This window comes from Streptomyces sp. NPDC048521 (assembly GCF_043199855.1).
Lineage (GTDB): Bacteria > Actinomycetota > Actinomycetes > Streptomycetales > Streptomycetaceae > Streptomyces.
The window spans coordinates 798,847-905,490 of the sequence record NZ_JBICWR010000001.1 but is presented as its reverse complement, the minus strand read 5'-3'; the positions used below and the strand labels follow the sequence as shown (position 1 = coordinate 905,490).

The 106,644-nt window shown below is 72.3% G+C and carries 100 protein-coding genes, 2 rRNA genes, 5 pseudogenes and 1 riboswitch (1 of these 108 only partly in view); of the genes and pseudogenes, 59 read left to right on the top strand and 48 right to left on the bottom strand.

The window, feature by feature from the left end; all coding sequences use genetic code 11:
* The 12 genes from ACGFRF_RS04450 to ACGFRF_RS04395 form a co-directional block, all read left to right on the top strand.
* Positions 1-157: ribosomal RNA gene (locus ACGFRF_RS04450) — 23S ribosomal RNA — on the top strand; the annotation flags it as partial.
* Between the two features lie 84 nt (positions 158-241).
* Positions 242-358 (top strand): 5S ribosomal RNA (gene rrf / locus ACGFRF_RS04445).
* Positions 359-466: 108 nt separating this feature from the next.
* The gene (locus ACGFRF_RS04440) at positions 467-1,075 is read left to right on the top strand and encodes a CDP-alcohol phosphatidyltransferase family protein (RefSeq protein WP_393737072.1); all 609 of its coding nucleotides are present in this window, start codon (positions 467-469) and stop codon (positions 1,073-1,075) included.
* Between the two features lie 114 nt (positions 1,076-1,189).
* A complete protein-coding gene (locus tag ACGFRF_RS04435; protein WP_393737071.1) occupies positions 1,190-3,685 on the top strand; it encodes a sugar phosphate nucleotidyltransferase in 2,496 nt (831 codons plus the stop codon).
* A gap of 169 nt (positions 3,686-3,854) precedes the next feature.
* A complete protein-coding gene (locus tag ACGFRF_RS04430; RefSeq protein WP_393737070.1) occupies positions 3,855-4,772 on the top strand; it encodes a DUF881 domain-containing protein in 918 nt (305 codons plus the stop codon).
* The gene (locus ACGFRF_RS04425) at positions 4,769-5,101 is read left to right on the top strand and encodes a small basic family protein (RefSeq protein ID WP_003988855.1); all 333 of its coding nucleotides are present in this window, start codon (positions 4,769-4,771) and stop codon (positions 5,099-5,101) included. Before ACGFRF_RS04430 ends, ACGFRF_RS04425 begins: the two co-directional genes overlap by 4 nt.
* A gap of 4 nt (positions 5,102-5,105) precedes the next feature.
* Positions 5,106-5,978: a DUF881 domain-containing protein gene (locus ACGFRF_RS04420; protein WP_393737069.1), complete on the top strand. Its 873-nt coding sequence runs from the start codon at positions 5,106-5,108 to the stop codon at positions 5,976-5,978.
* A gap of 190 nt (positions 5,979-6,168) precedes the next feature.
* Positions 6,169-6,999: an FHA domain-containing protein gene (locus ACGFRF_RS04415; RefSeq protein ID WP_393737068.1), complete on the top strand. Its 831-nt coding sequence runs from the start codon at positions 6,169-6,171 to the stop codon at positions 6,997-6,999.
* 44 nt (positions 7,000-7,043) lie between these two features.
* The gene (locus ACGFRF_RS04410; protein ID WP_393737067.1) at positions 7,044-7,781 is read left to right on the top strand and encodes a MerR family transcriptional regulator; all 738 of its coding nucleotides are present in this window, start codon (positions 7,044-7,046) and stop codon (positions 7,779-7,781) included.
* Between the two features lie 84 nt (positions 7,782-7,865).
* Positions 7,866-8,339 (top strand): bifunctional nuclease family protein, encoded by a 474-nt coding sequence (locus ACGFRF_RS04405; protein ID WP_393737066.1) that lies wholly within the window; start codon positions 7,866-7,868, stop codon positions 8,337-8,339.
* Positions 8,340-8,611: 272 nt separating this feature from the next.
* Positions 8,612-9,295 carry a MerR family transcriptional regulator gene (locus ACGFRF_RS04400; RefSeq protein ID WP_393737065.1) on the top strand — a complete coding sequence of 228 codons (684 nt, stop codon included), beginning with the start codon at positions 8,612-8,614 and terminating at the stop codon, positions 9,293-9,295.
* Between the two features lie 67 nt (positions 9,296-9,362).
* Positions 9,363-10,859, top strand: a complete 1,497-nt coding sequence (locus ACGFRF_RS04395; protein ID WP_393737064.1) for a DNA polymerase IV — start codon at positions 9,363-9,365, stop codon at positions 10,857-10,859.
* On the opposite strand, the gene ACGFRF_RS04390 is transcribed toward ACGFRF_RS04395, so the two are convergent.
* Positions 10,781-11,152, bottom strand: a complete 372-nt coding sequence (locus ACGFRF_RS04390) for a PRC-barrel domain-containing protein (protein ID WP_393737063.1) — start codon at positions 11,150-11,152, stop codon at positions 10,781-10,783. The genes ACGFRF_RS04395 and ACGFRF_RS04390 overlap by 79 nt on opposite strands.
* Before the next feature lie 119 nt (positions 11,153-11,271).
* A riboswitch (glycine riboswitch) is annotated at positions 11,272-11,366 on the top strand.
* Between the two features lie 174 nt (positions 11,367-11,540).
* Between ACGFRF_RS04390 and gcvP the strand changes: the two genes are divergently transcribed.
* Positions 11,541-14,426: an aminomethyl-transferring glycine dehydrogenase gene (gene gcvP, locus ACGFRF_RS04385; RefSeq protein WP_393737062.1), complete on the top strand. Its 2,886-nt coding sequence runs from the start codon at positions 11,541-11,543 to the stop codon at positions 14,424-14,426.
* Positions 14,427-14,482: 56 nt separating this feature from the next.
* On the opposite strand, the gene ACGFRF_RS04380 is transcribed toward gcvP, so the two are convergent.
* From ACGFRF_RS04380 to ACGFRF_RS04350, 7 genes and pseudogenes are all read right to left on the bottom strand, one after another.
* Positions 14,483-14,902, bottom strand: a complete 420-nt coding sequence (locus tag ACGFRF_RS04380) for a molybdopterin-binding protein (RefSeq protein WP_393737061.1) — start codon at positions 14,900-14,902, stop codon at positions 14,483-14,485.
* Between the two features lie 28 nt (positions 14,903-14,930).
* Positions 14,931-15,974: pseudogene (locus tag ACGFRF_RS04375) on the bottom strand (ABC transporter ATP-binding protein); the annotation flags it as partial.
* A 443-nt stretch (positions 15,975-16,417) separates the two neighbouring features.
* Complete coding sequence (gene modB, locus ACGFRF_RS04370) at positions 16,418-17,278, bottom strand: molybdate ABC transporter permease subunit (protein WP_393737060.1); 861 nt, start codon at positions 17,276-17,278, stop codon at positions 16,418-16,420.
* On the bottom strand, positions 17,275-18,096 hold the full coding sequence (gene modA, locus ACGFRF_RS04365) for a molybdate ABC transporter substrate-binding protein (protein ID WP_393737059.1): 822 nt from the start codon (positions 18,094-18,096) through the stop codon (positions 17,275-17,277). The genes modB and modA overlap by 4 nt, the downstream gene beginning before the upstream one ends.
* Before the next feature lie 254 nt (positions 18,097-18,350).
* Positions 18,351-18,746 (bottom strand): molybdopterin-binding protein, encoded by a 396-nt coding sequence (locus tag ACGFRF_RS04360; RefSeq protein WP_393737058.1) that lies wholly within the window; start codon positions 18,744-18,746, stop codon positions 18,351-18,353.
* Between the two features lie 98 nt (positions 18,747-18,844).
* Positions 18,845-20,797 carry an amino acid transporter gene (locus tag ACGFRF_RS04355; RefSeq protein WP_393737057.1) on the bottom strand — a complete coding sequence of 651 codons (1,953 nt, stop codon included), beginning with the start codon at positions 20,795-20,797 and terminating at the stop codon, positions 18,845-18,847.
* A 636-nt stretch (positions 20,798-21,433) separates the two neighbouring features.
* Positions 21,434-21,964 (bottom strand): universal stress protein, encoded by a 531-nt coding sequence (locus ACGFRF_RS04350; protein ID WP_393737056.1) that lies wholly within the window; start codon positions 21,962-21,964, stop codon positions 21,434-21,436.
* A 236-nt stretch (positions 21,965-22,200) separates the two neighbouring features.
* Between ACGFRF_RS04350 and ACGFRF_RS04345 the strand changes: the two genes are divergently transcribed.
* Positions 22,201-23,691: a glycoside hydrolase family 43 protein gene (locus ACGFRF_RS04345; RefSeq protein WP_393737055.1), complete on the top strand. Its 1,491-nt coding sequence runs from the start codon at positions 22,201-22,203 to the stop codon at positions 23,689-23,691.
* Between the two features lie 158 nt (positions 23,692-23,849).
* Here the strand turns inward: ACGFRF_RS04345 and ACGFRF_RS04340 are convergent, their stop codons facing one another.
* Entirely contained in the window at positions 23,850-24,056 is a 207-nt protein-coding gene (locus tag ACGFRF_RS04340; RefSeq protein ID WP_393737054.1) for a DUF5999 family protein, read from the bottom strand.
* Positions 24,057-24,331: 275 nt separating this feature from the next.
* Positions 24,332-24,916 carry a hypothetical protein gene (locus tag ACGFRF_RS04335; RefSeq protein ID WP_393737053.1) on the bottom strand — a complete coding sequence of 195 codons (585 nt, stop codon included), beginning with the start codon at positions 24,914-24,916 and terminating at the stop codon, positions 24,332-24,334.
* Between the two features lie 569 nt (positions 24,917-25,485).
* Between ACGFRF_RS04335 and ACGFRF_RS04330 the strand changes: the two genes are divergently transcribed.
* Together ACGFRF_RS04330 and ACGFRF_RS04325 are read left to right on the top strand one after the other, a co-directional pair.
* Entirely contained in the window at positions 25,486-27,003 is a 1,518-nt protein-coding gene (locus tag ACGFRF_RS04330) for a glutamate--cysteine ligase (protein WP_393737052.1), read from the top strand.
* Positions 27,004-27,420: 417 nt separating this feature from the next.
* Positions 27,421-28,221 carry a CPBP family intramembrane glutamic endopeptidase gene (locus ACGFRF_RS04325; RefSeq protein WP_393737105.1) on the top strand — a complete coding sequence of 267 codons (801 nt, stop codon included), beginning with the start codon at positions 27,421-27,423 and terminating at the stop codon, positions 28,219-28,221.
* Between the two features lie 25 nt (positions 28,222-28,246).
* Here the strand turns inward: ACGFRF_RS04325 and ACGFRF_RS04320 are convergent, their stop codons facing one another.
* Complete coding sequence (locus ACGFRF_RS04320) at positions 28,247-29,059, bottom strand: PhzF family phenazine biosynthesis protein (RefSeq protein WP_393737051.1); 813 nt, start codon at positions 29,057-29,059, stop codon at positions 28,247-28,249.
* 209 nt (positions 29,060-29,268) lie between these two features.
* Between ACGFRF_RS04320 and ACGFRF_RS04315 the strand changes: the two genes are divergently transcribed.
* The 5 genes from ACGFRF_RS04315 (at position 29,269) to ACGFRF_RS04295 (ending at position 33,642) form a co-directional block, all read left to right on the top strand.
* The gene (locus tag ACGFRF_RS04315; RefSeq protein ID WP_393737050.1) at positions 29,269-29,520 is read left to right on the top strand and encodes a hypothetical protein; all 252 of its coding nucleotides are present in this window, start codon (positions 29,269-29,271) and stop codon (positions 29,518-29,520) included.
* A gap of 126 nt (positions 29,521-29,646) precedes the next feature.
* Positions 29,647-30,273 (top strand): PadR family transcriptional regulator, encoded by a 627-nt coding sequence (locus ACGFRF_RS04310; protein ID WP_393737049.1) that lies wholly within the window; start codon positions 29,647-29,649, stop codon positions 30,271-30,273.
* A 519-nt stretch (positions 30,274-30,792) separates the two neighbouring features.
* On the top strand, positions 30,793-31,431 hold the full coding sequence (locus ACGFRF_RS04305) for a Clp protease N-terminal domain-containing protein (RefSeq protein WP_393737048.1): 639 nt from the start codon (positions 30,793-30,795) through the stop codon (positions 31,429-31,431).
* A gap of 69 nt (positions 31,432-31,500) precedes the next feature.
* Positions 31,501-32,505, top strand: coding sequence for a DMT family transporter (locus tag ACGFRF_RS04300; protein ID WP_393737046.1), 1,005 nt, complete (start codon positions 31,501-31,503; stop codon positions 32,503-32,505).
* Between the two features lie 192 nt (positions 32,506-32,697).
* Positions 32,698-33,642, top strand: coding sequence for a DMT family transporter (locus ACGFRF_RS04295; protein ID WP_393737044.1), 945 nt, complete (start codon positions 32,698-32,700; stop codon positions 33,640-33,642).
* 10 nt (positions 33,643-33,652) lie between these two features.
* On the opposite strand, the gene ACGFRF_RS04290 is transcribed toward ACGFRF_RS04295, so the two are convergent.
* On the bottom strand, positions 33,653-34,333 hold the full coding sequence (locus tag ACGFRF_RS04290; protein WP_393737042.1) for a pyridoxamine 5'-phosphate oxidase family protein: 681 nt from the start codon (positions 34,331-34,333) through the stop codon (positions 33,653-33,655).
* Between the two features lie 50 nt (positions 34,334-34,383).
* On the opposite strand from ACGFRF_RS04290, the gene ACGFRF_RS04285 reads away from it, so the two are divergent.
* Positions 34,384-35,715: an aminotransferase class I/II-fold pyridoxal phosphate-dependent enzyme gene (locus tag ACGFRF_RS04285; RefSeq protein ID WP_393737104.1), complete on the top strand. Its 1,332-nt coding sequence runs from the start codon at positions 34,384-34,386 to the stop codon at positions 35,713-35,715.
* Positions 35,716-35,795: 80 nt separating this feature from the next.
* Here ACGFRF_RS04285 and ACGFRF_RS04280 read toward each other — a convergent pair whose 3' ends face one another.
* Complete coding sequence (locus ACGFRF_RS04280; protein WP_393737040.1) at positions 35,796-36,728, bottom strand: DMT family transporter; 933 nt, start codon at positions 36,726-36,728, stop codon at positions 35,796-35,798.
* Between the two features lie 74 nt (positions 36,729-36,802).
* Here ACGFRF_RS04280 and ACGFRF_RS04275 point away from each other — a divergent pair, with 74 nt between their 5' ends.
* Complete coding sequence (locus ACGFRF_RS04275) at positions 36,803-37,711, top strand: LysR family transcriptional regulator (protein WP_393737038.1); 909 nt, start codon at positions 36,803-36,805, stop codon at positions 37,709-37,711.
* Between the two features lie 95 nt (positions 37,712-37,806).
* On the opposite strand, the gene ACGFRF_RS04270 is transcribed toward ACGFRF_RS04275, so the two are convergent.
* Entirely contained in the window at positions 37,807-38,289 is a 483-nt protein-coding gene (locus ACGFRF_RS04270; RefSeq protein ID WP_393737036.1) for a pyridoxamine 5'-phosphate oxidase family protein, read from the bottom strand.
* Between the two features lie 195 nt (positions 38,290-38,484).
* Positions 38,485-38,648 (bottom strand): annotated as a pseudogene (locus ACGFRF_RS04265) (cysteine hydrolase); the annotation flags it as partial.
* On the opposite strand from ACGFRF_RS04265, the pseudogene ACGFRF_RS04260 reads away from it, so the two are divergent.
* Positions 38,645-39,002, top strand: a pseudogene (locus tag ACGFRF_RS04260) (isochorismatase family protein); the annotation flags it as partial. The pseudogenes ACGFRF_RS04265 and ACGFRF_RS04260 overlap by 4 nt on opposite strands.
* Positions 39,003-39,008: 6 nt before the next feature.
* On the opposite strand, the gene ACGFRF_RS04255 reads toward ACGFRF_RS04260, so the two are convergent.
* Positions 39,009-39,497, bottom strand: a complete 489-nt coding sequence (locus ACGFRF_RS04255; protein WP_393737035.1) for a Rieske (2Fe-2S) protein — start codon at positions 39,495-39,497, stop codon at positions 39,009-39,011.
* Between the two features lie 174 nt (positions 39,498-39,671).
* On the opposite strand from ACGFRF_RS04255, the gene ACGFRF_RS04250 reads away from it, so the two are divergent.
* From ACGFRF_RS04250 to ACGFRF_RS04220, 7 genes are all read left to right on the top strand, one after another.
* Positions 39,672-40,448, top strand: coding sequence for a HipA family kinase (locus ACGFRF_RS04250; RefSeq protein ID WP_393737033.1), 777 nt, complete (start codon positions 39,672-39,674; stop codon positions 40,446-40,448).
* Entirely contained in the window at positions 40,445-40,894 is a 450-nt protein-coding gene (locus tag ACGFRF_RS04245) for a DUF3037 domain-containing protein (protein WP_393737031.1), read from the top strand. Before ACGFRF_RS04250 ends, ACGFRF_RS04245 begins: the two co-directional genes overlap by 4 nt.
* A gap of 149 nt (positions 40,895-41,043) precedes the next feature.
* The gene (gene fabG / locus ACGFRF_RS04240) at positions 41,044-41,805 is read left to right on the top strand and encodes a 3-oxoacyl-ACP reductase FabG (RefSeq protein WP_393737029.1); all 762 of its coding nucleotides are present in this window, start codon (positions 41,044-41,046) and stop codon (positions 41,803-41,805) included.
* A gap of 22 nt (positions 41,806-41,827) precedes the next feature.
* The gene (locus ACGFRF_RS04235; RefSeq protein ID WP_393737027.1) at positions 41,828-42,589 is read left to right on the top strand and encodes an SDR family oxidoreductase; all 762 of its coding nucleotides are present in this window, start codon (positions 41,828-41,830) and stop codon (positions 42,587-42,589) included.
* A 202-nt stretch (positions 42,590-42,791) separates the two neighbouring features.
* Positions 42,792-44,369 carry an ABC transporter substrate-binding protein gene (locus tag ACGFRF_RS04230; protein ID WP_393737025.1) on the top strand — a complete coding sequence of 526 codons (1,578 nt, stop codon included), beginning with the start codon at positions 42,792-42,794 and terminating at the stop codon, positions 44,367-44,369.
* 98 nt (positions 44,370-44,467) lie between these two features.
* Positions 44,468-45,151, top strand: coding sequence for a uracil-DNA glycosylase (gene ung / locus ACGFRF_RS04225; protein WP_393737023.1), 684 nt, complete (start codon positions 44,468-44,470; stop codon positions 45,149-45,151).
* 159 nt (positions 45,152-45,310) lie between these two features.
* A complete protein-coding gene (locus tag ACGFRF_RS04220; RefSeq protein ID WP_393737022.1) occupies positions 45,311-45,826 on the top strand; it encodes a hypothetical protein in 516 nt (171 codons plus the stop codon).
* A gap of 197 nt (positions 45,827-46,023) precedes the next feature.
* Here the strand turns inward: ACGFRF_RS04220 and ACGFRF_RS04215 are convergent, their stop codons facing one another.
* The 3 genes from ACGFRF_RS04215 to ACGFRF_RS04205 all read right to left on the bottom strand — a co-directional run bounded on the left by ACGFRF_RS04215 (position 46,024) and on the right by ACGFRF_RS04205 (position 47,424).
* Positions 46,024-46,491, bottom strand: coding sequence for a hypothetical protein (locus tag ACGFRF_RS04215; RefSeq protein ID WP_393737021.1), 468 nt, complete (start codon positions 46,489-46,491; stop codon positions 46,024-46,026).
* 113 nt (positions 46,492-46,604) lie between these two features.
* On the bottom strand, positions 46,605-47,117 hold the full coding sequence (locus tag ACGFRF_RS04210) for a DinB family protein (RefSeq protein WP_393737020.1): 513 nt from the start codon (positions 47,115-47,117) through the stop codon (positions 46,605-46,607).
* Between the two features lie 43 nt (positions 47,118-47,160).
* Complete coding sequence (locus ACGFRF_RS04205) at positions 47,161-47,424, bottom strand: hypothetical protein (RefSeq protein WP_393737019.1); 264 nt, start codon at positions 47,422-47,424, stop codon at positions 47,161-47,163.
* 296 nt (positions 47,425-47,720) lie between these two features.
* Here ACGFRF_RS04205 and ACGFRF_RS04200 point away from each other — a divergent pair, with 296 nt between their 5' ends.
* Positions 47,721-48,632 (top strand): Gfo/Idh/MocA family protein, encoded by a 912-nt coding sequence (locus ACGFRF_RS04200; RefSeq protein ID WP_393737017.1) that lies wholly within the window; start codon positions 47,721-47,723, stop codon positions 48,630-48,632.
* Here the strand turns inward: ACGFRF_RS04200 and lnt are convergent.
* Both lnt and ACGFRF_RS04190 read right to left on the bottom strand, forming a co-directional pair.
* Complete coding sequence (gene lnt / locus ACGFRF_RS04195; protein ID WP_393737015.1) at positions 48,550-50,124, bottom strand: apolipoprotein N-acyltransferase; 1,575 nt, start codon at positions 50,122-50,124, stop codon at positions 48,550-48,552. The genes ACGFRF_RS04200 and lnt overlap by 83 nt on opposite strands.
* Before the next feature lie 152 nt (positions 50,125-50,276).
* A complete protein-coding gene (locus ACGFRF_RS04190) occupies positions 50,277-50,753 on the bottom strand; it encodes a nuclear transport factor 2 family protein (RefSeq protein ID WP_393737013.1) in 477 nt (158 codons plus the stop codon).
* Positions 50,754-50,844: 91 nt separating this feature from the next.
* Here ACGFRF_RS04190 and ACGFRF_RS04185 point away from each other — a divergent pair, with 91 nt between their 5' ends.
* Positions 50,845-51,456, top strand: a complete 612-nt coding sequence (locus ACGFRF_RS04185; RefSeq protein ID WP_393737011.1) for a DUF4291 domain-containing protein — start codon at positions 50,845-50,847, stop codon at positions 51,454-51,456.
* A gap of 40 nt (positions 51,457-51,496) precedes the next feature.
* Here the strand turns inward: ACGFRF_RS04185 and ACGFRF_RS04180 are convergent, their stop codons facing one another.
* Both ACGFRF_RS04180 and ACGFRF_RS04175 read right to left on the bottom strand, forming a co-directional pair.
* On the bottom strand, positions 51,497-51,676 hold the full coding sequence (locus ACGFRF_RS04180) for a hypothetical protein (protein ID WP_393737009.1): 180 nt from the start codon (positions 51,674-51,676) through the stop codon (positions 51,497-51,499).
* A gap of 393 nt (positions 51,677-52,069) precedes the next feature.
* Positions 52,070-52,945 (bottom strand): undecaprenyl-diphosphate phosphatase, encoded by an 876-nt coding sequence (locus tag ACGFRF_RS04175; protein WP_393737007.1) that lies wholly within the window; start codon positions 52,943-52,945, stop codon positions 52,070-52,072.
* A 225-nt stretch (positions 52,946-53,170) separates the two neighbouring features.
* Between ACGFRF_RS04175 and ACGFRF_RS04170 the strand changes: the two genes are divergently transcribed.
* From ACGFRF_RS04170 to ACGFRF_RS04160, 3 genes are read left to right on the top strand one after another with little or no spacing between them, the layout of a single operon-like run.
* Positions 53,171-54,334 carry a Gfo/Idh/MocA family protein gene (locus ACGFRF_RS04170; protein ID WP_393737005.1) on the top strand — a complete coding sequence of 388 codons (1,164 nt, stop codon included), beginning with the start codon at positions 53,171-53,173 and terminating at the stop codon, positions 54,332-54,334.
* Positions 54,331-55,269: a PmoA family protein gene (locus ACGFRF_RS04165; protein ID WP_393737003.1), complete on the top strand. Its 939-nt coding sequence runs from the start codon at positions 54,331-54,333 to the stop codon at positions 55,267-55,269. The genes ACGFRF_RS04170 and ACGFRF_RS04165 overlap by 4 nt, the downstream gene beginning before the upstream one ends.
* Positions 55,263-55,985, top strand: a complete 723-nt coding sequence (locus ACGFRF_RS04160) for a cupin (RefSeq protein ID WP_393737001.1) — start codon at positions 55,263-55,265, stop codon at positions 55,983-55,985. The genes ACGFRF_RS04165 and ACGFRF_RS04160 overlap by 7 nt, the downstream gene beginning before the upstream one ends.
* A gap of 10 nt (positions 55,986-55,995) precedes the next feature.
* On the opposite strand, the gene ACGFRF_RS04155 is transcribed toward ACGFRF_RS04160, so the two are convergent.
* Positions 55,996-56,466, bottom strand: coding sequence for a winged helix-turn-helix transcriptional regulator (locus ACGFRF_RS04155; RefSeq protein WP_393736999.1), 471 nt, complete (start codon positions 56,464-56,466; stop codon positions 55,996-55,998).
* A gap of 150 nt (positions 56,467-56,616) precedes the next feature.
* On the opposite strand from ACGFRF_RS04155, the gene ACGFRF_RS04150 reads away from it, so the two are divergent.
* Positions 56,617-57,786: a thiolase family protein gene (locus tag ACGFRF_RS04150; RefSeq protein WP_393736997.1), complete on the top strand. Its 1,170-nt coding sequence runs from the start codon at positions 56,617-56,619 to the stop codon at positions 57,784-57,786.
* A 15-nt stretch (positions 57,787-57,801) separates the two neighbouring features.
* Here ACGFRF_RS04150 and ACGFRF_RS04145 read toward each other — a convergent pair whose 3' ends face one another.
* Positions 57,802-58,569: a TVP38/TMEM64 family protein gene (locus ACGFRF_RS04145; protein ID WP_393736995.1), complete on the bottom strand. Its 768-nt coding sequence runs from the start codon at positions 58,567-58,569 to the stop codon at positions 57,802-57,804.
* Between the two features lie 134 nt (positions 58,570-58,703).
* Positions 58,704-59,855 carry a glutathione-independent formaldehyde dehydrogenase gene (locus ACGFRF_RS04140; protein ID WP_393736993.1) on the bottom strand — a complete coding sequence of 384 codons (1,152 nt, stop codon included), beginning with the start codon at positions 59,853-59,855 and terminating at the stop codon, positions 58,704-58,706.
* Positions 59,856-60,156: 301 nt separating this feature from the next.
* On the opposite strand from ACGFRF_RS04140, the gene ACGFRF_RS04135 reads away from it, so the two are divergent.
* The 3 genes from ACGFRF_RS04135 (at position 60,157) to ACGFRF_RS04125 (ending at position 63,266) form a co-directional block, all read left to right on the top strand.
* Entirely contained in the window at positions 60,157-60,879 is a 723-nt protein-coding gene (locus ACGFRF_RS04135) for a DNA alkylation repair protein (protein ID WP_393736991.1), read from the top strand.
* A gap of 259 nt (positions 60,880-61,138) precedes the next feature.
* On the top strand, positions 61,139-62,311 hold the full coding sequence (gene tuf / locus ACGFRF_RS04130) for an elongation factor Tu (RefSeq protein ID WP_393736989.1): 1,173 nt from the start codon (positions 61,139-61,141) through the stop codon (positions 62,309-62,311).
* 109 nt (positions 62,312-62,420) lie between these two features.
* Complete coding sequence (locus ACGFRF_RS04125; protein WP_393736988.1) at positions 62,421-63,266, top strand: spermidine synthase; 846 nt, start codon at positions 62,421-62,423, stop codon at positions 63,264-63,266.
* Here the strand turns inward: ACGFRF_RS04125 and ACGFRF_RS04120 are convergent.
* Complete coding sequence (locus ACGFRF_RS04120) at positions 63,228-64,523, bottom strand: MFS transporter (protein ID WP_393736986.1); 1,296 nt, start codon at positions 64,521-64,523, stop codon at positions 63,228-63,230. The genes ACGFRF_RS04125 and ACGFRF_RS04120 overlap by 39 nt on opposite strands.
* Positions 64,524-64,703: 180 nt before the next feature.
* On the opposite strand from ACGFRF_RS04120, the gene ACGFRF_RS04115 reads away from it, so the two are divergent.
* Entirely contained in the window at positions 64,704-65,030 is a 327-nt protein-coding gene (locus tag ACGFRF_RS04115; protein WP_393736984.1) for a hypothetical protein, read from the top strand.
* A gap of 58 nt (positions 65,031-65,088) precedes the next feature.
* On the opposite strand, the gene ACGFRF_RS04110 is transcribed toward ACGFRF_RS04115, so the two are convergent.
* Positions 65,089-66,147 carry a hypothetical protein gene (locus ACGFRF_RS04110; protein WP_393736982.1) on the bottom strand — a complete coding sequence of 353 codons (1,059 nt, stop codon included), beginning with the start codon at positions 66,145-66,147 and terminating at the stop codon, positions 65,089-65,091.
* A 128-nt stretch (positions 66,148-66,275) separates the two neighbouring features.
* Between ACGFRF_RS04110 and ACGFRF_RS04105 the strand changes: the two genes are divergently transcribed.
* Positions 66,276-66,734: a DUF4442 domain-containing protein gene (locus tag ACGFRF_RS04105; RefSeq protein WP_393736980.1), complete on the top strand. Its 459-nt coding sequence runs from the start codon at positions 66,276-66,278 to the stop codon at positions 66,732-66,734.
* 153 nt (positions 66,735-66,887) lie between these two features.
* Here the strand turns inward: ACGFRF_RS04105 and ACGFRF_RS04100 are convergent.
* Positions 66,888-67,004: pseudogene (locus tag ACGFRF_RS04100) on the bottom strand (UTP--glucose-1-phosphate uridylyltransferase); the annotation flags it as partial.
* 303 nt (positions 67,005-67,307) lie between these two features.
* Here ACGFRF_RS04100 and ACGFRF_RS04095 point away from each other — a divergent pair.
* Complete coding sequence (locus tag ACGFRF_RS04095) at positions 67,308-69,461, top strand: ricin-type beta-trefoil lectin domain protein (protein ID WP_393736978.1); 2,154 nt, start codon at positions 67,308-67,310, stop codon at positions 69,459-69,461.
* Between the two features lie 185 nt (positions 69,462-69,646).
* Here the strand turns inward: ACGFRF_RS04095 and ACGFRF_RS04090 are convergent, their stop codons facing one another.
* Positions 69,647-70,660 (bottom strand): YbhN family protein, encoded by a 1,014-nt coding sequence (locus ACGFRF_RS04090; protein ID WP_393737103.1) that lies wholly within the window; start codon positions 70,658-70,660, stop codon positions 69,647-69,649.
* A 352-nt stretch (positions 70,661-71,012) separates the two neighbouring features.
* Between ACGFRF_RS04090 and ACGFRF_RS04085 the strand changes: the two genes are divergently transcribed.
* The gene (locus ACGFRF_RS04085) at positions 71,013-71,654 is read left to right on the top strand and encodes a DedA family protein (protein WP_393736976.1); all 642 of its coding nucleotides are present in this window, start codon (positions 71,013-71,015) and stop codon (positions 71,652-71,654) included.
* Positions 71,655-71,720: 66 nt separating this feature from the next.
* Here the strand turns inward: ACGFRF_RS04085 and ACGFRF_RS04080 are convergent, their stop codons facing one another.
* Positions 71,721-72,248 carry a gamma carbonic anhydrase family protein gene (locus ACGFRF_RS04080; protein ID WP_393736974.1) on the bottom strand — a complete coding sequence of 176 codons (528 nt, stop codon included), beginning with the start codon at positions 72,246-72,248 and terminating at the stop codon, positions 71,721-71,723.
* Positions 72,249-72,357: 109 nt separating this feature from the next.
* Between ACGFRF_RS04080 and ACGFRF_RS04075 the strand changes: the two genes are divergently transcribed.
* A complete protein-coding gene (locus tag ACGFRF_RS04075; RefSeq protein WP_393736972.1) occupies positions 72,358-73,122 on the top strand; it encodes an acyltransferase in 765 nt (254 codons plus the stop codon).
* Positions 73,123-73,149: 27 nt separating this feature from the next.
* On the opposite strand, the gene ACGFRF_RS04070 is transcribed toward ACGFRF_RS04075, so the two are convergent.
* Positions 73,150-74,007, bottom strand: a complete 858-nt coding sequence (locus ACGFRF_RS04070) for an EamA family transporter (RefSeq protein ID WP_393736970.1) — start codon at positions 74,005-74,007, stop codon at positions 73,150-73,152.
* A 107-nt stretch (positions 74,008-74,114) separates the two neighbouring features.
* Here ACGFRF_RS04070 and ACGFRF_RS04065 point away from each other — a divergent pair, with 107 nt between their 5' ends.
* Entirely contained in the window at positions 74,115-74,687 is a 573-nt protein-coding gene (locus ACGFRF_RS04065) for a helix-turn-helix domain-containing protein (RefSeq protein WP_393736968.1), read from the top strand.
* A gap of 32 nt (positions 74,688-74,719) precedes the next feature.
* Positions 74,720-75,277 carry a YbaK/EbsC family protein gene (locus ACGFRF_RS04060; RefSeq protein WP_393736966.1) on the top strand — a complete coding sequence of 186 codons (558 nt, stop codon included), beginning with the start codon at positions 74,720-74,722 and terminating at the stop codon, positions 75,275-75,277.
* A gap of 15 nt (positions 75,278-75,292) precedes the next feature.
* Here the strand turns inward: ACGFRF_RS04060 and ACGFRF_RS04055 are convergent, their stop codons facing one another.
* A complete protein-coding gene (locus tag ACGFRF_RS04055; protein ID WP_393736964.1) occupies positions 75,293-76,489 on the bottom strand; it encodes a cation diffusion facilitator family transporter in 1,197 nt (398 codons plus the stop codon).
* A 73-nt stretch (positions 76,490-76,562) separates the two neighbouring features.
* Between ACGFRF_RS04055 and ACGFRF_RS04050 the strand changes: the two genes are divergently transcribed.
* Positions 76,563-76,934: an ArsR/SmtB family transcription factor gene (locus tag ACGFRF_RS04050; protein WP_393736962.1), complete on the top strand. Its 372-nt coding sequence runs from the start codon at positions 76,563-76,565 to the stop codon at positions 76,932-76,934.
* Between the two features lie 41 nt (positions 76,935-76,975).
* Here the strand turns inward: ACGFRF_RS04050 and ACGFRF_RS04045 are convergent, their stop codons facing one another.
* The 3 genes from ACGFRF_RS04045 to ACGFRF_RS04035 all read right to left on the bottom strand — a co-directional run bounded on the left by ACGFRF_RS04045 (position 76,976) and on the right by ACGFRF_RS04035 (position 80,594).
* Entirely contained in the window at positions 76,976-78,202 is a 1,227-nt protein-coding gene (locus ACGFRF_RS04045; protein ID WP_393736960.1) for a 4-hydroxybenzoate 3-monooxygenase, read from the bottom strand.
* A 144-nt stretch (positions 78,203-78,346) separates the two neighbouring features.
* Complete coding sequence (locus tag ACGFRF_RS04040) at positions 78,347-79,984, bottom strand: APC family permease (RefSeq protein WP_393736958.1); 1,638 nt, start codon at positions 79,982-79,984, stop codon at positions 78,347-78,349.
* Positions 79,985-80,186: 202 nt separating this feature from the next.
* Positions 80,187-80,594, bottom strand: a complete 408-nt coding sequence (locus tag ACGFRF_RS04035) for a CoA-binding protein (protein ID WP_393736956.1) — start codon at positions 80,592-80,594, stop codon at positions 80,187-80,189.
* Positions 80,595-80,748: 154 nt separating this feature from the next.
* Between ACGFRF_RS04035 and ACGFRF_RS04030 the strand changes: the two genes are divergently transcribed.
* The 6 genes from ACGFRF_RS04030 (at position 80,749) to ACGFRF_RS04005 (ending at position 89,330) form a co-directional block, all read left to right on the top strand.
* On the top strand, positions 80,749-81,489 hold the full coding sequence (locus ACGFRF_RS04030; RefSeq protein ID WP_393736954.1) for a hypothetical protein: 741 nt from the start codon (positions 80,749-80,751) through the stop codon (positions 81,487-81,489).
* Positions 81,486-82,109 carry a SixA phosphatase family protein gene (locus ACGFRF_RS04025; protein WP_393736952.1) on the top strand — a complete coding sequence of 208 codons (624 nt, stop codon included), beginning with the start codon at positions 81,486-81,488 and terminating at the stop codon, positions 82,107-82,109. Before ACGFRF_RS04030 ends, ACGFRF_RS04025 begins: the two co-directional genes overlap by 4 nt.
* Before the next feature lie 41 nt (positions 82,110-82,150).
* Positions 82,151-82,777: a YigZ family protein gene (locus ACGFRF_RS04020; protein WP_393736950.1), complete on the top strand. Its 627-nt coding sequence runs from the start codon at positions 82,151-82,153 to the stop codon at positions 82,775-82,777.
* 107 nt (positions 82,778-82,884) lie between these two features.
* Entirely contained in the window at positions 82,885-84,048 is a 1,164-nt protein-coding gene (locus ACGFRF_RS04015; protein WP_393736948.1) for an exonuclease SbcCD subunit D, read from the top strand.
* On the top strand, positions 84,045-87,035 hold the full coding sequence (locus ACGFRF_RS04010; RefSeq protein WP_393736946.1) for an AAA family ATPase: 2,991 nt from the start codon (positions 84,045-84,047) through the stop codon (positions 87,033-87,035). The genes ACGFRF_RS04015 and ACGFRF_RS04010 overlap by 4 nt, the downstream gene beginning before the upstream one ends.
* 177 nt (positions 87,036-87,212) lie before the next feature.
* Entirely contained in the window at positions 87,213-89,330 is a 2,118-nt protein-coding gene (locus ACGFRF_RS04005; protein ID WP_393736944.1) for a LamG-like jellyroll fold domain-containing protein, read from the top strand.
* Positions 89,331-89,417: 87 nt separating this feature from the next.
* Here ACGFRF_RS04005 and ACGFRF_RS04000 read toward each other — a convergent pair whose 3' ends face one another.
* A complete protein-coding gene (locus tag ACGFRF_RS04000; RefSeq protein ID WP_393736942.1) occupies positions 89,418-89,864 on the bottom strand; it encodes an Lrp/AsnC family transcriptional regulator in 447 nt (148 codons plus the stop codon).
* Between the two features lie 94 nt (positions 89,865-89,958).
* Between ACGFRF_RS04000 and ACGFRF_RS03995 the strand changes: the two genes are divergently transcribed.
* Positions 89,959-90,435, top strand: a complete 477-nt coding sequence (locus ACGFRF_RS03995) for a rhodanese-like domain-containing protein (protein ID WP_393736940.1) — start codon at positions 89,959-89,961, stop codon at positions 90,433-90,435.
* A 26-nt stretch (positions 90,436-90,461) separates the two neighbouring features.
* Entirely contained in the window at positions 90,462-90,977 is a 516-nt protein-coding gene (locus tag ACGFRF_RS03990) for an immunity 21 family protein (RefSeq protein ID WP_393736938.1), read from the top strand.
* A 27-nt stretch (positions 90,978-91,004) separates the two neighbouring features.
* On the opposite strand, the gene ACGFRF_RS03985 is transcribed toward ACGFRF_RS03990, so the two are convergent.
* From ACGFRF_RS03985 to ACGFRF_RS03970, 4 genes are all read right to left on the bottom strand, one after another.
* Positions 91,005-92,243 carry a cytochrome P450 gene (locus ACGFRF_RS03985; RefSeq protein WP_393736937.1) on the bottom strand — a complete coding sequence of 413 codons (1,239 nt, stop codon included), beginning with the start codon at positions 92,241-92,243 and terminating at the stop codon, positions 91,005-91,007.
* Between the two features lie 35 nt (positions 92,244-92,278).
* The gene (locus ACGFRF_RS03980) at positions 92,279-93,670 is read right to left on the bottom strand and encodes an NAD(P)/FAD-dependent oxidoreductase (protein WP_393736935.1); all 1,392 of its coding nucleotides are present in this window, start codon (positions 93,668-93,670) and stop codon (positions 92,279-92,281) included.
* Positions 93,660-93,905: a ferredoxin gene (locus tag ACGFRF_RS03975; RefSeq protein WP_393736933.1), complete on the bottom strand. Its 246-nt coding sequence runs from the start codon at positions 93,903-93,905 to the stop codon at positions 93,660-93,662. Before ACGFRF_RS03975 ends, ACGFRF_RS03980 begins: the two co-directional genes overlap by 11 nt.
* Positions 93,906-94,098: 193 nt before the next feature.
* Complete coding sequence (locus ACGFRF_RS03970) at positions 94,099-94,776, bottom strand: hypothetical protein (protein WP_393736931.1); 678 nt, start codon at positions 94,774-94,776, stop codon at positions 94,099-94,101.
* Positions 94,777-95,443: 667 nt separating this feature from the next.
* On the opposite strand from ACGFRF_RS03970, the gene ACGFRF_RS03965 reads away from it, so the two are divergent.
* A complete protein-coding gene (locus ACGFRF_RS03965; protein ID WP_393736929.1) occupies positions 95,444-96,286 on the top strand; it encodes an SDR family oxidoreductase in 843 nt (280 codons plus the stop codon).
* A gap of 50 nt (positions 96,287-96,336) precedes the next feature.
* Here the strand turns inward: ACGFRF_RS03965 and ACGFRF_RS03960 are convergent, their stop codons facing one another.
* The gene (locus ACGFRF_RS03960) at positions 96,337-98,028 is read right to left on the bottom strand and encodes a DUF885 domain-containing protein (protein ID WP_393736927.1); all 1,692 of its coding nucleotides are present in this window, start codon (positions 98,026-98,028) and stop codon (positions 96,337-96,339) included.
* Positions 98,029-98,080: 52 nt separating this feature from the next.
* Positions 98,081-98,566, bottom strand: coding sequence for an Lrp/AsnC family transcriptional regulator (locus ACGFRF_RS03955; protein WP_393736925.1), 486 nt, complete (start codon positions 98,564-98,566; stop codon positions 98,081-98,083).
* A 60-nt stretch (positions 98,567-98,626) separates the two neighbouring features.
* On the opposite strand from ACGFRF_RS03955, the gene ACGFRF_RS03950 reads away from it, so the two are divergent.
* Positions 98,627-99,826 (top strand): trans-sulfuration enzyme family protein, encoded by a 1,200-nt coding sequence (locus ACGFRF_RS03950; RefSeq protein ID WP_393736923.1) that lies wholly within the window; start codon positions 98,627-98,629, stop codon positions 99,824-99,826.
* Between the two features lie 473 nt (positions 99,827-100,299).
* Here the strand turns inward: ACGFRF_RS03950 and ACGFRF_RS03945 are convergent, their stop codons facing one another.
* From ACGFRF_RS03945 to ACGFRF_RS03925, 5 genes and pseudogenes are all read right to left on the bottom strand, one after another.
* A complete protein-coding gene (locus ACGFRF_RS03945; protein ID WP_393736921.1) occupies positions 100,300-101,763 on the bottom strand; it encodes a GNAT family N-acetyltransferase in 1,464 nt (487 codons plus the stop codon).
* A 166-nt stretch (positions 101,764-101,929) separates the two neighbouring features.
* A pseudogene (locus tag ACGFRF_RS03940) lies at positions 101,930-102,307 on the bottom strand (hypothetical protein); the annotation flags it as partial.
* Between the two features lie 146 nt (positions 102,308-102,453).
* Positions 102,454-104,040, bottom strand: a complete 1,587-nt coding sequence (locus ACGFRF_RS03935; RefSeq protein WP_393736919.1) for an alkaline phosphatase D family protein — start codon at positions 104,038-104,040, stop codon at positions 102,454-102,456.
* Between the two features lie 650 nt (positions 104,041-104,690).
* Positions 104,691-105,521 carry an alpha/beta fold hydrolase gene (locus tag ACGFRF_RS03930; RefSeq protein WP_393736917.1) on the bottom strand — a complete coding sequence of 277 codons (831 nt, stop codon included), beginning with the start codon at positions 105,519-105,521 and terminating at the stop codon, positions 104,691-104,693.
* Positions 105,522-105,625: 104 nt separating this feature from the next.
* Positions 105,626-106,279, bottom strand: coding sequence for an NADPH-dependent F420 reductase (locus tag ACGFRF_RS03925; protein WP_393737102.1), 654 nt, complete (start codon positions 106,277-106,279; stop codon positions 105,626-105,628).
* Between the two features lie 121 nt (positions 106,280-106,400).
* Here ACGFRF_RS03925 and ACGFRF_RS03920 point away from each other — a divergent pair, with 121 nt between their 5' ends.
* On the top strand, positions 106,401-106,644 hold the start of the coding sequence (locus ACGFRF_RS03920; RefSeq protein WP_393736915.1) for an RNA polymerase sigma-70 factor. 638 nt of this gene lie beyond the right edge of the window; the window shows 244 of its 882 coding nt (coding positions 1-244); it begins with the start codon at positions 106,401-106,403; its stop codon lies beyond the right edge, outside the window.

The window sequence follows — 106,644 nt, the reverse complement described above, 5'->3', positions numbered from 1 at the left end:
GCTGAAAGCATCTAAGCGGGAAGCCTGCTTCGAGATGAGGACTCCCACCCACTTGATGGGGTAAGGCTCCCAGTAGACGACTGGGTTGATAGGCCAGATATGGAAGCCTGGTAACGGGTGGAGTTGACTGGTACTAATAGGCCGAGGGCTTGTCCTCAGACGCTCGCGTTCACTGTGTTGGTTCTGAAACCACGACCACGTCGCCTTTTGTATGGCGTTTCGGTTGAGAGTTTCATAGTGTTTCGGTGGTCATAGCGTGAGGGAAACGCCCGGTTACATTCCGAACCCGGAAGCTAAGCCTCACAGCGCCGATGGTACTGCAGGGGGGACCCTGTGGGAGAGTAGGACACCGCCGAACTCCTTTTACAGCTCCGGCTCTTGGGCATAAGCCCGAGAGCCGGAGCTTTTTTGCGTTGAGGTAGGGTCAGGGGGCATCGTTGGCTCGTTTCGCACAGGAGGCCCCCGGGTGGAGGTCCAGGAGACCCGTGTCCAGACAGACCGGGTCCTCACCATCCCCAACATCCTCAGCATGGCGCGGCTCGTTGGCGTACCCCTCTTCCTGTGGCTGATCCTCAGGCCGGAGTTCGGGGGCCCCAACAGTGATGGCTGGGCTCTCCTGGTGCTGGCCTTCAGCGGGGTCAGCGACTATCTCGACGGCAAGCTCGCCCGGCGCTGGAATCAGATCAGCAGCCTCGGCCGGCTTCTCGACCCCGCCGCAGACCGGCTCTACGTCCTTTCCACGCTGGTCGGTCTCACCTGGCGGGAGATCCTGCCGATCTGGCTCACCGGCCTGCTGCTGGCGAGGGAGCTGGTTCTCCTGGTGATGGTGGGCATCCTCCGTCGGCACGGGTATCCGCCGCCGCAGGTGAACTTCCTCGGGAAGGCCGCCACCTTCAACCTGATGTACGCCTTCCCGCTCCTGCTCCTCAGTGACGGAACTGGTTGGATCGCGTCACTCGCTGCTATTTTCGGATGGGCGTTCGCCGGATGGGGTACAACTCTCTACTGGTGGGCAGGAGTGCTGTACGTGGTACAAGTCCGCCGTTTGGTTCGTGCGGACGCCATGGCCGATTGAGCTCGGCGATTGTCCTGACGTAACGCCTCGATGGCCCGCGGTGGAAATGTGCGGGACAATCTGGACGGGTGAAGTCGGCTAGACCGTCGTCTCTTGGAGGAGGACGCTTCCGACATGAAGGCCGTCGTGATGGCCGGGGGCGAAGGCACCCGCCTGCGCCCCATGACCTCTAGCATGCCCAAGCCGCTCCTGCCCGTGGCCAACCGCCCGATCATGGAGCACGTGCTACGGCTGCTCAAAAGGCACGGACTCACCGAGACCGTTGTCACGGTGCAGTTCCTGGCATCGCTCGTCAAGAACTATTTCGGCGATGGCGAAGAGCTCGGAATGGAGCTCACGTATGCCAATGAGGAGAAGCCACTCGGTACCGCCGGAAGCGTCAAGAACGCCGAAGAGGCGTTGAAGGACGATGCCTTCCTCGTCATCTCCGGCGATGCTCTGACCGACTTCGACCTCACCGAGCTGATCAATTTCCACAAGGAGAAGGGTGCGCTGGTCACGGTCTGCCTGACCCGTGTGCCCAACCCCCTGGAGTTCGGCATCACCATCGTCGACGAGGAAGGGAAGGTCGAACGCTTCCTGGAGAAGCCGACCTGGGGACAGGTCTTCTCCGACACCGTCAACACGGGCATCTACGTCATGGAGCCCGAGGTCTTCAACTACGTCGATCCCGATGTTCCGGTCGACTGGTCCGGCGACGTCTTCCCGCAGCTGATGAAGGAAGGCAAGCCCATCTACGGCTATGTCGCCGAGGGCTACTGGGAGGACGTCGGCACGCACGAGAGCTATGTCAAGGCCCAGGCCGACGTCCTCGAAGGCAAGGTCAACGTCGACCTCGACGGCTTCGAGATCTCCCCGGGCGTGTGGGTGGCCGAAGGGGCCGAGGTGCACCCCGACGCCGTGCTGCGCGGACCGCTCTACATCGGCGACTATGCGAAGGTCGAGGCCGGCGCGGAGATCCGCGAGCACACCGTCGTCGGCTCGAACGTCGTCGTCAAGACCGGGGCCTTCCTGCACAGAGCCGTCGTGCACGACAACGTGTACGTCGGACAGCACAGCAACCTGCGCGGCTGTGTCGTCGGCAAGAACACCGACATCATGCGCGCAGCCCGGATCGAGGACGGCGCGGTCATCGGTGACGAGTGCCTGATCGGTGAAGAATCGATCGTTCAGGGCAACGTCCGGGTCTATCCGTTCAAGACCATCGAGGCCGGTGCGTTCGTCAACACGTCGGTCATCTGGGAGTCCCGGGGACAGGCCCATCTGTTCGGTGCCCGTGGTGTGACCGGCATCCTGAACGTCGAGATCACGCCGGAGCTGGCGGTGCGGCTCGCCGGCGCGTACGCGACGACCCTCAAGAAGGGCGCCACCGTCACCACGGCCCGCGACCACTCCCGAGGTGCCCGCGCGCTCAAGCGGGCGGTCATCTCCGCGCTGCAGGCCAGCGCCATCGACGTACGCGACCTGGAGAACGTGCCGCTGCCCGTGGCACGGCAGCAGACCGCGCGCGGCAGCGCCGGCGGCATCATGATCCGCACCTCGCCCGGCGTGCCGGACTCGGTCGACATCATGTTCTTCGACGGCAACGGCGCGGACCTGTCGCAGGGCAGTCAGCGCAAGCTCGACCGGGTGTTCGCGCGGCAGGAGTACCGGCGGGCATTCCCCGGGGAGATCGGTGACCTGTACTTCCCGGCGAGCGTCTTCGACTCCTACACCGGGTCGCTGCTGCGGAACGTCGACACGACGGGGATCGCGGAATCGGGTCTCAAGGTCGTCGTGGACGCCTCCAACGGCAGCGCCGGGCTCGTGCTGCCCAGCCTGCTCGGCAAGCTCGGCGTGGACTCGCTGACCATCAATCCCGGTCTCGACGAGTCCAGGCCGACGGAGACGGAGGAGATGCGGCGCAAGGGGCTAGTGCGGCTCGGTGAGATCGTGGCGTCCTCGGGTGCCGCGTTCGGGGTGCGGTTCGACCCCGTCGGCGAGCGGCTGTCGCTTGTGGACGAGAAGGGCCGGATCATCGAGGACGACCGGGCGCTCCTGGTGATGCTGGACCTGGTGGCCGCCGAGCGGCGCAGCGGCCGGGTGGCGTTGCCGGTCACCACGACCCGGATCGCCGAACAGGTGGCCGCCTACCACGGCACCCAGGTCGAGTGGACGACCACCTCGCCGGACGACCTCACGCGCGTGGGTGGTGAGGAAGGCACCATCTTCGGTGGTGACGGCAAGGGCGGGTTCATCGTCCCTGAGTTCAGCAGCGTCTACGACGGCACGGCGGCCTTCGTGCGGCTGATCGGGCTCGTGGCGCGGACGCAGCTCACGCTGAGCCAGATCGACGCCCGGATCCCGCGGGCGCACGTCCTCAAGCGGGACCTGGCGACGCCGTGGGCCGTCAAGGGTCTGGTGATGCGGCGGGTCGTCGAGGCGGCCGGAGATCGCTTTGTCGACACGACCGACGGTGTGCGCGTCGTGGAGACCGACGGGCGTTGGGTGATGGTGCTGCCGGACCCCGCCGAGGCGGTCACCCATCTGTGGGCCGAAGGCCCCGACGACGCCTCCGCGCAGGCCCTGCTGGACGAGTGGTCGGCCGTCGTGGACAGCGCCGGCCGGTGAGGCCGGTGGCCGTGGGCGGCAGCCGTCCCGATAGCAGCCGTCCGGTGACGCCGGACGGCTGAGGGCGGCAAAAGCCGCTGCACGCGTGCGTGCCGGACAAGTGTCCCCAAGGGGGCCTGTCCGGCACGCGGGTGGGGCCGTTCGGAGGTACTGCTCGCGACATGCGACGATGTGCGGCATGCCGCAGCAACCCCCCGTTCGGAGCAGCCCCACGCGGCCGCAGCGCCCGGACGCCTCCATGTCGTTGATCACCAACGTCATGGACCACAGCCTCGACGACGGGTATGCCGAGGCCGCTGCCCGGAAGAAGTCCCTGGGCGAGGGCGGCCTGCCGAAGACCCTCAGGGCGAAGCTGGGCCTCGCGGCCGGTCTCGTCCTCGCGGCACTGGTCGTGACCGTGGGGGCGGCGCAGGCCCGGGTGGCGGCTCCCGTGGTGGCCAAGGAGCGGCAGGAACTGATCGACCGCATCGACAGTGAGACCGAGGCCGCGGACAAGCTCGAGGGCACCGTCGACAAGCTGCGTGACGAGGTCGGCGCGCGGCAGCGGGCGGCGCTGAGGTCGAGCGGCGGTAGCGCGGAGGCGGACCTGGTGGGCCTGCTGTCGGGCGCCACCGCGGTGCACGGACCCGGTGTCAGGCTCGTCGTGGACGACGCCAAGGAGGCCGGCGGCGGCGGTGACGGGGGCAATCCGCGGGAGACCTCGGGGTTCTCCGACACCGGCCGGGTGCGCGACCGGGACATGCAGCGCGTGGTCAACGGGCTGTGGGCCTCCGGAGCCGAGGCCGTCTCCATCAACGGGCAGCGGCTGACGGCCCTGTCCGCGATCAGGGCCGCCGGTGACGCGATACTGGTCGACAACAAGCCGCTGGTGCCGCCGTACACGGTGCTGGCGGTGGGGGACGGGGAGAGGCTGAGCACCAGGTTCCAGAACAGCGCGGACGGGCTGTATCTGCATGCCCTGGAGGAGAACTACGGGATCCGCGCCACCATCTCCACGGAGGGTGACGTCCGGTTGCCCGCCGCGCCGAGTGTGATCGTACGCACCGCACAGCCGAACGCCGAGAAAACTGAGAAGGGCACATCGTGATCGCCGTACTGGGCCTCGTCGTGGGAGTCGTGGCCGGCCTGTTGGTCCGGCCCGAGGTTCCGGCGGTCGTCGAGCCTTATCTGCCGATCGCCGTCGTGGCGGCGCTGGACGCCGTCTTCGGCGGTCTGCGGGCCATGCTCGACGGCATCTTCGACGACAAGGTCTTCGTGGTGTCGTTCCTGTCGAACGTGGTCGTCGCCGCCCTGATCGTGTTCCTGGGCGACAAGTTGGGCGTGGGCGCGCAGCTGTCCACGGGTGTCGTCGTGGTCCTGGGTATCCGGATCTTCTCCAACGCCGCGGCGATCCGCCGGCATGTGTTCCGGGCGTGAGGCGATGAACGACGAGAACGGCAACGACAGCCGCAACATCAGCGACGACCGGGGCGAGCAGCCGGAGAACAGGCTGCGCAAGGAACTGCCGGCCGAGGTGCCGGCCCCGGCGCCCGGTGCCGGGCCGACGCAGGGGAAGCAGCCCGAGGAGCCGCTGACCGGTCGGCAGCGGCTGGTCAAGGGCCTGTGGCCGCCGCGCGTCACCCGGGCCCAACTCATCGTCGCCGTGCTGCTGTTCGGCCTCGGCTTCGGGCTGGCCGTGCAGGTGGCGTCGAACAGTGACAGCGACAGCGCGTTGCGCGGCGCACGCCAGGAAGATCTTGTTCGCATCCTCGATGAACTGGATTCGCGTACCCAGCGTCTTCAGGACGAGAAGCAGGGACTGGAGAAGCAGCGCCAGGAGTTGCAGAGCAGCTCCGACCAGGCCGCGGAGGCCCGCAAGCAGACCGCCGAGAAGGCGAGGCAACTCGGCATCCTGGCGGGCACCGTGGCGGCGCGGGGTCCCGGCATCACGATGACGATCGAGGACACGAAGGGGACGGTCCAGGCGGACATGCTGCTCGACGCGATCCAGGAGTTGCGCGCGGCCGGTGCGGAGGCGATCCAGGTCAACGGTGTTCGCGTGGTCGCGAACACCTACTTCACGGATGCGGGCAAGACGGTGAGCGTCGACGGGAACAAGATCAACGCTCCCTATCGTTTCCAGGTCATCGGCAAGCCGCAGGATCTGGAGCCGGCGCTGAACATCCCTGGAGGCGTGGTGCAGACCCTGGAGAAGGAGCAGGCCACGGTGACCGTCGAGCGGTCGGACAAGATCGTCGTGGATGCCTTGCGACAGGCGAAGCGGCCTGACTACGCTCGGTCGTCCTCCCAGTGAACCGGTGGTGCATGGGGAACGTCCGGCAGGGGCATGAGGTTGCGGGGGGTCGGCGCACCGAAGAGGTGGTGCGTGGTGGAAACTGTCTGGTGGTTACGGACGTTGTGAGGATGTCCGGCTCGGCCGGTGTAGGCAATCAGGGTTCGTCCTGCCCCACGGGCGGGTCTGTTTCGGTCAAGGGGAATCGCCCGTGAAGTTGTTTGCGAAGTTGTTCGGCAAGAGCGCGCGAGAGGGCAGCGACAACGCGACCGCTCGCCATCGCGCACAGCCTGACGCGGAGGGCCAGCGCCCGCTGTTCCGGGACCAGGTCGCTGGTCCGGGCGGTGACATTTCCGGTGGTCAGGGCGCGGCGTCTGTTGACCCTGCCCAGTCCGGCGGCATAGGTTTCGGGCAACCGTCAACCTCAGGTACGGGTGGAGGGTTTGCCCCCGACCCGTACGCGTCCAATGCCCCGGCGGGGCAGCCGCGGCAGGAGGGTCCGTCCATGTCGGTCCTGGTGTGTACGAGGTGCGGTAACCGGAACGCGGAGAACGCCCGGTTCTGCTCCAACTGCGGCGCGCCGCTGCGCCCCGGTGTGACGCCGGAGCGTGCCTCCGAGACGACGTCCACGATCTCGATCTCCGGCATCGAGGCCTACGAGGCTGAGGCGACCGGTCAGACGCCGCTGCCGATGCTCTCGCCGGAGGCGCAGGCCGCGGTGGACGCGCTGCCGCTGGGCTCGGCGCTGCTGGTGGTGCGCCGCGGACCGAACTCGGGCAGCCGCTTCCTCCTGGACAGCGATCTGACCACGGCCGGCCGTCATCCGCAGAGCGACATCTTCCTGGACGACGTGACGGTCTCGCGTCGGCACGTGGAGTTCCGGCGTACCCCGGACGGCTCGTTCACCGTGGCCGACGTGGGCAGCCTGAACGGCACGTACGTCAATCGGGAGCGGATCGACCAGGTGGCTCTGGCGAACGGTGACGAGGTGCAGATCGGCAAGTACCGGCTGGTGTTCTACGCGAGCCGGCAGGGCATCTGACCCGCCCCCGGACCGGCGTCCGGGGGGACCCCCAGGGAAGGTCCATGCTTCAAACACCGAGCGGCGGTGCCCGAAGCGGTGCCGCCGCCAGGGACGGCGTGCTGATGAGCATCGGCACGGTGCTGAACGTGCTGCGTGACGAGTTCCCCGAGGTCACCATCTCCAAGATCCGCTTCCTGGAGTCGGAGGGCCTCATCGAGCCGCAGCGGACCCCGTCCGGGTACCGCAAGTTCAGCGCCGGGGACGTCGAGCGCCTCGGGCGTGTCCTGCGGATGCAGCGGGACCACTATCTGCCGCTCAAGGTCATCCGGGAGCACCTGGACGCCATGGAGCGGGGCGAGGCCGTCCCGCTGCCCCTGGTGGGGCGCCAGCGGACCGCGGAGGACGTCCCGGAGCCGTCCGGGGCGCGCACGGTGGCCCGGGTCGGCAGGGCGGAGCTGATGGCGGCGGCGGGAATCGACGATGCCGAGCTCAAGGAGTGGGAGTCCTACGGGCTCATCGCGCCCCTGGAGGACGGGGCGTACGACGCCGAGGTCGTCACCGTGGCGTCCCTCGTCGCCGAGCTGGGCCGGTTCGGTATCGAGCCGCGCCACCTTCGGGTGATGAAGGCCGCCGCGGACCGTGAGGCGGGTCTCGTCGACCAGGTGGTGGCCCCGCTCAAGCGGCACCGCAATCCGCAGACCAGGGCGCATGCCGAGGCCCGTACGAAGGAGCTGGCGGCGCTCACGGTGAAGCTGCACGCGGCCCTGGTGAAGACCGCTCTCGGCGTCCGGCTGCCCTGAATCCGGGGTCCCGGAGCGGCCGGATCGGGCACCTGTTCCCGGCCCGACTACCCAAACATCCCGAGCACGGCCTAGGGTTGCTGTGTGAACGAGCTCGATGTCGTAGGTGTCCGGGTCGAAATGCCCTCCAACCAACCGATCGTGCTCCTGCGCGAAGTGGGGGGCGACCGTTACCTCCCGATCTGGATCGGGCCGGGGGAGGCGACGGCCATCGCCTTCGCCCAGCAGGGCATGGCCCCCGCGCGACCGCTGACCCACGACCTGTTCAAGGACGTGCTGGAGGCCGTCGGCCAGGACCTGACCGAAGTACGCATCACCGATCTGCGGGAAGGCGTCTTCTACGCGGAGCTGGTCTTCGCCAGTGGGGTCGAGGTCAGCGCCCGTCCCTCCGATGCCATAGCGCTGGCCCTGCGCACCGGAACGCCGATCTACGGCAGTGACACGGTGCTGGACGACGCGGGTATCGCCATTCCGGACGAGCAGGAGGACGAGGTGGAGAAGTTCCGCGAGTTCCTCGACCAGATCTCGCCCGAGGACTTCGGCACCAGCAGCCAGTGAGCGGCAGACGGTGCGAGGCCGGCCCGCCGTACCGGGGTTCTGGGGGGTCGGCCACCGGTCGTTTGCGGGGCCCGGCTCGTGGGCAATTGCCACCGGCCATTGAGAGCGTCCTACGGCCTCTCACGAGCGCATTCGGCTAGCCTTTCCCCGCGGTGGGGCACGGAAAACCACTCCTAGGGTGATTATCACTCGGCGTGCCGAGTGTGGCGATCGTTGACGCACCCCTGGTGACTGCCTACCGTCGAGAAGGCAGGTCAAGGACGGAGGTCGGCGTGAGAACCAGCGGCGACGGTACGGCTGGGGGTGCCTCGGGACGCGGTTTCGGGGAGAGCGGTCCGTACCCTCCCCCGAGCTCTCAGCTGCGTTCGAGCGGGGGATATCCCCATCACGGCAGCGCGGTCGATCACGCTCCGCAGCGGCCGGCGGCGGTGCCGAACGGCGGAGGGGCGGCGTCCATGACGTCCGAGGAGATCGGCTATCGCGGGCCCACGGCCTGCGCGGCCGCCGGGATCACCTACCGGCAGCTCGACTACTGGGCCCGGACGGGCCTGGTCGAGCCGAGTGTGCGGCCCGCGTACGGTTCGGGAACCCAGCGCCTGTACAGCTTCCGGGACGTCGTCGTCCTGAAGATCGTCAAGCGCTTTCTGGACACGGGTGTCTCGCTCCAGAACATCCGCACGGCCGTCCAGCACCTCAGGGAACGCGGTTTCCGCGACCTCGAGCGGATGACCCTGATGAGCGACGGCGCCACCGTGTACGAGTGCACCTCGCCGGACGAGGTCCACGCCCTGCTCCAGGGCGGCCAGGGCATCTTCGGGATCGCCGTCGGCGTGGTGTGGCGGGACGTGGAGAGCGCCCTGTCCCAGCTGCACGGCGAGCGCATCGACACGGGCGAGACCCTCGTCGGCCACAACCCCGCGGACGAGCTGGCACGGCGCCGCAACCGGGCGGTCTGACCGCCGGGCCGATCGGGCGCCCTCCGGTGCCACCGCATTGTCAGTGCCGTGGTGCAGCATCGGACATGTGAGAAACGCGCCCACGATCCTGCATCTCGACATGGATGCCTTCTTCGCCTCGGTGGAGCAGGCGTCCAAGCCGAGCCTGCGCGGGAAGGCGGTCGTCGTGGGCGGGCTCGGACCGCGCGGGGTGGTGGCGACCGCGTCGTACGAGGCACGGGTCTTCGGGGTGCACTCGGCGATGCCCATGGCCCAGGCGCGCCGGCTGGCACCCAATGCCGCGTATCTGGTGCCGCGTTTCGCCCTGTACCGGTCGGTCAGCGAGCAGGTGATGGCGCTGCTGCGGGAGCTGTCGCCGCTGGTGGAGCCGCTCAGCCTGGACGAGGCGTTCGTGGATCTGGAGGCCGGGGGAGCGGCCTGGGACGAGGAGTCGGCGCGGCTGGCCGGGGTGAAGCTGCGCGCGGACATCCGGGCGGTCACGGGACTCACCGGGTCGGTGGGGCTCGCGGCCTCCAAGATGCTCGCGAAGATCGCCTCCGAGCAGGCCAAGCCGGACGGTCTGGTGGTCATCGAGCCGGGGACCGAGCGGGCGCTGCTGGGGCCGATGCCGGTGCGGACCCTGCCCGGGGTCGGGCCGGCCACCGGGGACCATCTGCGCAGGGCCGGGATCACCACGGTCGAGGAACTGGCGGAGGCGGGCGAGGACGAACTGGTGCGGCTGCTCGGCAAGGCGCACGGGCACGCGCTGCACGCCATGGCACTGGCCCGCGACGAGCGGCCGGTGGTGGCCGAGCGGGAGGCGAAGTCGGTGTCGGTCGAGGACACCTACGACGTGGACATCCACGACCGGTTGCGGGTCGGCCTGGAGGTGCAGCGGCTCGCCGACCGGTGCGTGCGGCGGCTGCGCGGCGCCGGGCTGTCGGGGCGGACCATCGTGCTGAAGGTGCGGCGGTACGACTTCTCGACCCTGACCCGCTCCGAGACGCTCCGCGGGCCCACGGACGATCCGGCCGTCATCCGGGAGGCGGCCGCGCGGCTGCTGGACTCCGTGGACACCACGGGCGGGGTACGGCTGCTCGGTGTGGGCGTCACCGGGCTGGCCGACTACACCCAGGAGGACCTGTTCGCGCAGGCGGCGGGTGAGCGGGCGGCGGGCGACCTCGCCGTGGACGTCGTACCCGAGGCCGTGGCCCGGCAGCCGGAGCCCGCCGAGCGGCAGTGGCGTGCCGGGCAGGACGTACGGCATGCCGAGTGGGGTCACGGCTGGGTGCAGGGCAGCGGCCTGGGCCGGGTCACGGTGCGCTTCGAGACGCCTCGGTCGGAGCCGGGACGGGTGCGGACGTTCCGGGTCGACGATCCCGCGCTGGAGGAGGCGGAGCCCTTGCCGTTGGTGGCGGCGGGCGACGTCGCCGACCGGCCCGCCCGTGTCGGTCCAACGGGCGGTGACCGCTACGAGGCTCCGCAGCCGACCCCGGATGCGGAGGATCAGGTCTCCTCCGAGCCCGCCAGTCTGCCGAAGTCGTGGTCCGGGAGCGGGGGAGGTGGGGCCAGGTCGAGACCGTAGTGGTGGTAGAGCTGGAGTTCCTGCTCGGGGGAGAGGTGGCGGCCCACGCCGAAGTCGGGGGCGTCCTTGATGAGGGCGCGGTCGAAGGGGACCCGCAGGGCGCCGTCGATCAGCTCGCTCGGCTCCAGCGGGACGAAGGCGTCCCGTGAGAACAAGCCGGTGCGTATGGCCGCCCACTCGGGTACGCCGGTCGCGTCGTCGAGGTACACCTCGTCGATGGTGCCGATCTTGGTGCCATTGCGGTCGAACGCCTTGCGGCCGATCAGGTTGCGCGGATCGATGTCGGTCTGCACGGTCCCTCTCCCTCCAAGTGGTCGCAACTCATCCGTAAGCACTACAAAAGAGCACAATCAGTGAGGCGGCCACTCGAAGGCTCGGGCGTCGACCTCGCTGGTAGGCTGACAGCGGCTGCTGACCCCGTGCGGGAGAGTCCTCCGACCACCTCGGAGGCGCCGAAGGAGCAAATCCTCCCCGGAATCTCTCAGGCTCACGTACCGCACGGACGAGGTCACTCTGGAAAGCAGAGCGGATGTCGACGGCGTCCGCTCTCACCGACGGTGAAAGCCGGGACCCTCGGGCACCCGGTGAAGCTCTCAGGTTGAGATGACAGAGGGGGAGGCCGTCGGGGTATCCGTACCGGGGTGCCCCTCGAAGGTCGCGTCAGACCAGGAGGCCTCCGCAATGACCGCCCATCGCATTCCGCTCTCCGAGCTCGAGCAGGGCATCCCCTTCGAGCAGCGCCACATCGGGCCCGACCAGGAGGCGCGGGCCAAGATGCTCGCGCACATCGGATACGGCTCGCTCGACGAGCTGACCGCCGCCGCGGTCCCGGATGTGATCAAGAACGCCGACGCCCTGGACCTGCCGGGCGCCCGTACCGAGGCGGAGGTGCTCGCCGAGCTGCGCTCGCTCGCCGACCGCAACCAGGTCCTCGGCTCGATGATCGGCCTCGGCTACTACGGCACCTTCACCCCGCCCGTCATCCTGCGCAACGTGATGGAGAACCCGGCCTGGTACACGGCCTACACGCCGTACCAGCCGGAGATCTCCCAGGGCCGCCTGGAGGCCCTGCTGAACTTCCAGACCGTGGTGGCCGAGCTGACCGGTCTGCCCACCTCCGGCGCCTCCCTGCTGGACGAGGGCACGGCCGCCGCCGAGGCGATGGCGCTGTCCCGGCGGATGGGCAAGAACAAAAAGGGCCTGTTCCTGGTCGACGCGGACGCGCTGCCGCAGACCATCGCCGTCATCGAGACGCGCGCCGAGCCGACCGGCGTGGAGGTCGTCGTCGCCGACCTCAGCGACGGCATCCCGGCCGAGATCGCCGAGCGTGAGATCAACGGCGTGCTGATCCAGTACCCGGGCGCCTCCGGTGCCGTACGGGACATCAAGCCGGTCATCGACCAGGCGCACGAGCTGGGCGCGCTCGTCACCGTGGCCGCCGACCTGCTGGCGCTGACCCTGTTGGTCCCCCCGGGGGAGCTGGGCGCGGACATCGCCGTGGGCACCACCCAGCGTTTCGGCGTGCCGATGGGCTTCGGCGGTCCACACGCCGGCTACATGGCGGTGCAGGAGAAGTTCGCGCGCAGCCTGCCCGGCCGGCTCGTGGGCGTCTCGGTCGACGCCGACGGCCACAAGGCCTACCGGCTCGCGCTGCAGACGCGTGAGCAGCACATCCGCCGGGAGAAGGCGACCAGCAACATCTGCACCGCGCAGGTGCTGCTCGCCGTGATGGCCGGCATGTACGCCGTCTACCACGGCCCGGAGGGCCTGCGGACCATCGCCCGCCGCACCCACCGCTACGCCACGATCCTCGCCGAGGGCCTGAAGGCCGGCGGTGTGGAGATCGTCCACGGTGCCTACTTCGACACCGTCACCGCGCGCGTGCCCGGCAAGGCCGCCCAGGTCGTCGCCGCCGCCCGCGACAACGGCGTCAACCTGCGGCTGGTCGACGCCGATCACGTCTCCCTGGCCTGCGACGAGACGACCGACCGGGGCCAGCTGGACGCCGTCTTCGCCGCCTTCGGCGTCGAGGGCGACATCGAGGCGCTGGACGCGGCCGCCGAGGAGGCCCTGCCCGAGGCGCTGCTGCGCACCGGCGACTACCTGACCCACCCGGTCTTCCACGAGCACCGCTCCGAGACCGCGATGCTGCGCTACCTGCGCAAGCTCGCCGACCGGGACTACGCGCTCGACCGCGGCATGATCCCGCTGGGCTCCTGCACCATGAAGCTCAACGCGACCACCGAGATGGAGCCGGTCACCTGGCCCGAGTTCGGCCAGCTGCACCCCTTCGCGCCCGCCGAGCAGGCCGAGGGCTACCTCACGCTCATCCACGAGCTGGAGGAACGTCTCGCCGAGGTCACCGGCTACGACAAGGTCTCGCTCCAGCCGAACGCCGGTTCGCAGGGCGAGCTGGCCGGTCTGCTGGCCGTACGCGGCTACCACCGCGCCAACGGCGACGAGCAGCGCACGGTCTGCCTGATCCCGTCCTCCGCGCACGGCACCAACGCGGCCAGCGCCGTGATGGCCGGCATGAAGGTCGTCGTCGTCAAGACCGCCGAGGACGGCGAGATCGACGTCGAGGACCTGCGGGCGAAGATCGAGCAGTACCGCGACGAGCTGGCGGTCCTCATGATCACCTACCCGTCGACGCACGGCGTGTTCGAGGAGCACGTGGCCGACATCTGCGCCCAGGTCCACGAGGCCGGCGGCCAGGTCTACGTCGACGGCGCCAACCTCAACGCCCTGGTCGGCCTCGCCAAGCCGGGCCACTTCGGCGGTGACGTCTCCCACCTGAACCTGCACAAGACCTTCTGCATCCCGCACGGCGGCGGCGGCCCCGGCGTCGGTCCGGTCGCGGTCCGCGAGCACCTGGCGCCGTACCTGCCGAACCACCCGCTCCAGCCGGAGGCCGGTCCGGAGACGGGTGTGGGCCCGATCTCGGCCGCTCCGTGGGGCAGCGCGGGCATCCTGCCGATCTCGTGGGCGTACGTCCGCCTGATGGGCGGCGAGGGCCTGAAGCGGGCCACGCAGGTCGCCGTGCTCTCCGCGAACTACATCGCCAAGCGCCTCGAGCCGCACTACCCGGTGCTCTACACCGGGCCCGGCAATCTGGTCGCCCACGAGTGCATCATCGATCTGCGCCCGCTGACCAAGGCGACCGGCGTGAGCGTCGACGACGTGGCCAAGCGCCTCATCGACTACGGCTTCCACGCGCCGACCATGTCCTTCCCGGTGGCCGGAACGCTGATGATCGAGCCGACGGAGTCGGAGGACCTGGCCGAGCTGGACCGGTTCTGCGACGCGATGATCGCCATCCGCGCGGAGATCGAGAAGGTCGGATCCGGCGAGTGGCCCGCCGAGGACAGCCCGCTGCGCAACGCCCCGCACACCGCGGCCGCGCTCGGTGGGGAGTGGGCGCACGCCTACAGCCGCACGGAGGCCGTCTTCCCGGCCGGCGTCTCGGCCGCCGACAAGTACTGGCCGCCGGTGCGCCGTATCGACCAGGCCTACGGCGACCGCAACCTCGTGTGCTCCTGCCCGCCGCTGGACGCGTACGAGGACTGAGCGAGCCGATGGTGAAGGCCCCCGCCCGGGTTCCGGGCGGGGGCCTTCGGGCTGTGCTACGTCGTGGCCAGCGCGACCTCGGTCGACTTGATCAGGGCGACGACATCGGAGCCCACGAAGAGGCCGAGGTCGCCGGCCGCGTCCTTCGTGATCGCGGCGGTGATCTCGCCGCCGTCCACGGTGACCTTCACGATCGCCATGACCTCGCCGAGTTCGAGATGGGTGACCGTGCCGGCGAGCTGGTTGCGGATCGACAGGCCCTCGACGCGGTTGGTGGCGAGGGAGACCTCCGTCGACTTCACCAGGGCGCTCACCGGAGAGCCCGGGGCGAGGCCCAGGTGCTCGACGGCCTCCCGCGTGATGGCCGCTGTGAGGTGCTGGCCGCCGGTCAGGCGGACATCGACGGTCGCCATGACTTCGCCGGGGTGCACCTCGGTGACGGTGCCGGGAAGCTGGTTGCGGATGCTCAGGGTCATGGCCCCTCACCGTAGTGCCGGAAGGCGCTCAGGCCGGGTATGCGTGCGTCTGCGTCGCTTTGACCGTCGCCCAGACCGGTGCACCGGGGTGGAGGTCCAGTTCGGCGGCGCCGACCGTGGTGAGGTCGGCGGCGAGGGCGAGTTCGCCGGTGAGGTCGGCGCGGATCTGGTCGCCGTGCGTCTCCAGGCCGGCGACCTCGCAGCGCCACAGGTTGCGGGCGCTGGAGCCCGTGGGCCGGTCCCGGAACAGGGTCACGGCGGAGGGCGGGAACGCCACGAACACCGGCCCCGACAGCTCCTCCGTGGTGGTGATCGAGGGCCCGGCGTCGAGTCGTACCCTGTGCCCCTCGGCCTGTCCCCGGTAGAGGTTGAGGCCGACGAGCTGCGCGATGTAGTCGGTCCGCGGATGGCGGGCGATGTCGGAGGGGCTGCCTTCCTGGACGACCCGGCCGTGCTCGACGACCACCAGCCGGTCCGCGAGCACCATGGCGTCCAGCGGATCGTGCGTGACCAGGACGGCGACCGCCTCGAACGCGGCCAGATGGCGGCGGAGCTGGGCGCGGACCTCCAGACGGGTACGGGCGTCCAGGGCCGCGAGCGGCTCGTCCAGGAGAAGCAGCCGGGGGCGGGTGGCCAGGGCGCGGGCGAGGGCCACGCGCTGGGCCTGGCCGCCGGAGAGCCGGCGGGGCTTGGCGCCCGCGTGGTCGGCGAGGCCCATGCGGTCCAGCCATGCCGCGGCCAGGGCGCGGGCCTCCGACTTGCTCGCGCCCTGGCAGCGCGGACCGAAGGCCACGTTGTCCAGGGCGGAGAGGTGCGGGAAGAGCAGGTAGTCCTGGAAGACGACGCCGACCGGGCGGGACTCCGGGGGTGTGCGCTCCAGTGGGGTGCCGTCCAGGCGCAGGTGGCCGTCGGTGAGCGGGACGAGTCCGGCGAGGGCGCGCAGGGCGGTGGTCTTGCCGGCGCCGTTGGGGCCGAGCAGTGCGAGGACGTCCCCTGGGGTGGCCGTCAGGGTCACGTCCAGGTGGAAAGCGGCGCGGTCTACGACGAGGTGGGCGTCGAGGCCTTCGGGGGGAGGGGGCGTCGTGCGGTGTGGGTGTGGGTGCGGGTGTGGGTGCGGGTCGGTGGTGGGTGGCCGGCCTTCGGCCGGATCGGGGTTCCCACCCGCACCACCCGTGCAGCTTTCATGGTCGGGTGCGGGTGGCCCCTGTGGGGGCTCGGCGCCGTCGGCGGCCGCTGCGGGTGCCGGCGATCCCGGTGGGGGCGTTGCGGCCTTCGTGGTCGGGGGTGCCGGTGGTTGTGGGGGCTCGGTGGGGTCGGCGGCTGCGGGTGCATGCGATCCCGGTGGGGGCGTTGCGGCCTTCGTGGTCGGGGGTGCCGGTGGTTGGGGGGACTCGGTGGCGTCGGCGGCTGCGGGCGCGGGCAGTTCGTGTGGGGGTTCCAGGGGTTCTGTGGCCATCGGTATGGGCTGCTGCTGTGGGGGTTCTGCGGGGTCGGTGGGTGTGGGGTGGGGGTTTGTCATGATGTCGTCATCCAACGGTCCCTGAGGCCGGCCAGTACCGCGATCGAGACGGCCAGCAGCACCAGGCTGAGGGAGATGGCGGCCTCGGGGTCGTTCTGCAGGGTGAGGTAGACCGCGAGGGGCATGGTCTGGGTGCGGCCGGGGAAGTTGCCCGCGAAGGTGATCGTCGCGCCGAACTCGCCGAGGGCGCGGGCCCAGGCCAGCACGGCGCCCGCCGCGATACCCGGGGCGATGAGCGGCAGCGTGACCCGGCGGAACGCGGTGAAGCGGGACGCGCCGAGTGTGGTGGCCGCCTCCTCGTAGCGCGGGTCGGCGGCGCGCAGGGTGCCCTCGACGCTGATGACCAGGAACGGCATCGCGACGAACGCCTCCGCGATCACGACTCCGGTGGTGGTGAACGGCAGCGTGATCCCGAACCAGGCGTCCAGCCACTTGCCGATGACACCGTTGCGCCCCAGGGCGAGGAGCAGGGCCACACCGCCGACGACCGGCGGGAGGACCAGGGGCAGCGTCACCAGGGCGCGCAGCAGGCCACGGCCGGGGAAGTCCGTACGGGCGAGCAGCCAGGCCAGCGGCACGCCGAGGACGAGGCTCACGGCGGTGGCCGCGGTGGCGCTGACCAGGGACAGCTGAAGCGCCTGCCACACCTCGGCACTGCTCAGCTGGTCGGGCAGGCTGCGCCAGGGCGCCCGCAGGAGCAGTGCGAGCAGCGGCAGCAGCAGGAACGCCAGGGCCAGCACACCCGGGACCAGCAGCGGCAACGGGACCCCGCGTCGGCCCCTCGTGGCGACGCGGCGGCGCAGCGGCCGGCCCGTGCGGGGACCGGTCGCTGCGCCGGGTTCGCGGACCGAGGTCACGGCTTCAGGAACCCTGCCCCGCCGAGCACCTGCTGGCCCTCGGCGGACCGCACGAGAGCGATGAACGCCTTCGCGGCCTCGGTGTTCCGCGCGTTCTTCAGCAGGGCGATCGGGTAGTCGTTGACGGCCTGGGCGGACTCGGGGAACTCCACGCCCTCCACCTTGTCGCCCGCGGCCTTCACATCGGTCCTGTACACCACCGCCGCGTCGGCCTCCTTCAGTTCCACCTTGGTCAGGGCGCCCTTGACGTCCTGCTCGTAGGAGACCGGGGTGAGGTCGACCCCGCCGGCCTCGAGGGCCTTCTGGGCGGCGGCGCCGCACGGCACCGTCCGGTCGCACAGGACGACCTTCAGACCGGACTTGGTGAGGTCCTCCAGGGAGGCCACCCGGTGCGGGTTGCCCGGCAGGGTGGCGATCTCCAGCCGGTTGCGGACGAAGGTGGCCGGCGTGCCGACCGCGTCCTTCGCGTCCGTCACGATCGCCATGGTCTTGGGGCTCGCGGCGGCGAAGACGTCCGCCGGGGCTCCGCCGGTGATGTTCGCGGCGAGGGTGTCGCTGCCGCCGAAGTTGAAGCTGACCTCGGTGCCCGGGTGCCGCTTCTCGAACTGCTTGCCCAGGGTCGTGAAGCTCTCCTTCAGGGAGGCGGCCGCGAACACGGTGACCGTGCCGGACACCTTCGGGGAGGCCGAGTTGCCCGACGCACCGGACGAGTCCTTCGCGTCGGACGACGAGGAGCAGGCGCTGAGCGCCATCACAGCGGCGGCTCCCGCACCGGCCAGCTGCAGCGTCCGCCGGGTCCGGCGCACGGAACGGGTCATCACGGGTCGACTCCTCGGGCTCTGCGGAACGACGGTCGCGTCCTGACGGCCGGACAATGGCCGTGCCGCGATGATAATGCCGCATCTGCCAGGCTCAAGTCTCCTGTGGCATCGCATCAGCTGCCAACCTGAGGCTGGGAGCTTGCATGTGCGTTCGCACGACGCTCTCGGACGCGGGTGTCGTTGTGCGGCCGTCGGCGTCCGGGCAGGCAGCGGGCCGTGACCGAGGGCGTCAGGGGCGGCGGCCGGCCGGGTCAGGTGCGGTCGATGTGCACGTTGGTGGACTTCACGCGCGCGGTGGCCTCCATGCCGACCTCGAGGCCCAGCTCCTCGACCGCTTCCCGGGTCAGCAGCGACACCAGGCGGTGCGGGCCCGCCTGAATCTCCACCTGGGCCGCGACGTCGCCCAGCTTGATCGCCGTGACGATGCCGGGGAAGGCGTTGCGCACGGACGTGTGGGAGGGGTCCTCCTCGGCGCCGCCCGCCTGGGCCAGTTCGACAGAGAACGCGGCGAGGTCCCGGCCGTCGATGAGACGGCGTCCGGCCTCGTCGCGGTGGGTGGCCACCCGGCCCGCGTCGGCCCAGCGGCGGGCGGTGTCCGGGCTCACGCCGAGCAGCCGCGCCGCTTGGCCGATCGTGTAGGACTGCATGCCGGTCACGATAGGGCCAGGCACCGGGATCATGGAGTTCGGGTCGACCGCACGGTACGGCGCGACGGACTCTGAGTGCGTGACTGCTGCTTTCGGCCTCACCCGGTGTGCACGCGGGGCCGTCGTGCCCGGTCCGGTTCTGCCTCGCGGAGCACCTCGCGGGTGACCGGGGCGACCTCGCCCTGGCCGAAGAGGAAGAAGCGCAGGAAGTTGGCGAACGGGTTGCCCTCGGTCCACTCGAAGTAGACGTGCGGGGTGCAGTTGGTGCGGTCACGGACGTGGAGGAGGAGCGCGGCGAGGGCGTTCGGGATGGAGGCGGACTCCAGGGTCAGCACCCGGTAGCGGCCGTGCAGCACTTCGCCGCGGACGGTCAGGCCCGCCTCGAACTCGGAGGGGTCGGTGACCGTGACCTCGACGAAGACGAAGTCCTCCTGCTCGGGCATGTCGTTGTCGGCGCGGATCTGCTCGATCTTGTCCCGGTACTCGGCCTTGTCACGGCGATCCGGCTCGTTGGCGATGAACCGGATCTTGCGGCTGGCCATGTCCCGGATGAATCGTTCCGCCAGCGGGTCGAGCGTCACGCTGGTCACGCGCAGCTCGAAGGCACGAGCCAGCCGGGACAGCAGCGAGACCAGGATGATGCCCGCGATGAAGCAGGCACCGATCTTCACACCGTCCGGGCGCTCGATGACGTTCACGACCGTCGTGTACAGGAACACCGTCGAGATCGCCGTGAACGCGATGGTCCAGCCGCGCTGCCCCGCCTTGCGCGCGGCGATGGTCACCGCGATCGCCGCCGAGCTGATCAGCACCAGCACACCGGTGGCGTAGGCACCGCCCTGCTTGTTGACGTCGGCGTCGAAGATCCAGGTCACCAGGAACGCGATCAGCGTGAAGACGATGACCATCGGGCGCACGGCCCGCGCCCAGTGCGGTGCCATGCCGTACCGGGGGAGATAGCGCGGCATCAGGTTGAGCAGGCCGGCCATGGCGGAGGCGCCGGCGAACCACAGGATGGCGATGGTCGAGACGTCGTAGACCGTGCCGAAGGTGTTGCCGAGATATTCGTGCGCGAGGTAGGCGAGCGCGCGGCCGTTGGCGTCGCCGCCCGTCTTGAACTCGTCGGCGGGGATCAGCAGCGTGGTGATGAAGCTGGTGGCGATCAGGAAGCAGCTCATGATGAGCGCGGCGGTGGTCAGCAGCTTCTTGGTGTCCCTGATCCGGCCGGCCGGACGCTGCTCGCTGTCGCCCGCGTCGCCCTGGACGTGCGGCATGACGGCGACGCCGGTCTCGAAGCCGGACAGACCGAGGGCGAGTTTGGGGAAGACGATCAGCGCCACCCCGATCATCACGAAGACGTTTCCGTGTTCCGTGGTCAGGGCGCTGGTCCAGTCCGTGATCACGTGCCCGGCCGTCATGACGTGCCACAGGCCTGTGGCCACGACGACGAGGTTGAGCGCGAGGTAGACGCCGACCAGGGCGACCGCGACCCCGATGGCCTCCAGGAAGCCCTTGAGGAACACCGCGCCGAGCAGGGCCACCAGGAACAACGTGATCACCATCTGGTGCCCGTGCAGGGTGCTGGTGAGGTGCGGGTTCTCCACGAGGTGGGTGGAGGCGTCGGCCGCCGAGAGGGTGATGGTGATCAGGAAGTCGGTGGCCGCGAAGCCCAGCAGGGTCAGCACGAACAGCTTGCCCTGCCAGAACGACAGCAGCCGCTCCAGCATCGCGATGGAACCCTCGCCGTGCGGGCTCTCCTCGGACACCCGGCGGTAGACCGGCAGGGCGCCGGCCAGGGTGACGATCACCAGCACGATGGTCGCCACCGGTGACAGCAGACCGGCCGCCAGGGCCGCGATGCCCGGCTGGTAGCCGAGGGTCGAGAAGTAGTCGACACCGGTCAGGCACATCACCCGCCACCAGCGCTGCCCCTGGTGCGGGGGTTCCGGCTCGGCGTGCGGTCCGGTGTGGTCACCGCCCTTGCCCATATCGGACAGACCCTCCAGCATCCAGTCGCGCAGGCGACTGGAAGGGTGTTCGGTCGTGGCCATCGGCGTGCTCCTGATGTGCGGCTCCGTGGTTCGCGGCCATCACGCGGACGGCGGCACCAGCGTAAGCAGAGAGTGACGCCTTGGCCCACGGGTCACGGCTCCGTGGGCGTCAATCTTGCGTTAAGAATGGCCCGGGAGCCCGGAAGCCGCATCAAGAAGGGGAGGCCGGGCGGTCGGCCGGGGCCGGGGGTGAGCGGGCGGCCCAGCGCGGTGCCGATCGGAGGCCGGCCACCGAGCGTCATGTCCTACGGCGTCGGAGGACGGCCGAGCGGAGGCGCCGAGGCCCTTCTGGCGGTGCGGGGGGAGTTGTTCGGGGGCGGCCGGTTCGGGGTGGCGGCTCTCTGGCGGAGGGGGCTGGAGTTCTGGTGGAAGGGCCGGAGTTGTCGGTGGGTGGCTGGTTCGGGTGGTGGGGGTCGGAGCCGTAGGGGTGCTCGATCCTGGGTGTCGGGCGGCTCGCCGGAGTCGCTCCGGTTCAGCGGTGTGGGGGCGGAGGGACTTCATCGACGGGCCCGCAGCGCGGGGCCGCCTCCCGGGATCGTGTTCCGGTGACTCGGGATCGTGTTGCGGTGCCTTCGGTTCCCCGGCCGGAGCCCGGCGCGCGGGCCGAGCCGGAGAACCGCTCGTCCGGCGCCGCTCTCACAACCCCCGTGTGTCCAGGCGCAGATGCCAGGTGTTGCGCCGGTGGGCGGACAGCAGCTCGGTCTCCAGGGGGGAGGGGGGCACCGCCAGGACCGGGCAGACGGCGTGGGCCAGGCAGTGCCGGGAGACCCGGCCGGAGAAGGCGCGCTGGAGCCCGCGCCGCCCCGCGCCCACCACCAGCACGTCGTCCTCCCGGTCCGCGGTCGCCACCAGCGCCCGGCCCGGGGTGCCGCGGACGATGACGGCGTGCATCGGCACACCGGGGCCCTGCGCGCCGAAGATCTCGTCCAGCACCGAGGCCAGCCGCTGCTTGGCCAGCCGTTGCCACTCGTCGACCAGCAGATCGGCAGCGGGGGAGCGCCGCGCGGCGGGATCACCACCCGGTGGCTCCCACGCCAGCACCGGCCACAGCTCGGCTCCCAGGCGGCGGGCCAGCGCGGTGGCCCGCCGCAGGGCCGTGACGCTGCCCAGGGAGCCGTTCACACCGACCACCACACGAGCGGTCGACGAGGCGTCGTAACCGGACATGACTCCACCGTTCGTTCCGCACGGGCGCCGTCCGGGGTGACCCCGCGGACGCGCCCGTCGGCGAGGGCTTTGCTCTCCCTTCCATCCCACTCCCGCACCGGCGATTCGACCACCCGGGCGGGTGCCTGCCGTGGTTCCCGGGCATCCAGGCGCGCTCCCGCCCCATGGCGAGCGCGGCGGGCGCAGTAAGATTCGGCGCCACAGTCGAAACTTTCGAACGCCTTTGGGGGGCGACCATGCGGACCTACGACAACCCCGTCATCCCCGGCTTCCACCCCGATCCCAGCGTGTGCCGGGTCGGGTCGGACTACTACCTGGTGTGCTCCAGCTTCGAGTACTTCCCCGGCGTTCCGCTGTTCCACAGCCGGGACCTGGTGCACTGGCGCCAGATCGGCAACGTCCTCGACCGGCCCGGCCAGTTGACCCTGCCGGACGGCGTCCCGGCATCCGGCGGCATCTACGCCCCGACGATCCGCCACCACGACGGACTCTTCTATGTCGTCACCACCGCTGCCGGCGGCGGCGGCGGAACCTTCCTCGTCACTGCCGAGCGGCCCGAAGGCCCCTGGTCGGACCCGGTGTGGATCGATCTGCCCGGCATCGACCCGGACCTCGCCTGGGACGAGGACGGCTCGTGCTGGTGCGCCATGGCCGGGGTCACCGTGGCCCGGATCGACCCGCGTACCGGCCGGGTGCTGGAAGGCCCGTTGCCGATGTGGTCCGGCACCGGGCTCCGGGACCCGGAGGCGCCGCACCTGTACCGTATCGGCGACTGGTGGTACCTGCTGCTCGCCGAGGGCGGCACCGCACTCGGGCACGGAGTCTCGGCCGCCCGTGCGCGCTCGCCGCGCGGCCCCTGGGAGCCGGCGCCCGGCAATCCGCTGCTGACCCATCGCGGTACGGGCCTGCCCGTGCAGTGCACCGGTCACGCCGACCTGGTGCAGGCGGCGGACGGCCGTTGGTGGATGGTGCTGCTCGGCACCCGGCCGCGCGGCTGGTTCCCGGAGTTCCATGTCCTGGGCCGGGAGACCTTCCTGGTCCCGGTGGAGTGGGTCGACGGCTGGCCCCGGGTGGGGCCGGTGGCGGAGCGGCATCCGGCCCCGGCGGCCTGGGCGCCCGTCGAACAGCCGCCCGTGCGGGACGACTTCACCGGCCGGGCCCTCGCCCCGTACTGGATATCGCCGCGCAGCAGGCCCGACCACTGCTGGTCGCTCGTGGAGCGACCCGGCCGGCTCACCCTGACCGCCACCGGTGACAGCCTCGACCGGTCCGGGCACACCTTCGTGGGCCGCCGGCAGCAGCACCACGACTGCCGGGCCGCTGCGTTGCTGGAGCCCGGGTCGGGTCGGGCCGGGCTCTCCGTGCGCCTGGACGAGGGGCACCACTACGACCTGGAGGTGGCCGGCGGAACGGCGGCCGTGATCGCGCGGATCGGCCCGCTGCGGCAGCGGGTCGCCGCCCATCCGGTGCCGGCGGGGCCGGTCACCCTGGCCGTCGACATCCGCACGACCCGGCACCCGGGACCCGGCACCGGTCCCGACACCGTCGCCTTCTCCGTCGAAACTTCCGAAGGCATCGTCCGGCTGGCCGAACTGGACGGCCGTTATCTGTCCACCGAGGTGGCCACCGGATTCACCGGCCGTGTCATCGGCATGTACGTCACCGAAGGCCGCGCGTCCTTCGACTGGTTCGACTACGCGCCCGCGAGCCCGTCCAGGACACCTTGACGCTCGGGGACGAGCAGCCGGGCGCCGAGCCGGCGTACCGGTTCCCGCAGGAGGCGCTGCGGTGATGTCCGGCTACCCACCGTAGCCGTCCCCGAACACGCATCGGGGCCGGTGCGCACCGGGGGTGCGGCCGGCCCCTCAGATCGCTCGTGCTGGGCTCAGGCGGCGGTCATCACCTGCTCCGCACCGAGCGGGCGGTGCGGAGCGATGATCCGGCCGTCCGGCAGCAGCTCACCGGTGTCCTCGAAGAGCAGGACGCCGTTGCACAGCAGACTCCATCCCTGCTCCGGGTGGTGCGCCACGAGACGGGCGGACTCCCGGTCGGCGGATTCGGCTGTCGGGCACGGTGGCTGGTGCTGGCACATGGGTGGGATCTTTCGCTGTGTCGTGGTCATGTCCGTCCCCCGTGGTGATAAGTCGGTCGGAACCCAGTGTTGCCCTCTGGGCGTCATTCCGCAGGGATTTCGCAGCACCGCTTCTCACAGGTTGAGGACGCGTCACCCGCCCGGACGGTTCAGCCCAACTGCACTGTCCCTTCGGGTGGTTCGCCATGGCCGGAACGGGCTAGTCCGCACGGCGCCCCCCGCGGAAACAGTCGTACCCCGCTTCCCTTCCGGGTAGCGGGGTACGCGGGTGTCGTTCAGGCAGGTGAACCGAGCAGCGGGATGGGAGTCGCCCGATGGGTCAGCACCGGAAGCAACTCGGCGACCGGGAAGGGCCGGTGTGCCGATATGCCGGGCGGTGCCGGGGCCAGCGGGACGAGCAGATCGGTGGCGGCCGGATGGCCTTCCGCTCCGTCGGCCGCGCAGTCACCGTGCAGCCACAAGGTGAGCATGTACAGACCGGGTACGGACAGCAGGCGCGCCTGGTACGGCTGTTGCAGCGTCTCCGCCTGCTGCAGGGCGCGCTCGGTGGAGGCGACGTACGGGCCCTCGAAGAAGTGCGAGAAGGCCCAGCCGTCAGGGGTGAGCATGGTCTCCGCCGCGGCCACCGCCCGGTCGCCGCAGCGGATCAGGAAGCGCCAGCCGGCCAGTCGGGTCGCGGACAGGCCTTGCGCGGTGATCCGGTCCAACACGTGAACCGGCAGCGGGAGTTCGGCTGTCGCCGGGCCCTGCGCGGCGCGCAGGGAAGGCGTGCGGGCCTCACGTACCGCGGTCGGGGAACCGAGGGCGGTGAGGACGGAGCGCAGGGCGGGCGCGGGGGCAGGGGGCACGTGCAGCGGCATGTGGGTCGCCTCTCAGTCGACAGGCGCGGCGGCGCGAGGAGGGTGGGGCGGACGGCGCTGTCTGCTCACGGGGGAAAGGCCTGAGGGGTGGGGGCCCGGGTCGGTGAACAAGGGTGCGGCTCGGCCTGCCGCCCGTCATGGTGACGGCAGGAACACGGCAGGAACCAGGACCGAGGGCGCCAACCTTCTGCCTTGTGGACGAAGTTTATACGACGCATGTTCGGCCGTTGTTTCGTCTATACGATTTCGGTAAGTCACGCAAGGCGCTATTGGGCCGCCGAATTGCGGGACTCATCCCGATTTCCGCACCGGTTCCTCGGCGCTGACCTGGCAGTACGCGCCGGTAGCGGTCGGCCGAATGTCGTCGGCGTTTTTCACGAGGCGTTCGGGGCACTCGAAGGTGCATCGTGCGGCATGCCCCGTGAATGTGCCGCGGGAAACATTCGACAGACTAGCGGGCGCCGGGCCCGCGCGGGACGTTATCGATCGCTTCCACTGGGCATCATCCCACCTGACCCGGGAGCCCGGCGGCCGATCGACGGCCCGCCCATCCGAGGAGGGACACTTCGATGGGGGAGAAGGTCGTGGCAGGGCAGTTCGACCTGTCCGATCGCCAGCGCTACCGCGAAAAGGTCCAAAAGTGCCTGATGGGACTGGAGCGGCTACTGGTCGAGAAGCGATTCGATCGCCCCAAGAACCTCATGGGCGTCGAGATCGAATTGAATCTCGCGGGTTCCGACGGCATGCCGAAAATGTTGAACGGACAGGTACTGGAGCGCATCGCGAGCCGTGATTTCCAAACAGAACTCGCCATGTTCAACCTGGAAGTGAACATAGCGCCACACCGATTGGGTGGCCGGGTATTCGACCGGCTCGCCGAGGAACTGCGCACCTCTCTCGCCTACGCCGACCGGAAGGCCGGCGAGGTGGACGCCGGGATCGTCATGATCGGCATCCTGCCCACGCTCGACCGCGACGACCTGGTCTCCTCCAACCTCTCCGAGGTCGACCGCTACACCCTGCTGAACGACCAGATCGTGGCCGCGCGCGGGGAGGACTTCCGGCTCGACATCGACGGTGTGGAGCACCTCGTCTGCACCTCCAAGTCGATCGTCCCCGAGGCCGCGTGCACCTCCGTGCAACTGCACCTCCAGGTCACCCCGGCCCGGTTCGCCGATGTGTGGAACGCGGCGCAGGTGGCCTCCGCCGCGCAGATAGCCGTCGGTGCCAACTCACCGTTCCTCTTCGGTCACGAGCTGTGGCGTGAGTCCCGGCCGCCGCTGTTCCTGCAGTCCACCGACACCCGGCCGCCCGAACTGCAGGCACAGGGGGTGCGGCCGCGCACGTGGTTCGGGGAGCGGTGGATCTCCTCCGCCTACGACCTGTTCGAGGAGAACCTGCGCTACTTCCCGGCGCTGCTGCCGCTCTGCGACGACGAGGAGCCGCTGGAGGTGCTGGACGCCGGCGGCATACCCAAGCTCGCCGAACTCGTCCTGCACAACGGCACGATCTACCGCTGGAACCGGCCGGTGTACGGCATCGCGGACGGCGTCCCGCACCTCAGGGTGGAGAACCGGGTGCTGCCGGCCGGTCCGACCATCACCGATGTGATCGCCAACGCGGCCTTCTACTACGGCCTGGTGCGGGCCCTCGCCGAGGACTCGCGTCCGGTGTGGACCCGGATGCCCTTCGCCGTGGCCGAGGCCAACTTCGACGCGGCATGCCGGTACGGGATCGACGCGCGCTTCGTCTGGCCCCGGCGGGGACGCTACGGCGGTACGGGCGAGGTCGACGCGGTCACCCTGGTCCGCGACGAGCTGTTGCCGCTGGCCTCGGCCGGGCTGGACGCGTGGGGCGTCGAGGCGGCCGACCGGGACCTCTACCTGGGCGTCATCGAGGAACGCTGCCGTCGGCGGGTCAACGGCGCGTCCTGGCAGGCGGCCACCTTCCACCGGGCGCTCGAGCAGGGCCTGAGCCGCGAGGCGGCCCTGGCGGCGACGACCCGGCGCTATGCCGAGCTGATGCATGTGGGAGAGCCGGTGCACACCTGGCCGGTGGGCCTGCCGGAGCCGGTGCCGCTGGGATGAGGCCGCAGCGGTGACCGGCCCGCACACCGTGTGACCGCCGCTCCGCGCCACTGCCGCTCCGCGCCACTGCGGCTGAGCGTTGTTGTGGTGGCGGACGGTGGGCCGGCGGATCAAGAGGCGGTCTGTGGCCCGGTGCGCGGCGGTGGTGACCGCCGGTCCGCGCCACCGCGGCTGGGCGCTGGTGGGGTGGCGCACGGGGGACGGCGGGTCGAGAGGGGGCCCGTTGGACCGGACCGGTGCGCGGTGGTGACCGTGGGTCTGCCCTGTTGGGCTGAGTGCCGGCGCGGCGGACAGCGGGGGCGGTGATCGAGGGGCGGCCCTCTTGGTCGTCAGCCCGGTGCGCGGCGTTCATATCTTCTTCTGCGATCCTTGCCAGGCGTAAGGGGCCGTGGGTCCATGAGCCGGCTGGAGGCAGGGGTGCAGGTGGAGGCTGACTCGGTGGGCGAGGCCGTGGCGGGGGAGCGTGACCCGCGGCGGATGCTGCGGGACGAGACGCTGATCGTGCTCGGGCTGTCGCTGGGGGCGAGCGGAGTCTCGGCCCTGATCAGCTTCATCGGCTCGGTCACCAAGCCGGGCGGTCTGAAGGACCAGGCGGCCACCCTCAACGCCTCGGCAGCTCCGGGCCGGCCGTGGCTCGACCTCGCCTGGCAGCTCTTCGGCATCGCCAGCGCGCTGGTCCCCGTGGTGCTCGTCGCCCACCTGCTGCTGCGCGAGGGCAGGAGTCTGCGGACGCTGGGCTTCGACCGCAGCCGCCCCTGGCCCGACCTGGCCCGGGGAGCGGGGATCGCCGCTGTGATCGGCAGCGCCGGCATCGCCTTCTACCTCGCCGCCCGCGGCCTCGGCTTCAATCTCACGGTCGTACCCGAGGCACTGCCGGACGTGTGGTGGAAGTACCCGGTGCTGATCCTCTCCGCCCTGCAGAACGCGATCCTCGAAGAGGTCGTCGTCGTCGGCTACCTGCTGCGCAGGCTGGGGCAGTTGGGCTGGACCCCGGGGACCGCGCTGGTCGCCAGCGCGGTCCTGCGCGGCTCGTACCACCTGTACCAGGGCATCGGCGGCTTCATCGGCAACATGGTCATGGGCGTGGTGTTCGTGTACCTCTACCGCCGTTGGGGCCGGGTCGGGCCGCTGGTCGTCGCGCACTCCCTGCTCGACATCGGCGCCTTCGTCGGCTACGCCCTCCTGGCGGGCAAGGTGGGCTGGCTGCCGACGGCCTGAGGGGTGAGGGCCGGCGGCGAACCGTTCAGGCGAGCAGTTCGCCGTCGATGACCGTCACCGCACGGCCTGTGAGAAGGGTGCGCTCGCCGCGCAGAGCGATGTGGACCAGCCCGGTGCGGCGGGAGGCCTGCAGCCCGGTGAGGTCGTCGCGGCCGAGGCGGGCGGACCAGTGCGGGGCGAGCGCGGTGTGGGCGCTGCCGGTGACCGGGTCCTCGTCGATGCCGACGTTCGGGAAGAAGCAGCGGGAGACGAAGTCGTACCCGCGGGTCGGGTCCTCGGCGCGGGCGGTGGCGATGACGCCGCGCGAGGAGTAGGCGCCGAGGGCCTTGTGGTCGGGGGCGAGACCGAGGACGGTCTTCTCGTCGGCCAGCTCCACCAGCAGGTCGCCGACGTTCGGGCCGGTGTCGAAGGCGGCGGCCGGTTCCGCGCCCAGCGCCTCGGCGACCCCGGCCGGGACCTCGACCGGGGTGAGCGGGGCGGTCGGGAAGTCGAGGGTGACCGAGCCGTCCGGGGCGGGCGTGGCGATGAGCACGCCGCTGCGGGTGGCGAACCGCACCGGACCCTCGTGGGCGCCGGTGGTGTGCAGGACGTGGGCGGTGGCGAGCGTGGCGTGCCCGCACATCGCGACCTCCGCGACGGGCGTGAACCAGCGCAGCGCCCAGTCCGCCTCGCCGCCCCCGGGCAGCCGGTGCGCGAACGCGGTCTCGGCATGGTTGACCTCCATGGCGACGTTCTGGAGCCAGTCGTCGTCCGGGAAGACGTCGTCCAGGAGCAGGACTCCGGCCGGGTTGCCGGCGAAGGGGCGGTCGGTGAAGGCGTCCACGATTCGCATGCGCATGGCGTTGACGCTAGTGGTTCCGCCGGCCACCGGACCAAGGCCAATTCACGAGTGCCGGACTGTTTTCCGCCCGGCGGCCGCGCGCGTCCGCGGCCATGGGGCGAGCCGCGTGGCACCGAGGGACACCTCCACGACGCGGAAGAGCCACAGCACCCACGGCCCGCCGTGGGCGAGCGCATCCGCCTGCCACAGGACGAACAGGGCGCGCGGTGCCGTCGAGGAGGCCGTGCAGCGGCAGTGGTCGTGCGACGCGCAGGACGGACCGGGCCACGACCGAGATCGTCCGGCACGGCGAGGAGTTGCGGGACGCCCCGGACGGCGCCGAGGCCCTGTACGCCCTGTTCGAGGAGAGGATCCGGGTCGTGGACGAGCGTGTGGCCGAACTGGCGGCGCTCCGTTCGGACCTCACCTCCCGCATGGGCACCGGCTGCCCCCTGCGGGCGGCGGATCCGGCCGGCTGAGCGGCCGCACGTGTCCCGCGCCGGACAAAGGGGTTGTCCACTCGATCGGTCCCGATATATCGTTGAGCCATCGCGAACGATACGCGATGCTATGTGACAGATCAGCGATGGAATGGAGTGATCGCGATGCGAACTCACGGATTCGAGCGGGGACATCGACACGAGGGTCCGGGCCGGCGGGGCATGGGTGGATTCGACGGCCGGCGGGCCGCCTTCGGTCCCTTCGGCCCGGGTGGTCCGGGATTCGGTCCGGGCGGACCCGGCTTCGGCCCCGGGTCCTGGGGGCCGCGCGGGCGCGGAGGCCCTAGGGGACGGGCGCGGCGCGGTGACGTGCGCGCCTCGATCCTGGCCCTGCTCAGGGACCGGCCCATGCACGGCTACGAGATGATCCAGGAGATCGCCGAACGCAGTGGCGGCGCGTGGAAGCCGAGCCCCGGCTCGGTCTACCCGACGCTCCAACTGCTGGAGGACGAGGGCCTGATCACCAACGAGAGCGAGGGCGGCAAGAAGCTCTTCTCCCTCACCGACAGCGGCCGCAGCGCCGCAGAGGAGGGTCCGGACGCCCCCTGGGAGGAGGCCTCGCGCGGGGTCGACTGGGAGGCTCTGCACGAGATCCGGCAGGCCGGCGTGGGTCTGATGGAGGCCTTCGGGCAGGTCTGGAAGACCGGCAGCAAGGAACAGCGCGAGAAGGCGCTGGCCGTCATCAACGACGCCCGTAAGAAGCTGTACCTCATCCTCGCCGACGAGCACTGAGGCTCGTACGGCGACCAGGGCGCCCCGTGCGGTATCCGCGCGGGGCGCCTTTCGCCTGTCCCGGCTCAGCCCGCCAGGCCCCAGGTCCCGGCCCCAGGCCAGGGTCTCGGGGCTTCCCCGGGGAAAGCCCGTTCACTGCTGATGAACCGTCAGAGAGGTCGAGCGGTCGGGGTGATGGGCCCGCGTGCCGTATCACCGCCGCGTGGAGCAGGTGCCACGCGCGCCGAAAGGGCCTGTTGGCCGTGGCAGTGCCAGGCCTCCCGGAACAGGTCGGCGAGCAGCGCGTCCCGGGGGGCGTGGGCCCGGTGGGCGTACTGCCTGCCGTCGACCGCCGGCGGCGCGGGACGGTTGCGTGCGCGGGGCAGCGCAGAGTAGCGCGGCGCGCGCCCCTGGCGGCGGATCCGCCGGATCTCCTCCGTAAGGATGAGATCCCGGTCGGCGATGTCCACTCTGTGTGGGACGCGAAGATGGTTCCCCTCGCGGATGACGCGGGCCGCGGTGGCTGATGGGGTGGGGGATGTGCAACCCCGTACAGCCCGCCGGGCCGCCCGCGACGAGGCGACCGCGCACATGGACGACGATGCCGGGCTCGGCGCCGAGCCGGCAGCGGTGGTCGCCGGTGCCCGCCGCAGGGCGGTCCGGGACGGAGACCGGCAGGTCGACACCGCCCATCTGCTCCACTCCCTCCTGGAACACGACCCCGAGGTCCGCGCCGCCGTCGGTGATCCCGCGCGGCTCGCCCGGCTGCTCGGCTACCTCGTGCAGCGCAGCATCGGCTACGGGCTGCGCTGGCAGGGCAGCGTGGAGCACTCGGGGGTGATACCCGTCGTTCCCGTCGCCCCTCAGGCCGCCCCCGCCGTGCGAACCGCGCCGGCCGCTCAGGTGACTGCGGCCCTCCCCGCCGCTCGCGGCGGTGAAGCGCGCGGCGGCGCGGACTGGTCCCCTGTCGCGGCCGCCGCCCTGGCGGAGGCGCGCGGGCGGGCCCGGCGGCGTGGCGAGAGCCGCGTCACCGGCACCGATCTGCTCGCCGCGCTCCTCACCGACCCGCAGTCCCGCGCCGTCGAGGTCCTCGAACGCGCCGGCATCCCCGCGCGCGACCTGCCCGCCCGGATCGAGGCGGGCGCCGGGGAATCCATCGACGACGGCGCGAGCTGCTGACGCACCGGCCGTCCACTTGCTGAGACAGGTGTCATAGGGAGTGACGCTCCTGTCGTCTGCTGTCATCATGTGCCGGTGCATACGTCAGAGAGCGCTCAGGGTGGCCATGGCAAGGGCGTGGGGCTCGGTCTCGCGCTCGGCTCGGCGCTGGCCTTCGGCGGGTCCGGAGTGGCCGCCAAGCCGTTGATCGAGGCGGGCCTCGACCCCCTGCACGTGGTGTGGCTGCGGGTGGCCGGCGCCGCGCTGATCATGCTGCCGCTCGCCGTACGGCACCGCGCTCTGCCGCGCCGCCGTCCCGCGCTGCTCGCCGGGTTCGGGCTGCTCGCGGTCGCCGGTGTGCAGGCCTGCTACTTCGCCGCGCTCTCCCGTATCCCGGTGGGCGTGGCCCTGCTCGTCGAGTACCTGGCCCCCGCCCTGGTGCTCGGCTGGGTGCGGTTCGTGCAGCGGCGGCCCGTCACCCGCGCCGCCGCGCTCGGCGTGGTCCTCGCGGCGGGCGGCCTCGCCTGCGTGGTGGAGGTCTGGTCGGGGCTGAGCTTCGACGCGCTGGGCCTGCTGTGCGCGCTCGGCGCCGCCTGCTGCCAGGTCGGCTACTTCGTCCTGTCCGACCAGGGCAGCGACGCGGGCGACGACGCCCCCGATCCGCTCGGCGTCATCGCCTACGGGCTGCTCGTCGGTGCCGTCGTGCTGACGGTCGTCGCCCGTCCCTGGAGCATGGACTGGTCGGTGCTGGCCGGCTCCGCGCGGCTGGACGGCAGTGCCGTGCCGGCCGGCGCCCTGCTGGCCTGGCTCGTGCTGGTCGCGACGGTGGTCGCGTACATCACCGGCGTGCTGTCCGTGCGGCGGCTGTCCCCGCAGGTCGCGGGGGTCGTCGCCTGCCTGGAGGCGGTGATCGCGACCGTGCTGGCCTGGGTGCTGCTCGGCGAGCACCTGTCGGCGCCGCAGGTCGCCGGTGGCGCGGTCGTCCTGGTCGGCGCGTTCATCGCCCAGTCCTCGACCCCCGCCAAGGCTTCCCCGGAGCCGGTCGCCTCGGGCGGCGCGGAACGGGAGTTGTCCGCCCGCGGCACCACCGCATAGGGTTCCGGTCATGCCGTCGAACGCGCTCGTCCTTCCGCCCCCGGCCGCCTGAGGCGGGCCTCCGGGACACTCGCCCGGCGCACACGCGTCGGGCTGGACGGTGCTGCCCGCAGATGAAGTCCGCGCGCCCCGCCGAACCGGGTCGCCCTCGCACTTCCGCACCCTCGTGTGCGCCTCTGCGGAGAGAATCCCTTGTCGAACGCTGCTTCTGGCCTGCCCGTCGGGCGTGGCCTGCTCTATCTGATCATCACCGGTGCCGCCTGGGGCACCGCCGGCGCCGCCGCCTCGCTGGTCTACCGGGCCAGTGACCTGGGCGCCTTCGGCCTGTCCTTCTGGCGCTGCGCGCTGGGGCTCGTGCTGCTGCTGGCCGGCCGCGGGCTGCGCCCGCGCGTCCGCCCCGCCGCGGCCGAACCCCTGCGCCGCAGGATCACCCGGGCGGTGGCCACCGGCCTCGGTCTCGCCGTGTTCCAGACCGCCTATTTCGCGGCCGTGGAGTCGACCGGGCTCGCCGTGGCCACCGTCGTCACGCTGGGCGCGGGCCCCGTCCTCATCGCGCTCGGCGCCCGGCTGCTGCTCGGGGAGCGGCTCGGCGCCGGCGGTGTCCTGGCGGTGGCCGGTGCGCTCGCCGGGCTGGCCGTGCTGACCTTCGGCGGATCGGCCGCGACCGTCCGGCCGACGGGCGTGCTCCTGGCGCTCGCCTCGGCGGCGGGCTACGGCGCCATGACCCTGCTCACCCGCTGGTGGGGCCGGGACGGCGGCGCCGACGCCTCCGACACGACCGTGTGGTCCTTCGCCGTGACGGGCCTGTGCCTGCTGCCGTTCGCGGTGCACGAGGGCCTGCTCCCGCACACCGCCCACCCGGCGCGGCTGCTGTGGCTCCTGCTGTACATCGCCGCCGTGCCCACGGCCCTCGCGTACGCGCTGTACTTCGCGGGAGCGGCCGTCGTACGGTCCGCCACCGTCTCCGTGATCATGCTGCTGGAGCCGGTGACCGCGGCCGTGCTCGCCGTCGCCCTGCTCGGCGAGCGGCTCACCGCGACCACCACGGCCGGCACCCTGCTGCTGCTCGGCGCGGTCGCGGGCCTCGCCGTGAGCGAGGCCCGCGGGGCCGGCCGGCGGGAACCGGTCCCGGTGTGATCCCTCCGCCCTACCGGGCGGCCAGGTAGTCCGGCAGTTCGATGCCGGGCGCCAGGTCGGCGTTGGCGACGGGGGTGTCGTAGCCCTTGCGGAGCGGGACGACCCCGGCCCAGTAAGGCAGGGAGAGGTCCTCGGGCTCGTCGTTGGCGCCGCCCGTGCGGACCTTGGCCGAGACCTCGTCCAGGTCCAGGCGGATCACCGCGGTGGCGGCCAGTTCCTTCTTGTTCGCGGGCCGGGAGTCGGCGGCCCGGCCCGGTACGACGTGATCCACCAGCACGTCCAGGGCCAGCCGCCGTTCCTCGGGGTCGGTGACCTCGTGCGCGACGCCGTGCACCACGACCGAGCGGTAGTTGATCGAGTGGTGGAAGGCCGAGCGGGCCAGCACCAGCCCGTCGACATGGGTGACCGTCAGGCACACCGGCAGTCCGGGGTCGGCCTGGCCGGTCATCCGCAGCGGGCGCGAACCGGTGGACCCGTGGACGTACAGCCGCTCGCCGACCCGGCCGTACAGCGTGGGCAGCACCACCGGGGCGCCGTCGCGGACGAAGCCGAGGTGGCAGACGTACCCCTCGTCGAGTATCGCGTGCACCAGTTCCTTGTCGTACGACGCCTTCTCCGCGGAGCGCGTGGGGACGGTGCGGTCGGTCGGCGTGTAGGCGGCGGCCTGCGATTCCTCGGTCGTGCCCGGCATGAGGTCCCTCCCAAGGGCGATCTGCATTGCACTAGTGCATAATGAGCTTTGTGCTAGGAGAGTATCTGATTCAGGGACGTGGCGCAGCCGAGATCGCGGCCGGCGTCGAGCGCGCGGTCGGTGCGGGTGAGCTGGAGCCGGGACAAGCCCTCCCTCCCCTGCGGGAGTTGGCGGCTCAGCTGGGGGTGAATCCGAACACGGTCGCGGCCGCCTATCGCATCCTGCGCGAACGCGGGGTGATCGAGACGGCCGGCCGCCGCGGCAGCCGCATCCGTGCCAAGCCGGCCACCACCGGCCGGGAGGAACTGCGCGTTCAGGTCCCCGCCGGGGGCCGCGACCTGTCCACCGGCAACCCCGACCCGGCTCTGCTGCCCCGCCTGGCCCCGGCCCTCGCCGCGGCGGCCGAGCAGGAGGACGGGCGGCCGTTCCTCTACGGCGACGACCCCGTCGACGCCGACCTCGTCCGCATCGCCCGCGCCGAACTCGACGCCGACGGCGTCCCGGAGGGCCCGCTGGCCGTGACCTCCGGCTCCCTGGACGCCGTCGAACGCGTCCTCGCCGCGCATCTCAGACCCGGCGACGCGGTCGCCGTCGAGGACCCCGGCTGGGGCAGCCTCCTCGACCTGATCCCGGCCCTGGGGCTGCGCACGGTCCCCGTCGGCGTGGACGACGACGGGCCGCGCCCCGACGACCTGCGCCGCGCCCTGGAGTCCGGGGCCCGCGCCCTGATCGTCACGGACCGCGCGCAGAACCCGACCGGCGCCGCGGTGACCGCCACGCGTGCGCGTGCCCTGCGCGCGGTGCTGCGGGACCACCCGCGGACCCTGCTCATCGAGGACGACCACTGCCACGGCATCGTCGACCTGCCGCTGCACCCCCTGGCGGGCGCCACCCGCCACTGGGCCTTCGTCCGCTCCGCCGCCAAGGCCTACGGCCCCGACCTGCGCCTGGCCGTCCTCGCCGGGGACACCGTCACCGTCGACCGGGTGCGCGGCCGCCAGCGCCTCGGCCCGGGCTGGGTGAGCCTCCTGCTGCAGCGGACCGTGGTACGGCTGTGGACGGACGGCGCGCTGGACCGGACGGCGGTGGCGGAGTCGTACGGCGCCCGCAGGGACGCGCTGGTCGACGCGCTGGCGGAGCGCGGGGTCGTCGCCCACGGCCGCAGTGGGATGAACGTGTGGATCCCGGTCCCCGACGAGACCGGTGCGGTGGCCCGGCTCCTGCAGGCGGGATGGGGGGTCGCCCCGGGCGCCCGCTTCCGCCTCGCCTCCCCACCGGGCATCCGCGTCACGGTCTCCACCCTGGCCGCGGCGGACATCAGCCCCTTGGCACAGGCGGTGGCAGCGGCGGTACAACCGTCACCGGGCCGCTCCTATGCCTAGGGCGGGGCCGAAGGAGGGGGGGCCGCGACGAACTGCGCGAGCGGCCGCGACGCACGGGCCCGCACAGCCCGCGACCTCTCCTACGCCCCCTTGCGCCGCACCTGCGTGAGCGCCGCCCCCGCCAGAACGACAACCGCCCCCACGGGCGTCGTCCACCGGAGCGACTCCCCGAGAATCGCCACCCCCGCGGCCGTGGCGATGACCGGAATGAAGTACGTGACCATCTGCGCGGTCGTCGGACCGACCTCGGCGACCAGGCCGTACTGGATCAGCACCGCCAGCCCCGTCCCCAATGCCCCCAGCGCGGCGATCGACAGCAACGGCACCAGGGAGACATGTGTGGGGAGCCCGGCGAAAAGCGGCGTCACGACGGCCAGTTGAAGCGTCGCCAGCAGCAGCTGGGCCCCCGTCATCGACAGGTGGGAGTGACCGGTTCCCGCGAGTGTCCGCCGGACATAGATCCAGCCCACCGGGTAGCTCAGCGACGCCAGCAGCGCCATCGCCGTACCCGTGGCATCCAGTCCGTGGAAGCCCTGCCACGCCCCCAGCACCGTCAGGACCCCGAGGAAGCCGAGACCCAGCCCCGCCACGCGGACCCGGGTCGGCCGGTCCTCGGAGAGGGCGACCAGCGACAGGGCCATCCCCCACAGCGGCGACGTCGCGTTGCAGATGCCGGCCAGCGTGGACGGGATCGTCAGCTCCGCGAAGGCGAAGAGGGAGAACGGCAGGGCGTTCAGGAAGAAGGCGGCGACCGCCATACGGCCCCACAGGCGGGTCCCGCGCGGCAGCCGCTCCCGCTTCACGGCCATCGCCGCCGCCAGGACCGCCGTACCGAACACGAGCCGTCCGAGGGTGACCTGGAAGGGGGCGTACCCTTCCGTGCCCACCTTGATCAACAGGAAGCTGAAGCCCCAGATCAGGGAGAGCGCGCCGAAGCGGAGCCGCCAGTCGAGGCGGGTGCGGGGGCGGGCAGGGGCGGGGGACTGGGTCCTGGTTGCGGTGACCGTGCTCATGACCTCCACGATGCTGGAGGCAACCTCGTAGCACAATCGATATTTCTCACGCAGTACCTCTTAGAATCACTTACATGTTGAACCTCGAGCGCCTGCGCACCCTGGACGCCCTCGCCCGGCACGGCTCGGTCAGCGCCGCCGCCGACGCGCTGCACGTCACCACGTCCGCGGTCTCCCAGCAGCTGGGCAAGCTGGAGCGCGAGATCGGCCAGCAGCTCCTCGCCAAGAACGGCCGGGGCGTCCGGCTCACGGACGCCGGCCGGCTGTTGTCCGAGCACGCGGCGCGCATCCTGTCGCAGGTCGAACTCGCCGAGTCCGACCTGGAGGCGCACCGCGGCCAGGTCGTCGGCGAACTGCGGCTCTCGGCCTTCCCGACCGCCGCCCGGGGACTCTTCCCGGCCGCGCTCGGCGCGCTGCGCACCGAGCACCCGGGACTGCGCGTGCGCTCCAGCGAACTCGAGCCGGAGCAGGGCGTCGCCGGTGTCGTCCGCGGCGACCTTGACCTCGCGGTCGTCCTGGACTGGTACAACAAGCCGATGCCCGTGCCCGACGGCCTGGTCAAGGCACCCCTGCTGGACGACCCGGCCGATGTCGCCATGCCCGCCGGGCACCGGCTCGCCGGCCGCGACGAGGTGGACCTCACCGAGTTCGCCGAGGACGAGTGGATCACCTGGGGCGAGGGCGAGTTCTGTCACGAGTGGCTGATGTTCACCCTCCGGTCCAAGGGCGTCGAGCCGATCGTCGGCCACCGGGCCGGCGAGACCCACACCCAACTCGGCCTCGTCGCCTCCGGACTGGGCGTGTGCATCGCACCGCTGCTGGGCCGTCACCCGGTGCCCGAGGGGGTGGTCCTGGTACCCCTCACGCAGCGTGTCCGCCGGCATGTGTACGTCGTCTGGCGGGCGGACGCCGACCGTCGCCCCTCGATCCGCGCCGCGGTCGAGGCCCTGCGCGTGGCGGCCCGGCGGGTGAGCCAGGGCTGAGAGGGGCCGGCGCGGTTCGGCCCGGTTCGACGGCGCCCCGAAGGGGCGCGGGGAACCGCGGGACCGGCCACGACCGGCCCGCGGGCGCCGGACTGCTACGGCTTCTCCCGCGTGCCGCCCAGCTTCCGGAAGTCCCAGGAGACGATCTTGTCCGGGGTCAGCCGGGCCCAGGCGTGCCTGCCGTCGTGCGGCATCTCGTCCAGACCGAAGTTCTTGCGCGCGAACAGCGTCTCGGCCGTGTCGAGTTCGGCGCACAGCTCGCCGGTGCGGGGCACCTCGCCCACGAACTCCACCCGGCCGGACAGCTCGGCCCCGCGCAACTGGTCGTACTCCTCGCCCGAGTCGACCACGACCGCCACGCGCGGATCGCGGCGCAACTGGGCCCAGCGCCTGCTGCGCACCACCGAGTACAGCCACAGCGAGGTGCCGTCCCAGGCGAACCACAGCGCGCTCACATGCGGTGCGCCGTCCGCCGAGACGGTCGCGACCCGGCAGGTGCGCTGGGTGGTGAGGAACTCGTCCAGCTCACCGGGTGTCATCATGATCTTCCGGCCCCGGCGCTGCTGAGTGACGGTCATGCGGTCCCCTCTTCTCCCACGTCGTGCCAGAGAACTTCCGTAACTCGCTGATCGTCTGACATCACGTCAGAAAAAGAAATGGCTCGTCTTCCGCCCGCGCCCGGATGTGGTCGCTCTCACCGCCCCGGACCTCGCCGAAAGGGTGCACGATGCCGTCGTACGAGCGGCTCGGCGACCTCCCCGACCCGCTGAGCACAGCTGTTGCCCGGGGAGCCGGTCGACGGCCCGAAACGGGCGGGCGTCGCGGCCGGCGCTCCGGCCGTCCGGTCGGCGCTCTGCGATCGCGTGGATCACCCGCACCCGGTCTCGTGGGCGGCGGCGACCAGCCGCGCCACGTTGCGCAGGGCGCCGGAGGAGCGGCAGCACCGCGGTCCGGGTCGCGCCCCCGATCGAGGTCACCGAGGAGGACTTCGTCGGCCGACGGCTGCACGGGCTGTCCCCGATCCACGGCACCGACGTCGACGCCCTGCTGCGCAACCTCGGCTGCCGCACGCCGGTCGTCCACCGGGGTCTCGGCCGATGGCGCCGCACCCAACGCGGTGTTCGGCGCGGTCGACCTCGGCCACAGGGCCGTCGTCCCGGCCGACGCCATCGCCGGGGTGCCCGCCGACTGCACCCCAGCGATGATCCGCGACACCCTCGCGCCGGTCGCCGCCAGCACCACCACCGAGGAGGTGCTCGGCTGTCCCGAACGGCCGCGCAGACGGCCCTGAGGCGGATCAGGCGAGCTTGATCTCCTCGCCGGAGACGGTGATCTTCGCCGCGGGCAGCGGCTTCGTCGCGGGCCCCTGCTTCACGCTGCCGTCCTCGACGGAGAAGTGGCTGTTGTGGCACGGGCACACGATCACGCCGTTCGCCACGCTGCCCACCGCGCACCCTTGGTGGGTGCACTTGGACGAGAAGGCCTTGAACGTGCCCGCCGTCGGCTGCGTGACCACGACACCCTGGTCCTTGAAGATCTTGCCGCCGCCCTCGGGGATGTCCGAGGTCTGCGCGAGCGCGGCGCCGCCGGCGGAGGAACCACCGTCCTGAGCGGACCCGGCGGAGCCGGCCGTGCCGGAGGAACCGGACCCGGTGTCGACGGTGTCGGACGAGTCGTCGCCCGAACCGCAGGCGGTCAGCGCGGCGGCGAGCCCCGCCGCTCCGGCCGCCGCCATGACGGTACGGCGGGCCGGTCCCGTTGCGGGCTGGAGCGATGCGCTGGTCATGTGGTGGTTCCCTTCCGCGGAGCTTTACGTGATCCGTCCAGGGGTACGGTCCTCGGGCACCACCTGTTCAGACGGGCACCCAGATCCTTGCCGCACGGAGGTGAGGGGGCCGTAAGCCACGGCTGTGGACCGGCTGTCGGCCGGACACCACGCGCACCCCAGTAACCTGGGGCGATGCTCAAGGAAGTCACCGCGACCCGCTACATCACGCCGCTGCGTGAAGGGGGCTCGCTGCCGGGGCTCGTCGAGGCCGACGACTTCGGGACCTACGTCATGAAGTTCACCGGCGCGGGACAGGGCCGCAAGACCCTGGTCGCCGAGGTGGTGTGCGGCGAACTCGCCCGCCGGCTCGGATTCCGGATGCCCCGGCTGGTCACCGTCGAGCTGGACCCGGTCCTCGGGCTCGGCGAGCCCGAACAGCAGGTGCAGGACCTGCTCCGGTCCAGCGGCGGCACCAACCTCGGCATGGACTTCCTGTCCGGCGCCCTCGGCTACGACCCGCTCGCCTTCCCGGTGAGCCCCGAGGAGGCCGGCCGGATCGTCTGGCTCGACGCGCTGATCAACAACGTCGACCGGTCCTGGCGCAACCCCAACCTCCTCGTGCACCGGGGCGAGCTGTGGCTCATCGACCACGGCGCCACGATGATCTGGCACCACAACTGGCCCTCCGCCGAGGCCTCCGCGGCCCGTCCCTACGACGCCTCCGACCACGCCCTCGCCCGCTTCGCCCCGGACGTCACGGCCGCCGCGGCCGAGCTGGCACCGCGGGTCACCGGGGACCTCCTCGACGAGGTCACCGCCGAGATCCCCGACGCCTGGCTCGCCGACGAGCCCGGCTTCGACACCCCGGACGACCTGCGCCGGGCCTACGCCCGGCCGCTGCTCGCCCGGGCGGCCGTCATCGCCGAGCGCATCACCGGCATCGGCTCAGGATCCGAGGAGGGCAAGTGAGCGAGCGCCACATCCACATGGCCGGCCATGTGACCGAGCGGCACATCACCCGGGCGGGCCAGGGCGGCGACCGGGACGTGTTCGAGTACGCGCTGCTGCGGGTCGTACCGCGGGTGGAGCGCGGGGAGTGCATCAACGCGGGCGTGATCGTCTACTCCCGTGCCCGGGGCTACGTCGGCGCCCGCACCCATCTGGACGAGGCCCGGCTGCGCGCGCTGGACCCGCAGGCCGACGTGGCCGGCATCCGGGCCGCGCTCGGGGCCGTGGAGAAGGTGTGCGCGGGCGGCGACAGCGCCGGACAGGCGGCCCGGGACGACGCCGGGCGGCGCTTCCGCTGGCTGATCGCGCCCCGCTCCACCGTCGTCCAGCCCGGTCCCGTGCACACCGGCCTGACCACCGACCCGGCCGCCGAGACGGAGCGGTTGCTGGCCCTCCTGGTGAGGTAATGGATCACACCGGCCGGATGTGCCGTTGACACCGGGTGCCAGGGCTTCTAGCGTCACGGGTGCTGAAGGTACTAAGCGGTCGCTCACCGCATGAGGGGTCCCTCTCCGAGGGCCCCGACAGGTTCTCTCAAGGGCGAGGAGAAGCAGCAATGTCCACCACTGAACAGCGGGTCGCGGTAGTCACCGGCGCGGCGCGCGGCATCGGCGCCGCCACCGCCGTACGACTGGCCGCCGAGGGTCGCGCGGTCGCCGTGATCGACCTCGACGAGGCCGCCTGCAAGGACACCGTCGAGAAGATCACCGCGGCCGGCGGCAAGGCGATCGCGGTCGGCGCGGACGTCTCCGACGAGGCGCAGGTCGAGGCGGCCGTCGCCCGGGTCGTCGAGGAGCTGGGCGCCCCCACGATCCTGGTCAACAACGCGGGCGTGCTGCGCGACAACCTGCTGTTCAAGATGAGCGTCTCCGACTGGGACACCGTCATGAACGTGCACCTGCGCGGCTCCTTCCTGATGACGAAGGCCGTCCAGAAGCACATGGTCGACGCGGGCTTCGGCCGGGTCGTCAACCTGTCCTCCTCCTCGGCGCTCGGCAACCGCGGCCAGGCCAACTACTCGGCCGCCAAGGCGGGCCTCCAGGGCTTCACCAAGACCCTCGCCATCGAGCTGGGCAAGTTCGGCATCACCGCCAACGCCGTCGCGCCCGGCTTCATCGCCACCGAGATGACCAAGGCCACCGCCGACCGTGTCGGCATGGGCTTCGACGACTTCAAGAAGGCCGCCGCCACCCAGATCCCGGTGCAGCGCGTCGGCGAGCCCGAGGACATCGCCAACGCCATCGCCTTCTTCACCGGCGAGGCGGCCGGCTTCGTCTCCGGCCAGGTGCTGTACGTCGCCGGCGGACCGCTCGACTAAGGGATCCAGAGGTAACACGGACATGACTGAACTCCCGGAGCTCTCCGGCAAGGTCGCCCTCATCACGGGGGCCAGCCGCGGCATCGGCTACGGCGTCGCCGAGGCGCTGGTGGCCCGCGGCGACCGCGTGTGCATCACCGGCCGCAACGAGGACGCCCTCAAGGAGGCCGTCGAGAAGCTCGGCGCCGAGCGGGTCATCGGCGTCGCCGGCAAGGCGCACGACCTCGACCACCAGACCGAGGCCGTCGAACGCACCATGGAGGCCTTCGGCCGCCTCGACTTCCTGGTCAACAACGCCGGCACCAACCCGGTGTTCGGCCCCATCGCGGACCTCGACCTGGGCGTCGCCCGCAAGGTCTTCGAGACCAACGTGATCTCCGCGCTCGGCTTCGCCCAGAAGACCTGGCACGCCTGGCAGAAGGACAACGGCGGCGCGATCGTCAACATCGCCTCGGTCGCGGGCCTCGCGCCCTCGCCGTTCATCGGCGCCTACGGCGTCAGCAAGGCCGCGATGATCAACCTGACCCAGCAGCTGGCGCACGAGTTCGCGCCCGGGGTCCGGGTCAACGCGATCGCCCCGGCCGTGATCAAGACCAAGTTCGCGCAGGCCCTGTACGAGGGCCGCGAGGAGGAGGCGGCCGCCTCCTACCCGCTGGGCCGGCTCGGTGTCCCCTCCGACATCGGCGGCGCCGCCGCGTTCCTGACCTCGGAGCAGTCCGACTGGGTCACCGGTCAGACGCTCGTCGTGGACGGCGGCATCTTCCTCAACGCCGGCGTGGGCTGACCGTCCGCTTGCCGGACGTCCGTTTCGGGCGCCGTTTCCCCGCGGAACGGCGCCCGAAACGCCGTACGGGATACACACAGCGGAATGACAACGTCGTCATAGCTCAATCGATCAAGAAGGCCTGTTCCGGGGGAGGTTCAGCGGCCCGGACGCTGCGGTATGGTCTGCCGACCCTTGGTATGGCAGATCGAGGAGCGTGCGCGTGTTCAACCGGAACCGATTCCTGCGGAGAGTCGCGGCGATCGCGTCCATATCCCTGGTGGCCGGCTGCAGCCTGCTGTCCGACGGCGACGCGGACAGCGAGGGGCCGATCGTCGTGGGGACCACCAGCGCCCCCAGCACGCTGGACCCGGCCGGGGCCTGGGACGGTTCCTGGGAGCTGTACCGGAACATCTACCAGACGCTCCTCGCCTACCCGAACGGCGCCACCACCCCCCAGCCCGACGCCGCCGAGAGCTGCTCGTTCACCGACTCCACGAGCCGCACCTACCGCTGCAAGCTGCGCGCGGACATGAAGTTCGCCGACGGCGACCCGCTGAACGCCGAGGCCGTCCGGCACTCCATCGACCGCATCCGCACCATCGACGCACCCGGCGGCCCCGCGGGCCTGCTCGGCAGTCTGGACCGCGTCGAGACGTCCGGCGCCCGCGAGATCGTCTTTCACCTCAACCAGCCCGACGCCACCTTCCCGTTCGTCCTGGCCACCCCCGCCATGTCGATCGTCGACCCGGACGACTACCCCGCCAACTCCCTGCGCAAGGACAACAAGGTCTACGGCTCCGGACCGTACAAGATCGAGTCGTACGAGGAGGGCAAGCAGGCCGTCCTGGTCAGCAACGGGAACTACAAGGGCTTCGCCGAGCGGCAGAACGACGCGGTGACCATCCGCTACTTCCAGGAATCGTCCAGCATGGTCAAGGCGCTGCGGGACAAGCAGATCGACGTCACCTACCGCGGTCTGGCCGCCGACGACATCGTCGCCCTGCAGCAGCACAGCACCGCTGACCTGCAACTGGTCGACGGCGCCGGCACCGACATCAGCTACCTGGTGTTCAACCCCAAGGACCCCTGGGCCAAGCAGCCCGCCGTGCGAAAGGCCATCGCGCAGATCATCGACCGGGGCGCGGTCGCGCACAAGGTCTACAAGGACACCGTCGACCCGCTGTACTCGATGGTCCCCAAGGGCCTGACCGGCCATGCCACCGGCTTCTTCGACGACTACGGCAACCCCAGCGTCTCCAAGGCCCGCAAGATCCTCTCCGACGCGGGCATCACCCAGCGGGTCCCGCTGACCCTCTGGTACACCACCGACCGCTACGGCTCCGAGACGGCGCTGATGTTCCGGGAGCTGAAGCGGCAGCTGGAGGACTCCGGCCTGTTCACCATCACCCTCAAGAGCCGCCCCTGGAAGACCTATGTGGTCGGCTACCAGAAGGGCGAGTACCCGGTGTTCGGCCGCGGCTGGTTCCCGGACTTCCCGGACGCGGACAACTTCATCGCCCCGTTCGTCGGCGAGCACAACGCGCTCGGTACGCCCTACCCGTCCAAGGAGATCACCGGCCGGCTGCTGCCCCACTCGCGCGCGGAGAGCGACCGCGCCCAGACGGTCAAGGAGGTGGAGCAGGCGCAGCAGATCATGGTGAACGACGCCCGGCTGCTCCCGCTGTGGCAGGGGCGGCAGTTCGTGGCGGCCAGCGACGACATCTCCGGCGGCGAGCAGGCCCTCGACCCGTCGACGATCATGATGATGTGGATGCTGCACCGCAAGACCAGCTGGTGAACCGACCTCGCGGAACCGGTTGTCAGTGGTCGCCTGTAGGTTCTGAAGCCTGCGAGTGACCGCACGCCGTAGTTGATCGACATCGTGAGGACGTTGACGTGACCGACATCGCCATGCTGCCCGAGTCCTGGCGCGGGGTTCTGGGTGACGAACTGCAGCAGCCCTACTTCAAGGAGCTGACCGAGTTCGTCGAGGAGGAGCGGGCGAAGGGTCCTGTCTACCCGCCGCGCGAGGAGGTCTTCGCCGCGCTCGACGCGACGCCGTACGAGCGGGTCAAGGTCCTCGTCCTCGGCCAGGACCCGTACCACGGCGAGGGCCAGGGCCACGGCCTGTGCTTCTCCGTCCGCCCGGGAGTGAAGACCCCGCCCTCCCTGCGGAACATCTACAAGGAGATGCAGGAGGAGCTGGGCCTGCCCGTCCCGGACAACGGCTATCTGATGCCGTGGGCCGAGCAGGGCGTGCTGCTGCTCAACGCGGTGCTCACCGTGCGGGCGGGCGAGGCCAACTCGCACAAGGGCAAGGGGTGGGAGAAGTTCACGGACGCGGTGATCCGCGCGGTGGCCTCACGGCCCGACCCGGCCGTCTTCGTCCTGTGGGGCAACTACGCGCAGAAGAAGCTCCCGCTGATCGACGAGACCCGGCACGTGGTGGTCAAGGGCGCGCACCCCTCGCCGCTGTCCGCGAAGAAGTTCTTCGGCTCGCGTCCCTTCACCCAGATCAACGAGGCGATCGCCCGGCAGGGCCACGAGCCCATCGACTGGCGCATCCCGAACCTGGGCTGACGCCGCCGGGGGTGCGTCGCGAGCCCGGGCCGGTCCACAGCCGGGTCCGGGACACGCCCCCCGCTGTCGCGGCGTGCCGTGCGGGGCCGCCTGACCGGGAATCCCGACGGCGCCGGTTAGCGTCGGGAGCAGACAGCTGACGACGGCCCGGAGGACGCGGTGGCGGAGCGACAGGAACAGGCGGCGCCGGACGCCGTGCTCACGCGGATCGGTCAGGTCGTCATGCTGCACCACGGCGGCGACCGCGAGGAGGCCCGCAGCCGTTTCCTGGACCTGTGGGCGGAGATCGGCCAGAACGGTGACCCGCTGCACCGCTGCACCCTGGCCCACTACCTCGCCGACACCCAGGACGACCCGGCGGACGAACTCGCCTGGGATCTCCGGGCGTTGTCCGCGGCCGAGGAACTGGCCGACGGCCGCGGCGGCGACCCGCTGAGCGTCCGCGGCTTCTTCCCCTCCCTGCACCTCAACCTGGCCGCCGACTACGTCAAGCTGGGCCGCGCCGAGGCCGCCCGCAGCCATCTGCGCCGGGCCCGCAGCGCCGCGGGCCTCCTGGCGGACGACGGCTACGGCGACGGGGTCCGGGCCGCGATCAACCGCCTGGAGCTACGACTGGACGAGGACGGCTCACCGGGCGGCGACAGCTGGGGCCCGCCCCGACAACGACCGAGCTAGACGGACGCTCGAGGCGGCGCCCTGGCCCTGGAACCTGCCGGGGTCTGAGCGGTGCCGGTGGTCGTGGTGGTGCCGGGTGCCTGCCCCGCCGGAGGTGGTTGGTGCCGGCGTTCGGGGCGGGCGGGGCATGGGGCTCGCCGGAGGTGGGCAGTGCCGGAGTTCTGGGTGGGGCCGGGCGCCGGGCCCGCTGGAGGCGATCAGTGGCCGTACGTCTGTTCGCAGATGGTTGCCTCCGGGCTGTCTCCGCGCCAGCCGCCGTACTTCTTGCCGAGGGCGCACACGTCGGGGACCGTCGGGGCCGGTTGCGGCAGGTCCGGGACCTGCACGTGCGGTGGCCGCCGGGGGTGCTCCGGGTGCGGCCGGGGACGCGGCAGCGCGGGCGGCGGCTGGTGCTTGACCGGGGGCGCCGCCGCGGGCCGGCGGGCGGCGGCCGGTTCGGAGTGCTTCGGGCGCCGGGACGGTCCGACCCTCTCCAGCGCCTCCCGGGCCGGGGCCTGCACCACCCGGGGCTGCGGGCTGCCGTCAGGCCGGGGCGCCGTCGGCTGCGACGGCACGCCGTCCGGCGGGGGCCCGGGTGTCGCCGGGCGCTCGACCGTCGTACAGCCCGAGAGGGCCGAGACGGCCATGGTGACCAGGAGCGCTGCGGTGGTGGTCGATCGATGCACCCGCGCAACTCTGCTGGGTCCGCCCCCGGCTTGGCAGCAGAGAACGGAGGTTGCCGCCCCGCACGGGTGATCTCGTGCCCCGTACGGGGGGATCCGGCGCGCCGAAGCTGACGTCAGTCGCCGGTGGAGCCGTCGATCCGCTCGCGGATGAGGTCGGCGTGGCCGTTGTGCCGGGCGTACTCCTCGATCATGTGGGTGTAGATCCAGCGGAGGCTGGCGGCCTCGCCCGTGCGCCGGTGCCTGCCCGCGGAGAGGTCGTCCAGGGCGAAGCGGGAGGCGTGGCGCCGGGCCGCCTCGATCTCGGCCTGCCAAGTGGCGTGGGCCTCCTTCCAGCTGTCCGCCTCGGTGAGGTGGAACTCGCCGTCCGGATCGGCCTCGCTGTAGTAGATCGGCCCGGTGTCCTCGTTCGCGAGAACCCTGCGGAACCAGGACCGCTCCACCTCCGCCATGTGCCGTACCAGTCCCATCAGGGAGAGCGAGGACGGCTCCACCGACGTGGTCCTGAGCTGAGCGTCGGTCAATCCCTCGCACTTCCACGCGAGGGTCTGGCGGTGGAACTCCAGCCAGCCCTCCAGCATGGTGCGCTCATCGGCGTCGATCGCGGGCATACGGCGTTCGTCGGTCATCCCCGCATCCTCGCCCAACGTGGCCCGCCACCACCAGGGGTTTTCAGCGGCCCAGCATCCCCGCCGGCAGCTCCCGCAGCCCCGTCCGGATCTCCTGCGGACCCGGCACGTCGGCGCCGAAGGAACCGGCCGCGCACGAGAACATCAACCCGTCCGTCCAGGCCACCAGGGACAGCACGTGCCGGTGCGGGTCGGGCGAGCCCACGGCGGTGAGCATCGCGGCCGGCTGTTGCTCGAAGACCGCGCCGGCCCGGTCGCAGCAGGCCCGCAGCTCCGGGCGGCGGGTGGCCTCCAGGGCCGTTCGCAACGGGCGATCAGCGGCGCCCGGTTGCGGGTCAGGGAGCGGTGCACCGCGAGGGCCGGCCCCTCGGTCAGCGCGTCCAGACCGCCGCTCGGCTCCGGCATCTCCTCCAGTGCCGGCACCCCCGCCTCCCGTTCGGCGTGCCGCCGCACCGCCGTCGTCGCCGTACGCGACACCGCGGTCGCCGCCCTGTCGAAGGCCGCGCCCGCGCTCTTCCCGCGCGGCTTCGACGGCATCGCCGACTGGCGGCCCCCGTATGCTTCCGGCAAGGAACATGACAGGCCAGCGGTAGGGGAGAGCACGTGAAGGTCGGCTGCATCGGGCTCGGGGACATCGCGCAGAAGGCCTATCTGCCGGTGCTGGGCACGCAGCCGGGGATCGACCTGCACCTGCAGACCCGCACCCCCGCGACCCTCCACCGGGTCGCCGACACCCTGCACCTGCCGGAGGAACGGCGGCACACGAGCCTGGACTCCCTGCTCGCCGCCGGCCTCGACGCGGCGTTCGTGCACGCGCCCACCGCCGTACACCCCGAGATCGTCACCCGGCTGCTGGAGGCGGGCGTACCCACGTACGTGGACAAGCCGCTCGCCTACGAACTCGCCGACTCCGAGCGGCTGGTGGGCCTCGCCGAACAGCGCGGCGTCTCCCTGTTCGTCGGCTTCAACCGGCGCTACGCCCCGGGGTACACGCAATGCCTGGAGCACCCGCGCGAGCTGATCCTCATGCAGAAGAACCGGGTCGGGCTGCCGGAGAAACCGCGCTCGATGATCCTGGACGACTTCATCCATGTCGTCGACACCCTGCGGTTCCTGGCGCCCGGCCCGGTCGACGACGTCACCGTGCGCGCCCGCGTCCAGGACGGGCTGCTCCACCACGTCGTGCTCCAGCTCGGCGGGGACGGCTTCACCGCGCTCGGTGTGATGAACCGGCTCAGCGGCTCGGCGGAGGAGATCCTCGAGGTCTCGGGACAGGACACCAAGCGCCAGGTCCTCAACCTCGCCGAGGTCATCGACCACAAGGGGCAGCCGACCGTGCGCCGGCGCGGTGACTGGGTGCCGGTGGCCCGGCAGCGCGGTATCGAGCAGGCCGTCCTGGCGTTCCTCGACGCCGTCCGCGCCGGCAAGGTGCTCAGCGCCCGGGACGCGCTGGCGACTCATGACCTGTGCGAGCGGGTGGTACGAGCGGTTCGGAACCGCTCCGGCGCAGCCTGAGCGCCCGCGCCCCCTCGGTCGCGCACAGCGCGGCCAGCACCAGCAACGCGCCGTGCACCGGCCAGTCGCCGTAGCGGACGTACGGCGTGACACCGTGCGCGAGCGGTACGTCGTACAGACGGGCGGTGCTCGCCTCGGTGCCGAGCCAGGGGCCGAGGCGCTCACCGCCCGGGCCGTACACGGCCGAGACGCCGGTGAGGGTGGCGTGCACCATCGGGCGGCCGGTCTCGGCGGCGCGCAGCGCGGCCAGCGAAGCGTGCTGCTCCGGGGCCCAACTGCTCTGGAAGGACGACGTGGAGGACTGGCCGAGGAGGACGTCCGCGCCGTCCTCGGCGAGATGGCGGCTCATGTCCGGGAACGCGGTCTCGAAGCACACCAGCGGGCCGATCCGCAGCCCGTGGCCGACGTTCATCACGACCTGCTCGTTGCCGCGCCTGCGGTCCTCGCCCGCCGCCTTGCCCACCGAGGTGGCCCAGCCGAGCAGCGAACGGGCGGGGACGTACTCGCCGAAGGGGACGAGGCGCATCTTGTCGTAGCGGTCGCCGGTCGGGCCGTCCGGGCCGATCAGCACCGAACTCTTGTAGATGCCGGGCCGGTCGGAGCGGCGGGCGTCCACGTTCACCAGCACGTCCGCGCCGGTCGCGCGGGACAGCGCGGCGACCCGCCGGGCCAGGTCGGGCCGGTCGTCCAGGTCGAAGCCGACGCTGGACTCGCCCCACACGACCAGGTCGACGCCCTGTCCGGCGAGCCGCCGGGTCAGCCGTTCCTCACGCTCGAAGCGCTTCTCGCCGCTGTCCTGCCCGGCCACGACCCCGGGCTGGACGACCGCGATCCGCACCCGCTCGTCGACGTCGGGACGCGGCGCCCACGCCCACGCCGCCGAGGTCGCGGCCGCCGTGGCGACCACCCAGGCCACGGCCGGTACGCGCGACTCGCGCACGGATATCAGCACGGCCGCGGCCACGTTGAGGGCCACCACCAGGAAGCTGAGCAGCCACACCCCGCCGACGGAGGCCAGCCGCAGCGCCGGACCCACCTGCCACTGGCTGGCGCCCAGCATGCCCCACGGCCCGCCGAGCCCCTGCCAGGAGCGCACCAGCTCCACCGCCAGCCAGGCAGACGGCAGCACCAGCAGCGCGGCGGCGCCCCGGCCCGGTGCCGGCGCGCCGCCGAGGAACCGGCGCACCAGCCAGCCCCAGGGCGCCCAGAGCGCGCCCAGCAGGGCGGCTATCAGAAAGATGAACACGTGCAGGCTCGGCAGCAGCCAGTGGTGCACGGCCACCAGGAAGCCGAAGCCGCCGCACCAGCCGTCGTACGCCGCCCGCCGCCCGGTCGGCGCCGAGCGGGCCAGCAGGATCCAGGGGACCAGGGCGACGTACGCGAACCACCACAGGGATGGCGCCGGGAACGCGAGCACGGGCAGGGCGCCCGCGAGGGCGGCGGCGGCGGAGCGCCGCCCGGGGGAGGTGAGCCAGCGGTCGATCGTCCTCATGTGGACACTCCCTACCCAGCGCTGGTTCCAGTGTGCGCGCCGGAAGCGATCTCGCGCGCGTGGAACGGGACCCGTTGCGCCGTAGCACCCGGGGCGGGCGGTCCTCGGGCGGTCGCGGGCGCAGGTGGTTGGGCGGCTCCGCCGCACGTCCCCTAGGGGGCCGGCGTGGTCTCGGGCGGCAGGCGGCGCCACTTCTCGTGGACGACGACCTCGCGCAGCCGCCAGCCCTCGGGTGTGCGCAGCAGCGCGAAGTCGTAGCGGCCGCCGCACACCAGGTCCGGGGCGGTGGGGGCGCCGTCGCCCGTGAACCGCATCGGGTTGAGGTAGTCGGCCCGCACCCGGGCGGTGTCACCGGTGTCGTGGTCCAGGAGGCCGAACCGCACCCGGCGGTTGACGATCAGATGCTGCCGCATGGCGAACACCGCCAGGTTCTCGGCGAGCCATCCGGCGACCTGTCCCGCGTCGCCCTCGATGCCGCCGGCCGAACGGTAGTCGGCCCGCCCGCCCGCCGTGAACAGCTCCTGGTACACCGTCCAGTCACCGTCGTCCACCGCCACGGCGTACTCGGTGATCAGTTCGTCCACGGCCAGCCGGTCCATCACGGTCGCAAGCTCCGCACGCTGCGTCATCGGCACAGTGTTGGGCACGGCCGGCGCTGAGCCAAGAGGCACGCCCGATATTCGCTGGTGCGCGGCGTGTCCGACGCCCGAACCTGTTCGCGTGAACGAACAATCCATCGAAACCGAACCCAAGTTCCGTATCCGGGCCCGGCACACGGACTCCACGGTCACCGTCTACCAGGCCTACCGCCCGCAGATCGGCGGTCCGGCGGCCCGCACCGGACGCTTTCCGTCGGCCTGGAAGCGGGACCGGATGACCTGGATCAAACCGTCCTTCCTGTGGATGATGTACCGCTGCGGCTGGGGCACCAAGGAGGGCCAGGAGACCGTCCTCGCCGTCGAGATCGACCGTGCCGGTTTCGAGTGGGCCCTGCGGAACGCCTGCCTGTCGCACTACGTGCCGGACCTGCACGCGGACCAGGCGGCCTGGAAGCGGCAGTTGCGGCGGTCACCGGCCCGCGTGCAGTGGGACCCCGAGCGCGACCTGCACCACAACCCACTGCCCCACCGGTCGTTGCAGCTCGGCCTCGCCGGGGAGGCGGCGGCCCGGTACGCCGACGAGTGGATCGTCGGCATCGAGGACGTCACCCCGCTGGCCACGGAGATCCATGGCCTGGTGCGGGCGGGCGAACCGGCGCGGGCGAAGGGGCTGTTGCCCGAGGAACGGCCGTACCCGGTGGCGGACGAGGTGCTAGGGCACCTGCGGGCGTAAGGGCCACGCCCTCGAGAGGTCGGCCGGCCCGCCGTCGGCCTCAGGCCGCCTCGATGACCTGCCCGCGGATCGCCTCGGCCCACTCGACCACCAACAGCTCGTACTCCGCGCGCTCCTGGGCCGACAGGGTGCCGCCCGCACGCAGCCACAGCGCCCGGATCTGCTCGTTCAGTTCGGCGGCAGACCGCACGGAACCAGAGGGCATGTAATCGGGGGACATGCGGACAAGCCTAGGGGCAAGCTCTGACACTGCGCTACCGGATGGCTACACAGAACGTATGGGGTCGGTCACCGTCGAACCCTGGCCCGCTCGGGCGCGTGCCGCTGTCCACCCAGCCCAGAAGGCATATGCCGGTCGGGGCCGGGGAGCGGAAGAAGGCGGTCGGTGAGAGGGAGCACCGGCTCGGGAAGGCGCGTACGTCATCGACGGAGCCACGGAATCCGCAGGCCGCGGCGGCCTCGAAGGGGCCCGCGGGCAGGCTCGCGAGGGTCTCGTCGGGGTCGAACTCGCCGATGGCGCGGGAGATGTCCGAAACGGCGGCGGGGGGGGGGCGAGTCGCCGAAACCGTCGCAGCCGTCGGGGTGGCTGAGCAAGGCCTCCCTGCGGCCGGGGTCAGCTCGCCGATTCGGCCGCGTGCGGGCTCAGGACGCCCGCCGCCACCAGCGCGATGATGACGATGCCGAGGGCGATGCGGTACCAGACGAACGGCATGAAGCTCTTGTTGGAGATCCACTTCATGAACCACGCGATCACCGCGTATCCCGAGGCGAACGCGATCACCGTCGCGAAGAGGGTCGGGCCCCAGGCCACATGGCCCTCGCTGACCGAGTCCTTCACCTCGAAGGCGCCCGAGGCGAGCACCGCCGGGATGGCCAGCAGGAAGGAGTAACGGGCCGCGGCCTCGCGCCGGTAGCCCATGAACAGGCCGCCGCTGATGGTCGCGCCGGAGCGGGAGACACCGGGGATGAGGGCGCAGGCCTGGCACAGGCCGAAGATCAGACCGTCCTTGACACCCAGGTCCTCCAGGGTCTTGCGCTGCTTGGGCGCCCGGTGCCGGCCGCCCGTCTCGTCACGCGCCGCCAGCCGGTCGGCGATGCCGATGACCACGCCGACGACGATGAGCATGGTGGCGGTGATCCGCAGATCGCGGAACGGGCCCTCGATCTGGTCCTTGAGCGTCAGGCCCAGCACCCCGATCGGGATCGAGCCGACGATGACCAGCCAGCCCATCTGCGCGTCGTGGTCGTGTCGCATCGCCTTGCTGAACAGCGAGCGGAACCAGGCGGAGACGATCCGGCCGATGTCCTTGCGGAAGTAGATCAGGACGGCGGTCTCCGTGCCGATCTGCGTGATCGCCGTGAAGGCGGCCCCGGGGTCCTTCCAGCCGGAGAACGCCGCGGTCAGCCGCAGATGCGCGCTGGAGGAGACGGGCAGGAACTCGGTCAGCCCCTGGACGAGTCCGAGGACGAGGGATTCAAACCAAGACATGGAGGTACGGCGTCCAAGCGCTGAGGGGAGAAGTGGTGATCATGTGACGAAGGCAGCGTAGCGGGCCCGGTCGACGGCGAGGGCACAGGGGTTGACGGCCCACCGGGTTCCCGGTGTTGACCGGTCCCGGCCCCGCCGCTTACGTTGCAGCGCAGGAGAAAGCGCTTGCTGAACCGCTGGGTCGGCCTGCGCGCCCGCCGTCCCGGAGGAGTGCTGAACCCACCCATGCCCCGCTCGCCCCACTCCCCGCGCCCCGCGGCCCCGTTCACCGGCCGGCGCATCCGGGTCGCCGTCGTCGGCACCGGTGCCATCGCGCGCGGCTCCCACCTGCCCGCACTGGCCGAGCTCGCGCGGGAGGGCGAGACGGAGGTCGTCGCCGCCGTCGACATCGACCGGGACGCCGTCGAGGCGTTCCGTGCCGAGGCCGGCATCCCGCACGCCTACACCGACCTCGACGGGATGCTGGTCGAGCAGCGGCCCGACCTGGTCACCATCTGCACCCCGCCCACTCTGCACCGCGCCCAGACGGTGGCCGCGCTCCGCGCCGGCGCCTGGGTGTGGTGCGAGAAGCCCCCGGTGCCCTCGCTGGCCGACTTCGACGCGATCGAGGCGGAGGAGGGCGACGGCGGCCCCTACGCGGCGATCGTCTTCCAGCACCGCTTCGGCTCCGGCGCCCGGCATGTGCGGCGGCTGCTCGCCGAAGGAGCCCTGGGGCAGCCGCTGGTGGCGCACTGTCAGACCACCTGGTACCGGGACACCGCCTACTACGCCGTGCCCTGGCGGGGCCGCTGGCACACCGAGGGCGGCGGCCCGGCCATGGGGCACGGCATCCACCAGATGGACCTGCTGCTGGATCTGCTCGGGCCCTGGAGCGAGGTACGGGCCATGGCCGGCCGGCTGGTGCACGACGTGGAGACCGAGGACGTCTCCACCGCGCTGGTCCGCTTCGCGAACGGAGCCCTCGCCACCGTCGTCAACAGCGTGCTGAGCCCTGACGAGGTCAGCCGCATCCGGATCGACTGCGCACGCGCCACCGTCGAACTGACCCACCTCTACGGTCACACGAACGACAACTGGCGCATCACCCCGGCCCCGGACGTGCCGGCCGGACAAGCGGCCGCCTGGCAGGACTTCGGCCCGGACGTGCCCAGCTCCCACCTGGCGCAACTGCGCGAGCTGGTCGCGAGCATGCGGGCGGGCGAGCGGCCGCGCAGCAGCGGCGCGGACGGGCGCACCAGCCTGGAGCTGATCACCGCGCTGTACCGGTCGGCCTTCACCGACACGACCGTCCGCGCCGGTGAGATCGGGCCGGGCGACCCGTACTACACCGCCCTGCACGGGGACGCGCCCGGCTGGGCGCCCGTGACCGCCGAGGAGGTCCCGGCGTGAGCGGGGGCGTCGACGGCCTGCGTCTCGTGCACGCCCACGGGGACCGGATCACCGTGACCGAACCGGCGTGCGGCGTCGAGCTGTTCGCCTACGTCTACCGGGCCGGGACCGCCTGGGAGGCACCCAGGCCCTACCTGCACCCGGTACGCACCCTCGCCGGCGGCGTCGTCACCGGCTACCGCCCCCACGACCACCGCTGGCACAAGGGCCTGTCCCTCACCGCCTCGCACCTGTCCGGGGCGAACCTGTGGGGCGGCAACACCTATGTGCACGGGCAGGGGTATCTCGAACTCCCCGAGCGGGTCGGCTCGATGCGGCACGCCGGCTTCGACGAGGTCACCGCGGCCGACGGCCGTGCGGTGATCGCCGAGCGGCTGACCTGGCACCCGTACGACGGTGAGCTCTGGGCCGAGGAGGAGCGGCGGATCGAGGTCCACGACGTCGAACCGGACTCCGGCTCCTGGGCGCTCACCTGGACCAGCGCCATCACCAACCGGCGTGCGCAGCCGCTCCGCTTCGGCAGCCCGACCACCGCCGGGCGCGAACTCGCGGGCTACACCGGCCTGTTCTGGCGCGGACCGCGCGCCTTCCGGGACGGGCGGATCACCGGGCCCGAGGGGGAGGGGCCCGGGCTGATGGGGGCGCAGGCGCCCTGGCTGGCGTACTCCGGCGAGCACGACGGCACCGACGGCCACGCCACCCTCGTCTTCGCGCACGCCCCGGAGAACGACCACTCCGGTGCCGGCGGAACCCACCCGGCCCACTGGTTCGTCCGCAACGAGCCGTTCGCCGCCGTCGCCCCCTCCTGGGCCTTCTTCCGCGAGCTCGAACTCGTCCCCGGCGACACGCTCCGCCGCCGCTACCGGGTCGTCGTGGCGGACGGAGCCTGGCAGCGGGAGGACATCGTCAGGTACCTGGAGACGCATCCGTGGTGAGCGCCGGGGGGTTCCCGGGACTGCCGGGCGGGGTCGCCGTCTCGCGGCTGTGCGTGTACGACTGGCCCGCCGCCGACGGGGTCCGCGGCGGTACTCCCCATGTGCACCTGGCCTGCTCGGAGGCGTATGTCGTCACCGGCGGCCGAGGCGCGGTGCAGACGCTCACCGCGTCCGGGTACGCGGTCACCCCGCTCGCGCCCGGCACCGTCGCCTGGTTCACGCCGGGCACCATCCACCGGCTGGTGAACGAGGACGGCCTGCGCCTCACCGTCCTCATGCAGAACAGCGGGCTGCCCGAGGCCGGGGACGCGGTGCTCACGCTCCCGCCCGAGTACCTGGCCGACCCGGAGGCGTACGCCGCCGCGACCGCCGTTCCGGCCGCCGCGCCGGAAGCGGAACGGGAGCGGATCGCCCGCGCCCGCCGCGATCTCGCCCTGGAGGGCTACCGTGCGCTGCGCGCCGCCTCCGGCCCGGAGGCGCTGGCCGCCTTCCACCGGGCCGCCGCCGCGCTCGTCCGGCCCCGCATCGCCGAGTGGCGGGAACGCTGGCGGCGTGGGGCGCTCGCGGCGGCCGAGGCCACCGGACGGCAGCTGGACCGGCTCGCGGCGGGCGACGCGGCCCATCTCGCCGAGGCCGCCGTACAGGCCGAGCGGCCCGTCGAGGAGGGGCGGTTCGGGATGTGCGGGCGGCTCGACGTGTACCGGCAGGGGCAGTAACAGGCTCTCGTCAGGCCGCCGTCGGTCCCGAGACGGTCCAGCCCGGGGCCTGGGGACGGGCCGTCAGGTCCTCATGGCGCACCGGATCGCCGCAGGCCTGGCAGGTGACCACCGGCACCAGTTCGTTGCCGCACACGTGCTCGACGGACATGGGCAGGTCGGCGCCCTTGCGGACGTGGCGGTCGCCCCACTCCTTGAGGGTCATCAGGACCGGCTCCAGCTCCAGGCCCGCCTGGGTGGGCCGGTACTCGAAGCGCTGCGGGCGCTCGCTGTAGACCCGCTTGGTGAGGATCCCCGCGTCCACGAGCCGGCGCAGCCGGGCGGCCAGGATGTCGCGCGGGGCGCCGATGTTGCGCACCAGCTGGTCGAAGCGGCCGTTGCCCAGGCATACCTCGCGCAGGACGAGCAGGGAGTACTTCTCGCCCACCAGCGCGAGGGCGTCGGCGATCGAGCAGGGGCGCGGGTCCTTCGTGGCGGCCATGCGGCTCAGTTTAGAGGCCCGGGTCAGAGAACCGTCCAGCAGAGGGTTTGATTTTCCTACCCTCCGGGTTATGGTGAGTTCGGATTTCCTACTCACTGGTAGCTGCCGTAGCCCGCTACGGGTGGCCAGGCGGCCAAGGAGGCCCGCACCATGCGCGACGCAGTCATCGTCGAAGCCGTACGCACCCCCATCGGCAAGGGCAAGCCGAACGGCTCCCTCGCCCATGTCCACCCCGTGCAGCTCCTCGCGCACACCCTGCGCGGCCTGGTCGAGCGCTCCGGCGTCGACCCGGCGCTCATCGACGACGTCATCGGCGGCACCGTCGACCAGGTCGGCGAGCAGGCCATGAACACCACCCGGTACGCCGTCCTCGCCGCCGGCTTCCCCGAGACGGTCCCGGCGACCACCGTGGACCGCCAGTGCGGCTCCTCCCAGCAGGCCGTGCACTTCGCCGCGCAGGGTGTCATCTCGGGCGCGTACGACCTGGTCGTCGCGTGCGGTGTGGAGTCGATGAGCCGGGTCCCGATGTGGTCCAACGTGCCCGCGGGCAAGGACCCGTTCGGGCCGGGAGTCGCCGAGCGCTACCCGGAGGGTCTCGTCCCGCAGGGCATCAGCGCCGAGCTGATCGCCGCCAAGTGGTCCCTCACGCGCGCGCGGATGGACGAGTTCGCCGTCTCCTCGCACCACAAGGCCGCCGCCGCGTGGGAGGCCGGCCTGTTCGACGCCGAGGTGGCGCCCCTGGACGGCGTCGCCCGCGACGAGTGCGTACGGCCGGGCAGCACCCCGGAGATCCTCGCCGGCCTCAAGCCCGCCTACCACGACCCCGGCTTCGCCGAGCGCTTCCCGCAGATCGAGTGGAACGTCACCGCGGGCAACGCCAGCCCCATCAACGACGGTGCCTCCGCCGTCCTGATCACCTCCAGCGAGACCGCGGCCCGCCTCGGCCTGCGGCCGCTGGCCCGTCTGCACAGCTTCGCCGTCACCGGCTCCGACCCGCTGCTGATGCTCACCGGCGTGATCCCGGCGACGGAGAAGGTGCTGCGCAGGGCCGGTCTGGGCCTCGCCGACATGGATCTGTTCGAGGTCAACGAGGCCTTCTCCAGCGTGGTCCTCGCCTGGCAGCAGGAGACCGGCGCCGACCTCGCCAAGGTCAACGTGCACGGCGGCGCCATCGCCCTCGGTCACCCGCTCGGCGCCAGCGGCACCCGGCTGACCACCACCCTGGTCCACGCGATGCGCGAGCGGGGTGCCCGCTACGCCCTGCAGACCATGTGCGAGGCGGGCGGGCTGGCCAACGCGATGATCCTCGAAGGGGTCTGACCGGGTATCGGACGGTCAGCGGCCGCGCAGGTGGTGGCGCTTGCGCCAGGCCACCACGGTGCCCGCGAGCGCCGGCGCGGCGATGCAGGCCATGGCGATCAGGAAGGCGGGGGACGTCGGTGAGGAGGCGCGGGCGCCGGCGACCGCGTAGGCGGCCGTGTTCGGGATCGAGCCGAGCGCCGTGGCCAGCAGGAACGGCGGCCAGCCCATACGGGAGACGGCCGCGCAGTAGTTCGCCGCCCAGAACGGCACCCCGGGAAAGAGCCGGGCCGCCAGCATGGACCGGAACCCGTGCCGGCTGAGCTGACCGTCGGCCGCCTTCAGCCAGCGGCCCCGCAGCAGCGGGCGCAGCGCGTCCTGACCGAGGACGCGGCCCAGCCCGAAGGCGAGCCCGGCCCCGAGCACCGTGCCCGCCAGTGCCGTCGCCAGCCCCAGCTGCGAGCCGAACAGCGCGCCCGCCGCCAGGTTCAGCAGGGGGCGCGGCACGAACGCCACGGTGCACAGCCCGTACGTCAGCGCGAACACGGCGGCCGCCGCGGCCCCGCCGAGCTGCGGCGGCCATCCGTGCGTCAGCAGCCGCTGCGGCTCGCACAGCAGCATGCCCGTGGCGCCGCCCGCGAGCAGGGCGAACAACAGCGACAGCCGGGCGTACGGGGACAGCAGCACGCGCGTGCAGCGGGCGGCCGGTCCCACACGGGGCACGGGCGGTACGGGAACGGCGAAATCCGTGGCGGCGGCCTGGGGAGAGGCCGTGGCGGTGCCAGAGCGGTTGGCATCGAGCATCCGGTGACATTAACCGACGAACGTGTGTGATCGCCGTCAAGTGTGTCCCGTCACCGTCACAGCAGGGCCACGGGCCTGCGGGGAAGGCAGGTGGGCGGGGAAGGTCCGGGCACCCGTGGTGCCCGGACCGTGCCTCACGCGGCGAGCGCGTGACCGGGGTGCAGGACGACCTTGGTGTAGCCCTCGATTCGCTTGTCGAACTTCTCGTACGCCTGCGGCGCCTGGTCCAGCGGCAACTCGTGGGAGACCACGAAGCTGGGCTTGGCCCGCCCGGCGATGATCATGTCGCGCAACTGGCGGTTGTACCGCTTGACGTTGCACTGACCGGTGCCCATCTGCTGGCCTTTCTCGAACATCCTGCCGATGGAGACCAGCAGCTGGCCGTGCTTGGCGTGCTCGTCGGGGCCGCCGGGGTCCGAGGGCACGTACAGACCCGGCACGCCGAGCATGCCGGTCGGACGCACCGTCTCGACCAGCTCGTTGAGGACGATGGCGGGTTCCTCGTGGCTGGCGTCGTGTGCCTGGGCCTGGTAGCCGACGGCGTCCACGCCCTTGTCGGTTCCCTCACCTCCGGTCTGTTCCTTGATCTGCGCTGCCGGGTCGCCCTTGGTGAAGTCGATGGGGATGGCTCCGATCTCCTCCGCCTTGGCGAGCCGCTCGGGCACGCGGTCCACGGAGAAGACCTTCGCCGCACCGCGCAGCAGTGCGGAGTAGGCGGCCATCAGCCCCACCGGTCCGGCACCGTAGACGGCCACGGACTCACCGGGGGACACCTGGGCGAGTTCGCAACCGTGGTAGCCGGTCGGGAAGATGTCGGCGAGCAGCACGAAGTCGGTCTCGAACTCCTCGCCCGGCGGCAGTTTGAGGCAGTTGAAGTCGGCGTAGGGCACCCGCAGCCGTTCGGCCTGCCCCCCGATGAACGGACCCATCGCCACATAGCCGTAGGCTCCGCCGGCGAATCCCGGGTTGACCGTCAGGCAGAAGCCGGTCTTGCCGGCGAGACAGTTCTTGCAGAAACCGCAGGCGACGTTGAAAGGCATCACGACGCGGTCCCCCTCGGACAGGGAGGTCACGCCGCTGCCGACCTCCTCGATGATGCCGAGGTTCTCGTGTCCGAAGACGATGCCCGACTCGGCCGCTGTGCGGCCCTCGTACATGTGCAGGTCCGAGCCGCATATCGCGGTCGACGTGACGCGTACGATCACATCGTTCGGGTGCTGGATCCCAGGATCCTCGACGTCCTTCACGGTCACACTGAAGGGCTCTTCATAGACGACGGCTTTCACGTCTGTCACCTCCGCGTCGAGCGCTGGACGACGGCGGCGAGGAGGCCGCACGCGCACAGGAAGGCGCGGGCCCTCGGGCTGTGCCGTGGCCCATGCGCCCGCTTCACCGCCGCTACTTCCAGGTAACGCCCGTGCAATAGGGGCTGCAACCCACGCCGGGAGAAGACGTCGCGCAGGGGCGCCCCGGTCATCCGTACGAACGTACATTCGGCCGCTGGACCACGAGGTCCCCCGTCTCGCAGCGGGTCGGTGGCCGGTCCGTCAGGCCCCGGAGATCCACCTCGCCGGTATGGTTCGTGGCATGACCGTCACAGGTGCGGCACCGCCGGACGTGCCGCCCAGCGCTCTCGCCGACACCGTGCTGGAACGGCTGACGGCCGTGTACGGGGCCGCCGCCGACCCCGGGCGGGCACCGGCGATGCGGGCCTATATGAAGGGCGTCGCGCCCTTCCTCGGCATCCCCACCCCGGCCCGCCGCGCCCTGTCGCGCACCGTGCAGGCCGGCACCCCGCGTCCCGACGAGGCCGACTGCACCGCGATCGCCCTGCGCTGCTGGGAACTGCCCGAACGCGAGTACCACTACTTCGCCGTCGACTGGCTGCGCCGGCACGCGGCCCGCTGCTCCTCGGGCTTCCTCCCGGTGGCCCGGCACCTGATCACCACCGTCTCCTGGTGGGACACCGTCGACCTGCTCGCCGTGCACGTCGTCGGAGCGCTGGTCGCCGCCGACCCGAAGCTCACCGCCGACATGGACGCGTGGGTCACCGACGGCGACCTGTGGGTGGCCCGCACGGCCCTGCTCCACCAGCTGACCTACAAGGGACGCACCGACGCCGACCGGCTGTTCGCCTACTGCCTGGTCCAGTCCGGGCACCCCGACTTCTTCGTCCGCAAGGCGATCGGCTGGGCCCTGCGCGAGTACGCCAAGACCGACCCCGAGGCCGTACGGACCTTCCTGGCGCGGGAGCGGGGCCGGTTCGCCCCGCTGACCGTCCGGGAGGCACTGAAGAACATCGGCGCCTGAACTCGCCCGCCCGGAAAAACCATTCGACGCCGGACAAACCGTCGGCGATGATCGACGCCATGTTCCGGTACGCCTTCCTCCTCGCAGCATCCGCCGTCGCGGATGCCCCGAAGGCTGCCGTCCCGATTCCCGTGGCCGCTGTCGACGGCGCCCGAAGCTGACCCTCTCCGGATCGTCCGGCGGACCCCGCAGGGGGAGGGTCGGCCGATACCCGGGGTCCCGCATTCCCGTACGACCGGAGAGGCTCCGAGGTACACCCATGTCCAAAACGGCCTACGTACGCACCAAGCCGCATCTGAACATCGGCACCATGGGTCACGTCGACCACGGCAAGACCACCCTGACCGCCGCCATCACCAAGGTGCTCGCCGAGCGCGGCACCGGCACGTTCGTCCCCTTCGACCGCATCGACCGCGCCCCGGAGGAGGCCGCCCGCGGCATCACCATCAACATCGCGCACGTCGAGTACGAGACCGACACCCGGCACTACGCCCACGTCGACATGCCCGGCCACGCCGACTACGTCAAGAACATGGTCACCGGCGCCGCGCAGCTCGACGGGGCGATCCTCGTCGTCTCCGCGCTCGACGGGATCATGCCGCAGACCGCCGAGCACGTGCTGCTCGCCCGGCAGGTCGGCGTCGACCACATCGTCGTCGCGCTGAACAAGGCCGACGGCACGGGGGACGAGGAACTGATCGACCTCGTCGAGCTGGAGGTCCGCGACCTGCTCACCGCGCACGGGTACCCCGGCGACGCCGTGCCCGTCGTCCGCGTCTCCGGGCTGAAGGCGCTCGAGGGCGACCCGCGCTGGACGGCGTCCGTCGAGGCGCTGCTCGACGCGGTGGACACGTACGTGCCGATGCCCGAGCGGTATCTGGACGCGCCGTTCCTGCTGCCGGTGGAGAACGTGCTCACCATCACCGGGCGGGGCACGGTCGTCACGGGTGCCGTGGAGCGGGGGAGACTCCGCCTGGGGGACCGGGTGTCGGTGCTCGGCGCGGACGTCGAGACCGTGGTCACCGGTCTCGAGACGTTCGGCAAGCCGATGGAGGAGGCGCAGGCCGGTGACAACGTGGCCGTGCTGCTGCGGGGCGTGCCGCGGGACGCGGTCCGGCGGGGACATGTCGTGGCGGCGCCGGGGAGCGTGGTGCCCGCCCGGCGGTTCTCCGCGCGTGTGTACGTGCTCTCGGCCCGGGAGGGCGGTCGTACCACACCGGTCACCACCGGGTACCGGCCGCAGTTCTACATCCGTACGGCTGACGTGGTCGGGGACATCGACCTCGGCGAGACGGCGGTGGCCCGGCCCGGGCAGACGGTCGAGATGACGGTCGAGCTGGGGCGGGAGGTGCCGTTGGAGCCCGGTCTCGGGTTCGCCGTCCGTGAGGGCGGCCGGACCGTGGGAGCGGGGACGGTGACCGCCGTGCGGTGAGGCTGCCGCACGTGGGGGACCGCGGGTCCGTCGTGGGTGCTCACGCCCAGGTGGCGGAGCGGCACACCGCCACGGACCCGCACCCCTTCGGGCGCGTCACAATGAGTGCGTGACCGAGCAGATACCCGTCTCCCGCACCACCGACCACGGCACCGCCAAGCTGATGCCCGATGTCGATCGGGAGCGGGCCTGGCTCCTGACGGTCGACGGGGCACCGCAGTCGTACGTCGATCTGGACGATCCCGCGCATCTGGAGTTCGAGTACACGCGGCGGCTCGGGCATGTCCTGGACGTCGTGGCCGAGGCCGGGCGGGCGCTGGACGTGGTGCACCTCGGCGGGGGCGCGCTGACGCTGCCCCGGTATGTGGCGGCCACCCGGCCCGGTTCGCGGCAGGACGTCGTCGAGGCGGACCGGGGACTGCTGGACCTGGTCGCCGAGCACCTGCCGCTGCCGGCGGGCTCGGGCGTCGTGCTGCACGCCGCCGATGCCCGGGCCTGGCTGGAGGCGGCTCCGGACGACCATGCCGATGTACTGGTCGCCGACGTGTTCGGCGGGTCCCGGGTGCCCGCGCACCTGACCACGCTCGCCTACGCGCGGCAGGCCGAGCGGGTCCTGCGGCCGGGCGGGGTCTATCTGGCCAACCTCGCCGACGCCGCGCCGTTCGGCTTTCTGCGGTCCCAACTGGCCACGTTCGCTGCCGTCTTCGAGGAACTCGCGCTGATCGCCGAGCCGGGGGTGCTGCGCGGCCGGCGGTTCGGCAACGCGGTGCTCGTCGCCGCGCACCGGCCCGTGGACATCGCCGTGCTGGCCCGCCGGACCGCGGCGGACGCCTTTCCGGCGCGGGTCGAACACGGCGCGGGCGTCCGGAAGTTCACCGGATCGGCCCGGCCGGTCGAGGACACCGACGCCGTACCGTCACCCGAGCCCCCCGACGGGGCGTTCGGCATCGGCTGACGCCGCCGGTGAGGCGGCGACCGGGCGGGCGCGGCGGGTCAGGGTGCGGACGTCCGGGACGAGCAGCACCAGGGCGGTGACCAGGACCACGAGGGCCGCGCAGCCCCACAGGGCGGCCGTGCGGCCGAAGGCCGTCTCGGCGGGGCCGGCCAGGGCCGCGGCGACGGGCATGAGGGAGACCGAGCCGAACCAGTCGTACGCCGAGACGCGGGAGAGCTTGTCCTCGGGGATCTCCTGGTGCAGCGCGGTCATCCAGGAGACGCCGAACACCTCCACCGTCGTACCGGCGGCGAACATCACCCCGTACAGCACGCCCGCCGGTACCGGCACGGCGAGCGCGGCGGAGGGCAGGGCCAGCGGGAAGACGCACAGCGTGCCGGCGAGCAGCAGCCGGCGGGGTTTCCAGCGGGTCATCAGCAGGGCACCGGCCACCGTGCCCGCGCCGAACGCGGCCAGCGCCAGGCCCCAGGGGCCCGCACCGCCCAGGCTGTCGCGGGCGACCAGCGGGCCGTAGACGGCGTCGGCCGCGCCGACCACCGCGTTGGCTATCGAGAACTGCACGACGATGCCCCACAGCCAGGGCCGGCCGATGAACTCCCGCCAGCCCTCGCGCAGATCGGCCAGCATGCCCTCGCCCGGTGTGCGCGGCGGGATGTGGCTGACGTCGAGGAAGGAGCGCAGCGCACCGGCGAGGGCGAAGGCCGCCGCGTCGACCGCGAGCACCCAGCCGGGGCCGATCACCGCGACCAGGGCGCCGCCGAGTGCCGCGCCGCCGAGGGCCGCGCCCTGGGTGGCCATGCGGAAGACGGCGAACGCCCGGCCCGCCTGCTCGCCGTCGACGGAGGACATCAGCATGCCCTCGGCCGCCGGGCCGAAGAACGCCTGTCCGGTGCCGCCGAGCGCGGTGAGCAGCATCATCTGCCACAGCCGGGGCTCACCGGCCAGTACGAGCGTGGCGAAGGCCGCCTGGGAGAGGCAGTTGAGGACGTTGGCGGCGACCATCACCCGGTGCCGGGGGAGCCGGTCCGCGACCGCGCCGCCGATGAGCAGGAACACCACCAGCGGCAGGGTGCGGGAGGCGGCCACCAGACCCACGTCACCACCGTCGCCGCCCGTCTCCAGCACGGCGAACGCGGCCGCGATGAGCGAGCCGTTGGCGCCGAGACCGGTCACGATGGCGGCCGCGGTCAGCAGGGAGTAGTTGCGCCCGGCCCAGGCGGGTCTGCGGGGGCGGTGCGGGGTGACGGCTGTGTTCACCGGCCGACTATCGCCCGCCCGAGCTCCCGATTCAATCGAGTTGCCGGCCGCGCGCCACGCCGAGTGGTCTTGCTCGACCGCCTCTTTGACGCCTGAGGTGATGCCTTTTAAGGTGATCTAGTCATGTTCATGACGATTTGCCACCCCCAGGACCCCTTGGTTCCCAAGGAAAGGACCGTCATGCGAAAGCATGTCGCAGCCGTCATCGGCACGGCCGCGCTCATCGGCGCGGCCCTCCCCGCGATGGCCGCGGCGCCCGCCTCGGCCGCCGCGTTCACCTGCCACCCCGCCGGCCACACCTACACCGTCTCCGGGGAGAAGGTCCCCGTTCACGCCACGCCGTCCCCGCACGGCAGGGTGATCGACTACGTGTACAAGAACAACAAGGTGCACGCCCAGCTCGAGTGCGACAACAGCACCGGCACCTGGGAGTGCATCGGCCAGTGTCACGACCCGGAGGAGACGCTCAACGGCCGTTGGGTCGCCCGTAACTATCTGAGGGGCTGAGCCTCCCTACGGTTCCGGCCCACCGCGACGCGGTGGGCCGGAACGCCTATGAGCTACGTCACTCGTGCGTCGGCGTCCCGTGCAGCCGGACCGTGCCGAGCACCTTGAGGACGGTCGCCTTCGGGACCTCGCCCTTCACACCCTTGGCTCCGTAGAAGTTGAACGACACGAACTTGTGCGCGCTGTTCTCGAAGCCGAAGGTGAGTGCCTTGCCGTCGGACACGCACTTGCCCTTCCGAGGCGTGTCGGTCGACTGGGCCCAGGCGTAGCTGCCCTTGATGCCCGAGGTGGTGGTGAAGGGGGTGGCCTTCTTGTCCCACGAGATGCTCTTCTTGTCCGGGTCGGTGTAGCCGCCGAAGACCCACCAGGCCGGTGTCTTGAGCGCGATCTCGTCGGTGTTCTTGGCGCCGACGGCGCCCTTGGTGCCCACCGCGGCCAGCGGGGTGTCCTCGGTCCGGCCGTCCTTGTCGGTGTCGGAGGTGCACCACTCGGGCTTGTACTCCGCGGCGCCCGACATGGTGATCCCCTTCTGCTTCTCGTCCTCGAACTCGAAGCCGATCCCGAGGCCGGGGGACCTGACCACCCAGTCCGCGGGCACGTCGAAGGCGATGCCCCACTTGGGGTTCACCACCACCTTCCAGCCCGCGACGGTCGGCTTCGCCGTCTCGTTGCCGCGCGGGTCGTCCTCCGTGGCCGAGGAGGTCGCAGTGGGTGTCGGTTCCGCCGTGGGCGGCCCGCTCGTGTGCTGACCGTTCTTGCCGCCCTCCGCCTCGTCGTCCTTCGAACCGCCGAGGACCAGGAAGCCGGTGACGGCGGCGGTGACGACGACCGCCGTGGCCGCGATGACCGCGATCAGTTTCGTGCGGCCGCCGCCGCCCTGCGGGGACTCGGGCATCGGCACGGTGGGCTGCTGCCCCCACTGCGGCTGCTGCCCGTACTGAGCGGCCTGCTGCTGCGCGTACTGTCCCGCCGGCTGCTGCTGTCCGTACTGGCCCGCCTGCGGGTACTGCTGCGGTCCGGGCTGCTGGTACGGATTCGGCTGCTGGTAACCCGGCTGCTGGTACGGATTCGGCTGCGGGTTCTGCGCGCCCCCTGGCGGCTGCTGCTCTGGCCACATGGCCAGTAACCCTAGTGCGGCGGCGGACACGGTTCGGTCACCGGTCCTCGGCAGACGCGTGACGAAGGGAGGTGACCGTCGGCACACGACCTGGCCAGCCTCTGCTACTCGCGAGTAACATGCCGTTCATGAGCGCAGACCAGATGTCGATCGGCGAGATGCTCGCCGCCACCGTGCCCATGGCCCGGACCCTGAACCTCGAGTTCCTGGAGACCGCACCGGACCGGGCCGTGGTCTCCCTGCCGGACCAGGGCGCGTACCACAATCACGTGGGCGGGCCGCACGCCGGTGCGATGTTCACGCTCGGGGAGTCGGCCAGCGGAGCCATCGTGCTGGCCGCCTTCGGCGACCAGCTCTCGCGCGCGGTGCCGCTCGCCGTGCGGGCCGAGATCGCCTACAGGAAGCTGGCGATGGGCGCCGTCACCGCGACCGCGACCCTGGGCCGCCCGGCCGCGGAGGTCGTCGCCGAACTGGACGCGGGCCGGCGCCCCGAGTTCCCCGTGTCGATCGAGATCCGGCGCGCGGACGGAGCGGTGACCGGCGAGATGACGGTGGTCTGGACGCTGCGTCCCGACAGCCAGGACTGAGCCCGGTGTTCGGGGAGGGGCCCGCGCGGACCCCTCTTCGTCCCGAGCCGTGTCGCACCGCCCGGTACGGCTCCTGGGCGCCGGTGCCGGTATGCGTGCCGGTGCCGCCGTCCGCCGGCCCGGCCGCGAACTCCCCGATGCGGCCGGTGAATTCTTCGGTGTGGCCTTGGCCGCAAGCAGGAACCGGGTGCCCGGACCGGCAGCCGGTACGACCGCTTTGCGAACCGTACGCGGGCGGGCGGGAGTCGCTGGGGAGCGCGGGGCGATCATGCGGACCATGCCGGAACACGTGGTGAGAGCGCGCCCGGAGAATCATGGGAACCGGCGGTGCCTGCGGACTCCGGAGATACCGCCGGTAACTTCCCTGGAATTCACTGGCTTTGCTGCCGAGTCATTCCCAACTCCTTGTTTCCTGTGAGGCGCGTGTGCGAAGGTGAGCCTCCCCGCGGGAGGGCCACGGCAGGCGCAGAACGCCAAAGCCGGCCCCTTAAAAAGGTATGCACCAATCAGGCACTGCTTTCCGACAGGACGCCGTTTCGCATGCCGTCCTGCGGCTGGAAAGGAAATGGTTCCGTGCAGTCCCCTTACCCCCCACGCCCGCCGTACCCACCGCTGCCCGGTCCGGCCGGGGAGTCCGACCGCGATCTCGTCGCCCGGCTCGGCGGCCCGCACATCGCCCACCACCACGCGGTCGCCGTGCTGCTGGCCCGGCACTGGCACGCCGCCCGCGACTACGCGATCGTCTGCCTGGCCTCCGCCGGACCCACGGCCGACCTGGTCGCCACCGCCGCCTTCCATCAGGTGCTCGGCCGCATGGCCGGCGCAGCGGTCGGCGGCGCTCTGCGTCCGCAGCTGCTGACGGCCGTCCGTGCCACCGTCCGCGCCTGGGCGACGGACGAGAGAACCTGCGCCACCCTGCCGGAATTGCGTAAAACCACCGGCGGACGCGGACTCAGTGCGACACAGCCCGGAACACCGGAAAGGCGGCTTCTCGCCGAACGTGCATTTCGGGCCCTTTCCGGCGCCTCGCAGTGCCTTCTCTGGCACACCGAGGTCGAAGCGGAACCCATAAACATACCCGCTGGTCTGCTGGGGCTCGACGTGGCCACCGCGACGGCCGCCCTGGAGCAGGCGCGGGAGCAATTCCGCACGGGTTGCGTACGTGCCCACCGGGAACTCGCGCCCTCCCCGGAATGCCGCTTCCACACCCGGCTCCTCGACGTCCCGCTGCGCCGCGGCGGCACCCTGCTGCCGGACGTGCGCCGCCACCTGACGGCCTGTCGGCACTGCCGGTACGCCGCCGAACAACTCGCCCGATTCGACGGCAGCCTGGAACTCCTGCTCGCCGAGACCGTGCTCGGCTGGGGCGCCCGCCGCTATCTCGACGCACGCCCCGGCCGCGCCACCCCCGGGCAAGGGGCGTCCCCCGAGGCGGCCGAGACGGCACCCCTGACGGCCCGAGGCCGGCACCGCACCGGGGCGGAGAGCCGCCGTCGCTCGGCGGTGGCCGTCGGTGCGGGGCTGACCTCGCTCGCACTGCTCGCCACCGTCCTCGTGGCCAGGAGCTGGTCAGACGGCAACGGTGTCCGCGTGGCCGGTGCCACCTGGGGCGCCCCCGCCGGACACGCCACCCGTCCGAGCGGCACCGGCGCGCGGCCCGCCACATCACCCTCCGCCGTCCCGGTCGGCGGGCCCGTCGAGGTCGCCCACGGCCGACTGCGCGGCCTCGCCTCCGGGCTCTGCCTGGACCTGCACGGGGGCGAGGCCGCGGCGGGCGTGGGCGTCCGGCTCGCGGACTGCTCGTCGGCTGCCTCGCAACAATGGTCGTACCAGGACGACGGACTGCTGCGCAGTGCCGCCGCCCCCTCGCTCTGCCTCGCCACCGACCCCGGGACGAAGACCGTCGTGGTGGACGGCTGTGTCGTGCACGCGGGCGAGGTCTCGTACGACTTCACGGTGCGGGGCGAGATCCTGATCCGTCGGCACAACCGCCTTGTCCTCACCCCGGGTTCCGGTGGTTCCACCGCCCGTGTGGGGGTCGCGGCCCGGGACGGCTCGTCCCGGCAGCGGTGGGTGCTGGAGCCGGGCGCGGGCGGGCTGCCGCACTCCGATGCGGGACCGGGTTCGTCGGATACGCCGGACGGCCGGGAGCCGGCGCCGCCGCAGCGAGACGGTGCCGGGCGGGCACCCGAGGGGAGCAGACCGGGCGACACCGCGCACGGGACGCCCCGCGGCGAGGGCGAGAGCCCCGGGGAGTACGACGAGACGCCGCGCGTCGCCCGGATACGTGCCGAGGGCGAACAGCGGCAGGGCGCGCCCGCCGCACCCGGCGACCTGGTGGACGCGGTGGGTGACCTCGTCACGCCCGGTCGCCGACGCGCTCGGCCCACCGGCCACCGACGCCGCACCGCTGCCGGTCGCGACCGCCTCCACGTCGGCCGGGGTGGGGTCGCTGCTCGGCTGACGCGCCAGGGAGACAGCCGCGACGAGAAGGGGCCACCCGCAGGGCGGCCCCTTTCGCGCGGAGCACCCGCCGAGGAGACAGCCGCGACCGGAAGGAGCCAGCGTGCAGGGCGGCCCCTTTCGATGGGAACACCCGCCCGGGGCCTCAGGGGCGCGGCGCTCACCCCACACGCCCGCGGCGTTATGCGCCGGGCTCGTGCTGGTGGTCTTGGTGGTCGGCTGTGTGGGACCGGTGGCTGGGGTGGCAGCGCGGTCATTGTGTGACCGGTGATCCTGTCGGTCGGCCCTGTGTGACTGGTGGCCGTGGTGGTCGGTCGTGCGTGTCCGGTGGCCCGGTCGGCCGGTCGGGTGGGGTCGGGGGCCTTGGTAGCGGCCGACTGCGACCGATGCCCTGGTGGACGACCGGGTGTATCCCGACGTCTTGGCGGTGCGTCCCGCGGGACCCGGGGTCACAGCACCTTGGCGCGGATCAGTGCCGACAGCACCAGGGCACCGGGCAGCAGGGGGAGCCAGTCGGTCAGCAGGCGGTGGCCGATCACGGTCGCCGTGGCCACCGTCGGCGTGGAGCCGAACGTGACCAGCGTCCACACCAGCGCCGCGTCGACCGCGAGCCCGCCCGGCGCCGGCAGCGCCCCGACCGCCGTGCCCGCCGCGAGGTAGGCGAGCGCCACCTGCTCCCACGGCAGTCCCAGCCCGAGCGAGGCCCCGACACAGGCGAGGGCGCCCGCGTGCAGCAGCGGCATCGCGACCGCACCGCCCCACAGCGCGAACACCCGGCAGGGCCGCGAGTGCACGAGACGCGCGTCGGTGAGAGCCGCCCGCGCCAACCCGGTCACCGGCCGCCGCAACGGCCGTACCACGGTCAGCAGCACTCCTACGCTCGCGAGGAGGCCACCTGCCACGGCGGCGACCGGCACGAGCAGCCGCCCGTCCGGAACCAGCCCACCCAGGCGCCGCCAGGCCGGCGAGGCCGCCAGGAACACGAGCAGCACCAGTGTCTTCGCGACGGACCTCACCAGCGAGTAGAGGCCGATCGACGCGGTGGCCCGGTCCAGCGGCACCCCCCGGGCCCGCAGGAAGCGCAGGGTGACGGCATGGGCGCCGAGCCCGCCGGGCAGCGCGTGATTGGCGGCACCGGCGGCGAACTGCGAGGCCAGCAGCAGCCCCGGCGGCAGCCGGTCCGGCAGGGCGCCCTGCCGGACGCACGAGGCCGCCACCCAGGTCAGACAGGTGAGGCCGGCACCCGCCAGCAGCCATCGCGGATCGGCAGTGGCCAGCCGCCGGACGCCCTCGTACAGCAGGGGCCGGTTGCTGACGGCCCAGATCCCGGCGAGCAGCACCGGAGCCAGGCACAGGGCCAGCCGCACGGGCCGGGCCGACAGGAGGGACGTCGGCCGGGCCGGGGCGCCGGGACCGGGGCCGGGAGCCTCGGGTACGGGCGCCAGGGCCTGGGTGCCGTGAATGCCATCGCCCGCGCGGGAGGCCTCCTGCGCGGGGAGCGGGTCGGAGGAAGCGGCGGACACCGGAGCGAGCGGGGGGAGCGGGGGGAGCGGGGACAGTGAGGACACGGGGACGTCGTCCTTCCGCTGCGGGCCCCGCGGCGGGGACCTGGGGGAGGCGGGCCGGGCGAACAGCGGGGAGCCTTCCCCTCCCGCGTGACACCGGGATGTCCGGAAACCGAAGGAGCGAGGGCGGGACGCCGCCGGGCGGGCGCGCACGAGCAGCCGTTCACCGCCGACCAGGTAGCCTTCCCGTGGGGCGTGCTTCGCATGCGAGGCCCCGAAGCGAAGGACAGCGACAGGGGAGGAACCGGCGGTGCACGTCCAGGAATGGCTCGACACGGTGCCCGCGGCCGCCGTCTATGCCCTGGTGGGCCTGGTGATCGGCCTGGAGAGCCTCGGCATCCCGCTGCCGGGGGAGATCGTCCTGATCTCGGCGGCGCTGCTGTCCTCACAGCACTCGGGCATCAACCCGGTCGTGCTCGGCCTGTGCGCCACCGCCGGTGCCGTGATCGGCGACTCCATCGGCTACGCGATCGGCCGCAAGGGCGGCCGCCCGCTGCTGGCCTGGCTCGGCAAGAAGTTCCCGAGGCACTTCAGCGAGGGCCATGTGGCCACCGCGGAGCGGTCCTTCGAGAAGTGGGGCATGTGGGCCGTCTTCTTCGGCCGCTTCGTCGCCCTCCTGCGCATCTTCGCCGGCCCGCTCGCGGGCGTCCTGCACATGCCGTACTGGAAGTTCCTGACGGCCAACCTCCTCGGCGGCATCTGCTGGGCGGGTGGCACCACGGCCGTCATCTACTACGTCGGCATCGTCGCCGAGGACTGGCTGAAGAGGTTCTCGTACCTGGGCCTGGCGGTGGCGGTACTGATCGGCCTGGCCTCCATGCTGGTGATCAAGCGCAAGGCGAAGAAGGCCCAGCAGGAGCGAGAAGCGGAACCCGTGGGCGCCGGCGACTGAGCCCACCGGAAAGGGGCGCGGGGAACTGCGCGGCAGGACCCCACTCACCCCCTCCGCGATCGCGACCTACTCGTGCACCCCGCGATGCGCCTTCGCCAACTCGGCGTACAGCGTGCCGTTGAGGGTGACCCCCTGCCGTTCCTCCTCGGTGAGCTCCCTCTTCACCTTCGCCGGCACCCCGGCCACCAGCGACCCCGGCGGCACGACCATCCCCTGCGGCACCAGAGCCTGAGCGGCAACGAGAGACCCGGCGCCGATCACCGCCCCGTTGAGCACCGTCGCCCCCATCCCGATCAGGCAGTCGTCCTCGACGGTCGCCCCGTGCACCACCGCGTTGTGCCCGACGGACACCCGCTCCCCGACACTGACCGGGAACCCGGGATCGGCGTGCAGCGTCACGTTGTCCTGCAGATTGGCACTCGCCCCCACGGTGATCCTCTCGACGTCACCGCGCACGACGGCCCCGTACCAGACGCTCGCCCCCGCGTGCAGGGTCACGTCACCGATCACGGAGGCCGTGGGCGCGACGAACGCCTCCGGATCGACCTGGGGTTCCTTGCCGCCGATGCCCACGATCAGCGCCTTCTGCGTCATCACCGTCTCCTCCCGTTCGTGGTGTCCCCGCACGGTACGACACACGGTGGGGTGAAGATCACAGCAGCCCGCCGTCTCCGCCCAGGCAACCGATGAGTAACGTGAGCTCGTGCCGAAGCGCAAGAACACGTTCTCATCCTGGCGACGCCGGCTGGTGCAGCGCGCCGTGCACACCTGCTGGTCCTGGGCGCAGCACGCCGGCTCGGTGACGGCCGAGAACCCCGGCCGCTTCCGTTTCGGCTCGATCGGCGAAGCCACCAGACTGGCCTTCCCGCTCGGCACGGTCTTCGGGGAACCCTGGATCCACCTGGGCTCCCACTGCATCATCGGCGAGCAGGTCACCCTCACCGCCGGACTGATGCCGGACCTGGATCTCGGCCCGGACCCGATCCTGCGCATCGGCGACGGGGTGGTCCTCGGCCGCGGCAGCCACGTCATCGCGGACACGACGGTCACCATCGGCAGCGACTGCTACTTCGGCCCGTACGTCTACGTCACCTCCACCAACCACTCCTACGACGACCCGCACGAGCCCATCGGCAAGCAGTGGCCGCGGATGGAGCCGGTCGAGATCGGCCCGGGCTGCTGGATCGGCACCGGCACGGTGATCCTGCCGGGTGCGCGGATCGGCCGGAACGTGGTCGTCGCGGCCGGTGCCGTCGTACGCGGCACCGTGCCCGACCACGCGGTGGTGGCCGGGGCGCCGGCCCGCGTGGTCCGCCGCTGGACGCCAGACGACGGCTGGCAGCCGCCGCTCAGGACCCCCGCTCCGGTGCCGATCCCGGAAGGGACGACGCCGGACCAGCTGCGGGCGCTGGCGGAGCTGGACGAGGACGGGGTGGCACGGCTCGCCGCGCTGGAACCCGAGAGCTGACCCGCGGGGCGCGGGCCGGCACCCGGCTCAGCCGGTCGCCAGCAGCAGGGTGCCCAGCAGAGCCAGTCCCGCTCCGGCTGCCTGCACCGCGCGCAGCCGCTCGCTGAGGAAGCCCCGCGCGGCCAGTGCGGTCACCACCGGGTACAGCGAGGCGAGGACGGCCGCCACGGTGACCGGGCCGTGCTGGGCGGCGATCGCGTAGGTGCCGTTGGCCGCCACGTCGGCGAGCCCGACGAACGCCAGCGCGGGCAGTGAGGCCCAGGGGAAGCCGGCTTCCGGCAGGGCGGTACCACCGCGCCGGACCGAGGCGGCGAGTGCGGCCCCGCCCACGGCGACGTTCGTCAGCCGCTGCACGAACAGCGCGAGGAACAGGCCCGTGACATTGGTCGAGGCCTCCGTGATCAGTGCGAACACCGTGCCGAAGCCCAGCGCCGCGACCAGCGTCAGCAGGACCGCCTGCCGCTGCACGGCCGCGCCGCGCAGCTGCGGGCCGCCCGCGAGGACGACGCCGGTGACGGCGACGGCGATGCCCGCGACCTGGAGCAGGCCCGGGCGCTCGCCGAGCACCAGGCCGACGCCGACCGGGACGGCGACGCTGAGGGTGGCGAGCGGCGAGACGACCCCCATCGGGCCGAGCGCGAGGGCTTTGTAGAAGGAGAGCAGCGCCACAGGTCCGGCCAGGCCGGCCGCGACGGCGAACCACAGCCGGGGCCCGGCCTCGCTCCACCCTCCCGTGGCGAGGACGATCGCGCCCAGCACGGCCGCCGCGATCGCCTGGGAGACGACCACCACCGTCAGCGCGGGGGTACGGCGTGTCAGCAGCCCGCCACCGAAGTCGGCCAGCCCCCACAGGAGACTGGTGGCCAGGGCGAAGAATGCTGTCACGGTGCCTCGCAGTACAGTTCGTTGAACGAGCGGGTGCACCTCACCGTAGTTCAGTCAACTGGACTGCGTCATCCACCATAATGAACATCTCGGATATTGGACGGAATGTGTCGGACCTCGAACTCCTGACCCAGTCCCTGGCGCGCAACGTGAAGCACTGGCGCTCGGTGCGGGGCTTCACCCTCGACGTGCTCGCCGCCCGGGCCGGCGTCAGCCGCGGGATGCTCATCCAGATCGAGCAGGCGCGCACCAACCCGAGCATCGGCACGGTCGTCAAGATCGGTGACGCGCTCGGCGTCAGCGTCACCACGCTCCTCGACTACGAACGGGGCCCCGAGGTCCGTGTCGTCCCCGCCGATCAGGCCGTACGGCTGTGGCACACCGAGGCCGGGAGCTACAACCGGCTCCTCGCCGGCACGGAGGCCCCCGGACCGCTGGAGATGTGGGACTGGCGCCTGATGCCGGGCGAGCGGAGCCCCTCCGACCCGCACCCGGTGGGCACGGTCGAACTGGTCCATGTCACCGCCGGTGAACTGACCCTCACCGTGGACGGCGTCAGGCACCTCGTCCCGACCGGCGCGAGCGCCACGTTCGAGGCCAGTACCTCGCACACGTACGCCAACGAGGGCGACGAGCCCATGGAGATGGTGATGGCCGTATCGGTACCCCCCGTGCGCTGAACCGCTCCGGAGCGGACTGTTAGCGTGCGGCCATGCGCGCACCCATCGGAGACTTCGACACCGCCGTCCCCGCCCCGGACTGCCTGGACGAGCTGACCGCCCCCGTCGCCGACGCCGTACGCCGCTGGCAGGGCGCCGTCCCCGCCGACCGGATCGTCTACGTCGACACCGACCCGCGCTGGGCCGACACCGCCGTCTTCGTCGAGCACTACGGCCGCGATCTGCTGGAGCGGTCGGCGAACTGCGTGGTGGTCGCGGGCAAGCGGGGCGGTGAGACCACCCTTGCCGCGTGCGTGGTGCTCTCCACCACCCGGGTCGACGTCAACGGCGTAGTCCGCCGCCAACTCGGTTCCCGCAAGGCCTCGTTCGCCTCGATGGAGACGGCGACCGGGGAGACCGGCATGGAGTACGGCGGCATCACCCCGGTCGGACTGCCCACCGGCTGGCCGGTGCTGGTGGACTCGGCCGTCATCGACCTGCCCTACGTCCTGGTCGGCAGCGGCCGCCGACGCGGCAAGCTGCTGGTGCCCGGCAAGGCCCTCGCCGAACTGCCCGGCGCGGTGGTACTGGAGGGACTCGGCGTCGCCTGAGCCGCCGTCCGCCCGTCAGGCCGCCATATGGTGGGCCAGCGCCAGATGCGGGTCCTTCTCGCCCGGAGCCGGTGCCGGATCGGCGTGCACCAGGGCGGCCGTCAGCCTCGGCACGGCGTGCAGCAGAGCGTGTTCGGCCTCGACGGCGATCGCGTGCGCCTGCCGTACCGTCGCCTCGCCGTCCACCACCACCGCGACTTCGGCCCGCAGCCGGTGCCCGATCCAGCGCAGCCGCAGCTCGCCCACCTCCCGCACACCCGGCACGTCCCGCACCGCCCGCTCGGCCCGGTCCACCAGCGCCGGGTCGACGGCGTCCAGCACCCGCCGGAACACCTCCCGCGCCGCGTCCCGCAACACCAGTACGATCGCGGCCGTGATCGCCAGCCCCACGATCGGATCGGCCGTCTGCAGGCCCAGGGCCGAGCCCGCGGCGCCCACCAGCACGGCCAGCGAGGCGAATCCGTCGGTACGGGCGTGCAGCCCGTCGGCGACCAGCGCGGCCGAGCCGATCTCCCGGCCCACCCGGATCCGGTACCGGGCCACCCACTCGTTCCCGGCGAACCCCACCACCGCGGCCACCGCGACGGCCGGCAGGTGCTCGACCGGGCGCGGGTCGAGCAGCCGCCCGACGGCCGCCCACGCGGCGAAGGCCGCCGAGGCGGCGATGGTCAGCACGATGACGAGCCCCGCGAGATCCTCGGCACGCCCGTAGCCGTAGGTGAACCGGCGGGTCGCCGCCCGCCGCCCCAGCACGAAGGCGATGCCGAGGGGGACGGCGGTCAGCGCGTCGGCCGCGTTGTGCACCGTGTCCCCGAGCAGCGCCACCGACCCGGACACGGCCACCACGACCGCCTGCGCCAGCGCGGTCCCCCCGAGCACGGCCAGCGACACCCACAACGCCCGCATCCCGCGCGCCGACGACTCCAGCGCCGGGTCCAGCTTGTCCGCGGTCTCGTGGGAGTGCGGGGTGAGGAGGTGGGCGAGACGATGACGCAGGCCCGGGGAAGCGGCGTGCGTGTGCTCGTGCGGCCCGCGCCCGTGGTCGTGCGGGTGCCCGGCGTGGTCGTGCCCGTGTGCGTGTCCGCCGTCACCGTGCGCGTGCCCCGCGTGGTCGTACCCGCGCGTATGCCCGCGGTCGTGCGGGTGCCGGTGCCCCCCGTCGCCGTGCGGATGTCCGCCTGTCCCGTGCTGCTGGGGGTGCCGGTCGCTCACGTCGATCCCCTTCCGGTGTGCGGGAGTGGACGCACGGCGTCCATGGAGCCATTATGTGCGTATGAGCGCACGCATGCACCTATCAGCTGCGCATCATGCGCACCCGCGCAGCCCGGGCGAGGAGCAGTTCGCGCTCGCCGCCGAACTCCTGTCCCTGCTCGGGGACCGCACCCGCCTCGCCCTGCTGCACGCCCTGACGGCAGGGGAGGCCGACGTCACCACGCTCACCGAGGCATGCGGCGCCGCCCGCCCGGCCGTCAGCCAGCACCTGGCCCGGCTGCGGCTGGCCGGCCTGGTGGACACCCGCAAGGAGGGCCGCCGGGTGATCTACTCACTCCGGCACGGACACCTGCGCCGCCTGGTCGAGGAGGCACTGAGGACGGCGGACCACCGCCTCGCCGAGCGGACCGGAGAAGAGGGGCGGGCCACCGGGGCCGGGCGCTGAGCCGCTCCGGCAGGGCCGGTGTCCCCTTCGTGCCGGTCCGCTCAGAACGCGTCGGCCGTTCCGAGGTACTGCTCGGCGAAGGCCGCCGCCGCGGCCGGTGAGGTGAACAGCCGGCGGAGCCTGGCCAGCGTGGTCCCGGACCGGTACGGGTCGTCGTAGGAAGTGCCGTGGTAGATCTCGGACAGCCACTCCGAGAACTCCTCGTAGTCCCACACGCGCCGCAGGCACGCCTCCGAGTAGCCGTCCAGGCCCGTGGAGTCGCCCTTGGTCAGGTGCGCGACCAGGCCGTCGCCGAGCAGGAACGCGTCGTTCAGGGCCAGGTTCATGCCCTTGGCGGCGATCGGCGCGACGAGGTGTGCGGCGTCGCCGGCCAGGAAGAGACGGCCGAACACCATCGGTTCGACGACGTAGTTGTGCATGTCCAGCACCCGCTTCTCGACCAGCCGTCCCTCCGTCAGCGGTGGGCGGTCCGCCGCGCGCAGGCGCCGCTGCAGCTCTTTCCAGACACGTTCGTGCGACCAGTCGTCCGGGTCGTCGCCGGGCGGGCACTGGAGGTAGTAGCGGGTCAACTCGGGACTGCGCGCCATGTGTCCGGCGAACCCCGCGGGGTGCATGCCGAACAGCACGCAGTCGGAGGACGGCGGCGCCTCGGCGAGCAGCGCCAGCCAGCCGATGCCGTAGTCGTGGCGCGATATCCGCGCCCGCTCGGGCAGCGCGGCCCGGCTCGCCCCGCGGGCCCCGTCGCAGCCGGCGACGAAGTCGCAGTGCACCAGCAGCCGTTCGCCGCTGTCCGGGTCGGTGTACGACACGGAGGGCCGGTCCGAGTCCAGGTCGTGCAGGGCCACGTCCCGCACGCCGAAGCGGATCTCGCCCCCGCGCACGTCGGCGTACTCGCGCACGAGATCGGACACGAGCAGCGGCTGCGGGTAGACCCAGTGGTGACGCCCCGTCATTTCCGTGTAGGAGAAGCGGTACCCCTGGCCGTCGAAGCGGAACTCGCACTCGGCGTGCCGCTCCGCACGCTCCAGCAGGGAGCCGGCCAGGCCGCGTCGTTCCAGGCCGCGTACGGCCCATTCCTCGATGACCCCGGCGCGCGGCCGCCGTTCGATGAACTCTCTGCTCTCGGCCTCCAGGACCAGGCAGTCGACACCGGCGGACCGCAGGATGTTGCCGACGGTCAGGCCGGCCGGTCCGGCGCCCACGACGACGACCGGAAAGCGGCGGGGGGCGGGGGAGCCGGAGTGGGGGGAAGGGGAAGGAGACGTCACGCGAGCATTATGACGGTGTCCTGTCAGACCATGACGACCGCTCCGTGCATGAGGAGACCGTTCGCAGCGGGTGGAGGGTTCCGAGCGGGATGACGGTGTCCCATCGGCCGGGCCGACGGGACACCGTGCGGGGCGCGGGCGGGGTCAGTGCGCGGGCGCGTCCGTGACCACGACCTCCTCGATGCTGCGCTCGATCGCCTCGGGCGGGGAGGCGGTGGCCTTGGCCCAGTAGTAGATGACCAGGGAGAAGGCCGCGACGACCAGGATGTCCCACCACAGCGGGATGCTGCCCCGGCCGCCGAAGCCGCCCAGCCAGGAGATCAGGCCCAGGCCCACCAGGTAACCGGGCAGCCACTGCGCGGCCCTGAAGTCCAGCCGGGGCGCGTCGGGCAGCCGCTTGGCGGTGGCGTACCAGGCGTACGAGCCCAGCAACACGTAACCGAGCAGGATCGCGAAGCCCAGCCGCCACAGGGTGTCCCAGCCGGCCCAGTAGATGATGAGGTTGGCGACCACGAACGACAGCGGCGAGATGATCGTGCCGCCGGGCAGCCGGTAGGGACGCTCGTGGTGCGGAAGACGGTCGGCGAAGACGCCGTAGGCCAGCGGCGCGCCCGCGTACATCAGCACGCTCGCCGAGGTGATGAAGCCGACCAGCTCCTGCCAGCTCGGGAACGGCAGGAAGCAGACCACGCCGGTGACGAACGACATGAGGAGACCGAACCAGGGAACGCCGCGCCTGTCGGTCTTGGCGAAGGCCTTCGGGGCGTAGCCGTTCTTGGCCAGGCCGAAGGAGACCCGGGAGGTGGCGGTGGTGTAGATCAGGCCGGTGCCGCCGGGCGAGATGATCGCGTCGACGTAGAGCACCCAGCCCAGCCAGCCCAGGCCGACCAGGGTCGCCAGGCCCGCCCACGGACCGCTGATGCCGGGGAAGTCCAGCTTGGCCCAGCCGTGCGCGAACGAGGCGTGCGGCAGCGCGGCGATGAACACGACCTGCAGGAGGATGTAGATCACGGCGCCGATCGCCACGGAGCCGAGGGTCGCCCGCGGCAGGTCACGCTTGGGGTTGCGGCTCTCGCCCGCCAGCTGGATCGCCTGCTCGAAGCCGAGCAGCGCGAAGATGATGCCGCTGGAGCTGATGGCGCCGAGGACGCCCTTGGCGCCGAACGGCGCGAATCCCTCCGAGGTGAAGTTGCTCGCGTGGAAGTTGCCCACGGCGATGACGAAGATCGCCCCGAGCGGGACGGCGATCTTCCACCAGGTGGCGGCACTGTTGGTGTGGGCCAGGGCCCGTACGCCGAAGAAGTTGACGCCGACGAAGACCGCCATCAGAGCGACGGCCGTGACGAAACCGCTGGTCGTCAGCGTTCCGTCGACGTGCTGCAGACCCTGGGCCCACTTCCAGTGACCGGCGTAGCCGATCATGGCCTCGACCTCGATCGGGGCCACGGTCGCCGCCTGCAGCCAGGCGAACCAGCCGAAGGACATGCCGGCCAGGCCGCCGAACGCGTAGTGCGGGTAGCGGGCCGTGCCGCCCGCCACCGGGAACATGCCGCCGAGTTCGGCGTGCACGAGCGCCAGCAGCACGATCGCGACCGCGCCGATCACCCAGGAGACGAGCGCCGCGGGGCCGGCCACGACGACCGCTTTCTCGGCGCCGTACAGCCAGCCGGAGCCGATGATGGAGCCCACGGAGGCCCACATCAGACCGATCAGTCCGACGTCCCGGCGCAGACCGCCGGACTCCGTCCTGGCCTGTGGCAAGGCATGGTCGACTTTCGCCATGTCGAGTGGCCTCTCAGTTCATGAATGCAGAGCGAGGAACAAGGACGCCACAGGCTAGGAAGGCTTTCCGCGCCGACAGAAGACTGTTTCCTAAATCTTGACCCGGGATCTTACTTTTCTTGGGTACAGCCTTCGCACAGGTCAGAGGTCCAGTCGGAATGTCAATATTCAGCGCAGAATTGTGAGAAGAAGGTGAGACAGGCTAGTGCAGGCGGGGAATTTCGATGGCCGGGCAGCGGTCCATGACCATCTCAAGACCGGCCGCCCGGCTCCGCACGTAGGCGGCCTCGTCGACGACACCCAGCTGGAACCACACGGCCCGCGCGCCCTTCGCCACGGCGTCGTCGGCCACCGCGCCCGCCAGCGAGCTGTTGACGAAGACGTCCACCACATCCACGTCGAAGGGGATGTCCGCGAGGGAGGCGTAGCCCGGCTCGCCGTGCACCGTCTCGGCCTTGGGGTGCACCGGCACGATCCGCTTGCCGAAGCGCTGCAGCACCTGCGCCACCCCGTAGGCGGCCCGGTCCCGGTTGGCGGACAGGCCGACCACGGCCCAGGTGTCACCCAGCTCGGTCAGAATCCTGCGGATGGTCGCTTCGTCGCCGTACACGGCCGCCTCCTCGGGCTGCGGGGGATGTCGGATGGTCACCGGTTCGGGCAACAGCACCCCGGGGGCGCTGATTCCCGCGCCCGTACCCCGCCACGGTGTCGCGAATCGGTGCAAGGTGCCTGCGCGGCGCCGTCCGTCCGCCTACGCTCGCCCCGTGCTGCGTATCCTCGACGCCCGAACCGGTGAGCCCGTCTCCGCCGCGCCCGCCCGCCGCGGCCTGACCCGCATCGAGGCCTACGCCTCCGGCCTCGACCCGACGGCCCTGCGGGTGCTGCTCACCGCCGACCTGCTCGTCCGCGCCCTGGAACTGGGCGGCACCCCGGTCTGGACGATCCTCACCGCACCCCACCGGCAGGCCGAACTCCGCGCCGCCGCCACCACCCTGGCCATCCGCCCCTTCGAGGACGGCCGCGACCTCGCGTCCGGGCTGGGGGAGGCACAGGTGATCCACGTGCGCGAAGCGGGGGCCGACAACGTCCCCGGCGACGGAACGGTGGCGGCCGTCGGGCCGGTGACATGGGCGGGCCCGGACCCCTCGCTCCACACCCTGCTCGCCGACCCCACCGCCCTGCGCCTCGCCCTCCTCCGCGTCCCCCGCGCCGAACCCGCCCGGCTGGACACCGCGGCACTGGACCGGGCGGCACAAGCGCTCGCCCACTGGCGCCGTGCCGTGGCCGGATGGGCACGGCAACCCTCGCGGCCGGTGCCCGACGAGGTGCGGGCGCGGCTGCGGGCCGCCTGGGAGGACGATCTCGACCTGCCCGGAGTCCTGGAGGTGCTGCGGGACGTGGAGAACGCCCCGGACCTGCCCGACGGCGCCCGCTTCGAGACGTACGTCTACGCCGACCGGCTGCTCGCTCTCGACCTGCCCCGCGACGTGGGGACCCTCGCGTGATCGAGCGGGCGGGCGCCGGCCCGCTGCGCCGCCTGGTGGTGCTGCGGCACGCCAAGTCCGCCTGGCCCGAGGGGGTCGAGGACCACCTCAGGCCGCTCGCACCGCGCGGCCTCAGGGACGCCCCGGCCGCCGGCCGCGCCCTCGCGGAGGCCGGTGGCCTGCCCGACCTCGCTCTGTGCTCCACCGCGGTACGCGCCCGCCGCACCTGGGACCTGGCCTCCGCCCAGTGGGGCACCCCGCCGCCGGTCCGCTACGACCGGCGGCTGTACGCGGCCGGCGTACCGGAGCTGCTGGAGGTCGTGCGGGAGGTGCCGCGCGCGGTGGAGACGCTGCTGCTGGTGGGACACAACCCGGGACTCGAGGAACTGGTCCTGGAACTGGCCGGGGACGGTCTGGACGACACGCTGGACCGGGTGCGGGTGAAGTTCCCGACGTCCGCGATCGCCGTACTGGCCTGGCGCGGCACCGGCTGGCCGGCCCTCGCCCCGGGTACGGCCCTGCTGACGTCGTTCACCACGCCGCGCGGCAAGAAGGGCCACGGCGGCAAGGGTCACGGCAAGAAGGGCCACGGCGGCAAGGGCCACGGCAAGAAGGGCCACGGCGGCAAGGACAAGGAGTAGCCCGGCTCACCCTGTGTGCACCCTCGGCATAGGCTGACCGGATGCAGGACGAGTACCGCACAGTCGCCCGCACGGGCGTGCACGAGACCGAGATCAACCGCTCCCGCTTCCTGTGCGCCCTCGCCCCGGCCGCCGGCGAGCAGGAGGCGCAGCAGTTCATCGCCTCCGTCCGCAAGGAGCACGCCGACGCCACGCACAACTGCTGGGCGTACGTCATCGGCGCCGACGCCTCCGTGCAGAAGGCCGGCGACGACGGCGAACCGAGCGGCACCGCCGGCCTCCCCATGCTCCAGATGCTGCTGCGCCGCGACATGCGGTACGTCGTCACCGTCGTCACCCGCTACTACGGCGGCGTCAAGCTGGGCGCCGGCGGTCTCATCCGCGCCTACGGAGGAGCCGTCGGCGAGGCCCTGGACACGCTCGGCACGATCACCCGGCGCCGCTTCCGGCTGGCCACCGTGACCGTCGACCACCAGCGCGCGGGCAAGGTCCAGAACGACCTGCGCGCCACCGGACGCGAGGTCAGGGACGTCCGCTACGGCGAGGCCGTCACCATCGAGATCGGCCTGCCGGACGCCGACGTCGACGTCTTCCGCGCCTGGCTCGCCGATGTGACGGCGGGCACGGCGGTGTTCGAACTGGGCGGCGAAGCCTACGGAGACGCCTGACGATTGTGGTGAATCGGGCATAACAGGCGCATGGTGCGCGGGTCGTGACGGGCTGATACGGGAGTAACCGCCCGTGATGTCAGACCCGGCCGTTAGGCTCGGGGATCATGAGATTCCTGCACACGTCCGACTGGCATCTCGGCCGGGCCTTCCACCGGGTGAACATGCTCGGGGCCCAGGCCGAGTTCATCGGTCACCTCGTCACCACCGTGCGTGAGCGCGAGGTCGACGCGGTGGTCGTGTCGGGGGACGTGTACGACCGCGCGGTGCCGCCGCTCGCCGCCGTCGAGCTGTTCGACGACGCCCTGCACCGCCTCGCGGACCTCGGCGTGCCCACGGTGATGATCTCCGGCAACCACGACTCGGCCCGCCGCCTCGGCGTCGGCGCCGGACTCATCGACCGCGCGGGTATCCACCTGCGCACCGAACCGTCCGCCGTCGGCACCCCGGTGATCCTCGCCGACGCCCACGGCGACGTCGCCTTCTACGGGCTGCCCTACCTCGAACCCGCCCTCGTGAAGGACGAGTTCGCGGTGGACCGGGCCGGCCACGAGGCAGTGCTCGGCGCCGCCATGGACCGCGTCCGCGCCGACCTCGCCACACGCGCGTCGGGCACCCGGTCCGTCGTCCTCGCCCACGCCTTCGTCACCGGCGGCCAGGCCAGCGACAGCGAGCGGGACATCACCGTCGGGGGAGTGGCCGCCGTCCCGGCCGGTGTCTTCGACGGCGTCGACTACGCGGCACTCGGGCATCTGCACGGCTGCCAGACGATCACCGAGCGCGTGCGCTACTCCGGCTCCCCGCTCGCCTACTCCTTCTCCGAGGCCGGTCACCGCAAGAGCATGTGGCTGATCGACCTGGCCGCCGACGGCTCGGTCACCGGCGAGCGCGTCGACTGCCCCGTGCCCCGCCCGCTCGCCCGCCTCCGCGGCACGCTGGACACCCTCCTCGCCGACCCGGAGCTGGCCCGGCACGAGGACGCCTGGGTCGAGGTCACCCTCACCGACGCGGTCCGCCCGGCCGACCCGATGGCCCGGCTCACCGAGCGCTTCCCGCACACCCTCAGCCTGGTCTTCGCCCCCGACCGGGCCCCGGACGACCCCCAGGTGTCGTACGCCCGCCGGCTCGCGGGCCGCACCGACCAGCAGATCGCCCAGGACTTCGTCGCCCATGTGCGCGGTGCCGGACCGGACGACCGGGAAGCGGCCGTGCTGCGCGACGCCTTCGACACGGTGCGCGCCGACGACGCCGTACGGGAGGTGGCCCGGTGAGGCTGCACCGGCTGGACGTCACCGCCTTCGGGCCCTTCGGCGGCTCCCAGAGCGTCGACTTCGACGCGCTGTCCGCCGCCGGGCTCTTCCTGCTGCACGGCCCGACCGGAGCGGGCAAGACGTCCGTCCTGGACGCCGTCTGCTACGCCCTCTACGGCACCGTCCCCGGCGCCCGGCAGAGCGGCCAGGGCATGTCCCTACGCAGCGACCACGCCGAGCCGCGCACCCGCACCGAGGTCCGGCTCGAGCTGACCGTCGCCGGACGCCGGCTGGAGGTCACCCGGCAGCCGCCCTGGGAGCGGCCCAAGCTGCGCGGCAAGGGCACCACCGTCGACAAGGCCCAGACCTGGCTGCGCGAGTACGACAGCACGGCCGGCGTCTGGAAGGACCGCAGCCGCTCCCACCAGGAGATCGGCGAGGAGATCACCCAGCTGCTCGGTATGAGCCGCGAACAGTTCTGCCAGGTCGTCCTGCTGCCCCAGGGCGACTTCGCCCGCTTCCTGCGGGCCGACGCCGAGGCCCGGGGCCGCCTGCTCGGCCGCCTCTTCGGCACCCAGCGGTTCGCCGACGTCGAGAAGCGCCTCGCCGAACGCCGACGCGCCACCGAGGCACGCGTGCGGGAAGGGGACGCGGCGCTGCTCGCCGACGCCCACCGCATGCAGCAGGAGGCCGGGGACGCCATGGAGCTGCCCGAGCTGGCCCCCGGCGACCCCGGCCTCGCCGAGGCCGTCCTCGCCGCCGCCGCCGTCGCCCGCAGCACCGCACGGGAACGCCTCACCGTCGCCCACTGCCGCCTCGGCGCCGCCGAGTCCACCCACGCCGCGGCGCAGCGCGCCCTGGAGGACATACGCGAACTCGCCCGGCTGCAGAGGAGGTTCGCCGACGCACGGCAACGCGCCGAGCGCCTCCAGGAGCGGGCCGGCGCCCACCGCGAGGCGCAGGAACGCATGGAACGGGGCCGGAAGGCGGAGGCCGTCGCGCCCGCGCTGGAACTGCGGGAGGCCGCCGAGGCGGAGCACCGAAGGGCCGCCCAGGCAGAGTCACGCGCGTGTGCGCTGCTGCCCGACTCCTACGCCGGCGCCGGTGCGAGCGGACTCGCCTCCGCCGCCCGCCGGGCCGCCGAGGAACTGGGCGGCCTGGACGCCGCCCGGCGAGCCGAGCGGCGGCTCGCCGACCTGGTCGAGGAGCGGGCCGCGCTCGACCGGCAGGAGCGCGCCGACGAGGACGTCCTGCGCGAGGCCGACGCCTGGCTCGCCGACTGGGACACCACGCGCGCGGCGCTGCAGGCCCGCATCGACTCCGCCCAGGAGGCCGCCACCCTCGCCGAACAGCTCGCCGTCCAGCGGGAACCGATGCGGCGGCGCCTCACCGCGGCCCGCACCCGGGACGAGCTGGCCACCGGCCTGGCGGAGGCACAGCGCCACGCACGCGCCTCCGAGCTGCGCGCCCTCGACGCGCGCGCCCACTGGCTCGACCTCAAGGAACAGCGCCTGAACGGCATCGCCGCCGAACTGGCCGCCCACCTCACCGACGGCGAACCCTGCGCCGTCTGCGGAGCCACCGAACACCCCGCACCCGCCCGCAAGGTCGCCGGGCACGTCGACCGCGAGACGGAGGACCGCGCCCTCGCCGCCTACCAGCGCGCCGAGGAGCAGCACACCGAGGACGAGCGGCGCCTCGGCGTCGTCCGCGAGGCCCTGGCCGCCGCCACCGCAGAGGCCGGCGACACGCCCACCGCCCGGCTCGCCGCCGAGGCCGACGAACTCGAGCAGCAGTACGCCCGCGCCCGCCGCGCCGCCTCCGCCCTGCACGCCGCCCACGAGGAGCTGCGGCGCGCCGAGCACGAGCGCGAGCAGCGCCTCGCCGACCGCCAGCAGGCCGCCGTACGCGCCGCCTCCCGGCTCACCCGGCGCGAGAGCCTGGAGCGTGAACGGTCCCTGCTGGAGGAGGAGTTGACCCAGGCGCGCGGCACGGCCGACAGCGTGGCCGCGCGGGCCGCGCAGCTGGAGCGGCGGGCGACGCTGCTCAGCCGGGCCGCGGACGCCGTGCGCGCCGCCGAGGACACCGCCCAGCGTCTGAAGGACGCCGATGCCCGCCTCGCCGACGCCGCCTACCGGGCCGGCTTCGACACCCCCCAGGCCGCGGCCGCCGCCCTGCTGGACGCCGCCACCCACCGCGAACTGCAACACCGCCTGGACGCCTGGCAGGCGGAAGAGGCCGCCGTACGCGCCGTGCTCGCCGAGGCCGACACCGCCGCGGCCGCCCAGCAGCCGCCCGCCGACCCGGCCACGGCCGAACGGACAGCGGCCATGGCGGAACGCGGACTACGGGACGCCGCCTCCGCGCGGGACGCCGCCGCCCGCTGCTGCGCCGAGCTGGACCGCCTCTCCGCACGCGCCACCGAAGCCGTACGACGCCTCGCACCGCTGCGCGACGACCACGACAGGGTGGCCCGGCTCGCCGCCCTCACCGCCGGCACCTCCGCCGACAACGACCGCAAGATGCGCCTGGAGTCGTACGTGCTCGCGGCCCGCCTGGAGCAGGTGGCGGCCGCCGCGACCGTCCGCCTGCAGCGCATGTCGTCCGGCCGCTACACCCTCGTCCACTCCGACGACCGCACCGGACGCGGCCGCAGCGGCCTCGGTCTGCACGTGGTCGACGCCTGGACGGGCCGGGAACGGGACACCGCCACGCTGTCCGGCGGCGAGACCTTCTTCGCCTCCCTCGCCCTCGCCCTCGGCCTCGCCGACGTCGTCACCGACGAGGCGGGCGGCGTCCGGCTGGACACCCTCTTCATCGACGAGGGCTTCGGCAGCCTCGACGACCAGACCCTGGACGAGGTCCTGGACGTCCTCGACTCGCTGCGCGAACGCGACCGCAGCGTCGGCATCGTCAGCCACGTCCCCGACCTGCGGCGCCGGATCCACGCCCAGCTGGAGGTGGTGAAGGGGAGAGCAGGGTCGGTGTTGCGGCAGCGGGGGGTCTGACGGCGATCAGACACTGCGGGGGCCGGGAGTGCATCGCGGGCAGTCGATAAGAGGGAAAACCCTTTCGGCGTTGTCAGTGGCCTCTGTTAGCTTCGTCCGGCTCGTGTGATCCACGGGTAAACGCTCACAGGGGAGGGGCAGTTGTCCGGTTTCAGAAAGACGGGCAGATACAGACGGATGGTGGTGGGGAGCTGCGCGGCGGCGCTGCTGGCCACGGCTGCCGGTACGGCGTACGCAGTGGACAACCTGCCGCCCGAGCAGCCGCTGGTCCAGGACCTCCAGTCGCAGGGCAAGGCCTGCGCCACGGGCGACGACACGCCGTACGTCTCGCAGCCGCCCAGGCTCAGCGCCGTGCTGTACGACCCGGAGGAGGACAACCAGCCCTCCGAATTCAGCCCGGTCAAGGGCGAGTTCGAAGCCTGGTGGACGGACGCGGCAGGAGTGGAGCAGCGCCGTACCTACACCACCGTCACCTTGTCGTCGGGCTCGCGCCACTACTGGACGATGCCGGACGACATCCCGGCGAACACGGTTGTCTCCTGGCACGTCCGCGCGAACGACGGCACGGCGACCTCCGCATGGAGCGACGAAGGTGACGGCTCGGTGTGCTCGTTCGTGTACGACGACGCGAACCCCGAGAAGGCGACGATCAGTTCCCCCGAATACCCCACCCCCGAGGAGGTTTTCTGGGTGGACGGGGTGGGCGTCTACGGCCACTTCACCATGGACTCGCCCTCCGACGACGTCGTGTCGTACACGTACTACTTCCTGGACGGCCCGTCTGGGACCGTGTCCGCCGAGCGGCCGGGCGCAGCTGTGACCATTCCGTACCTGCCCCTCACGTCAGGGCCCAAGGAACTGACGGTCCACGCGATCGACCGGTCGGGCCGAAGCAGTGGGGAGTCGCTGTACCACTTCAACGTGAAGTCAGGACGCGTCCCTGTCGCCCGCTGGAAGCTGGACGACCCGGCGGGCTCCCGCTCGGCAGCCGCCGAGCCGGGCACCGCCGCCCGTGCCGGCACCGGCGTGACCTTCGGTGGCCCGGCGCCCTCGGGCACCGGAACCACCACCACGGTCAGCCTTGACGGCAGCGGCCACGGCTTCCTCACCCCGGACGCGGCAGCCACCGACATCAGCAAGACCTTCGCCGTCAGCGCCTGGGCGCGGCCCGCCGAGACCGGCCGGACCATGACCGTCGCCAGCCAGGACGCGGACGGCGAGCCCGGTTTCACCCTCGGGCTGCGCAGCCAGGACGGGGACTCCGTCTGGTCGTTCGCGACCGGGGGCGCGCGGGTGTCCGGTGGCGCGCCCGAGACCGGCGAGTGGGCCCATCTGCTGGGGCTGTACGACGCCGAGACAGGTCGCGCGCAGTTGTACGTCAACGGCCATGAGGTCGGCACCGCGGCACAGGCGACTCCAGCCGACGAGACGGCCGGCGCGTTCCAGATCGGACGCGCACGTGGGGCCAGCGGCTACCGTGACCGGTGGCACGGTGACATCGGTGACGTACGGGTACACGACCGGGTGGTGGCGCCGGGAGAGGTGGCCGAACTGGCACTGCGCAAGCCGAAATCACTCGGCCACTGGTCGCTGGAGAACGCGGCGGACGGCGCGAGCCCCGAGCAGTCGGGCGGCGCGCCCCTGCGGCTCGGCACGGGCGCTTCGATCTACCGAGGCTCCGACAGTTCCTGCCTCCCGGAGATCGACCCCGACTGCACCTATGTGCCGCCGCCCCTCGTCGGCGACGGACATCTGCGTCTGGACGGCGAGACTGGATACGCCGCCGCCGACGGCCCCGTGGTGGACACCGGGGACAGTTTCACCATCGGCGTCGTCGTACGCCTCGCGGACGCCGAGCCGGCGCACCCGATGAGCGTGCTCTCGCAGGCCGGCGAGCACACCGACGCGTTCAAGGTGCGCTACGTGCCGTCCACGCACACCTGGCAACTGGTGATGCCGGAGAAGGACGAGGCCGGAGCCCCCGAGAAGGTGGTGTCCCAGATCGAGGGCGCGGACGGCGGCCAGGGTCAGGGCCATCGTCTCGCCGTGGTCTACGACGACGGGACCGACACCATCAAGCTCTACCTCGACGGCTACACGAACGCCGAGGCGACCGCGAGCCTGCCCGACGGCTGGCACAGCACCGGTGCGCTCCAGATCGGCCGGGCCACGGCCGGTGACGGCTGGGGCGAGTACCTCCACGGCGACGTGGACGAGGTGCAGGCCTACTCCGGTGCGCTGAGGGACGATGACGTGCTCGGCCTGGGCTGGGGTACGGAACCCTGCCTGTGCTGACCCGTCCGTGCTGAGTCCGCAGGTCTTGACTCCCGACGGCCCGCCGCGACCCAGGTTCCGGCGGGGCGTCAGGACGGACCACAGGGCCTAGCGGCCCAGCGGCCGCCGGGGCAGGGGGGACGAGTAGACCACGCTGGTGGTCACCGAGCCCAGTGCGCCGATCTTTCCCGAGACCTCTTCCAGATGGGACATGGAACGCGCGGCGACCTTGATGACGAAGCAGTCGTCGCCGGTGACGTGGTGCGCCTCCAGGATCTCGGGGGTCGCCGCGACCAGGTCGTGGAAGGGCTTGTAGTTGCCGTTCGGGTACCTGAGGCGCACGAACGCAAGGATCGACAGGCCGAGCCGCTCGGGGTCGACGACCGCCGCGTACCCCTGGATCACGCCCGCCTCCTCCAGCCTGCGGACCCGTTCGGTGACGGCGCTCGGCGACATGGAGACCTCGCGGGCCAGCTCGGCGTAGCTGGCCCGCCCCGCGCGCTGGAGGACCTCGAGGATGCGCCAGTCGGTGGCGTCCGGGGAATACACGGTCATCCCGGATGGATAGCAGGGGAATCCCCGGCCGGGCAAGGGCAACCCAGTGGATCCCCACTTCAGTGAGCGGGCCGCGGCCCATAGATTTCCCGTCATGATCACCACGACTTCCGAGAACCCGGTCCTGCGCGTCGCCCCCGCCGCTCCCGCCGAGGCCGCCGCCTACTTCCGGGCGAGCCTGGCCTTCCACGCCGACGTCTCCGACGTGGCCGCCGCCCTCGCGGCCGGCGGTGACCCCGGGTTCGTCGTCATCGACACCCGTTCCACCGAATCCTGGGACCAGGGCCACGTCCCCGGCGCGGTCCACCTGCCGACCGCGCTCGTCCCCGAGCAGGCCGCACAACTCCTCGACACCTCCGTACCCGTGGTGACCTACTGCTGGGGCCCCGGCTGCAACGGCGCCACCCGCGCCGCCCTCGCCCTCGCCGAACTCGGCTACCAGGTCAAGGAGATGCTCGGCGGCTTCGAGTACTGGGCCCGCGAGGGCTTCGCCTACGAGACCTGGCGGGGCCCGGCACGCCGGGACGCCGACCCGCTGACGGCACCCGTGGAAGGCGAGTGCGGCTGCTGACACCCGCCCGTGTAGGTTCTCTGCCCATGGCTCGATACACGGACCCAGGTGTGCTGGAGTGGGTGGAGTCGGGCGGCGGCCCGCTGATAGCCCTTCCGGAGACGGTCCTGCCGTTCTGGGCGGGCGCCGACACCGAGGAACTCGACACGGACTACGACCGGGCGTGCGAGGTGGCCGGATATGCCGGCCTCCTGCCGGTCGGCGACAGCGCGGCCCTCGTCCTCGGGGACGAACCGGCCGCCACCTCCTACCTGCCCGAGCACGGCACCTTCGTGCGCTGGTCCGCCGCGGACTCCGAGGACGAACTCCTCGCCGCCGTCCCCGACGCGCTCGAGGAGGCCGAGTGGGGGGACGAGATGCGCTGGACCGTGCCCGGCCCGGTCGTCCTCTTCGACTCCGCCCGGCAGGGCGGCGACATCGCCCTCGCCGACCACCTCCGCGTCCCGCTCGAGCCGGGTCCTTACGCGGTGCGCGCCGCATGGGCCACACCGCGACCCGAGACCTGGATCGGCCTGGTACAGCTCAGGCGGCTCGCGCACTGACGCGGCGCGCACCACCCCGGCCGGCGCTCAACGCAGTCCGTCGAAGGCGATGTCCAGGTGCCGCGGGCCGCGCAGCACGGCGTTCTGCCGGTAGGGCGGAGGGTCCTCGACCAGGCGGGGGCTCTCCAAGCGCCGGGCCAGCTCGGACAGCGCGATCTGGGTCTCCAGCCGGGCCAGCGGAGCGCCGAAGCAGCTGTGGATGCCGCTGCCGAAGCCGAGGTGCTGGAGGTCCCCGCGGTCCGGGTCGAAGCGCTCGGGGTCCTTGAACCGCTCGGGGTCGCGGTTGCCCGCGGCCAGGACGAGCCAGATGCGCGAGCCCTTGGGGATGGTGACCCCGCGCACCTCGATGTCGGCGATGCAGGTCCGCTGCGGCACGAGCTGCACCGGCGGTTCGTACCGCAGCAGCTCCTCCACGATCCTGACCGACAGGCCCGGGTCCTCCCGCAGCCGCTGCAGGATCTCCGGGTGGCGCAACAGGGTCAGCATGCCGTTGGTGATCAGGTTCACCGTCGTCTCGTGACCGGCGATCAGCAGCAGCACCGCGGTGCTGAGCACCTCCATCATCGTCATGGAACCGTCCGGGCCCCGGCTGTGGACCAGGTCGGACAGCAGGTCGTCCCGCGGTTCCTTGGTGCGCTGCTCGACCAGCCCGGCCAGGTACATGCCGAGCTGCATACGGGCTTCCCGCGCGGTCCTCTGCGAGTCGGCGTCCGCGCCCTGGCGCGTCCCGGGGTCGAGGCTGGCGACCAGCGGATCGACCCAGGCGCGAAACCGCGGCTCGTCCTCTCGGGGCACCCCGAGCAGCCGGCAGATCACGGTGACCGGGAAGGGGTAGGCGAACTGGTCGACCAGGTCGATCTGGCGCGCGTCGCCGAAGCCGTCGATCAGCTCGGTGACGATCCCACCCAGCCGGCCCCGCATGTTCTCGATCCGCCGCGGCTGGTGCGGCGGTCCGAAGGCGCTGTTGGCGATCCGCCGCAGCCGGTCGTGCTCGGGCGGGTCCAGGCGGAGGAACGACGGCGGCAGTCCGCCCGTCTCGTCCGTCCGGCCCAGCTCGTCGTCCCCGGCGGCGGCCAGATTGGCCGCGTCGGAGCTGACCCGCGGATCATGGAGCAGCGCCTTGATGTCGTAGTACGAGCTGAGGACGTAGGGGCCGCCCTCCTCCTCGTGCAGCACCGGCGTCCTGCGGAGCTCCTCGTACACCGGGTACGGATCGGCACGGTTGGCGAAATCGGTGATCTGGCGCAACAGCGAGGCGTGCGGCATGACAGGTCCTTGGAGCGTCGGGGCCGGGGCGGCGGTCAGTGGCGGGCGGGATGGAAGACCAACTGCTGGTCGGCCGGTGAGTAGCCGCTGAGGGTCACCATGGGGCCGTGGGTCGGCAGGGACGGGTCCGGGAAGTCGGCATCCACCGGCTGCCGGCCCTCGGGACGCCGGTCCACCGTCGGGAACTCCACCGGGAACGGCGCGCCCCGCTCGATCTGCCGCTGGTAGAACTCCAGCCACCGGGTGTTGTCGAAGCTCACGGCGGCCACCATCCGGCCCTGGTGGCCGTAGACGCCGACGAACCGGCGCTCGGCCGTCGAGCCCTGCGTGATCATGAGCTGCTCGCCCATGGGCGGCACGCCGACCGACTTGATGTTCACCCCGAACTGCGAGGACCAGAAGGCGGGCATCCACAGGTGCGGCCGCCGGTCGGCGCCCGGGCAGATCATGTTGTGCGCGGCGGTCTCGGCCTGCGCGACGGCGTTGCCCCAGTGTTCGAGCGAGAGGAACTGGTAGCCGAACAGCGCGTGCGGGGACCGCGCGACGTCACCCGCGACGAAGACGTCGTCGGTGACGATGCCCCGGAAGTCGAAGGCCCGGCAGCCCGCGTCGCAGGCGATGCCCCGGGGCCCCGCGCCGAGCCCGGACCCGGTCAGCCACTCGGTGTTGCGCATCGACCCCAGCGAGACGACCACGACGTCCGCCTCGACGGTGGTCTCGTCGGACAGGTGGACGGCCCGCACCCGGCCCGCAGAGTCGCCCTCCAGCGAGGTCACCGTGACCCGGGTGCGCAGATCCACGCCGTTCTCGATGTGCAGGTCGGCGGCGACCGCGCCGACCACCCCGCCGAGCGCGCCCACGAGCGGGGCGCCGGCGCGCTCCGCCACGGTGACCGGGATGCCCGCCTCCCGGCAGGCCGAGGCGACCTCCGAACCGGCGAACCCGGCGCCGATGACGAACACCCTGCGCGGCCCCGCCTTCAGCCGCCGGCAGAGCCCGGCCGCGTCGTCACGGGTGCGCAGCAGGAAGACGCCGTCCAGCCGGGCCTCTTCCTCCTTCGGCCAGGGCCGGGCCCGGACACCGGTCGCGATGAGCAGCCGGTCGTACTCGACCTCGTCGCCGTCGGCCAGCCGCACCCGCTTGGCCGCCAGGTCGAGACCGGTCGCCGGGACACCCAGCCGCCACTTTGCGTCGATCTCCCGGCGGTGCGGCAGCTCGGTGTGGAGCGGGGACGCCTTGCCCAGCAGGACCGCCTTCGACAGCGGCGGCCGGTCGTACGGCTCGTAGGGTTCGTCACCGATCATGGTGAGCGAACCGGTGAAGCCCTCGGCGCGCAGCGTCTCGGCGGCCCGCAGCCCGGCCAGCGAGGCGCCGACGATCACGATCCGGCCCTCGCGCCTGAGCCGGTCCACGTCGTCAGCGGTCATGGGACGCCTCCCACGGGGATCCGGCCGCCGACCCGCCCGCTCCGTCCAGGCCGTCGGCCGTGATCGCCTGCACCGGGCAGGCGGCGACGGCCCGCGCCACCCGCTCCCGCTGCTCCTCCTCCGCGCGCGGGTTGTACACCAGCGACTCCTCACCGTGCATCGCGAAGACGTCGGGCGCGAGGAACGCGCACTGGGCGTATCCCTGACACTTGTTGAGATCGACGACGAGCCGCATCGACGCTCCGCCCTTCCGGTGGCCAGGTCCGGGGCGCGCCACCCGTGGCGTGCGGTCGTCTCCGGACGGCGGTCATGTCCCGCAGGCCAGCATGGGAGCGGGGTCGGAGCCCCGCGCGCCGGGCGAGCCGTTCGGGTGAGCGGCGGTAGGGCCCCGCCGGGTCACGCGGATGCGGGGGTACGGTCCCGTCCGGTCACGTGGATGCGGCGGTAGGGGGCCTCGTACGACGGCTCGCCGTGAGGATGTGGACGCTGAGCACCAGCGACCAGGCCGGGAAGACCAGCTCCGCCCAGGGGACGCTCGACGAGACGAAGAGCAGCGTCAGGGTGGTGAGAAAGCCCAGGACCGAGAGCCAGCGCGGCAGGACGCCGAGCCGATGGCCGATCACCGACATGGAGCACACGAAGACGGCCGCCATCCGCATGGCGTACCCCGTCATCAGCGTGTACGCGAGATGGCGGCCGAAGTCCCAGGCGGGCAGGTCCGGCGCCGCCCCGGTAGGGTGCCCGACCGCGAGCACGGCGCCCGCCGCCGCGGCGGCCCCGGACATCGTGGCGGTGAAGACCAGTCCGCTGCCGAGGAAGACGGTGGCGAGGAACTTGTCCTCGGCGTCACCGACGTGCGCGCGTACCACGCCGACGAACCACAGGAAGAAGATCCCGGCGAACGGCACGAGCGCGAGGGCCGTCCGCAGCGCGTTGCGCCGCCCGGAGTCCGTGAAGCCCTGGGCGGTGACCGCGTCGGCCCCCTCGGGGATCCCCAGGCGGACCAGGACGATCGCCGCCGCCAGCAGCAGCGCGAAGACGACTCCGGCCAGCCCGGCGGCCCGCGGCGTCTCCAGCGCCTGCTGCCGCCGCCCCTTCTCCTGCATCCCCGGCCGCCTTCCTCCACATCGGCCCCCGCACCAGCTAGCGGCCTCCCCACCGCACCCGCCACCGGGAGACGGCCGTACGGCCGACTGTGCTCGCGCGGATCACGGCCGGACCGAGCCGGGCTCAGCGAAGGGCGTACGGTCCCGGAGCCTGACTCCCGCGCCTGGCCGACCACTGGGCTCGCGGCCCCGCGTCCGGTCCCGCACCGTGTCCGGCCTTCGGGATCGCGGCGCAGCACTTGGTCTCCCTGCTGGGCCGGTGTGCGCGGGAGGACCGCGTGTCCCGCTGGTGTCGGGCCACGCGGTCGGGTCAGGCGGCCTGGTCACGGCGTTGCGGGCAGGCGGTCCGGTCCCCCGCGTCGTGGCGCACGCGGGCCCGTAGCGGCCTGGCCCGTTCGGGGCAGGCGGGCCACCTCTGCGGCCGGGGTACGCGGGCCCCGGCGTCCGGCCCGCGCGTCGGGCACCGGCGCGGATCCGTCCCGTCCAGCCCCCTTCCGACCCGCTCGGGCGCGATCTCGGCCGTACCTGCATCCCCGCCTCGACCCAGTTCCGGCCCCCTGCTTCGGCCCCGCCTCGGCCCCCAACCCTCGGCTCAGGCCCGCCCCCGCTGATGGGGCACCCTTATTTCGCTCGCGCTTCGGTCGGCGGCCTTCGTACCGTGAGTGTCATGTCCGTACCGAGCCGGCCCACCCCCGTCGAACTGCGCCGCGATCCGCTGCCCCTGCGCGGCCGTACCGCGCTCGTCACCGGTGCCAGCCGGCGTGCCGGGATCGGGCACGCTGTGGCCCGGCGGCTGGCCGCGTACGGGGCCGGCGTCTACCTGCACCACCACGTGCCGCACGACACCGCGATGCCCTGGGGCGCCGACAGTCCCGAGGCCGTCGCCGAGTCCGTGCGCGAGGCGCTCGGCGACCCCGCGGCGCGCGTCATGTCGGGACCCGGAGACCTGGCCGACCCGACGGAGCCGGCCCGGCTGATCGACACCGTGGTCCAGGAGTTCGGCCGCCTGGACATCCTCGTCGCCAACCACGCCCTCAGCGGTTCCGACGGCACCCTGGACGAGATCGACGCCGCGATGCTGGACGCCCACTGGGCGGTGGACGCCCGCTCCGTGCTGCTGCTCGTCCAGGCGTACGCCCGCTCCCGCGCCCCGCTGGCGGAGGACACCCCCGGCGGGCGGGTGGTGCTGATGACCTCCGGGCAGGACATCGCGGGCGGCATGCCGGGCGAGATCGCCTACGCCCTCCAGAAGGGCGCGCTGGCCTCGATCACCCGCTCGCTGTCCACCGCCCTCGCCGAGCACGGCATCACCGTGAACACCGTCAACCCCGGCCCCGTGGACACCGGTTACGCCACCGGCGAGGTCCACGCGGCCGTCGCCGCGCGGTTCCCCACCGGACGCTGGGGCGTTCCCGACGACCCGGCCCGCCTCATCGCATGGCTGGCCACCGACGAGGCGGGCCGGATCACCGGGGAGGTCATCAACTCCGAAGGGGGCTTCCGGCGTTGAGCAGCTGCCTCGGCTCCTTGGGCAGCTTCAGGAGGTCCGGCCCGTGCGGGTCAGAGCCGGGACAGCTCGTCGACCAGGTCGTCCAGGCCCAGCGAGCCCTGCGACAGCGCCGCCATGTGCCAGGCCTTCAGGTCGAACGCCGCGCCGTGCCGCTCGCGCGCCCTCTCCCGGCCCAGCAGCCACGCCCGCTCACCGAGCTTGTAGCCGATGGCCTGACCCGGGATCGTCAGGTACCGGGTCAGCTCGCTCTCCACGAAGTCCGCCGGCCGGCTGCTGTGCGCGCCGAAGAACTCCTCCGCCAGCTCCGGCGTCCATCGCTCACCGGGGTGGAACGGCGAGTCCGCCGGGATCTCCAGTTCCAGGTGCATGCCGATGTCCACGATCACCCGGGCCGCCCGCATCATCTGAGCGTCCAGGTAACCGAGCCGTTCCTCCGGGTCCGCCAGGTAGCCCAGCTCGTCCATCAGCCGCTCCGCGTACAGCGCCCAGCCCTCCGCGTTGGCGCTGACCCCGCCGACCGTCGCCTGGTAGCGGGAGAGGTTCTCGGCCACGTGCGCCCACTGCGCGAGCTGGAGGTGATGGCCGGGCACACCCTCGTGGTACCAGGTCGACACCAGGTCGTAGACCGGGAACCGGGTCTGCCCCATCGTCGGCAGCCAGGTGCGGCCGGGCCGGGAGAAGTCCTCCGACGGGGCGGTGTAGTACGGGGCGGCCGCACCGCCGGGCGGGGCGATGCGCGACTCCACCTTCCGCACCCGCTCGGCGAGTTCGAAGTGTGTGCCGTCCAGGTCCTCGATGGCCTTGTCCATCAGGCCCTGCAGCCACACGCGGACCTCTTCCACGCCCTCGATGTGCCGGCCGTGCTCGTCCAGGTGCGCGAGCGCCACCCACGGCGTCTCGGCGCCGGGCAGGATCTTCTCCGCCTCCCGCTTCATCTCGCCGAGGATCCGGTGGAACTCCGACCAGCCGTACGCGTACGCCTCGTCCAGGTCGAGGTCGGTGCCGTTGAAGTAGCGGGACCAGCGTGCGTACCGCTCGCGGCCCACCGTGTTCGGGGCGCCCTCGATGGCCGGCGCGTACACGTCCCGCAGCCAGTCCCGCAGCTCCACCAGGGCGCCGGTGGCCGCACGGGCCGCCTCGTCCAGCTCCGTACGCAACGCCTCCGGCCCGGCGGCGGCGAAGTCCTCGAACCAGCCGCGGCCCGAGCCGTCCGTGTCCGCCCACTCCGTGAGCTGCCCGATGAAGGTCGCGGTCGGCCGGGGGGACGCGAACAGCTTGCGGTCCAGGCCGAGTCGCAGTGACTCGCGGTAGCCCGCGAGCGCACCCGGGACCGCGCGCAGCCGCTCGGCGATCGCCGCCCAGTCCTCGTCCGTCTGCGAGGGGGTGACCGTGAAGATGTCCCGCACGGCGTGACCGGGCGTGTGCATGTTGCCGACCGCGCGCAGGTGCTCGTCCGCCTCGTGCACGGCGAGTTCCGCGGTCAGCCGCTCCCGCAGCAGCCGCCCGCAGCGCCGCTCCACATCGCTGTCCGCACCGGGCCGGCGCTCCGCCTCGTCCAGCTTCGCGAGGGTGGTCCGGGCCAGCTCCGCGAGGGCCTCCTGGCCGGCCGGCGAGTAGTCGGGCAGCCTGCTCGAACTCTCCTTCACACCGAGGTAGGTGCCGGTGACCGGGTCGAGGGCGATGAGGTCGTCCACGTACGCGTCGGCGACCTGACGGGGCAGCGGGCTCTTGGTCTCAGACATACGGCCCATCCTCGTACGAGGAGGATCACCGCGTCACCCACGTGCGGGGGATTCAGCTCTCGGCGTGGCCCGGTGGCAGCAGCGGTCCGCACTCCCACTGCTGGAAGATCAACCGGGTCTCCACCCGGGCCACCTCCCGCCGCGCCGTGAACTCGTCGAGCACCAGCCGCTGCAGATCGGCCATGTCCGCGACGGCCACATGCACCAGGTAGTCGTCCGGTCCGGTCAGATGGAACACCGTCCGTGCCTCCGGCAGCGCCCGGATCCGTTCCACGAACGGTCCCACCAGCTCCCGCCGGTGCGGCCGTACCTGCACCGAGAGCAGCGCCTGGAGCCCCCGCCCGAGTCTGGCCGGATCGACCTGCAGCCGGTGACCGAGGATCACGCCCGAGCGGCGCAGCCGGGTCACCCGGTCCAGACAGGTCGACGGGGCCACGCCCACCTGTGCGGCGAGGTCGCGGTAGGTGGTCCGGGCGTCGTTCTGCAGCAGCCGCAGCAGATGGAGGTCCACCGGATCCAGTACGACAGATTCGGCCATCGGCCGAACGTAGCACGGTGTGCGATCCCAGTGAACCGTCCGATGTTCACCCTTCCGCCCATGGACACCGCGAGCACCCGTGCCTACGACGACGTACGCACCGCATCGAGAGCCCTGGCCACCGAGGCCGTGCACGCCGGCCGCGACGATCTAGCCCGCCAGGGCCTGCACGCCCCGCCCATCGACCTGTCCACCACCTACCCCTCCTACGACAGCCGCGCCGAGGCCGCCCGCATCGACGCGTTCGCCACCGGCGGCGCAGACCCGGTCGGACCGCCCGTCTACGGCCGTCTCGGCAACCCCACCGTCGCCCGCTTCGAGACCGCGCTGGCCCGCCTGGAGGGCACCGAGTCCGCGGTCGCCTTCGCCAGCGGCATGGCCGCGCTCAGCGCGGTCCTGCTCGCGCGGTCCGCGACGGGCCTGCGGCACGTCGTCGCGGTCCGGCCCCTGTACGGCTGCAGCGACCACCTGCTGACCGCCGGGCTCCTCGGCACGGAGGTCACCTGGACCGACCCGGCCGGCATCGCCGACGCGCTGCGCCCGGACACCGGCCTGGTGATGGTCGAGTCCCCGGCCAACCCGACCCTCGCCGAACTCGACCTGCGGGCCGTCGCCCACGCCTGCGGCTCCGTCCCCCTGCTGGCCGACAACACCTTCGCCACGCCCGTGCTGCAACGCCCGGCCGAGCAGGGCGCCCGGCTGGTGCTGCACAGCGCCACCAAGTACCTCGGCGGTCATGGCGATGTGCTCGCCGGAGTCGTCGCGTGCGACGAGGAGTTCGCGGGCCGGCTCCGGCAGATACGGTTCGCCACGGGTGGGGTCCTGCATCCGCTGGCCGGCTATCTGCTCCTGCGCGGTCTGTCCACCCTCCCCGTGCGGGTCCGGGCCGCCTCCGCGAACGCCGCCGAACTGGCCCGCCGGCTCGGCGCCGACCCGCGCGTGGCCCGCGTCCACTATCCCCGGATCGGCGGCGCGATGATCGCCTTCGAGGTGCATGGCGACCCGCACGAGGTCATCTCCCGGGTCCGGCTCGTCACCCCGGCGGTGAGCCTGGGCAGCGTCGACACGCTCATCCAGCACCCCGCGTCCATCAGCCACCGCATCGTCGACGCCGACGACCGGCGGGGGGCGGGGGTGAGCGATCGCCTGCTGCGGCTCTCCGTGGGCCTGGAGGACGTGGACGACCTGTGGTCCGATCTGGACCAGGCCCTGGGCGAACGCACCCGGAGCCCACTGCCGCTCCGCGAAGCGGTGCACTGACGCGACCGCCCACCGGCGTGACCGGTGGGCGTGACCGACGGGTGTGACCGACGGGTGTGACCAGGTGGGCGTGATCAACGGGCCTGATCGGCGGGGGAGGGGTGACCGGTGGTGGGTCGCGCGGAGTCGGGCACCGCCGGCCAGCACCGTCGTGGCCCAGCGCCGTCGCGACGGCTTCGCTCAGCGGCTGACGCGAGACGCGGACGGCTGGGCGGAACGCCGGCGGTCGGGCGGAACGCGGATGGCTGGGCGGCCCGGCACCTCCCGCCGGGCCGTCAGCGTTCCCCCGGCCGTCCACACCCGTCCGGGCCGTCCGCACCGCGCCCGTCCGCCGGCACCACGCCCGGCCGGCCCCCGCATCCCACTCCGTCCGCATTGCACCCGGCCGTCCACACCCCTCCGGGCCATCCGCACCCCAGCCTTCCGCCAACATGGCGCCCGGTCGGCCCGCACCCCACCGGCGTGTCGTCGGGTCAGTCGCGGTGGGCCGGGTCGCCGAGCCGCTGCCGGTGGGTGTCGTGCGGCGAGCGCTGTGCGACCGGCGTGGCGTCCAGACGGGCCGTGATGACCAGGGTGCCCTCCTCGACCTGGTAGTCCAGGGGCAGGCCGAGGCCGCGCATCGCGGCGACCATGCCCGTGTTGGAGGCCTGCGTCACGGCGTACACGCTCTCGCAGCCGGCCTCCACCGCCATCGCCACCAGCCGGCCGAGCAGTTCGGCGCCGATGCCGCGCCGCTGCCAGTCGTCCTCGATCAGCAGCGCGACCTCCGTCTCGTCACCGTCCCACAGCAGATGCCCGAGGCCGACGATGCGGCCCGAGGGGGTCTGCGCGGCCAGCGTCCGTCCGAAGCGGGGGCTGAGCAGGTGGTTCAGATAGCGGTCCGCGTCGCTGACCGGGCCGTGGTAGCGCATGCCGAGGGTGCGCGCCGAGCACCGCTCGTGCATCGCCTTCGCCGCCGCCACATCCCCGGTGTCGACGCGGCGCACGGTGATGTCGCCGCCCTCCGGCAGCGTCAGTACGTCGTGTCCGCGCGGAATCCGCGGTCCGAGCCGGCTGTCCAGCTCCACCAGCGCCCGGGCCCGTGCGAACTCGGTGGGCGTGAACGGCAGATACGGCCGCTCCACGGTGAGCACCCCGCCCTCCGGTGCGCGCAGTCGCATGACCGTGTCCTCGAGTACGCCCTCGACCGGCACGGGCTCGGGACCACGGCCCCCGCCGACCGGCGTCCCGGGCAGCGAACGGATCGTGCACCGGCCCAGCAACTGACGCAGCGCCAGCGGAAGTTCGGCGGCGTCCAGCGCGGTGCGGGCCGCCAGGCCGAGCACCCGGGTGGGGGCGTCGACCAGGTCGTGGGCGTCGGCCCGCTCGATCCAGGTGGACGAGCCCCCGGCCAGCGAGACGGCCCGGGTGATCCCGGCCGCGGGCAGCGCGCCCGGCGCCCGCAGCAGGAACTCGTCCACCGTGCCGTCGGCCAGCGGATGCGTCTGCAGGCTGAGGATGTCGACCTCCCGCTCGGCCAGCGCCGTGCACAGCGCGGCCAGCGAACCCGGCGCGTCCTTCACCGTCGTCCGCATCCGCCACAACGTGCCGGTGCCGGTCACCTCGTCCGCGGTGGCGCCGGGCTGCTCGGTGGTGGGCCGGTCGGTGTGCCCGGCGGACCGTGTCTCGGCGGTCCGCCGGGCACCGGTATCGCCGGCCGGCGGTGCATGTCCATGGCGCCGTGCCCACCACACGTGGAAGCCCGCTGTCGCCGCCAGCACGATCGCCGAGATCAGCAGCAGTGCCGGGCCGTCGGGTCCGTGGCCGATCAGGTTCGCCACCGCGTCCGCCACGGCCACGGCCGTGAAGAGCGCGGCCAGCTCGACGACGTCCCGCCGCCAGTGGTGCACGGGCCGCCCGTGCTTCGTCCGGGTCACATCAGACATCTCTGGAGTCATGCAGCCACTGTGGAGGAAGGGTGTTGCGTGATCACGAACTGTTTGTGACTGATAGGTAAAGCATGCTCCGCCCCATTTGTTGCATTTTCTACAGCTGGCGGGAGGGGCGGGGCCGGGGAGCGGCGCGGGGCCGGCGGGAACCCGGTGCTGACCGAGGGCGAACGACTCAGGCGGCCACCGTCTCCGACGCCGGCGCGGCCCGCAGCCGCCGGGCCTCCGTGACCAGGCGGGAGCCGCCCCTGCGCGCGGCGGTGGACGCGAGGTGCGGCAGCTCCCCGTGTGCCCCGGACCGCTCGGCACAGTCCGCCGCGACGGCCGGCAGACCCCCGAGTCCCCGCGCCGGTACGGTGCTCGCGCCCGGCCGGGCGCTCGCGAGGTCGGCGAGCAGCACGGGCAGGGTGTGCCGGAGCGTGCTCCAGATCGTCGCGTTGGCGCAGTTGGCCGCCGCCGTCCGCGCCGCTTCGGCCGGCCGCTGCGGTTTCACGGCACCACGCCGCACCAGCTGACCCAGGTCCGCGCCCGACCGGGCCGTATCCAGCTGCCCCGCGCGGCGTGGAGGCGACCACTGACAATCGGCCTGAGCTGTGAAAACACTGAGCAGGCAGGGCAGTTGCAGTGCCGCGCTCCGGGGGATGACGCCGGTGCGCGGCACCTTGTGAAGGGTACGGGACCCGGCAGCCCCGCCGTTGCCTACTGGCCGACCCGGCCCGGCTGGAGCGTCTGCGTGAACAGCACGGTGCCGTCCTGCTCGCGCAGCCGGACCGTCAGCTCACCGCTGCCACCGTCGATGTCGACCTCGCCGAAGAACTGGTAGCCGCCCGCGGGCGACACGTTCGACGCGGTCGGCGCCTTCACGAACACCCTCTCCGGACCGAAGGTGTCGTCCAGCGCGCTCGCCGGGAACGCACCGGCGTTGAGCGGCCCGGAGACGAACTCCCAGAACGGCTCGAAGTCGGTGAACGCGGCCCGCGACGGCTGGTAGTGCTGGGCGGAGGTGTGGTGCACGTCCGCCGTCAGCCACAGCGTGCCGGTGATCTTCTGGTGCTTGATGAACCGCAGCAGCTCGGCGATCTGCAGCTCACGGCCGAGCGGCGCGCCCGGGTCGCCCTGGGCCACCGCCTCGAAGTTCGGCCTGTTCTCCGTCGTGTCGGGCACGACGAGACCGAGCGGCATGTCGGCGGCGATCACCTTCCACACCGCACGCGAGCGGGCCAGCTCCCGCTTCAGCCACTCCAGTTGCTCACGGCCCAGGATGCCCTGCGGGTCGGCGGTCTGGTCGTCGGTGGAGTTGGCGTTGCGGTAGGTCCGCATGTCCAGCACGAACACGTCCAGCAGCGGACCCTGGCGCAGCACCCGGTAGACCCGGCCCTCCCGCGCGCCCGGCCGCAGCGTGGAGACGGGGAAGTACTCAGCGAAGGCCCGCCGGGCACGTGCGGCGAGGACGTCGATGCTCTTCTCGGTGTACCGGGTGTCGGAGGTGGCGATCACCTCGCCGGGGTACCAGTTGTTGCGGACCTCGTGGTCGTCCCACTGGATGACCGAGGGCACCTGGGCGTTGAACCGGCGCAGGTTCGCGTCGAGCAGGTTGTAGCGGAAGTTGCCCCGGTACTCGGCGAGGGTCTCGGCGACCTTCGACTTCTCCTCGGTGGTGATGTTCCGCCAGGTGCTGCCGTCGGGCAGGGCCTGGGTCGGGGTGATGGGGCCGTCGGCGTAGATGTTGTCGCCGCTGCACAGGAAGAAGTCGGGGTTCAGCTTCGCCATCGCGTCGTAGATGCGGTAGCCGCCGCGGTCGGGGTTGATGCCCCAGCCCTGACCGGCCAGGTCGCCCGACCACAGGAACCGCACGCCGTCGCGGCGGTGCCGGGAGACGGTACGGAAGGTTCCCGGCACCGGCTCACCGGTGCGGCGCGGGTCGTCCGGGTCGGAGAGGAGCACGCGGTAGTGGATCCGCTCGCCCGACGGCAGGCCGTGCAGCCGGGTGGTGCCGGTGAAGTCCGTGTCGGGCCCCAGCAGCGGGCCGTGCCATCTGTGCGGGTTGCGGAACGACTCGGTGGCCGAGGTCTCCACGATCATCCGGGCCGGCCGGTCCGACCGCACCCACACCAGACCGGAGTCGGCGGTCACGTCGCCCGTCTGCACGCCCCAGCCCGCCTGGGGGCGCCCGGAGCGGGCGAACGCCGGGGCCGCGCCGAGGCCCACGGGCAGGGTGAGGGCCGCCGACGCGGCGAGGGAGCCGCGCAGCACGCTGCGGCGGCCGGGGAACGGACGGTATGACATGGCTGCGCCTCCAGGGACGGGATCCGGCCAGTGTGCAGAGCCACACCTACTGGTACGCAGCGGCGCGCACGGAAACCCGAGGTGAACAACGGGCCGTTGGCCGGCGGATCCGCGCGGGGCGCCGTGGCCGACGGCCGATCAGCCGCGCGCCGGCGGACCTCCGGATGACCGGCCGCCCGGTGAGGTCGCGGGTACGCGCGCGTGCCACCACGGCGACAAGCGCCGGAAAGCCGGCGCCCCGCGGAAGCCGGCCACCGGGCGCGCGGCTCCGGCTTGTGCACCGACCTCTCCGCGAAGCCGACGACCGGACGCGCGACTCCGGCCGGTCTCTGTGTGCAGTCGCCTACCGGTCGCACGGCTCCGGTTCGTACGTCGGTCCCTTCGCGCAGCCGGCGACCGGGCGCGCGACTCCGGGCGGCCTGTCTGCGAGGCCGGCTACCGGTGCGGGACTCCGGCTCGTAGGTCGGTCTCTCCGTGAAGCCGACGACCGGGTGCGCGTGTCCGGTGGGCCTCTCTGCGCAGTCGGCTCTCGGGTGCGCGACTCCGGGGGGCCTGGCCGCGGTCGCCTACCAGGCGCGGCTGCGATTCGTACGTCGGCACCTCCGTCAAGCCGGCCGCCCCGCGCGCCGTTCCGGTGCTCCGCCGGCCGTTCAGCGGCTGCCGTCCAGGATGACTCGGGCGACCAGTGCCGGATCGTCGTTCATCGGGCAGTGGCCGCAGCCGGGCAGCCGCACCAGCCGGGCGTGCGGGATGAGCTGCTTGGCACGGACGCCCTGACGGCGCACGAGGATCCGGTCACGGGTGCCCCAGGCCACCGTGACCGGCAGGCCCGGCAGGTCGTCGGTGAACTGGACGCGGGTGCCCGCCCGCAGGGTCGCCTCGAAGCCGGTGGCTCCCACGAGCGCGAGCGTCTCGGCGACCACGGCCTCCGGGGCGCGGCGCGCGGGGCGGGCGTAGATGGTGCTCGTCAGCGCGGTACGGCCGGCCGCGCTGCGGCTCAGTCGTTCCACCAGCGGCAGCGGCAGCCGCTGGGCGATGCCCCGCATCGCGAGCAGCACCGTGAAGGCGTACCGGCGCTCGGCCTCCGTCCAGAATCCGGCCGGGGACAGGGCCGTGACGGACCGTACGAGCTTCTCCCGGCCCAGTTCCAGGGCGAGCAGGCCGCCCAGCGAGTTGCCGGCGATGTGCGGGCGGTCCAGGTCCAGTGCCTCGAACAGGGCGCCGAGCACGGAGTTGGTCGTGGGCAGGTCGTAGGCGAGGTCACCCGGAAGGGCGGGGGAGGCGCCGAAGCCCGGGAGATCGACGGCGATCACCTCACGCTCGGCGGCGAGGATGTCCACGACCGGGTCCCAGGCCTGCCGGTGATGGCCGATGCCGTGCAGCAGGACCAGCGGTTCGCCGTGTCCCACGCGCGCGTAGGACACGGTCACGTCCTTCGGGCCGTGCGCGGTGGGGACCTTGCAGGAGACGGTGGCGGACATGAGGTGCTCCTCGTCTGGGTGCTGACGGACGCCGTAGACAGCTTGTCAGCAATTGCTACCGACGGGTAGCCCCCGGAGCCGCGGACCGCACCCGGCGCGGGCCGTCAACCCGGCCGCCGCACCTCGATGTTGAAATCGGCGTTCCCGAACCGCTGGGACAGGGCGAGCCACAGCGGCAGGTACATCTCCACCGCGCGCGCCGACCGGATGCCGCCCAGGTCCAGCACGCGCCTCGCCGGCCACCCGAACTCCGCGAGCAGCGCCGTCACCTGCTGCTTGGCGCCGGTGTCCTCGCCGCACACGAAGACGTTGTGCTCGCCCGGCACCCGCCCCGGGGCCACCATCACCTGGACGTCGACGGTGTTCAGCGTCTTCACCACGCGCGCGTGCGGGAAGGCCTGCTGGATCCGCTCACCCACGCTGTCCGACTCCACCGGATCCAGGCGCGGCTCCCCGTCCTCGAACGCCAGCGGATTGGACACGTCCACCACGATCTTGCCGTCGAGGTGCTCCGCTCCCGCAGCCCCGAGGGCTTCGAGCGCCACCCGGCCGCCCACCGCGTTGATGACCACCTCGGCCGCCGCGGCAGCCTCCGCGAAGGTCCCCGCGTGGGCCCGGCCCGCCTCGGCGGTGGCCCACTCCCGCGCCAGCGGGTTGTCCTTGGTGCGTGACCCGAGGGTCACCTCGTGCCCCAGCTCCACCAGCCTGCCGCCCAGCGTGCGGCCCACCTCGCCCGTGCCCAGCACCGCGTACCGCATCGGTCCCTCCAGGTCGCCGGCCGCCGGCCACCGGCGGTCCGCGGCCATTGTGATCCGGACGCGCCCCGGACAAGCCCATTCCGGGTGGACACCCGCGGGGCGTGTCGGATGGGATGGACGGGTGAACGCCGACCTCGCCACCGACGTCTTCGAAGAGCACCGGCCCCTGCTCATGGGGGTCGCCTACCGCATGCTGGGTCGGGTCGCCGACGCCGAGGACGTGGTCCAGGACGCCTGGCTGCGCTGGTCCGGCGCCGACCGCGCGGAGGTCCGCGAACCGCGCGCCTACCTCGTGCGCATCACCACCCGGCTGGCCATCGACCGGCTGCGCCAGGTGCAGGCACGCAGCGAGGCGTACCCCGGGC

What these genes read in the sequence shown, in the direction of transcription:
- ACGFRF_RS04435 (WP_393737071.1), top strand. Translation starts at nt 1,190, where the DNA reads ATGAAGGCCGTCGTGATGGCCGGGGGCGAAGGCACCCGCCTGCGCCCC.
- ACGFRF_RS04430 (WP_393737070.1), top strand. Translation starts at nt 3,855, where the DNA reads ATGTGCGGCATGCCGCAGCAACCCCCCGTTCGGAGCAGCCCCACGCGG.
- ACGFRF_RS04420 (WP_393737069.1), top strand. Translation starts at nt 5,106, where the DNA reads ATGAACGACGAGAACGGCAACGACAGCCGCAACATCAGCGACGACCGG.
- ACGFRF_RS04410 (WP_393737067.1), top strand. Translation starts at nt 7,044, where the DNA reads ATGCTTCAAACACCGAGCGGCGGTGCCCGAAGCGGTGCCGCCGCCAGG.
- gcvP (WP_393737062.1), top strand. Translation starts at nt 11,541, where the DNA reads ATGACCGCCCATCGCATTCCGCTCTCCGAGCTCGAGCAGGGCATCCCC.
- ACGFRF_RS04380 (WP_393737061.1), bottom strand. Translation starts at nt 14,902, where the DNA reads ATGACCCTGAGCATCCGCAACCAGCTTCCCGGCACCGTCACCGAGGTG.
- modA (WP_393737059.1), bottom strand. Translation starts at nt 18,096, where the DNA reads ATGACCCGTTCCGTGCGCCGGACCCGGCGGACGCTGCAGCTGGCCGGT.
- ACGFRF_RS04360 (WP_393737058.1), bottom strand. Translation starts at nt 18,746, where the DNA reads ATGCAGTCCTACACGATCGGCCAAGCGGCGCGGCTGCTCGGCGTGAGC.
- ACGFRF_RS04355 (WP_393737057.1), bottom strand. Translation starts at nt 20,797, where the DNA reads ATGGCCACGACCGAACACCCTTCCAGTCGCCTGCGCGACTGGATGCTG.
- ACGFRF_RS04350 (WP_393737056.1), bottom strand. Translation starts at nt 21,964, where the DNA reads ATGTCCGGTTACGACGCCTCGTCGACCGCTCGTGTGGTGGTCGGTGTG.
- ACGFRF_RS04345 (WP_393737055.1), top strand. Translation starts at nt 22,201, where the DNA reads ATGCGGACCTACGACAACCCCGTCATCCCCGGCTTCCACCCCGATCCC.
- ACGFRF_RS04340 (WP_393737054.1), bottom strand. Translation starts at nt 24,056, where the DNA reads ATGTGCCAGCACCAGCCACCGTGCCCGACAGCCGAATCCGCCGACCGG.
- ACGFRF_RS04335 (WP_393737053.1), bottom strand. Translation starts at nt 24,916, where the DNA reads ATGCCGCTGCACGTGCCCCCTGCCCCCGCGCCCGCCCTGCGCTCCGTC.
- ACGFRF_RS04330 (WP_393737052.1), top strand. Translation starts at nt 25,486, where the DNA reads ATGGGGGAGAAGGTCGTGGCAGGGCAGTTCGACCTGTCCGATCGCCAG.
- ACGFRF_RS04320 (WP_393737051.1), bottom strand. Translation starts at nt 29,059, where the DNA reads ATGCGCATGCGAATCGTGGACGCCTTCACCGACCGCCCCTTCGCCGGC.
- ACGFRF_RS04310 (WP_393737049.1), top strand. Translation starts at nt 29,647, where the DNA reads ATGCGAACTCACGGATTCGAGCGGGGACATCGACACGAGGGTCCGGGC.
- ACGFRF_RS04290 (WP_393737042.1), bottom strand. Translation starts at nt 34,333, where the DNA reads ATGCCGGGCACGACCGAGGAATCGCAGGCCGCCGCCTACACGCCGACC.
- ACGFRF_RS04280 (WP_393737040.1), bottom strand. Translation starts at nt 36,728, where the DNA reads ATGAGCACGGTCACCGCAACCAGGACCCAGTCCCCCGCCCCTGCCCGC.
- ACGFRF_RS04275 (WP_393737038.1), top strand. Translation starts at nt 36,803, where the DNA reads ATGTTGAACCTCGAGCGCCTGCGCACCCTGGACGCCCTCGCCCGGCAC.
- ACGFRF_RS04270 (WP_393737036.1), bottom strand. Translation starts at nt 38,289, where the DNA reads ATGACCGTCACTCAGCAGCGCCGGGGCCGGAAGATCATGATGACACCC.
- ACGFRF_RS04255 (WP_393737035.1), bottom strand. Translation starts at nt 39,497, where the DNA reads ATGACCAGCGCATCGCTCCAGCCCGCAACGGGACCGGCCCGCCGTACC.
- ACGFRF_RS04250 (WP_393737033.1), top strand. Translation starts at nt 39,672, where the DNA reads ATGCTCAAGGAAGTCACCGCGACCCGCTACATCACGCCGCTGCGTGAA.
- fabG (WP_393737029.1), top strand. Translation starts at nt 41,044, where the DNA reads ATGTCCACCACTGAACAGCGGGTCGCGGTAGTCACCGGCGCGGCGCGC.
- ACGFRF_RS04235 (WP_393737027.1), top strand. Translation starts at nt 41,828, where the DNA reads ATGACTGAACTCCCGGAGCTCTCCGGCAAGGTCGCCCTCATCACGGGG.
- ACGFRF_RS04210 (WP_393737020.1), bottom strand. Translation starts at nt 47,117, where the DNA reads ATGACCGACGAACGCCGTATGCCCGCGATCGACGCCGATGAGCGCACC.
- lnt (WP_393737015.1), bottom strand. Translation starts at nt 50,124, where the DNA reads ATGAGGACGATCGACCGCTGGCTCACCTCCCCCGGGCGGCGCTCCGCC.
- ACGFRF_RS04190 (WP_393737013.1), bottom strand. Translation starts at nt 50,753, where the DNA reads ATGACGCAGCGTGCGGAGCTTGCGACCGTGATGGACCGGCTGGCCGTG.
- ACGFRF_RS04180 (WP_393737009.1), bottom strand. Translation starts at nt 51,676, where the DNA reads ATGTCCCCCGATTACATGCCCTCTGGTTCCGTGCGGTCTGCCGCCGAA.
- ACGFRF_RS04175 (WP_393737007.1), bottom strand. Translation starts at nt 52,945, where the DNA reads ATGTCTTGGTTTGAATCCCTCGTCCTCGGACTCGTCCAGGGGCTGACC.
- ACGFRF_RS04170 (WP_393737005.1), top strand. Translation starts at nt 53,171, where the DNA reads ATGCCCCGCTCGCCCCACTCCCCGCGCCCCGCGGCCCCGTTCACCGGC.
- ACGFRF_RS04155 (WP_393736999.1), bottom strand. Translation starts at nt 56,466, where the DNA reads ATGGCCGCCACGAAGGACCCGCGCCCCTGCTCGATCGCCGACGCCCTC.
- ACGFRF_RS04150 (WP_393736997.1), top strand. Translation starts at nt 56,617, where the DNA reads ATGCGCGACGCAGTCATCGTCGAAGCCGTACGCACCCCCATCGGCAAG.
- ACGFRF_RS04145 (WP_393736995.1), bottom strand. Translation starts at nt 58,569, where the DNA reads ATGCTCGATGCCAACCGCTCTGGCACCGCCACGGCCTCTCCCCAGGCC.
- ACGFRF_RS04135 (WP_393736991.1), top strand. Translation starts at nt 60,157, where the DNA reads ATGACCGTCACAGGTGCGGCACCGCCGGACGTGCCGCCCAGCGCTCTC.
- tuf (WP_393736989.1), top strand. Translation starts at nt 61,139, where the DNA reads ATGTCCAAAACGGCCTACGTACGCACCAAGCCGCATCTGAACATCGGC.
- ACGFRF_RS04115 (WP_393736984.1), top strand. Translation starts at nt 64,704, where the DNA reads ATGCGAAAGCATGTCGCAGCCGTCATCGGCACGGCCGCGCTCATCGGC.
- ACGFRF_RS04110 (WP_393736982.1), bottom strand. Translation starts at nt 66,147, where the DNA reads ATGTGGCCAGAGCAGCAGCCGCCAGGGGGCGCGCAGAACCCGCAGCCG.
- ACGFRF_RS04105 (WP_393736980.1), top strand. Translation starts at nt 66,276, where the DNA reads ATGAGCGCAGACCAGATGTCGATCGGCGAGATGCTCGCCGCCACCGTG.
- ACGFRF_RS04080 (WP_393736974.1), bottom strand. Translation starts at nt 72,248, where the DNA reads ATGACGCAGAAGGCGCTGATCGTGGGCATCGGCGGCAAGGAACCCCAG.
- ACGFRF_RS04060 (WP_393736966.1), top strand. Translation starts at nt 74,720, where the DNA reads ATGCGCGCACCCATCGGAGACTTCGACACCGCCGTCCCCGCCCCGGAC.
- ACGFRF_RS04050 (WP_393736962.1), top strand. Translation starts at nt 76,563, where the DNA reads ATGCACCTATCAGCTGCGCATCATGCGCACCCGCGCAGCCCGGGCGAG.
- ACGFRF_RS04040 (WP_393736958.1), bottom strand. Translation starts at nt 79,984, where the DNA reads ATGGCGAAAGTCGACCATGCCTTGCCACAGGCCAGGACGGAGTCCGGC.
- ACGFRF_RS04020 (WP_393736950.1), top strand. Translation starts at nt 82,151, where the DNA reads ATGCAGGACGAGTACCGCACAGTCGCCCGCACGGGCGTGCACGAGACC.
- ACGFRF_RS04015 (WP_393736948.1), top strand. Translation starts at nt 82,885, where the DNA reads ATGAGATTCCTGCACACGTCCGACTGGCATCTCGGCCGGGCCTTCCAC.
- ACGFRF_RS04005 (WP_393736944.1), top strand. Translation starts at nt 87,213, where the DNA reads ATGGTGGTGGGGAGCTGCGCGGCGGCGCTGCTGGCCACGGCTGCCGGT.
- ACGFRF_RS04000 (WP_393736942.1), bottom strand. Translation starts at nt 89,864, where the DNA reads ATGACCGTGTATTCCCCGGACGCCACCGACTGGCGCATCCTCGAGGTC.
- ACGFRF_RS03995 (WP_393736940.1), top strand. Translation starts at nt 89,959, where the DNA reads ATGATCACCACGACTTCCGAGAACCCGGTCCTGCGCGTCGCCCCCGCC.
- ACGFRF_RS03990 (WP_393736938.1), top strand. Translation starts at nt 90,462, where the DNA reads ATGGCTCGATACACGGACCCAGGTGTGCTGGAGTGGGTGGAGTCGGGC.
- ACGFRF_RS03985 (WP_393736937.1), bottom strand. Translation starts at nt 92,243, where the DNA reads ATGCCGCACGCCTCGCTGTTGCGCCAGATCACCGATTTCGCCAACCGT.
- ACGFRF_RS03980 (WP_393736935.1), bottom strand. Translation starts at nt 93,670, where the DNA reads ATGACCGCTGACGACGTGGACCGGCTCAGGCGCGAGGGCCGGATCGTG.
- ACGFRF_RS03975 (WP_393736933.1), bottom strand. Translation starts at nt 93,905, where the DNA reads ATGCGGCTCGTCGTCGATCTCAACAAGTGTCAGGGATACGCCCAGTGC.
- ACGFRF_RS03970 (WP_393736931.1), bottom strand. Translation starts at nt 94,776, where the DNA reads ATGCAGGAGAAGGGGCGGCGGCAGCAGGCGCTGGAGACGCCGCGGGCC.
- ACGFRF_RS03965 (WP_393736929.1), top strand. Translation starts at nt 95,444, where the DNA reads ATGTCCGTACCGAGCCGGCCCACCCCCGTCGAACTGCGCCGCGATCCG.
- ACGFRF_RS03960 (WP_393736927.1), bottom strand. Translation starts at nt 98,028, where the DNA reads ATGTCTGAGACCAAGAGCCCGCTGCCCCGTCAGGTCGCCGACGCGTAC.
- ACGFRF_RS03955 (WP_393736925.1), bottom strand. Translation starts at nt 98,566, where the DNA reads ATGGCCGAATCTGTCGTACTGGATCCGGTGGACCTCCATCTGCTGCGG.
- ACGFRF_RS03950 (WP_393736923.1), top strand. Translation starts at nt 98,627, where the DNA reads ATGGACACCGCGAGCACCCGTGCCTACGACGACGTACGCACCGCATCG.
- ACGFRF_RS03945 (WP_393736921.1), bottom strand. Translation starts at nt 101,763, where the DNA reads ATGACTCCAGAGATGTCTGATGTGACCCGGACGAAGCACGGGCGGCCC.
- ACGFRF_RS03935 (WP_393736919.1), bottom strand. Translation starts at nt 104,040, where the DNA reads ATGTCATACCGTCCGTTCCCCGGCCGCCGCAGCGTGCTGCGCGGCTCC.
- ACGFRF_RS03930 (WP_393736917.1), bottom strand. Translation starts at nt 105,521, where the DNA reads ATGTCCGCCACCGTCTCCTGCAAGGTCCCCACCGCGCACGGCCCGAAG.
- ACGFRF_RS03925 (WP_393737102.1), bottom strand. Translation starts at nt 106,279, where the DNA reads ATGCGGTACGCGGTGCTGGGCACGGGCGAGGTGGGCCGCACGCTGGGC.